Annotated in this window: 79 protein-coding genes, 2 tRNA genes and 2 pseudogenes (1 of these 83 running past the window's edge); 34 read left to right on the forward strand and 49 right to left on the reverse strand. The window is 61.7% G+C overall.

The annotated features are described in order from the left end of the window. Nucleotides 1-878: 878 nt before the first annotated feature. Nucleotides 879-1,547, reverse strand: a complete 669-nt coding sequence (locus tag AACP59_RS07535) for a hypothetical protein (RefSeq protein ID WP_339350811.1) — start codon at nt 1,545-1,547, stop codon at nt 879-881. A 552-nt stretch (nt 1,548-2,099) separates the two neighbouring features. Here AACP59_RS07535 and AACP59_RS07540 point away from each other — a divergent pair. Further along, complete coding sequence (locus AACP59_RS07540; protein WP_297317232.1) at nt 2,100-2,864, forward strand: Sir2 family NAD-dependent protein deacetylase; 765 nt, start codon at nt 2,100-2,102, stop codon at nt 2,862-2,864. A gap of 148 nt (nt 2,865-3,012) precedes the next feature. Here AACP59_RS07540 and ilvA read toward each other — a convergent pair whose 3' ends face one another. The 6 genes from ilvA to AACP59_RS07570 all read right to left on the reverse strand — a co-directional run bounded on the left by ilvA (nt 3,013) and on the right by AACP59_RS07570 (nt 12,263). Further along, nucleotides 3,013-4,278 (reverse strand): threonine ammonia-lyase, encoded by a 1,266-nt coding sequence (gene ilvA / locus AACP59_RS07545; RefSeq protein WP_339350808.1) that lies wholly within the window; start codon nt 4,276-4,278, stop codon nt 3,013-3,015. 161 nt (nt 4,279-4,439) lie between these two features. Continuing rightward, a complete protein-coding gene (locus tag AACP59_RS07550; RefSeq protein WP_297317230.1) occupies nt 4,440-6,914 on the reverse strand; it encodes a bifunctional alpha,alpha-trehalose-phosphate synthase (UDP-forming)/trehalose-phosphatase in 2,475 nt (824 codons plus the stop codon). 181 nt (nt 6,915-7,095) lie between these two features. Next, nucleotides 7,096-9,006, reverse strand: a complete 1,911-nt coding sequence (locus AACP59_RS07555; protein WP_339350806.1) for a glycoside hydrolase family 13 protein — start codon at nt 9,004-9,006, stop codon at nt 7,096-7,098. Between the two features lie 188 nt (nt 9,007-9,194). Next, the gene (locus tag AACP59_RS07560; RefSeq protein ID WP_297317234.1) at nt 9,195-10,058 is read right to left on the reverse strand and encodes a carbohydrate ABC transporter permease; all 864 of its coding nucleotides are present in this window, start codon (nt 10,056-10,058) and stop codon (nt 9,195-9,197) included. 34 nt (nt 10,059-10,092) lie between these two features. Further along, entirely contained in the window at nt 10,093-10,989 is an 897-nt protein-coding gene (locus AACP59_RS07565; protein ID WP_370465997.1) for a carbohydrate ABC transporter permease, read from the reverse strand. 17 nt (nt 10,990-11,006) lie between these two features. Next, entirely contained in the window at nt 11,007-12,263 is a 1,257-nt protein-coding gene (locus AACP59_RS07570) for an ABC transporter substrate-binding protein (protein WP_339350816.1), read from the reverse strand. A gap of 234 nt (nt 12,264-12,497) precedes the next feature. On the opposite strand from AACP59_RS07570, the gene AACP59_RS07575 reads away from it, so the two are divergent. After that, on the forward strand, nt 12,498-13,775 hold the full coding sequence (locus tag AACP59_RS07575) for an ROK family transcriptional regulator (protein ID WP_339350804.1): 1,278 nt from the start codon (nt 12,498-12,500) through the stop codon (nt 13,773-13,775). A 174-nt stretch (nt 13,776-13,949) separates the two neighbouring features. Here the strand turns inward: AACP59_RS07575 and AACP59_RS07580 are convergent. The 4 genes and pseudogenes from AACP59_RS07580 to AACP59_RS07595 form a co-directional block, all read right to left on the reverse strand. Further along, nucleotides 13,950-16,248: pseudogene (locus AACP59_RS07580) on the reverse strand (alpha-galactosidase). A gap of 213 nt (nt 16,249-16,461) precedes the next feature. After that, nucleotides 16,462-17,439, reverse strand: coding sequence for a ketopantoate reductase family protein (locus AACP59_RS07585; protein ID WP_339350803.1), 978 nt, complete (start codon nt 17,437-17,439; stop codon nt 16,462-16,464). 297 nt (nt 17,440-17,736) lie between these two features. Next, complete coding sequence (locus tag AACP59_RS07590) at nt 17,737-18,270, reverse strand: nucleoside deaminase (RefSeq protein WP_339350801.1); 534 nt, start codon at nt 18,268-18,270, stop codon at nt 17,737-17,739. A 180-nt stretch (nt 18,271-18,450) separates the two neighbouring features. Next, on the reverse strand, nt 18,451-23,532 hold the full coding sequence (locus tag AACP59_RS07595) for a Spy0128 family protein (protein WP_339350800.1): 5,082 nt from the start codon (nt 23,530-23,532) through the stop codon (nt 18,451-18,453). Nucleotides 23,533-24,281: 749 nt separating this feature from the next. Here AACP59_RS07595 and AACP59_RS07600 point away from each other — a divergent pair. Continuing rightward, nucleotides 24,282-25,181, forward strand: a complete 900-nt coding sequence (locus AACP59_RS07600) for a sulfite exporter TauE/SafE family protein (protein WP_339350798.1) — start codon at nt 24,282-24,284, stop codon at nt 25,179-25,181. Between the two features lie 116 nt (nt 25,182-25,297). On the opposite strand, the gene AACP59_RS07605 is transcribed toward AACP59_RS07600, so the two are convergent. After that, the gene (locus tag AACP59_RS07605; RefSeq protein WP_297316536.1) at nt 25,298-28,096 is read right to left on the reverse strand and encodes a cation-translocating P-type ATPase; all 2,799 of its coding nucleotides are present in this window, start codon (nt 28,094-28,096) and stop codon (nt 25,298-25,300) included. A gap of 600 nt (nt 28,097-28,696) precedes the next feature. Here AACP59_RS07605 and AACP59_RS07610 point away from each other — a divergent pair. Continuing rightward, nucleotides 28,697-31,129 carry a cation:proton antiporter gene (locus AACP59_RS07610; protein ID WP_339350795.1) on the forward strand — a complete coding sequence of 811 codons (2,433 nt, stop codon included), beginning with the start codon at nt 28,697-28,699 and terminating at the stop codon, nt 31,127-31,129. Nucleotides 31,130-31,183: 54 nt separating this feature from the next. Here AACP59_RS07610 and AACP59_RS07615 read toward each other — a convergent pair whose 3' ends face one another. From AACP59_RS07615 to AACP59_RS07635, 5 genes are all read right to left on the reverse strand, one after another. Further along, the gene (locus AACP59_RS07615) at nt 31,184-31,966 is read right to left on the reverse strand and encodes an alpha/beta hydrolase (RefSeq protein ID WP_370465998.1); all 783 of its coding nucleotides are present in this window, start codon (nt 31,964-31,966) and stop codon (nt 31,184-31,186) included. 376 nt (nt 31,967-32,342) lie between these two features. After that, on the reverse strand, nt 32,343-33,161 hold the full coding sequence (locus tag AACP59_RS07620; protein ID WP_297316534.1) for a hypothetical protein: 819 nt from the start codon (nt 33,159-33,161) through the stop codon (nt 32,343-32,345). 137 nt (nt 33,162-33,298) lie between these two features. Further along, nucleotides 33,299-33,532: a DUF2188 domain-containing protein gene (locus AACP59_RS07625; RefSeq protein WP_297316533.1), complete on the reverse strand. Its 234-nt coding sequence runs from the start codon at nt 33,530-33,532 to the stop codon at nt 33,299-33,301. Nucleotides 33,533-34,351: 819 nt separating this feature from the next. After that, nucleotides 34,352-34,425, reverse strand: a tRNA-Gly gene (locus tag AACP59_RS07630). 107 nt (nt 34,426-34,532) lie between these two features. After that, nucleotides 34,533-35,651: an ROK family transcriptional regulator gene (locus tag AACP59_RS07635; protein ID WP_339350793.1), complete on the reverse strand. Its 1,119-nt coding sequence runs from the start codon at nt 35,649-35,651 to the stop codon at nt 34,533-34,535. A 377-nt stretch (nt 35,652-36,028) separates the two neighbouring features. On the opposite strand from AACP59_RS07635, the gene AACP59_RS07640 reads away from it, so the two are divergent. The 3 genes from AACP59_RS07640 to nagA all read left to right on the forward strand — a co-directional run bounded on the left by AACP59_RS07640 (nt 36,029) and on the right by nagA (nt 39,489). After that, a complete protein-coding gene (locus AACP59_RS07640; RefSeq protein WP_339350791.1) occupies nt 36,029-37,168 on the forward strand; it encodes an ROK family protein in 1,140 nt (379 codons plus the stop codon). 47 nt (nt 37,169-37,215) lie between these two features. Further along, nucleotides 37,216-38,004 (forward strand): glucosamine-6-phosphate deaminase, encoded by a 789-nt coding sequence (nagB, locus tag AACP59_RS07645; RefSeq protein WP_339350789.1) that lies wholly within the window; start codon nt 37,216-37,218, stop codon nt 38,002-38,004. A gap of 150 nt (nt 38,005-38,154) precedes the next feature. Next, nucleotides 38,155-39,489, forward strand: coding sequence for an N-acetylglucosamine-6-phosphate deacetylase (gene nagA, locus AACP59_RS07650; RefSeq protein ID WP_370465999.1), 1,335 nt, complete (start codon nt 38,155-38,157; stop codon nt 39,487-39,489). A 31-nt stretch (nt 39,490-39,520) separates the two neighbouring features. Here nagA and htpX read toward each other — a convergent pair whose 3' ends face one another. The 4 genes from htpX to AACP59_RS07670 all read right to left on the reverse strand — a co-directional run bounded on the left by htpX (nt 39,521) and on the right by AACP59_RS07670 (nt 47,289). Continuing rightward, the gene (gene htpX / locus AACP59_RS07655; RefSeq protein ID WP_339350788.1) at nt 39,521-40,465 is read right to left on the reverse strand and encodes a zinc metalloprotease HtpX; all 945 of its coding nucleotides are present in this window, start codon (nt 40,463-40,465) and stop codon (nt 39,521-39,523) included. An 870-nt stretch (nt 40,466-41,335) separates the two neighbouring features. Next, entirely contained in the window at nt 41,336-42,832 is a 1,497-nt protein-coding gene (locus AACP59_RS07660; RefSeq protein WP_297316527.1) for an FAD-dependent oxidoreductase, read from the reverse strand. 203 nt (nt 42,833-43,035) lie between these two features. Next, nucleotides 43,036-45,012, reverse strand: coding sequence for a heavy metal translocating P-type ATPase (locus tag AACP59_RS07665; RefSeq protein ID WP_339350787.1), 1,977 nt, complete (start codon nt 45,010-45,012; stop codon nt 43,036-43,038). 309 nt (nt 45,013-45,321) lie between these two features. Beyond that, nucleotides 45,322-47,289, reverse strand: a complete 1,968-nt coding sequence (locus tag AACP59_RS07670) for a trypsin-like peptidase domain-containing protein (protein ID WP_339350786.1) — start codon at nt 47,287-47,289, stop codon at nt 45,322-45,324. A 264-nt stretch (nt 47,290-47,553) separates the two neighbouring features. On the opposite strand from AACP59_RS07670, the gene tgt reads away from it, so the two are divergent. Continuing rightward, the gene (tgt, locus tag AACP59_RS07675; protein ID WP_297316524.1) at nt 47,554-48,852 is read left to right on the forward strand and encodes a tRNA guanosine(34) transglycosylase Tgt; all 1,299 of its coding nucleotides are present in this window, start codon (nt 47,554-47,556) and stop codon (nt 48,850-48,852) included. Nucleotides 48,853-48,910: 58 nt separating this feature from the next. Then, nucleotides 48,911-48,993: transfer RNA gene (locus AACP59_RS07680), tRNA-Leu, on the forward strand. A 293-nt stretch (nt 48,994-49,286) separates the two neighbouring features. On the opposite strand, the gene AACP59_RS07685 is transcribed toward AACP59_RS07680, so the two are convergent. From AACP59_RS07685 to AACP59_RS07715, 7 genes are all read right to left on the reverse strand, one after another. Continuing rightward, nucleotides 49,287-49,922, reverse strand: a complete 636-nt coding sequence (locus tag AACP59_RS07685; RefSeq protein ID WP_297316523.1) for an RpiB/LacA/LacB family sugar-phosphate isomerase — start codon at nt 49,920-49,922, stop codon at nt 49,287-49,289. 90 nt (nt 49,923-50,012) lie between these two features. After that, nucleotides 50,013-50,822 (reverse strand): gluconate 5-dehydrogenase, encoded by an 810-nt coding sequence (locus tag AACP59_RS07690; RefSeq protein ID WP_297316522.1) that lies wholly within the window; start codon nt 50,820-50,822, stop codon nt 50,013-50,015. A 123-nt stretch (nt 50,823-50,945) separates the two neighbouring features. Then, a complete protein-coding gene (locus AACP59_RS07695; RefSeq protein WP_297316521.1) occupies nt 50,946-51,782 on the reverse strand; it encodes a sugar phosphate isomerase/epimerase family protein in 837 nt (278 codons plus the stop codon). A 54-nt stretch (nt 51,783-51,836) separates the two neighbouring features. Beyond that, nucleotides 51,837-53,648 carry a hypothetical protein gene (locus tag AACP59_RS07700; RefSeq protein WP_339350783.1) on the reverse strand — a complete coding sequence of 604 codons (1,812 nt, stop codon included), beginning with the start codon at nt 53,646-53,648 and terminating at the stop codon, nt 51,837-51,839. Between the two features lie 39 nt (nt 53,649-53,687). After that, nucleotides 53,688-54,566, reverse strand: coding sequence for a carbohydrate ABC transporter permease (locus AACP59_RS07705; protein WP_297316519.1), 879 nt, complete (start codon nt 54,564-54,566; stop codon nt 53,688-53,690). A gap of 1 nt (nt 54,567) precedes the next feature. After that, nucleotides 54,568-55,479: a carbohydrate ABC transporter permease gene (locus AACP59_RS07710; RefSeq protein ID WP_297316518.1), complete on the reverse strand. Its 912-nt coding sequence runs from the start codon at nt 55,477-55,479 to the stop codon at nt 54,568-54,570. 102 nt (nt 55,480-55,581) lie between these two features. Next, the gene (locus AACP59_RS07715) at nt 55,582-56,838 is read right to left on the reverse strand and encodes an ABC transporter substrate-binding protein (protein WP_339350781.1); all 1,257 of its coding nucleotides are present in this window, start codon (nt 56,836-56,838) and stop codon (nt 55,582-55,584) included. A 368-nt stretch (nt 56,839-57,206) separates the two neighbouring features. Here AACP59_RS07715 and AACP59_RS07720 point away from each other — a divergent pair, with 368 nt between their 5' ends. The 4 genes from AACP59_RS07720 (at nt 57,207) to AACP59_RS07735 (ending at nt 61,705) form a co-directional block, all read left to right on the forward strand. Next, the gene (locus tag AACP59_RS07720) at nt 57,207-58,310 is read left to right on the forward strand and encodes an ROK family transcriptional regulator (protein ID WP_339350779.1); all 1,104 of its coding nucleotides are present in this window, start codon (nt 57,207-57,209) and stop codon (nt 58,308-58,310) included. Between the two features lie 70 nt (nt 58,311-58,380). Beyond that, nucleotides 58,381-59,316 (forward strand): sugar kinase, encoded by a 936-nt coding sequence (locus tag AACP59_RS07725; protein WP_339351224.1) that lies wholly within the window; start codon nt 58,381-58,383, stop codon nt 59,314-59,316. Between the two features lie 72 nt (nt 59,317-59,388). After that, nucleotides 59,389-60,492, forward strand: a complete 1,104-nt coding sequence (locus tag AACP59_RS07730) for a glycoside hydrolase family 88/105 protein (RefSeq protein ID WP_297316514.1) — start codon at nt 59,389-59,391, stop codon at nt 60,490-60,492. A 121-nt stretch (nt 60,493-60,613) separates the two neighbouring features. Next, nucleotides 60,614-61,705, forward strand: coding sequence for a glycoside hydrolase family 88/105 protein (locus AACP59_RS07735; RefSeq protein ID WP_339350777.1), 1,092 nt, complete (start codon nt 60,614-60,616; stop codon nt 61,703-61,705). Nucleotides 61,706-61,727: 22 nt separating this feature from the next. Here the strand turns inward: AACP59_RS07735 and AACP59_RS07740 are convergent, their stop codons facing one another. Together AACP59_RS07740 and AACP59_RS07745 are read right to left on the reverse strand one after the other, a co-directional pair. Further along, nucleotides 61,728-63,134 carry a dicarboxylate/amino acid:cation symporter gene (locus AACP59_RS07740; protein ID WP_297316512.1) on the reverse strand — a complete coding sequence of 469 codons (1,407 nt, stop codon included), beginning with the start codon at nt 63,132-63,134 and terminating at the stop codon, nt 61,728-61,730. Nucleotides 63,135-63,361: 227 nt separating this feature from the next. After that, entirely contained in the window at nt 63,362-63,643 is a 282-nt protein-coding gene (locus tag AACP59_RS07745; protein WP_297316511.1) for a metal-sensitive transcriptional regulator, read from the reverse strand. Nucleotides 63,644-63,816: 173 nt separating this feature from the next. Between AACP59_RS07745 and AACP59_RS07750 the strand changes: the two genes are divergently transcribed. Then, nucleotides 63,817-66,720 (forward strand): heavy metal translocating P-type ATPase, encoded by a 2,904-nt coding sequence (locus AACP59_RS07750; protein WP_339350775.1) that lies wholly within the window; start codon nt 63,817-63,819, stop codon nt 66,718-66,720. A 139-nt stretch (nt 66,721-66,859) separates the two neighbouring features. Here AACP59_RS07750 and AACP59_RS07755 read toward each other — a convergent pair whose 3' ends face one another. The 3 genes from AACP59_RS07755 to AACP59_RS07765 all read right to left on the reverse strand — a co-directional run bounded on the left by AACP59_RS07755 (nt 66,860) and on the right by AACP59_RS07765 (nt 73,104). Further along, on the reverse strand, nt 66,860-67,951 hold the full coding sequence (locus AACP59_RS07755; RefSeq protein WP_297316509.1) for an alpha/beta fold hydrolase: 1,092 nt from the start codon (nt 67,949-67,951) through the stop codon (nt 66,860-66,862). A 102-nt stretch (nt 67,952-68,053) separates the two neighbouring features. Continuing rightward, nucleotides 68,054-70,384, reverse strand: coding sequence for a YhgE/Pip family protein (locus AACP59_RS07760; RefSeq protein WP_339350774.1), 2,331 nt, complete (start codon nt 70,382-70,384; stop codon nt 68,054-68,056). After that, nucleotides 70,381-73,104: a YhgE/Pip family protein gene (locus AACP59_RS07765; RefSeq protein ID WP_339350773.1), complete on the reverse strand. Its 2,724-nt coding sequence runs from the start codon at nt 73,102-73,104 to the stop codon at nt 70,381-70,383. Before AACP59_RS07765 ends, AACP59_RS07760 begins: the two co-directional genes overlap by 4 nt. 309 nt (nt 73,105-73,413) lie before the next feature. On the opposite strand from AACP59_RS07765, the gene AACP59_RS09545 reads away from it, so the two are divergent. Further along, entirely contained in the window at nt 73,414-73,659 is a 246-nt protein-coding gene (locus AACP59_RS09545) for a MerR family transcriptional regulator (RefSeq protein WP_370466000.1), read from the forward strand. Here AACP59_RS09545 and AACP59_RS07770 read toward each other — a convergent pair. Further along, nucleotides 73,604-73,852, reverse strand: a complete 249-nt coding sequence (locus AACP59_RS07770) for a hypothetical protein (RefSeq protein ID WP_297316506.1) — start codon at nt 73,850-73,852, stop codon at nt 73,604-73,606. The two genes, AACP59_RS09545 and AACP59_RS07770, sit on opposite strands and share 56 nt — an antisense overlap. A 95-nt stretch (nt 73,853-73,947) precedes the next feature. On the opposite strand from AACP59_RS07770, the gene AACP59_RS07775 reads away from it, so the two are divergent. The 3 genes from AACP59_RS07775 to AACP59_RS07785 all read left to right on the forward strand — a co-directional run bounded on the left by AACP59_RS07775 (nt 73,948) and on the right by AACP59_RS07785 (nt 74,748). Continuing rightward, on the forward strand, nt 73,948-74,130 hold the full coding sequence (locus AACP59_RS07775) for a hypothetical protein (protein ID WP_339350772.1): 183 nt from the start codon (nt 73,948-73,950) through the stop codon (nt 74,128-74,130). A gap of 141 nt (nt 74,131-74,271) precedes the next feature. Beyond that, entirely contained in the window at nt 74,272-74,412 is a 141-nt protein-coding gene (locus AACP59_RS07780) for a hypothetical protein (RefSeq protein WP_339350771.1), read from the forward strand. Between the two features lie 15 nt (nt 74,413-74,427). Further along, the gene (locus AACP59_RS07785) at nt 74,428-74,748 is read left to right on the forward strand and encodes a hypothetical protein (protein WP_339350770.1); all 321 of its coding nucleotides are present in this window, start codon (nt 74,428-74,430) and stop codon (nt 74,746-74,748) included. 61 nt (nt 74,749-74,809) lie between these two features. Here AACP59_RS07785 and AACP59_RS07790 read toward each other — a convergent pair whose 3' ends face one another. Continuing rightward, entirely contained in the window at nt 74,810-76,141 is a 1,332-nt protein-coding gene (locus AACP59_RS07790) for a chloride channel protein (RefSeq protein ID WP_297317124.1), read from the reverse strand. A gap of 197 nt (nt 76,142-76,338) precedes the next feature. Continuing rightward, complete coding sequence (locus tag AACP59_RS07795; RefSeq protein ID WP_339350769.1) at nt 76,339-78,897, reverse strand: S9 family peptidase; 2,559 nt, start codon at nt 78,895-78,897, stop codon at nt 76,339-76,341. 288 nt (nt 78,898-79,185) lie between these two features. Here AACP59_RS07795 and AACP59_RS07800 point away from each other — a divergent pair, with 288 nt between their 5' ends. The 7 genes from AACP59_RS07800 to pknB are packed head-to-tail and all read left to right on the forward strand — an operon-like array spanning nt 79,186 to nt 88,133. Next, nucleotides 79,186-79,890: an FHA domain-containing protein gene (locus AACP59_RS07800; RefSeq protein WP_297317122.1), complete on the forward strand. Its 705-nt coding sequence runs from the start codon at nt 79,186-79,188 to the stop codon at nt 79,888-79,890. 36 nt (nt 79,891-79,926) lie between these two features. After that, nucleotides 79,927-80,445, forward strand: a complete 519-nt coding sequence (locus AACP59_RS07805; protein ID WP_370466001.1) for an FHA domain-containing protein FhaB/FipA — start codon at nt 79,927-79,929, stop codon at nt 80,443-80,445. 6 nt (nt 80,446-80,451) lie between these two features. After that, complete coding sequence (locus AACP59_RS07810) at nt 80,452-82,017, forward strand: PP2C family protein-serine/threonine phosphatase (RefSeq protein WP_339350768.1); 1,566 nt, start codon at nt 80,452-80,454, stop codon at nt 82,015-82,017. Next, a complete protein-coding gene (locus AACP59_RS07815) occupies nt 82,014-83,546 on the forward strand; it encodes an FtsW/RodA/SpoVE family cell cycle protein (RefSeq protein WP_297317119.1) in 1,533 nt (510 codons plus the stop codon). The genes AACP59_RS07810 and AACP59_RS07815 overlap by 4 nt, the downstream gene beginning before the upstream one ends. Beyond that, nucleotides 83,543-85,006, forward strand: coding sequence for a peptidoglycan D,D-transpeptidase FtsI family protein (locus tag AACP59_RS07820; protein WP_339350767.1), 1,464 nt, complete (start codon nt 83,543-83,545; stop codon nt 85,004-85,006). Before AACP59_RS07815 ends, AACP59_RS07820 begins: the two co-directional genes overlap by 4 nt. Beyond that, nucleotides 85,003-85,992 (forward strand): serine/threonine-protein kinase, encoded by a 990-nt coding sequence (locus AACP59_RS07825; protein ID WP_297317117.1) that lies wholly within the window; start codon nt 85,003-85,005, stop codon nt 85,990-85,992. Before AACP59_RS07820 ends, AACP59_RS07825 begins: the two co-directional genes overlap by 4 nt. Then, entirely contained in the window at nt 85,989-88,133 is a 2,145-nt protein-coding gene (gene pknB, locus AACP59_RS07830; protein ID WP_339350766.1) for a Stk1 family PASTA domain-containing Ser/Thr kinase, read from the forward strand. The genes AACP59_RS07825 and pknB overlap by 4 nt, the downstream gene beginning before the upstream one ends. A gap of 268 nt (nt 88,134-88,401) precedes the next feature. Here pknB and AACP59_RS07835 read toward each other — a convergent pair whose 3' ends face one another. Then, nucleotides 88,402-89,529 carry a class E sortase gene (locus AACP59_RS07835; RefSeq protein WP_339350765.1) on the reverse strand — a complete coding sequence of 376 codons (1,128 nt, stop codon included), beginning with the start codon at nt 89,527-89,529 and terminating at the stop codon, nt 88,402-88,404. Beyond that, nucleotides 89,526-90,278 (reverse strand): DUF881 domain-containing protein, encoded by a 753-nt coding sequence (locus AACP59_RS07840; protein ID WP_297317114.1) that lies wholly within the window; start codon nt 90,276-90,278, stop codon nt 89,526-89,528. Before AACP59_RS07840 ends, AACP59_RS07835 begins: the two co-directional genes overlap by 4 nt. 88 nt (nt 90,279-90,366) lie before the next feature. Between AACP59_RS07840 and crgA the strand changes: the two genes are divergently transcribed. Further along, complete coding sequence (gene crgA, locus AACP59_RS07845; RefSeq protein ID WP_297317113.1) at nt 90,367-90,972, forward strand: cell division protein CrgA; 606 nt, start codon at nt 90,367-90,369, stop codon at nt 90,970-90,972. Nucleotides 90,973-91,384: 412 nt separating this feature from the next. Here the strand turns inward: crgA and AACP59_RS07850 are convergent, their stop codons facing one another. After that, entirely contained in the window at nt 91,385-92,158 is a 774-nt protein-coding gene (locus tag AACP59_RS07850) for a rhomboid family intramembrane serine protease (RefSeq protein ID WP_339350763.1), read from the reverse strand. Between the two features lie 246 nt (nt 92,159-92,404). Between AACP59_RS07850 and AACP59_RS07855 the strand changes: the two genes are divergently transcribed. Then, nucleotides 92,405-92,632: a hypothetical protein gene (locus AACP59_RS07855; RefSeq protein ID WP_297317111.1), complete on the forward strand. Its 228-nt coding sequence runs from the start codon at nt 92,405-92,407 to the stop codon at nt 92,630-92,632. A gap of 215 nt (nt 92,633-92,847) precedes the next feature. Continuing rightward, nucleotides 92,848-93,276, forward strand: a complete 429-nt coding sequence (locus tag AACP59_RS07860; RefSeq protein ID WP_297317110.1) for a sterol carrier family protein — start codon at nt 92,848-92,850, stop codon at nt 93,274-93,276. Between the two features lie 426 nt (nt 93,277-93,702). Here the strand turns inward: AACP59_RS07860 and AACP59_RS07865 are convergent. Continuing rightward, nucleotides 93,703-94,080: pseudogene (locus tag AACP59_RS07865) on the reverse strand (DUF3073 domain-containing protein); the annotation flags it as partial. Nucleotides 94,081-94,232: 152 nt separating this feature from the next. On the opposite strand from AACP59_RS07865, the gene trpS reads away from it, so the two are divergent. Then, nucleotides 94,233-95,324 (forward strand): tryptophan--tRNA ligase, encoded by a 1,092-nt coding sequence (gene trpS, locus AACP59_RS07870; protein ID WP_339350760.1) that lies wholly within the window; start codon nt 94,233-94,235, stop codon nt 95,322-95,324. 94 nt (nt 95,325-95,418) lie between these two features. Here the strand turns inward: trpS and AACP59_RS07875 are convergent, their stop codons facing one another. Further along, nucleotides 95,419-97,323, reverse strand: coding sequence for a threonine/serine exporter family protein (locus AACP59_RS07875; protein ID WP_339350759.1), 1,905 nt, complete (start codon nt 97,321-97,323; stop codon nt 95,419-95,421). Between the two features lie 331 nt (nt 97,324-97,654). On the opposite strand from AACP59_RS07875, the gene AACP59_RS07880 reads away from it, so the two are divergent. Beyond that, the gene (locus tag AACP59_RS07880) at nt 97,655-100,414 is read left to right on the forward strand and encodes a phosphoenolpyruvate carboxylase (protein WP_339350758.1); all 2,760 of its coding nucleotides are present in this window, start codon (nt 97,655-97,657) and stop codon (nt 100,412-100,414) included. A 159-nt stretch (nt 100,415-100,573) separates the two neighbouring features. On the opposite strand, the gene AACP59_RS07885 is transcribed toward AACP59_RS07880, so the two are convergent. The 5 genes from AACP59_RS07885 to AACP59_RS07905 all read right to left on the reverse strand — a co-directional run bounded on the left by AACP59_RS07885 (nt 100,574) and on the right by AACP59_RS07905 (nt 107,690). Continuing rightward, nucleotides 100,574-102,229, reverse strand: a complete 1,656-nt coding sequence (locus tag AACP59_RS07885) for a glycoside hydrolase family 36 protein (RefSeq protein WP_297317106.1) — start codon at nt 102,227-102,229, stop codon at nt 100,574-100,576. A 46-nt stretch (nt 102,230-102,275) separates the two neighbouring features. Further along, a complete protein-coding gene (locus tag AACP59_RS07890) occupies nt 102,276-104,396 on the reverse strand; it encodes an alpha-galactosidase (RefSeq protein ID WP_339350757.1) in 2,121 nt (706 codons plus the stop codon). A 118-nt stretch (nt 104,397-104,514) separates the two neighbouring features. Beyond that, nucleotides 104,515-105,375: a carbohydrate ABC transporter permease gene (locus AACP59_RS07895; RefSeq protein ID WP_339350756.1), complete on the reverse strand. Its 861-nt coding sequence runs from the start codon at nt 105,373-105,375 to the stop codon at nt 104,515-104,517. A gap of 1 nt (nt 105,376) precedes the next feature. Then, a complete protein-coding gene (locus AACP59_RS07900) occupies nt 105,377-106,408 on the reverse strand; it encodes a carbohydrate ABC transporter permease (protein WP_339350754.1) in 1,032 nt (343 codons plus the stop codon). Nucleotides 106,409-106,433: 25 nt separating this feature from the next. Further along, entirely contained in the window at nt 106,434-107,690 is a 1,257-nt protein-coding gene (locus AACP59_RS07905; protein ID WP_339350752.1) for an ABC transporter substrate-binding protein, read from the reverse strand. Between the two features lie 331 nt (nt 107,691-108,021). Here AACP59_RS07905 and AACP59_RS07910 point away from each other — a divergent pair, with 331 nt between their 5' ends. Continuing rightward, nucleotides 108,022-109,029: a LacI family DNA-binding transcriptional regulator gene (locus AACP59_RS07910; protein WP_339350750.1), complete on the forward strand. Its 1,008-nt coding sequence runs from the start codon at nt 108,022-108,024 to the stop codon at nt 109,027-109,029. 562 nt (nt 109,030-109,591) lie between these two features. Here AACP59_RS07910 and AACP59_RS07915 read toward each other — a convergent pair. Together AACP59_RS07915 and AACP59_RS07920 are read right to left on the reverse strand one after the other, a co-directional pair. Continuing rightward, nucleotides 109,592-111,337: an FAD-dependent oxidoreductase gene (locus AACP59_RS07915; protein ID WP_339350748.1), complete on the reverse strand. Its 1,746-nt coding sequence runs from the start codon at nt 111,335-111,337 to the stop codon at nt 109,592-109,594. A 177-nt stretch (nt 111,338-111,514) separates the two neighbouring features. After that, on the reverse strand, nt 111,515-112,078 hold the full coding sequence (locus AACP59_RS07920; protein ID WP_297317349.1) for a redoxin domain-containing protein: 564 nt from the start codon (nt 112,076-112,078) through the stop codon (nt 111,515-111,517). A 314-nt stretch (nt 112,079-112,392) separates the two neighbouring features. On the opposite strand from AACP59_RS07920, the gene AACP59_RS07925 reads away from it, so the two are divergent. Then, nucleotides 112,393-113,010, forward strand: a complete 618-nt coding sequence (locus AACP59_RS07925) for a carbonic anhydrase (protein WP_370466002.1) — start codon at nt 112,393-112,395, stop codon at nt 113,008-113,010. Nucleotides 113,011-113,078: 68 nt separating this feature from the next. On the opposite strand, the gene AACP59_RS07930 is transcribed toward AACP59_RS07925, so the two are convergent. After that, nucleotides 113,079-113,330 carry an LPXTG cell wall anchor domain-containing protein gene (locus AACP59_RS07930; RefSeq protein WP_297317351.1) on the reverse strand — a complete coding sequence of 84 codons (252 nt, stop codon included), beginning with the start codon at nt 113,328-113,330 and terminating at the stop codon, nt 113,079-113,081. A gap of 194 nt (nt 113,331-113,524) precedes the next feature. Here AACP59_RS07930 and AACP59_RS07935 point away from each other — a divergent pair, with 194 nt between their 5' ends. Both AACP59_RS07935 and AACP59_RS07940 read left to right on the forward strand, forming a co-directional pair. Continuing rightward, nucleotides 113,525-114,901: a hemolysin family protein gene (locus AACP59_RS07935; RefSeq protein ID WP_339350743.1), complete on the forward strand. Its 1,377-nt coding sequence runs from the start codon at nt 113,525-113,527 to the stop codon at nt 114,899-114,901. Nucleotides 114,902-115,084: 183 nt separating this feature from the next. Further along, a protein-coding gene (locus AACP59_RS07940) for a Dps family protein (RefSeq protein WP_297317353.1) crosses the window boundary here: on the forward strand, nt 115,085-115,343 show its 5' portion. Its footprint extends 221 nt past the window's final position; only the first 259 of its 480 coding nucleotides appear in the window; the start codon lies at nt 115,085-115,087; the stop codon falls past the right edge of the window.

Consider the following 115,343-nt stretch of genomic DNA (forward strand, 5'->3'; position numbering starts at 1 on the left):
AACCCCGACACCCATTCAGCACCCTCGTGCACCCGGCAACACCGGGCGGGCATCGGACTGGCAATCAAAAAAGCTATAAAGTAGCACAAACACGCTCTTGAGTTCTCAAACCACCACCACACCAACAAGCGAATCAACTCATCCTGAGAAGAGGAAACGCCGTGTTGAGCAGCAAGAGATAAATCTACCACGACCTGGCAATTGCGCAAATCGATGTCGCAGGATTGACATCAGAATCAAGTGATTCCAACATTGTGGTCGGCGTGTCGCTTTTTCTCTCATCTCGCTCACGCGTGATCGATGAGTTCTGACACCTTCGATACCGATGCAAACGGTCGGCTTGAGCAGGGCCACCCATCAGGAAGCTCGGATTCCAAGTGCTCCTGACCATGAGACGTTCTGTATCCCGTCCGACTCGCAACCGCATCGAGGATGTACATCCTCGAACAGGTCTGGATGCGAAGCCGGAAAGAGCAACCGGACAGGGACGAGGTGCGAACAATGACGACACGGACCAAGGATAACCTGGCCAGGCGCATCGACCGGTTGCGCGGGCGGATAAGGCGCGCAGGAAACGGAGCAGGTAGCCGGACGACCGGCACATTATCAGGGCCGCTAAGGCGGTCAAGAGAAGCCGGAATCGGGGCGGAGAGGGATGATGGCGGAGCTCAAGAAAATGGCCGGCCAGGCCCCTCGGAAAGTGGAGGAGGAACAGTCCCGCCGGGAACCTCGCTCTTCATCGAATCCGGAGCCCCCATACCTCGAGGCTCAGGTACATGCAAAGCCGCCCCAGAGGCGACAGGGTTCTGAGGCAGCAAAAATGAACGGTCCGGCGCACTGATGAACCTGTGCGATCCGGGCCGTTGCCATTCTGTGTTTCAGCAATCTGAAGTGATATCAGGATGCATGACGCATGCATAATGATGCGCCATATTGTTGCCCTCTTGTGCGAGCTCATGATGGGGTGCAGTGGTGCAGCCGCCATTAGCGCCGCCATTGCCACCTGCAGGAGGTGTGTAGCCGGGTGGGGATCCGCAACCGGAGGTCCGCGGTTCCCGCCGCCCGAATACCTGCCGCCGGTGCAGCCGCCTGTTGGCGCCTGGGCGGCGGCAGGGACGCGGCTTCGGATCCTTGGCGTTCTTGGAGCCGTTGACGGCCTTGATGTTGTTGGTCCGGTCGGCACTGGTGATGGTCTGGTCCAGGTGGGCCTCGACGGTCCTGCACTCGTCGGCGGTCAGTGCGGCCGAGGCGGTCTTGATGTTCCCGTCGGCCCCGGACGTGTCCCGGGCGGTCCGGTCGGCCTCGGCCCGGCTTCTTCCAGGTCGCCCCTGGAAGCCTCGGCGGGGCAGGACGGCAGGGTGACCGGCTTTACGTCCCTGGTCGGCTTCGTCGCCGCGTTGATGACCCTGACGTCGCAGACGTCGCCCTGGGGACCGACTTGGCCTGGCGCTCCGCCTCCCCCGGGTGCTTCCTGCAGGAGGCGATGGATGACTGTCCGCCTTGTCGACTGTTGGCAGTCCTCCAAGGCGGAGGCATGGGCCCGCCATGTACACACCCATCCGCCTCCCAGACAGCCGGCCACGATGATGATGATTGCTCTACGGGTGAAGCGGCCCGCGCTTCTCACTGTTTTCCGGTGCTCCTGTCGGACCCGTCATGACTCTCACAACGGCCCGGAGCCTGACCGGTTTGGGCAATGTACGACTCCGGGCAGAAGTGCGGTCGCAGCCTTCCTGGGTTTCGTCAAAAACAAGTGGCCAGAACAGTGTCGGAAACGGAAAACCCGACTTCTGCATGGTGGATTATCATGGCTCAGGGTATTGAACCTGAGGGCCAAAGCAGTAGAGAGCTCAGACATAACCGCGTACTGTATGGCAGGTCCAACGGTATCGACTCAGCCCATTCTTCGGACAACGGTTCCGGATATGCACGATATTTGACCCTGCTTACCGAGGCCAATTCGCACCCTGGGAACGGACAGGGCCCAGGCCTGAGCCTGCACAGGACGACCACCCAGGGTAAGCCCCTCAGGTATGGATCGTCGAGGATGCCCAGGCACACAGTGGGACGCGTACACATCCGCATGGTAAGACAGGGGTATGAGCAAGAAGATCGCAGTACTGACCGGCGCGGGTATTTCAACCTCGGCAGGGATTCCGGACTTCCGTGGACCTGACGGTGTCTGGACCAAGCATCCCGATCAGACCAGCGTGTACGACCTGGACCTCTTCATGAGCGACAAGCAGGCCCGGGAATACTCCTGGCATTGGCAGAAGGAGTCGCCGGTCTGGAGGGCCCAGCCCGGAGTGGCCCACAAGGCGCTGGCCAGGCTGGAGAAAGCCGGGCTGCTGGTCCTCCTGGCCACCCAGAATTTTGATGCCCTCCATGAAAAGGCTGGCAACTCCGACCAGGTGATCGTGAACCTTCACGGGACCATCGGCACCTCGCACTGTATGAAGTGCGGCCAGGAATACCAGACGGCCGACATTATGGACAGGTTGGACGAGGAGCCGGATCCGCACTGCCACAAACGTATGCCTTACCAGGGGAACATGCCCTGCGACGGCATCATCAAAACTGATGTTGTCTATTTCGGCCAGGCCCTGCCCGAGGGGGCCATGGAAAAGAGCATGCGACTGGTCACTGGCGCCGACGAATTCTGGGTGATCGGCTCAACCCTGGAGGTCTTCCCTGCTGCCTCCTTGGTGCCGGTGGCGTCGCAGGCGGGCGTGCCCATCACCATCATGAATCTGGGGCGGACCCAGTATGATTCCCTGGCCACCCGACTGATTCATGAGCCGATAGAGACGGCCCTGCCGCAGTTGGTGGACGAGACCATCTCAGCGAATCAGGAGGCCGCATAGGGCACCATTGCTTCTTTCTCCAAGGGAACCATAGGCAGGTGCATACAGTGCCGCAAGAAATCCGAACATCCGATTCGCGGAGGAACGATAACAGGCACACAAAGGTTCACAGGCATGGGAACCCCTTCCCCGTGAACCTGAAAGGGCCTCAGTAATTCTGGTGGACCTGGAATCCCTGGCTACGCAGGGTGTCCAGGATCTGGGTGATGTGGTCGGTGCCGTTGGTTTCGACGGTCACCTCCAGGAGGACGCCGTTCTCGTAGTGGCCGGAGGACTTGAACTGGTCATGGTTGAGCTCGATCACGTTGGCACGCAGGTTGGCCAGAACCGTGGCGACCTGGACCAGCTGGCCGGGCGTATCGGGAAGCTCGACACCGAACTGCATGATACGGCCACGGGAAATCATCCCCCGTTGGATAACGGCACCTATGGTGACCGTGTCAATGTTGCCGCCCGAGATGATGGGGACCACCACATGGGGTCCGGCGGCGGAACGGAAGACATCCGACTGGAGTTCCAACTGGCCCAGGGCAGCCAAGGAAACGGCCCCTGCGGCCTCGACCACCAGCTTGTGCTTTTCCAGCATGAAGAGGATCATCTCGGATATGTCGCTCTCGGTGACCTGGACCAGGTCATCCATGTACCGACTCAGAAGGGCATAATCCAGGTCGCCGGGCCGTTTGACGGCAACGCCCTCGGCTGCCGTGCTGACCTGGTCAGCCGCCACCACCCTGCCGGCGGTCAGGGACTCACGCCAGGCCGGTGACCCGACCGGCGTGGCTCCGATGACCCTGACATCAGGCCTGAAGGTCTTGACCGCGAGCGCGACCCCGGCACCCAGGCCGCCACCGCCAAGGGGGACCACGATGTCCGTCACGTCAGGAACATCATCCAGGATCTCCATGGCGATGGTGCCCTGCCCGCAAAGGACCTGGTAGTCGTCGAAGGGGTGAACGAAGGTCATCCCCCTCTCGTCGGCCAGCTTGCGGGCATAGTCGAAGCTCTCATCGAAAACGTTCCCCTCAAGGACCACCTCGGCGCCCAGGGACCTGGTGGCATCCACTTTGAGGGGCGGGGTTATCTGGGGCATGACGATGGTGGCGCGGGCCCCGCGGTGCCTGGAGGCGAAGGCCACACCCTGGGCGTGGTTGCCGGCCGAGGCGGTGATGATTCCCCGGTCCAGGTCCTCCTGAGGGAGGGAGGCGATCTTGTTGTAGGCACCGCGAACCTTGAAGGAACCGGTCAGCTGGAGGTTCTCGGGTTTGAGCATGACCCTGTACCCCACCCGGTCGCTGAGCTCCTGCGAATGTTCGATTCGGGTGCGCCTGGCCACACCTTCCAGCCGTTTGGCGGCCTCGTGCAGGTCGGCGGCATGATCCGCCTTCAGGTCAAGATCGACTTCGTTCGTATCCATGTTCCATCATTATTCCCGTGCCGTCCCCTCCTGACGAGCCGGTGTCAACATGCTGGACATGGTCGAACCTGGAGGACGGGGAGATACACGAAATCCTCGGCTGGCCACGTCGGCAACCTGGTCGACGCAGCCCACCGGGGATTCCTGGCGAGATGAGACGCTCAGCCCCTCTTCCGGGCAGAGGGTCGGGCGGCCGCATCGTCGACGATGGTATGGTCATCGGCAAAGCGGGCGGAGGTGGGTCCGCCATCGGCAGGGTCCCGGGCCACACCTGCGGCCAGGTCGGCCAGAAGGAGATTGACGGCCACCGGGTCCTCGACCCGCAGCCTCGCCTTGGTCTGACCGGGGCCGATCTTGAGGGTCCATCCCGACTCCGGCATGACGGCGAACATGGTCTCATCGGTGTCATCATCGCCCAGCGCCATCATGAAGTCATAGTCCCCGCTGGAAATCAGGGGGAGAACGGCCTGGCCCTTGCTGGTGGCGACCGGGGTCACCTCGACGACCTTGGAGTTCTCCATGATCATCAGCCCCAGCCCGACGACCACACGGCGCAACCGCTGCAGGAGATCCTCGCGCTCCTTGTCGGCCACCTTGGCATCGCTCATCCGGTAATGCCAGGCTACGGCATCCGACTTGCTCTCGACGAAAGAGCCCGGCACCCGTTCCGTCGACAGGTCCATGATGGGCCTGATGACCTTCTGCCAGGTGTCCGAATCCGGCAGACCCTTGGCACGCTCCCAGACCCCCTTGTCCTGTCCGGGGCAGTTCTTGCACCAGGCACCGTGCTCGGCGATCAGGCCTACCGGAAGCTGGCTGAACCAGTCCTCCATGATCTGATGGCTCCTCCCGGAGACCAGGATCAGGTCGACGTTGGGGTCGGAACCGACCTGGGTCAGGAGCCTGCAAAGGGCCCTGGTGGGCTTGGCCCGCTCGGGCTTGCGCACCAGAGGGGTCAGGGTTCCGTCATAGTCGCACAGGATCAGGCGACGGCTGGCCTTGTCCCACTGCCTGACGATTTCGTTATGGTGGTCCATCCTGAACCTCTTGTCGGTCATACCTGGCGTGGAGACCTGCTTGAGGGTCTCCAGGAAGGAAGTGCACCAGTTGGCAGCTGTGCGAACCTTCAGCCTGGCCTGCATACGGATATTACGGCGGCGGGATTCCTCGGGGGAGATCTCCAGAGCGTTGTGGAGGGCCTCACAGACCATATCGATGTCGTAGGGGTTGACGACGAAGGCATCGGTCAGCTCGTCCGCGGCTCCGCACATGTCCGACAGGACCAGGGCGCCGTCACGACCGTCATGGCAGGCCAGGTACTCCTTGGCCACCAGGTTCATCCCGTCCCTCAGGGGGGTGACCAGGGCCACGTCACCTGCGGTGTAGATGCCGCAAACCGGCTTGATCGAGAGGGAGCGGGTGATGTAGTGGATGGGGGTCCAGGCCAGAAGGGAGTACTTTCCGTTGATTTCGCCCACCAGCTGATCCACCTGGTCCTTGAGGCGCTGGTAGGACTTGACGTTCTCACGCGAAGGGGTGGCCAGGAGGTAGTAGGTCACGTGGCCTATCCACTCGGGATACTTGTCGAGCATGCAGCCAAAGGCCTGGAGGCGTTCGGGCAACCCCTTGGTGTAGTCCAGCCTGTCCACGGAGACGATGACCTTGTTGGACCTGCTCTCGATGGAAGAGGCCGCCTGCTTGGCCAGGGTGGTCTCGGGGATGTCCTCGTTGATGTAGTGGCTCCACCAGTTGCTGTCGGAGATGCCTGCCTCCGTGGCCGCCACCCCTTCGGCGGTGACCGAGGTCCGATACCGGTGACGTGGCGACTTGCCGCAGGCCTCATCGATTCCCCGGCGCATCGCCCTGGCCAGGCTGGACCGGGCCGTCCTGCTGTAGAGGTTGTAGTCGATACCGATCGGGAAGGCGTCGATGGCGGCTCGGTGCCCATCGGGCATCTCGACCACCCCGTCCATATTGACCGGAAGCTCCGGCAGAAGGCGGTGGAGGGAGGCCAGGAAGCTGGCCGAGAAGTCCACGGTGTGGAAGCCGATCAGGTTGGCCCCCAGGACCCCCTCCAGGATCTCACGGCTCCAGGGCAGGGAGCGGAAAATCTCGGCACTGGGGAAGGGGACGTGGAGGAACCAGCCGATCGAGGCGTCGGGGTAACGCTCACGAAGCATCTTGGGCAGGAGCATCAGATGGTAGTCCTGGACCCAGATCGTGTCGCCCTTGCGCATCAGTGGCTCCACCACCTGGGCGAAGCGCATGTTGACCTTGCGATACATGTCCCAGTCCTGCTGCCTGAAGACGGCCTCATGGGAGAAATCATGGAAGAGGGGCCAGAGAGTGTTGTTGGAGAAGCCCGCATAGTACCCCTTGAGCTCCTCCTTGCTCAGAAAGATGGGAATACACCTGCTTTCGCTGTAGGCCTTGCGTATGTCCTGCAGCTCATGGTCCGAGTACTGCCCGGGGTCAATCCCGCTCCAGCCGATCCAGAGACAGTCCTTGTGGGAGCGGTGGTAGGGGCCGATGGCGGTGGCCAGGCCACCCACATTCTGCCGCAGCGTGTAGGAGCCGTCCTCAGCGGCCTCCAAGGACATGGGAAGACGGTTGGAAACGATAATCAAACGAGACATATACAGCCCCACCCTCCTATACGGGCCTGCCGGACCAATGCCGGCCTGCTGGTCGTGCCTCTTTTGTCCGGCCCAGCCATCAGGGGCCGGCTGGCGAAAGGACACGACATATATTTCCACTGTAGCCGCAAGGGCGGGTGGCCGCCACAGGATGGTCCATTCAGGGTTGGGCAGCCAGGCCTTAGAGGAGGTAGACGAAGCCTTCCCAGGGAGCCAGTCGGCCGGTCAGGAGGGAACCGACGGTCTGCTCGGGCTGGTAGGTGGAGATCAGGATCCGATCCACGTCGACGGCCCCAAGGGATATGGAGGTCGAAGCGGACTGGTCCACACCCAGGAGAGTGGCGGTCTGCGGAGGCAGAGCCGCCGGTTGGCTGCTCAGGTTGACCACGACCAGAAGGCGTTTGCAGGGCATGGCATCCAGAGCACTCCTGGCCTCGGGGCCGGATTTGGACTCCGGCGCCTGGTCTAGGGCCCGGGTGAAGGAATAGATCTGTTCAGCTTGCGGATCCAGGAGGGAGAAGTCTCCGGCGGCGACCACCAGGTTGGTGTGGCGCAGGTGGATCAGTTCCCGGTAGAAGGCCAGGACCGAGTCCCGGTCCCGCAGCTCGACTTTGGCATTGATCCTGTCATGGTTGGGATTGACCGCCAGCCAGGGTTCCTCGGGGGCGTAGGAGGCGGTGAACCCGGCAAACTTGGTGGAATCCCACTGCATGGGGGTTCGGGCGTTGTCGCGGCTCATATAGGCCAGGGCCGCCATCATGGATTCCGGACTCTGCTCGTGGGCCTGGTCAACCCGCTGGTGGTAGAGGTTGATGGATTCGAGGTCCCGGTACTGGTCCAGCCTGGTGAAGCCGGCGTTGGTCATACCCAGTTCCTCGCCCTGGTAGATATAGGGGGTGCCCCTATGCATGTGCAGAAGGAGACCGAGGGCCTTGGCGGATCGGACCCGTAGCTCCTCGGTTGAGGTGTCACCCCAGCGGGAGACGATGCGGGGTTGGTCATGGTTGTCGAAGTACAGGCTGGCCCAGCCCGCCTTGGCCACGGCCGCCTGTTGCCGGCCCATGGCCTCCTTAAGCCTGCCGACCTGGAATGGACGGATCTCCCACTTGCTCCCATCGGTATCGATACTGGTCTGGGTAAAGAGGAAAAGCATATCCAGTTCGCGATTGGCCGGGTCGGTGATGACCCCGCTTCGCCGGGGTGAAAGATCCGGGGCCTCCCCCACGGTCAGGTATCCCTGACGGCCCTCGAAGACCTCGCGACGCATCTCCTTGAGGTACTCCTCCAGCCTGGGACCGTCCACACAGAAGGGCACGGGCGAGGAATACCCCTCCGGTCCGACCGGACCGTCCCGGAGGGTCGACCCCTCTTCCCCTGGTAGACGCCCCTGGTCATCGACCGTCTTGGAAATCATGACGATCACGTCCATGCGGAAACCGTCGATGCCCCGATTCATCCACCAGTTCATCATCCGGTAGACGGCCTGCCGGACCTGAGGGTTCTCCCAGTTCAGATCAGGCTGTTTCTTCGAGAACTGATGAAGATAGTATTCTCCGCGTCGGGAATCGTATTCCCAGGCGGAGCCACCGAAGTATGACCCCCACCGATTGGGTTCGGCACCAGGGGTTCCCGCCTCATGACCGGCCCGGGCGGGACGCCACCAGTACCAGTCGGCATGGGGATCGTCGGGATTGCGGGAGGCCTGGAACCATACATGCTCGTCAGAGGTGTGGTTGACCACCAGGTCCATGACCACCTTGATCCCGCGCCGGTGAGCCTCCTCTACAAGTTCATCCATGTCGTCCATGGTGCCGAAGATCGGATCGATGTCCTGGTAGTCGGAGATGTCATACCCGTTGTCGTCCTGGGGTGATCGGTAGACCGGGCTGAGCCAGATCACATCCACACCCAGATCGGCCAGGTAATCCAGGCGTTGAGTGATGCCAGGCAGGTCGCCGTAACCGTCCCCATTGGTGTCCTGAAAGGATCGCGGGTAGATCTGGTAGACCACGGCATTGGTCCACCAGGGGTTGGGGGTGGCTCCGTTGGTCCGTATCGAATCGGGCAGCTGGGCACGCTCTTCCTGGGTCATGGTCTTCCTTCCATACGCTGGATTCAAGGAACTTCTTTGTACGGTGGTTCCCACTATAAGGGAAGTTTCGGCTCGGCTTGGAATGATCAGACAGGTCGGTGTGCAAGCATCGGCACCGGACCGGCAGACCCGATAAGACCCCGACCGCTCCGAATGGATGGAGGGCCGGGGCATCAGTCGGCAATCGATTACTTCACGGCACCCCGCATGACGCCGCTGATCACCCACTTCTGCGCGAAGAGGTAGACGATCAGGATCGGGGCCAGTGCCATCAGATAGCTGGAGAAGGCCATCGGGTAATTGGTGGCGAACTGCGAGCTGAACACGTACTGGGCCAGGGGGATGGTCTGACTGGACTGGTCGGTCAGGACGATCAGGGGCAGGAGGAAATCGTTCCAGGCCCAGAGAGCCGTGGTGATGGCGATGGTGGCGTTGATCGGTCCCATCAGGGGGAAGATGATGGTCCAGAAGATCCGCCAGGTCCCGGCTCCGTCAAGTCTGGCCGCCTCCTCCAGGGCCGTCGGGATGGACCTGATGAATCCGGTGGCGATGAAAAGGTTGGTGCCCAGACCCAGCACCACGTACAGGAGGATCAGACCGATGACGTTGTCCATGTGCCAGCTGCCGAACTGCTTGGCGATGGGGAGCATGACCACCGGGAAGGGGACGAACATGGCCGCGATGAAGAAGTAGTAGAGGAAACGGAAGAAGCGCTTGTCCATGTTCCTGGCCACCGCGTAGGCCACGAAGGTGTTGGTCAGCAGGGTGATGACCACCGCGCAGACCGTGACGATGCCCGAATTCAGAGCCGCCTTGGGGTAGTTGACCTTGTTCCAGGCATCAACGAAATTGTGCCACTGCCAGGATGTGGGCAGACTGAAGGTGCCGGCCTCGGCCGGGGTCTTCAGGGCCGTGACCACCGTGAAGTAGAGTGGCACCAGAATGGTCAGGGAAAGGACGGCCACGACGGCCGTCAGCCACCAATTGATGTTGTGCAGCCTGATCTCGAAAGCGCTCCTATGCGGGAGTGGCCCGGATGAGGATCGTGACATGTCCGGTGATCCGATCTGTTTTGTCTGGCTCATCTCAGACCTTCTCTCCTCTTCTGGAAATACCCAACTGGATGAATGCGATGACGGCCAGGACGATGAAGAACATGACGGCGTTGGCCGTCTGGTATGCATACTCGCCGCCGGTCAGACCCCCCTTGTAGATCAGATAGGTGACCGTTTCGGTCTTGGAATCCGGCCCGCCCGCCGTCAGGGCCACCACCTGGTCGAAGGTGTTGAAGGCGTTCTTCAGGGTCAGGACCAGATTGATCGTGAAGAAGGCGCCAATCAGGGGGAAGGTGATCTTCCAGAAGGACTGCCAGGCGTTCGCCCCGTCGATGGCGGCGGCCTCATAGACCTCGGTGTCAATGGTCTGCAGACCGGCCAGATAGATCAGTGTGGAATAGGCCACGGCCTGCCAGACCGAGAGGAAGACGATCGGTATCCATGCGTACCGCTCGCTGGTCAGGAGTGACTGAGAAAGCCAGCCGATGTGCAGAGCCTGGCCCAAAGCCGGCAGAGGCGTCATGAAGATGTACTTGAAAACATACCCGATCACCAGCACCGAAAGGGTGTACGGAATGAAGTAGATGGCCCTGAACCCCTTCTTGAAGGCGATTTTCCCGTTCAGGGCAACGGAGATGAAGAGCGCTATGAAGTTCACCAGGACGGTGATCACAACGGCAATCAGGAAGGTGAAGATGTATGCATGTCCCACACGCCCGTCCCGGAAGAGGGCCCAGTAGTTCTTAAAACCGATCCATGCGAACTTGCCATACCCCTGGGAGTTGGTGAAGGAGTATGCCACGCCCTGGATGAAGGGCACGTAGAGGAAGAGGGTGAAGATCAGGGCGGCGGGGACGGCCATCCAGTAGAAGGCCCTATCGACCTTCCGATCAGAGAAGCCCCCCTTGCCCGGCTTGGACTGTTTCATGTCTGAATTCTGGCCTTTCATTGGAAGTTCCTTGCCTGTACCTTGTCCCACTCGGCCTGCATGGAATCGATGAACCCATTGATGTCACCCTTGGTCACCATGGTCTGCAGGTATCCGCCGATGTTGATGGATGAGGGAATGTAGTGATCACAGAAATCCGCCAGCCTGTTCGCACGGAAGAAGGGCAGGACCCCGTTCAGCGCCGGATCTCCGGCCTCTACATTCCTGGTGGGCACGAAGGCGGTCTGCGCCTTGGCATAGGTGCGCAGCTGTTCAGGCTGCATCAGGTAACGGATCAGCCTCATGGCCTCCTTGGGATGGCTGGTGGTGGCACCCATGGTCAGCATCACATCGTCGCCTGCCGTGAGGATCTGATCGGAGGGGGAGTCGTTGGCCGGCATCTGCGCGAATCCCAGATCGGCGTTGGGATTGATCATCCTGATCTGGGGAATGGCATATGTACCCAAGGGCAGGACCGCCACCCTGCCGTTGGCCATGTTCTGGGTGCCCTGCTGATAGGTCACGCCCTTGTCACCGGTGGAATGACTGAAGAGCTCCACCTCCCTTTCGGCAGGGTCGGACCAGATGGCCCTGAAATCGGTCTTTCCGGTCAGCAGTTCCGCATACCTGTTTTCCGGGACCATGGTTCCTGCCAGGGATGCCAAGGGGGCCTGGGTGGTCCAGGAATCCGAGAGGGTGGCCTGGACGGGTTCGATGCCCTGGTCCTTGAACCTGTCGAGCATGGCCGTGAACTCCGACCAGGTGCGGGGCGGGTTCTCGGGGTCCACACCGGCCCGGCGCCAAAGGGCCTTGTTGTAGATATAGCCGCTGGCGTTGCCGACGAAGGGGAGACCATAGAGGCGCTTGGCCTTGGGATCCTTGGTCTGAACCAGGTTCCTGGCTATGGAGACCATGCCGGGGTTGAGGTCCTTGACCAGAGGGTCATCGGTGAAGTCATGGAAGACACCTGAAGCTGCGAACATGCCGAAGCTGATGTCACCATTGAAGGTGACCACGTCGGGTACCCTGTTCTTGACCAGACGGGTGCGCAGGTCGGTCTGGGAGTCGGCCGAGTTGTTGATTTTGACCCTGATGTCAGGATTCTCCCTTTCGAACTGGGCAACCATGGCCTTGAACTGGTCGGCGGCCTCGAACTTGAACTGGAAGAAATCCAGCGTGACCACTCCGGTCCCGGTGGATCCGCAACCGGCCGTGGCCGCAACCGTCACGGCGGCCAGAACGGCGGCCAGGACGGCTTTCAACCAGGTCAGCATCCGCTTGGTGAGCGTGGGGGGATCCCAGGGGTCAACCCCGGATCGTCCGCCACCGTGTGCATAAGACATATACGGCTCCTTTACCATTCATATGGGCATCAGCGACCTCGAAATCCTGCGGCCCAGCATAGGGACGGCGGCATTTAATTCCCACCTCCGGCGAGTTCCTTTCATTCGGAAAGTAATCAGGTCTACCATGAATGGAAAGCGGCAGGACAGGCGAAAAGAGGATCCATGAATACCTCGGTCGATCAATCGCTCAACCCGGATGGGACCGGGACGCACCGGCCCTTCCCCACATGGTTCAACGCCTCCACCTTTACGCACAGGATAGCAATCGACGTCTTGAAACACGGGCCCATCTCACGAGTGGCGCTGGCGCGACGCTTCAATCTGACACAGGGTGCGGTGTCGCGCATCACCAACGATCTGACGCACCGTGGGGTCATAGAGGCCAAGGGGCTTCTTCCGGCCACGAAGGTGGACCGGAGGGAAACCGGAGAGGAATCCGACGGCGTCACGCCGAGCAGACCTCGACCACGGGCGGGAAGACCACAGGAGGCCCTGGTCATCCGGCATGATGCCAGGACCTTCATCGGCATCAACCTGCATGGCGGCACGGCACTGGCCATTGCCGTCGACCTGGCCTGTCGACCGGTAGGGAAGCCGCATCGGGAGGAGATCCATCACCGGGAGCCCGGCCCGGTGACGGCAGTCCTGACCAGGCTGGTGCGGAGTTGCATGGCCGAAATCGGGAAGGCGGGCCTACCGGAACCGTCAGGGCTTGGCATCTCCCTGGGAGGAAGGGCAGTGGGGAACCGGGTGATCACCTACGCACCCTTCCTGCAATGGAGCGAGCATGTGGATCTGGCCTCGTCAATGGAGGAGGCCTGCGGCCTGCCCTGCCTGGTCTTCAACGACCTTGATGCCCTGGCACTCTATGAGGGTTGGTTCGGTGCCGGAATCGGGCTGGACAGGTTCGTCCTGGTCACCATCGGTTCAGGAGTCGGATATTCCCTGACCGAGCATGGCATGCCCGTTTCCTCCCCGGACGAGGGATACGGACTGATCGGTCATCAACTGGTGGATCCTGACGGTCCCACCTGCTATCTGGGTCACCGGGGCTGCGCACAGTGCCTGACCACGGGTTCCCTGGTCGAACAGTACTCACGCAGGATAGGCCGAGCGGCAACCATCGACCAGTTCATCTGCGACCTGGACCAGGATATGCCTCAGGCTAACACCCTCCTCAATCTGACCGGGTTCCGCCTGGGGGTCCTGGTCGCCGCAGTGGCGAATGTGGCCGTTCCGGAGAAGATCCTGATCGGCGGTGAGACTTCCTACCTGATGAAACGGTGTGGTGAATCCATCCGCAAGGGAATCGACTCCTATCGTCACAGCCAGATGGCCGAAGTCCGTCTTCAGATAATCGACGATGACTGGAACCAGTGGGCACAGGCACCGGCTGCCAGGGCCATTGCCGCCTACCTGATGGCCCCTGCCGGGGTCTGATGACTCCCCGTCCGGATATGTCCGGAAAACGTAGGCGGATGCCGGCGGAGCATGACGAATGACGCCGAGGCAAAGACACCACCGAAGCGAAAAGCGCCATTGAGGCCTTGAACCGGGTGCATCGAGCGGAAAGCGGGAACCGACGAGCCGAAAACAGCCGGTCCGAGAAAACGGTCAGACGCGCTCCACTCGGAAAACCACGGCCTCGGCGGGATGAATCATCGGAGGCCGCAGACCCTGGTCCAGAAGGACGGCACCGGGCAGCACGGCACCCTCACCCTCCCACCAGGTCAGCGGACTCTGCCCATTACCGACAGCGGCCAGGGATTTGCATACCTCCAGAGGCCTGACCCTGTAGTTCGCCTCGGAAACCAGACCGGGCAGGGCCACGGTCTGGGCCGGATAGTTGACCGAACTGGTCAGCTGAGTGAAACGGTAGACGGCCCTGGAACCGTCGACCGCAACCACCCCGTCGAGCCTGACGGCCGGATCGAAGTCATCCCCATGCACCACGCGCCCGGTCCTGAAAAGATCGCGTAGTTCCTTATGGGCAGCAATCCAATGACCGAGTTCATCGATCTGCTCCTGAGGGACCTTCAGCAGGTCCCATTCAACACCCATGTGCCCAAAGAACGCCATGGCCGCACGCAGCTGAAGGGAGGTGGCCCTGCCTGTCGAGTGGGCCGGAGAATCACCCACGTGCTCCCCCATCATCTCCGGGGGGACCAGGAGTGAGGTGTAACGCTGAATATCAGCCCTCTCAACCGGGTCCACACAGTCAGAGACCCAGACCCGGTCGGCATATTCCAGGATCCCCAGGTCGATACGCCCCCCGCCAGAACTGCAGGACTCGATCTCCAGGTCCTTATGCCGCCTTTTCAGGTCGCGCATGATACGGTAAACGGCCTCGGTCTGCTCATGGACCGCCGGTCTGCCGGAGTAAGGTGAGCGCGCCTCGATGACGTAACGATTATGGTCCCATTTAATGTAGTCGATGCCCAGGAGGGAGACCAGGGAATCCATGGCACGGAAAACGTGGTCGTAGGCCTGTGGATTGGTCAGATCCATGACCTGTTGGCTGCGACCCTGTACAGGCAGACGTGAATCCAGCGGCTTCAGAACCCAGTCCGGATGGTCTTGGAAAACGCTCGAGTCGGGACTGATCATCTCCGGCTCGAACCAGAGGCCGAACTCCATTCCCAGCCGGTGGACCCGGGCGGCCAGGGCCTCGAGTCCACGCGGCCCCCGAGGCCATACCTGGGCATCGATGGACCAGTCCCCGAGGCCCGACTCATCCGAGCGCCTGCCGGTGAACCAGCCATCATCGACCACGAAACGCTCCACTCCGGCCCGGGCCGCCTTGTCCGCCAGAGCCGCAAGCTTTTCGTAGGAGTGGTCGAAGTAGACCGCCTCCCAGGTGTTGAGGGTGACCGGACGGGGATGGGTTGCGAACCTCGGATGAAGGGAACGCAGGTGGGCATGGAAACGCTGGGCTACCTGGTTCAGCCCCTGGCCCCAGGAACCATAAAGCCAGGGCGAGGTGTACGCAGAGGGTTCCTGACCGGTACCCGACGTAGGAGGGATGGTCATTTCGCCGGCCATGAGAATCTCCCTGCCTCCAATCAGGACCGGGGCTGACGGGATACGTTCGGCGCTCATTTCGCCGTTGCCACTCCAACCCAGGTGGACGGGCCCATACGCGCCCACCTTCGAAGCTGAAACCGGGTGTCCCCGCACAGAACAGGAGGGAAGAATCGAAATCGGGCCGACCAACCAGGGTGGCCCGTTCCACGCGGCCAATATTCAGAGGCTGTCTTTGCGGACTACGCTCACGTAAGTGGTGGCCAGTGGTGGTCAGGATTTCCCTGGCACGCGGCGGCAGAGGAAAGCACTGCTCCAGGCGATTGACGACCAGGGGCCGGCCGGTATCGAGATTGGTCAGGCCCAGCCGCTGACGGACCAGCCCTGATGCCAGAAGCTGGCAGCGCCAGATCAGCCCTACCCGCTGCTCGGTATCGACGGCCTTGACGGTCAGGGTGGAAGCCTGCAGATCGGCAGAATCCGAGTCACCATCGTCATCGGCCCCCTGCTTGACGAAGGGGCTGAGGACTTCCTGATCCAGATCGGTCGATTCAACCTGGAAGCGGCAGAAGATCTCCACCCCTTCACGGCTGATGCCAAGCCTGGGAACACCGGTCCAGGCTTCCGACTGCGTAGGCATGATGCTGGGCCAAGCGGTCCGATCGAGGCCGCCGGAGACCCGCTGAGGAGCCAGTGCATCCTGGGAGCCGAGAAGGGCGGACGGATCCGCCACAGGTCCGCCCCAGTGCACGATCCTCGGCAGCTCCGGACCTGGTAGGAGTATCCCCAGACCGGTACCGGCCCGCTCCATATATACCAGGGTCAGGGGCACCCCCTCTGCCGATTCCCCCTGATAGGACTCCTCCCCGGCCCTGTCCTGCTGAACGTCCATGACACCTCCGTCACAAGCCAGTGGTCCGACCGACCCTCATGGACTGATCGGGAGCACACTGACAATCAGGGACCATGCTATGGACTCGCGGCTAACTTGTCTCCACTGGCGTGTTTTCCTGTTCAAGGAAAGTAATTCGCAAGAAAACCAGCGCGCCAACACCCACGACTTCGGATCCGCCACGGCTTTGCGGCAACGGGGACTTGACCGGCGCTACCTGGCAGCCTCCTTGTGGTGGACCTGGAAGGCCAATTCGGCCAGGTGGACGCCGTGCGTCAGGAACTCCTGGGTCCGGCAGACATAGTCGTTCTCGCGTCCGAGCCTGGCGATGTAACCGTTGATGTAGTCCACCTCGGTCCGGCGCCCGCGCGACATGTCCTGGTACATGGAAGGGTAATGGAGAGGGTTGCTCACACGGCTGACATAGTCCACCTCGTCCAGGGTGGCCTGCCGGGTCTGTATCAGCTGCTTGCCGGCACGCTCACAGGCGTCATAGGCCTCGTCAACCAGCTGCCTGGCCATGTCCATGGCACCGGGATAGGAGATGAACTGGCCCATGGTGATCTGGTACATGGTGCAGATCGTGTTGACCACGGAGTTGAAGATGATCTTGGCCAGACAGGTCCCCTCGAAGTTCTCGGTGAGCATGGGGTTCAGGTTGGCGGCCTTGAAGTCAGCAGCCATCCGCCGCTCCAAATCGGTGATCTTCTCGGTCATGGCGCAGACATGCATGGAGCCGGCACCGGGTTTGCCGATGAAGTCCACATCGCCGGGGCCATTCAGGACCGTACCGATCATGGCAGTTCCCCCGTAGATTCTCTCCTTGGGAAAGTACTTGAGGATCCTGTCGAAATGACCCCAGCCATTCATGGCCGAGAAGACGACCTGGTGATCCCGGAAAAGGTGGGCGCATCTATCCAGCACCTCCCCCAACTGCATCTGCTTGAGCATGATGATCCAGACATCGGGTTCACCCCGATAATCCTCGGGCGTGCTGATATCGATAGGAACCAGGTGTCGGTTGTCGTGATCCCTCGATACGTAGACACCCCCCTGATCATGAACCTTGTCGACGTTGGGCATCCATGTGTCGACAAAATCCACCTGCTGTCCAGCCTGTTCCTGGAGGAGCACGCCAAGCCTGTATCCCATGGCTCCGGCACCTATCACCGCATATTTCATCCTGTACACCAAACCTTTCCGGCTGGCCGCTGATTGTGTTAAATCCCGAAACCCGATCCGCGGTCATTACGGCACCTACTATCGGTGGACGTACAGGAAAGTATGCAGAGGTCCAACCACCTGATGCATATCGGGACCATATAGTGGACGAGGTCGGAACTCCTGGGTATGGAAACGCCGGTAGGGGGGGGGGGATCAGTGACCGCCAACCTCCGGGATGACGGCCACAAGGACGAGGCTCCGTCCGCTCATCTTCACGGTGCCACCAACACCTGTCGCTGGACGGATGCGTAACAGGTCCTCAGGTCATCGTAGCGAGCGGAAGAAGGACTGCAGTTGTTCCGTACAGGCTCGCTCCTCAACGCCGCCGAAGACCTCTGGCCTCGCACCGACATGGGGATCCCGAAGGAGATCCCAGACCGAGCCGCAGGCACCCACCTTCTGATCCCAGGAGCCGAATACCACACGACCGATATGACAGGCGAGCACGGCACCGGCGCACATGGGACACGGCTCGAGCGTCACAACGAGAGTGCACCCTTGCAGATTCCATGATCGTTCCCCGTGCGAACCGAACCGCTCAGCCGCACAGGAGCGTCCACCCGTCCTCTCATGGTCGGCCGGACCGGACCACGACTCCGACAAGAGACTTACCCCTGCTGCGACGGATGCCGCCTGGCTCATCGCCTCCAGCTCTGCGTGGGCGAACGGATGTCCAAGCATCTGTCGCTGGTTGAATCCCTCCCCGACCACACGGTCATCGGGTCCGATCACCACCGCCCCGACGGGCACATCACCATGCTTCCCGGCTATCCGAGCCAACTCCAGTGCTCTATCCATAGGGGCATTCCAGCGGCTATTCACAGCTTTAGTCTGACAGCGCAGGACGACATGAGTCGTACTGGGACCCGGCCACAACAACTTCCTCAGGAGGGCGTGCTTCAATGCAGGACGGGTCCCCGAAGGGACCCGTGCAGGACATCACACCATTGGTGGAATCTCCGTTCGCAGAACCATCGCTCAGCGCCGACGGGACACGAGAGCCAAGGTTGTTCCCGTAAGAACCAACATGGCGGCCACAGCCAGGAACGCCACGACGGCACCCGCACCGGTCGAGGAGAGATGCCCGCCCCGACCCGCGGGGGGCACTCCATGCTGATCCCCGGAATCCGACGAATGCGGCCCGGCGGTAAACCTATTGACGAACGTCGGAGGATTTGCGCCCATGCCGTCATAATCGACCTGGGGGGTCAACATACCGGTTGATGAATCAAGGGACACAGTCACGGTCACATCATGAACCCTACCGTCGTAGGAAATTCCCTCGGCCTTCGTATTGCGTTCGGCGATCTCGTACCGCCGCGTGCCCGCCGAACCGAACTCCAGCGACTTGAACGAGACCGAACCATCCGCCCCGTTCGACACCGTATCCACAACGGAACCGCTGGCCTTGTCCGTCAACGTGAACGAGAACTCCCCCGCACGCAGGTCACGACCATGCAGGACCTTCCTCGCACCCAACGAGACCCGCGCCTTGTCGGGCGTGAACGTATTCGTGAAGACCGGAGCCGCATGATCGGCCGTCCCATACACCACACGGGACGACAACCCCCCGGACGCACGATCGGCGGAGACCTCCACAACCGCCTCGACCCTGGCCGAATCATACGCCACATGACCATCCGAACCGGCCACCTCGGCGATCTCGTACCGCCGCGTGCCCGCCGAACCGAACTCCAGCGACTTGAACGAGACCGAACCATCCGCCCCGTTCGACACCGTATCCACAACGGAACCGCTGGCCTTGTCCGTCAACGTGAACGAGAACTCCCCCGCACGCAGGTCACGACCATGCAGGACCTTCCTCGCACCCAACGAGACCGACACGGGATCAGGCGTGAACACATTACGGAAGACAACATGGTTGTCACCGTTGATTTCACCTCCGTTATCGGATATCAGCCGGATGCCTACGTTCCTGACCAGAGCGGTGAAATTGTCATCAACACTCACCTCAACCGTATATGTGTGCGTATCATAGGTCATCTTGTCGGCACTGCCCGCATGTTCAGCGAGCTGATACCGGTAGGTTGTGATGCCCGGCTTCATGGGGAAAGCCGAAGCAGAAGACGCCAACCTCTGCTCTTTGCTGCCAGCCGTCAGAGTGATCCTGGCGGGGAAGGCCGAAGCCGGGGCACCATTCAAGGGGGTTACATCAACCACGAAGGAATCCGAACCACGCCAATCGCGGCCCTGAAGTTCCTTACCCACGGTAAATCCCGCACCCGAATCGGCTATGCGCAAATCTCCCGTGAGACCGTGGTCCTCGTTTGCATCCTCATACACGACCGTCCTCATCTGGCTCGCCAGGGGAAAGTCCGCAAGCGCGATATCCGCTGCGGACAACGAACCATCAGGACCATCAAGGACGGCATCGGAATCAGAATTCTTCGAGGCATCAATACCGGGGGCCTGCTTGCGGGTCACCCGGAGTTTTTCCCATGTTGTACCGTCCGCGGGAGTGAACCGGAGGTGGAACCCGCTGCCGGAAGGCACATTGGTAAAGGAATACCGACCATCGGCATCGGTGGTGGTACGCATATGCCGACCGCTCATATCCTTGAGGACGGTACCGGTTGAGTCGACCATATCAACATGGACATTTGCGAGGAGCCGGTCTTCGTCCGTCCTGCTTCCATCACCATTGAGATCAAACCAAGCCACGCCGCTAACCCGGCGATTCACTACCTGGGAGAAAGCAATCACGGTGTTGTGACCGTCGTGCCAGGATACGCAGTAGACATCTCCGGCCTGGTTCCCCTGTGGACTGATCGTGAAGCGGAAGTCGAACCTTCCGCCGACAGGAAGGGTCGATCCTGTGAACGCCCAAGCAGTCGGTGTCCCCAGATTGGCTGGAATCGCGACTTCACCGCCGGGGCCGACCGGCAATTCGATCATTCCGGGCAGTGAGGCTATGTCATCGCGCTTCAGCCTGGTGGTGTCCATGCCGCGAATGGCGGTGTCGGTGGTCACATAAATCTTGCTGCCGGAGAGATCGGTGCTGCCGGAAGGGACGACGGTCAGCTTGCTCAACCTGTAGGATCCGTGGAAGTTCGACTCGGAGTCAGCACCGTTATAGGGCATGATTCCCAAGGCGAAGTTCTCGATTCTCACGTCCTGCATCGGATTGCTGATCATCGAATTAAAGCCCAGGTCCGTCTCGACATCATTGATCACCGGATCGGCGCGCACCGCCAGGGCGGCCGAATGCGAGCGGTAGACCGAAATCGACAGGTTCGCCTTCATGCCGTTATTTGCGGTAGCCGAGTTCTTGTTGTTCTCGCTGAAGATTCTGACCTGGTTGTTCAGAGAGGCGCCGGATACCACATCCTTCGACGCATCGAATGAATCACCAATGGATGTCGAGTAATATAACGGTACATCGGGGCCGTCAAGGAACACCTGGTCCGAGTGGATTCTCCACCGCAGCTTGGTGGTCCCGTCACTGTTGACCGTGACCGTCGGCTCTATGGTCTCTCCGCCTGTCACATGACCCTGACGGGGCGTGCGCTCCTGGTAGGTCCCGCCGAGTATGCTTGAGCCCGCCAGATAGTTCAACCCTTTGGGGAGGGTGTCGTCCACGACGATAGACACCTTGCGATGCTGCGGACCGGAGTTGCCCTTGCCCTCGAACTGGGAATGCACACTGAGACCCAGTTGCCAATCAGCCGTACGCTGCTCGGAATCCAGGTCATACACCGATTTGGGTTTACCCGATGCCGAATGCTGCACGATGGATTTGCCGACCTTGGGGAATTCTCCCACGATGTACAGGGAATCACCATAATACTTGCCTGGAGTCGGGTCGCTGACCATATACCCGTCCTTGTCATACGTCGCAGTCCGGTAACCGGCCGTATTGGCATTGGGGTTGTTATGGTAGACGGGATTATTGGTCTTCCAGAGCCCATCGAGCTGCTGCTCGCTGAGGCCGTTCGCCCAGGATTCCCATTCGGCATCGGTGGATCTGTCCGGATCCAGGCCGGATACCGCAGCCAGCTGCTGACGATTGTACGCATGGATGGTCGAAGTCATCTGCGCTACACCGTTCATGCGCGCATCGCTCTTTATCCTGGCCGGAATAACCCCGAAGACATATAGGGATTGATGTCCGGCCTTGTTGGATGGGGCTGCCGTATGGCTTCGCAAAAGGATGGCGACAACGGTCTTTCCGGCGTTCTCAGCATCCGCCTTGCTCGGGTAATAGACAAGGTCATCAATATCGGCGGATTTCTGTTCCTGCTTGGAAGCCCACTTGGTGCCGTCCTTCTTGGCGGCATACAGAACCGTGATTTTGGGACCTTGTCCCTCCACGGAATTCGTAGCCCAATCGGTCCAGTACCCGTCGCCTTTCCAAGGCATGGCTATATCGTCACCGGAGTTGGGCAGATCGATGTAGTCCGGGTCTATCTTCACGAGACTCATCCCCAGGGCCGGCAGGCTTTTCCTGCTATTGACACTGAACGCTATGGATGCCGATAGACCGGTGCGGGAACCCCGTGCCCCCATATCGGTGCCATGGTCGTCATCTTCACCCATCCAACCCGCGCAGTCCATGCCATTCTGGTATTCGGCCAGATTGCTCGCACAGTTATAGGCGATTCTGTTCTTCAGATCTCCTCGGGGCCCCAAGTCAACCGAGGTATGCCTCTCATCATCATTGTTTTCACCATCGGCCTTGGTGACCGCCTGATTGGATGTGTCATCCTTGTCGCGGGGGTTGGCCAGCCTGTCCCCGGTAACCGACGTAGCCTGCAGACCACCGTCGCTGAGGGTGCTCTCCAAGGAAATCTCCTGATTGTAGATTTCGTTGACGCTTCGTCCATGGCTGTCCGTGGTGGGATTGAAGAGGTAGAGGTAGTTGGTGGAGATTTCGCCAACCTCGAGCTGCGAGCACCCGGCCGACATGAAGGCTGCGGAGCAACCGCTGTAGTCGTCGGAATGTGACAGTGCCAGGAAGGGGAAGGCATCGGAGACCTGATAATCCTTTAAGGTCACTGAAATGACAGTACCCTGCGATGAGCGGCTCTCACTGAGTAGATAGGTACCGTTGTTGTAGACGCGATCCTTACCGAGAACGCCTTCTTCGGACATGGCATAGTCCGCGTTTTCTCTGGAGGGGAACCAATCCTGTTTCCCGGGCGAACGGCTTTCATGGGCCGTCTTGGCTTTCCAGGCCACAGGGCCGTAATCCCACAGATACGGCTGCAAATCAGCATTGGGTTGCTGCTGATGGCCATCGTTGATCGTGTTGTATACATTCTTGGCCGTGAAGGAGAAGGTGATGGGGCCGGAAGGCGCTTCAAGACCACGCAGTCCCTTGGTTCGGTCCTTCCAGCGCAAATCAACGGCCCAATTGAAACGGGTCATAACGCCCTGGCGTTTGCCCAGACCATAGTTCGGGGCATTCTCGGCACCGGATTCGTCAAAGTTGAATACGGAATCGAGCGAGTTTTGCATTGACCCCTGAGTGACACGCACATTCAGGCTCAGCTTTGCGGAGACACGAACCTCCGGAACCGTGCGGGCAATGACACGGTTTCGCGTGGTGGCGTCAAAGGCCACCCATGATATGGCCTTGGGTGCAATCCGGGTATTGTTCGGAGCGGCCTTCACCTTGACGGCCAAAGAGATCGAACCAGTGCCAGGGACCACGGTCTGGCTCATTGAGGTCGCCGTCATGAGACGGTATGCCGTCAACACTTGGGTTTCCACACCATTGACCGTGTCGGTAGACAGGGTTGGTTGATATCCCGGGGTCTGGTCCATCCACCCCATGGCATCCGTGTTGAAGGTTGCGATATTCGCCGCGTAGGGCAGCTCGAATCTGAAACCGATTCGTGCTTGTCGGTAATAGTCGGTTCTGGAATCGGGCGTAACCGTGAAATCGTAGCCATAGGTAACCGAATCGAATGACCGGACTATGTCGTTGTCCGGGCCGGAATCGTTGCCGCGGTCATCATTATCGTCAAAGGGGGCCGTGCCTGTTTTTCGGCTGGTCAATTCCAGGGCCGAGACCGCTGCCACATCCTGGTCCAGCATATCGTGCTCGGTCTGCCCGGGAACACCGATATCGGACCCGGTAGTCTTGGTGGTGTGCTCACCTTTGGATGTGGAGATGTTCGGTTGCGCGGGCGTTGCGGCATCGCTCTTATCCGACTTCGGTGTCGGAGCTGGTGTGGTTGGGGAGACGTTCGGTTTATCGGAGGATTCTATATGGCTCTGGGGGGGGGGGGTGAAGTTGGCTGCTCAGATGCACCCGTCTTCATAGCGGAGCCAGGTGTGCCCGACGGAACCGTACCCGTTTCGGAGGTTTCCGCGGTAGCGGTCGTCAAAGGGGTCAGCATCGCCATACTCAATACCACAGCGGCAATCGGCCGCCATCCACCAAATCGCATATGAGAACAACCCCCGTTCGGCTCTCTCACAGAACATGAGCCCATTGAAACAACACAAGAAATCGACAACACAGGACGGAAGATCCTCAAACACCGCGGAACTCCCAAACCGTCCAGCAATCCGCTATCACGTTCGGCACCGGACAATCGTTCAGCATACACAACCCCTCCGGTTACTACAACATGTTCGGGTGTCATCGGCGGGACAGCGGTCGGAATCCCCCTGCGCACAAGTCCGGCAAACCCCTCTAGACAGAATGTTTCTCGTCGTCACCGTCCTTCCCCGAGAATTCACTGTGGGCTTATTCCGTCTAATGGACGGACCGGCACCATGGTGGACCTACCCCCGTCCCAACGCCATTGCACAGGTAGAGTTGAACGGGAAAGGTCGGTATGACGAAACGGATTGACAGACCCGTGCTTGCGGATGTGGACCCTGTGCGAGGGGACGGCGCCGGCCATGCGTCCGGACGCAAATGCACCGGTATCGTCTTGCTCCTTGTAGGGGCCGTTGCCGGGTTGCTGTCCGGTCTCTTCGGTATCGGCGGCGGCGCAGTCATCGTTCCGGCACTGGTCTGGATCGGGCTGAGCCAACGCCATGCATCGGCCACATCCCTGGCATCGATGATTCCGACCTCGATCGCGGGAATGCTGACCTACGCCCTACAGGGCAATGTCGATTGGCTGTCCGCACTGCTCATGGCCGTCGGTGCAGTGGCAGGTGCACAACTCGGCACCAGGTTGCTGAAGATCCTACCCGAGATCGTGCTTCGGTGGACCTATGCAGGGTTCATGATCTGCATCGTTATCCAACAACTGACCTTCACCCCTCAACGGCACAGCACCATCCACATATCCGTGGGTTCGGCCTTTGCCATCATCATCCTGGGCATATGGATGGGGACCCTGTCGGGAATGCTCGGCGTGGGGGGAGGCGCCATCGCCACGCCAGGCCTTTCGATGCTCGGTGCCAGTGATTTGATCGCCCGGGGCACCTCGCTGCTGACCATCCTCCCCAGCACCCTTTCCGGAACGATCACAAACCTCAGAAACCACATGCTCCACTTACGTAATGGGTTGTTTCTGGGACTCGTCGCCGCAGCAACCGCTCCGATGGGGACCTGGCTGGCAGGGTTGCTCAGCCCACGATCCAACTCCAACCTGATGGCTCTCTATCTGTGCCTTATCGTGGTCAGATCAGTCTACTCCGCCCTGACCATCACTCCGATCTTTCAACGACACACCAGGCACAAGCGCACGAACCGCAGCCATGATGGAACGACGGGTCTCTGATGGCGTCCTGCCTACGGCCGACGGTCCCATCTCCCATCGGCCCCGGTCCCGGAAGCATGGGACCGGGGAGTTCATCGGACACCAGGCAATCCCAGGAGGGAGGGGGCTTCCCAGCGTCAGTCGTTCGGGCGTAGCATATCAGCGATGCTTCGCCTAACCCTGCGGAGCCGATCCGGGGCATGGCCACCGACACCGATTCCGTACCTGGCAAAAACCTGCCTGACCAGTTTGTCTCCCTCGCTGAAGACCAGGGCCGTAAGCCCGATCACCAGGCAGGAGAGCCACTGCGAACCGGATAGGGGTGCCATTCCCAACACCCCGGCCACGGCCGGCAGATACATGGCCCCCGCGTGAATTCCCAGCGCTGCGAACGATGCAACCAGAAGGAATTTGTTGTCAAGCGGATTCAGCTGGATGATCAGACGATTCTCCGACCGGGCAGACATGGCGATGAAGAAATTGAACAGGACGAGGAGAGTCAGGACCATGGTCCTTGCCAGAGTGAGATCCATACCCCTGTCCAGGCTGAAACGGAACATCACCAGCATGCATGTGGCCATCCACAAACCGCATACCGCCGTCCTGATCCACAGCGTCCCCGAAAGGAGACCCTCATTGGCTGGACGCGGCGGCGCCGACAGTTCATCTCCGGAGCCGGGCTCGAAGCCGAGTGCAATGTCCTGGACGCCGTTGGTCACGAAGTTGATCCATAGCATCTGCAGGGGGAGGAAGAGGAGAGGTTCCTCGGCAATCACGTTGACACCGACTGCGATCATGGCGGCGGCGGCCGTGGAAAGGAGGAAGTAGGCCGATCCGCGTATGGCCTTGAACGTGGCCCTACCTTGCCGTACGGCCTGGGTGATGGTGACGAAATTGTCATCGGTCAGGACCACGTCGCTGGCCTCCCTGGCGACATCGGTTCCGGATTCACCCATGGCGATACCTACCGAGGCGGCCTTGAGGGCCGGGGCATCGTTCACGCCATCACCGGTCACGGCCACCACATGGCCCTCATCCTGAAGGACTTCGACAATACGGAGCTTGTCCTGAGGCGAGACCCTGGCGGCAATCGAGGTTTCGCGAAGTCTGGCCCGCAGGACCTCATCACTCATCTCCAACATCTCACTGCCGGTCAGCGTGTGCTCGGTCTGTTCCAGACCCAGGCGCTGCCCAATGGCTGCCGCTGTTACCGGATGGTCGCCGGTGATCATGACCACCCTGATACCGGCCTTGGCGCAGTCGGCTATGGCCTCGCGAACCCCGGAACGTGGCGGATCCAGCATTCCTTCCAATCCAAGGAAGGTCATATCATGTGCCTGCTTGTGGTCACCGAGCTCGTCGTCCGGACCGATGGTTCGACTCGCCACGCCGATCACGCGCAGTCCCTGGGAGCCCATTGCCCGGTAGGAGGCATGTATCGCGTCGGCATCCAGATCGACCTGCCTCCCATCCGATCCGACCATGGTCGTGCTCATGGCCATGACTGCATCGGGGGCACCCTTGACATACTGGGTCAGGGTTCCATCCGAATCTCGCCGGATGGTCATGGAGTGGAGGAGCTCGGGCTCGTAGGGGGTTTGGGCGACGATCCGGGCATCCAGGTCCTCACGGGTTACGGCCCCGGTCTGATCCGCCACACGTGCCATGGCCATATCGACCGCGTCCCCACTGTAATGGATCACACCATCCTCGTCGGTCTGACGATGCGCCTCATTGGTCAAGGCGCCGCCACGCATAAGGGCCATGAAAGCCTCGGAGCGAATGCCGTCGGCACCCGAGGTGATCCGGTCAACCTGGACCGGGTCTCCCCCGCCCAGCGTGCACTGCTCAACGGTCATGCGATTCTGGGTCAAGGTGCCGGTCTTGTCGGAGCCAATCACGGTGATGGACCCCAAGGTCTCGACGGCCGGCAGGGAGCGCACGATGGCGTTGTAGTCGGCCATCCGGGAAACACCCAGGGCCATGGCCACGGTCAGGACGATTGGCAGGGCCTCGGGCATGGAGGCCACGACCAGGGAGACGGCGGAGAGGAAGGCCTCCGTGGCATTCCCGTTGATGATTGCACCACCGATGAACACGAAGATGGCCACGAGGATAACCGCCACGGCTATGCCGACCTCGGTGCGATGGATGATTCGCTGAAGGGGCGTGCGGCCCTTGGCCACGTGAACCAGGTCGTTGATCTCCCCCAGCTCGGTGTCCGAGCCGGTGGCGACGACGAGTCCTCTGCCACGGCCGCTGGTGACCATGGTGCCCGAGAAGGCTATGCAGCTGCGGTCACCCAGGGAGGCATCCTTATGAACGGCTTCCGTCCCCTTCTTGGCGTCATCGCTCTCACCGGTCAGCATGGCCTCGTCGATGCGGAGGTGAAGGGTCTCGATAAGCCTCAGATCGGCGGGGACCCGGTCTCCGCTCTCCAAAACCACCAGGTCACCGGGTACCAGGTCCGCCGAGTCGATGTCTTGCAGGCTTCCGCCACGCATGACCCGGGTGGTCGGCGTGGCCAGGGATGTCAGAGCCTCTACGGCCTTGTCGGCCTTCGACTCCTGATAATATCCGATGATGGCATTGAGGATGAGAACGATGAAGATCGCCGCAGCATCGACATAGTGCCTGAGAAAGATCGTAACGATGCCGCAGACAATCAGCACGGCGATCAGAGGACTGGTGAACTGCTCCAGGAGGAGACGCCATTTGGGCTTGGTCTCCGCCTCGGCCAGAGTGTTCCGTCCGAAGATTCCGAGTCGTCGCCGACTCTCCTGCTCGTTCAGACCCTGATCCGTCGCCTTGAGTGCAGCCATGGCCTCGCCGGTATCGAGGCTGTGCCAAATCGTATCCCCCAATTGGGGATTCCCTGTATATTCCGAATTCATGTTCTGTGTTTCGTTGATTGGCTGGTTGGTCGAATCTGCCATATCGGCCAAGCCTTTCCGTGTGGATCGGTCGTATTGTCCGTAATGCGCGGGGCGCCTGGTGGATGCCTCGGGAAGGGACCCGGGTTGTCCATCGTCATTCAGCTGACGTGCAAGGTCATGCGACCCTGCGCCCTGAGGACATATCTGTTGTCAATCGGTTCGGTTACTGCCGACCCGTCATATCGGGTTGTGGCGAAGGTGGAAATCTACGCGCTTGTTGCGAAAGACGCCATACGCCCTCTCAGGATCCGGCGCCCAACCGACTGAGAATCAGTATACCGACGCAGAGGTTCGCACAGACCTGGGGCGGTGAAGGCAGCCCACATCTTCACACATTTACGCCCAACGCGAGCTTTGGATGACCTGATCGGGCCAGGACGACAGGAAGCCGGGAGGGCAAGTTGTGGTTTTGGCGTTGAAATACGGAATTCCCCTCTGTGGATAATCGCATTCCGTATACTGAAATAGTTGAGGTACAGGAACAAGCTCCTCCTCCCCAGGGTTCGAATCCTATGCAGGTTTCAATCCTGACCCACGATGATTGTGGAAGGCCGACGGGCACCATGGGCGCGGACGGAGCTGCAGACGGAGAGGCAGCCGGTGGAAGTATTCGTCCTGATTCTGTGTGTGGTTGCCGCCGTTCTCATGTCCTCCTTCGTTTCGCGGTTCATCCCCAAGGTCTCGACGCCACTGGTCCAGATAGCATTGGGCGCGATCATGGCCTGTCTCCCCATCTTCCCCAAGATGCAGCTCGACCCGGAACTGTTCATGGTCCTTTTCATCGCTCCCCTGCTCTATTACGAGGCCCACACCATAAACAAAGCGGAACTCCTCAAGGACATCCGCTCATCCATTTCCCTCGCCATCGGTCTGGCTGCCCTGACCATGGTCATGGTGGGCGTCACCCTCCATGCGGCCTGGCCCATGTTTCCCCTGGCGGCGGCCGTGGCGCTCGGTGCCGCCCTGGGGCCAACCGATGCGGTGGCGGTCTCCTCACTGGGCAAGAGTGCCGACCTTACGGCCAGTCAACGATCCGTCCTGGCAGGCGAATCCCTCTTCAACGACGCCACGGGCGTTATCGGCTTCCAGTTCGCCATTCTGGCCACGGTCACCGGGTCCTTCTCCATGACCACTGCCCTTCTTGAATTCATAGTGGAATTTGTGGGTGGCATCGGATTCGGCATCATCATGGGCTTTTTGGTTAATTGGGTCTTCGAATCCGCCCGCCGTCTGGGTTGGGAAACCACGACCACCAGGATTCTCCTGGAACTCTTCCTGCCCTTCCTGATCTATCTGGTGGGGCAGAATGTCCTGCATGTCTCAGGGGTTCTGGCAGTCGTAGCCACCGGCCTTCTGGCCCGGTTCGACCACACGGGCGTAGGGCCCAACACGTCCAAGGCCAATATCGTTTCCACCAGTGTCTGGAAGGTCTTCTCCTTCAGCCTGAACGGGGCCGTCTTCATCATCCTGGGAATGCTTCTGCCGACGGCTCTGGGCACCAGCTGGCGTGACCGGAGGGTCAGCAACTGGATGCTGGTGGCCACCATCGTCGTGGTGTCGCTGACGGTCATCCTCCTACGCTTTCTCTGGGTCGCGGCCGTCCTGTTCTTCACCAGGGACGCAGAGACCGGGAAGCGACGCCCCATGACCGCACGGCGCTGGCGATCCGCCGCCATCATGACTTTCGGCGGCCCCAAGGGGACCATCACGCTCTCCCTGGCCCTGACCATCCCCTACACGGTTTCCAGCGGGGCCTCCTTCCCCATGCGCAATGAGCTGATCTTCGTGGCAGCGGGGGTCATCATCGTCACCCTGGTTCTGGCCAACTTCGCCCTGCCCCTCCTGGCCCCCTCCCATCAGATCGAGGTACCCGCCCAACAGGTGGAGAAGTCCATCGACATCCTGCGTGGAACCATTCGCGAACTTTCCACCAGGATCAATGACGAGAACCGACTGGCCATCCAGCATGTCATCAAGCAATACAACCACCGGATCGCCAAACTCAAATCGGAGATCGGTCAATACTCCCCCAAGGAATTCGAGAACCTGCAGATTCAGACCATGGAATGGGAGCAGGACTATATGGAGGAGCGGCTGAGCCGGATCGAGGATGCCGAAGACCTGATCGAGGCTCGACTGGACCATAAGCCGGATACCTCCAAGAGGGATTCGGGTGATAGCAGATCCTTGAAAAACAAGTCCGACAGGGATATCAACGCCATAGACCCGACCAGGTACGAAACCACCCCCAAGGTCGCTTCCGAAAGCATGCCCGATTCGGATGGAACGTTCACCGGACCTGGAGGTGTCGAAAGGAACGACGGGGAGTCAACCGCCTCCGTGCGCCCGTCCCCGGTACCAACGGGGCAGTTGCCGGCAGGGACCGCTGCCGACCGCGATGCCGATGCAGACATGATCCGCAGCAGGCGGTCGGCCGAGCCGACCAACCACGAAATGGATGACGGGAGCCCGGGACCTGATGAAATCAAGGCCGACCAGGACCGCCTGCTGGAACTGCGCTGCCAGGAACAGGCGGCCAGGAAGATCCTGTCCAACATCTCATCCTCCCTCTTCCACCTCGACAGGGGCGGTGAGATCCGCTGGCGGGCCTACACGTCACACAGGAGGGCACGAGGTCTCATCCGCAGCTTTGTGCACCGCCTGCGCCATAAGACCCTCAAGCTCAGCGACAACAAGGTATTCCTGGTAGGCCGCCATCTTCAGGCGGAAATGAACCACTTCCTCATAGAAAAGCTCTATGCCGAATTGGGTAAGGGGCGGTTCAAGACCGAGGACCTCCTCACGACCATCATCAATCATCAGATGATCGAATCCTCGGCCGAAGGCAGAACCGATTACTCCGGTATGCCGGCGGTCAGGGACAACGTCGAGGAGGCCAAGCGGGAAGGATATGCGATCGAGCTGGGCCAGATTCAGGACATGTATGAAGCGGGCGAGATCTCGCGCTCCCTGGCCAGGGAGATGCGTCGCAACGTCTATGTCATGCAGGTTGATACCGACTCGGCCCTCTGATCGCCGCCATACAGGCATACGACCATGCATAGGCGACCGTGCTCTTGGACGACGCTACATGAGACCGGAGCTGACATCGATGTCGGCCAGCCACTGACGCAGGTCGCCAAGCTCACGAATGTCGACACTGTGGTCCAAGTGATCGTACTCATACGTCCTCAGCCAGACATGTTCATCCAACCAGGCGGCCAGAGCCCTGAACTCGTATTTGGGAACGGTCGTGTCATCGGAGCCGAACCCGAAGAAGACCGGTTTTTCCATGGCTGCCAGGCGGTCATCGGCAGGGGCCGTGCCCTTCACCAGGCCAGGTGCCAGGAATCCTGAGAGACAGATCGCAGCCCGATACCGTTCCGGATTCACCCTCAGCAGATGAACGGCCAGCATCCCGCCCTGGGAGAAACCCATGACCACGATCTGCCTCTCGGCGGGAACATGCTCCCCCACCCAGTCGTCGATGGCCCTTGCCGCAGCGTATCCATCCCGGTCCAGATCCTCCTGCTCAGGCCGCATGTCATGGAACCAGGTGTATCCGGGACCGAACATTCCCTTCTCACTGCCCGGCACCACCATGGGGGCCCGCAGGGAGATCGAGTCATTATAGGGAGCCACGTAGCGCATCAGATCGGCCACGTCCTCCTCGTTGGAACCCCACCCGTGCATGAGCAGGAAAAGGGGACGACCCACGTTGGCGGCCGCATGACGGCGAGAGTAGAGGGCATGCTCCACCGTGAGCGGATCGCCGAACCGTCCGGGGACGGCCGTGGACTCCCTGCCGATCAGGCCCATCCGACCATCCTCGCCCCTGCCTGCGTCATCGATTCGTTCAACATTACCCATACCACTCACGATACCGTCCGCTGATTGCGAGTGCACGACAGATACGAGCAAAACCGCGGATATCCTCCGAATGTGACCAAACCGATGCCGGTCACAGCTCCGGAAAGCACCGGATCATAAGGCATCAGGAATCATTCGACACCGGATGATGGCGCAACCAACATCCATGGTTCGTTCCTTCAGACAGGTGCAACCATCGGGATGACATGTACTACCTGCGGGGTTCAAGGCGGTACCGGCCCTATCCGTTCCCCCTGAATGCCGACATATCCCCAAGTGCAGGATTCAGGGGATGAGGGGCATGTGACCGCCGGATTGTCGAGATCCCCAGGTCAGACCGAGGACCGAGACCCCGTGTCTCCTGATTCGTTTGACCTCACTTGTTCGATTGCAGGGAATCCATATGACCACCCCAGTCCGACCGGAGCCTGGCCATCTGGTCCGTATTGCCGATGACCACCCAGCGTTTGCCGGAAAGCAGCCGAATGTCAGATTCAGAAAGAACCTCACCGCCACCATACCTTTCGACCAGATTCACAGCCTGGGAACGGATGGGGCCCCTGGCCAGGGAAGCGGCGGAATCATTGCTGAAAACCATGTACCCGATCTTGTTGCTGGCACAGAATCTGAAATCGGAGACCCCGGCGAATCCGTCCGCCCCCGCCTCCTGCCAGCCTGAGGAACAGACACCCACGGCCCTGTCTATACCCTTGGACATGGCCTGTGCGGAACCAATCGGCGCGGCATCGACATCCTTGGCCTTGATCAGACCCTGAGGGTGCCCGTCGGCTATAACCAGGCCGGCAACCGTGCAGAGGACCCCGCAGAGGAGGAGGACTATTCCACCCGAACCCACGGAACGGCGCCCACCGTCGGAAGAGTCCGTCTGCCGGGCGATGATGACCAACACAACCGTTAGAAGCGCGAACCCCAGTGAGGCTCCAGCCCAGGCGGAAACGGCCACCTGGCCAATGACTCCCAACCGGGTCGGGGCGATGGCATGGGCAAGAAGGGCCAGCCCGGACAGAACAGAGACGACACCGGTTACCAAGGCGAACCTGGCCCAGACATTGGCATGCTGGAACTGAATCGGCCGTTCATCAGTGTCAGGCCTGGGAGGATAGGCGGCAGGCAGACCCTCGTCGTGTTCGCCGTCCATCAAACGCTGATCAAGCTGGTTGAATCCATCAGCCATACGACTCACCACGCTTCCACCCAGGCTTCATCGACCACCTCATTACTGCACAGTCTATGGGTGGCGCACATGGGGGGTCCTCATGGCGGACAATGATTCACCATCCTGACAATTCCGTTCACAGAGCAAGCATTGGCTCATCCTTTGGTGGACCGGGGATCCTTCTTGCCGATGGTCCTCTTGTCGCGCACCTGGTTGGCTGCCTTCTTGTGTACATTGACCTCGCCGCCACCGGAATTGTCTGCATAGACCTTGGCCTGCTTGGCGGCCTCGGCCTGGGTGGCAAAGGTCTTCGAGGCGCGTGATGCCCCGGCCCTCTTGACGCTCCAAACGCCACGGTCCTTTTCGAATTGCACGTGATAATCAGCCATGATGACCTTCCTTCCAGTACCTCGATGTACTTACTCATCATCCACTGCCGACCGAGACTCGTAGCGCTCCGACACACCTCCCACACCTGCCATGGACCCCCCTGCCGGGTTATCTCGATTCCCTACGCATCCTTTGCCGGACCACAGTGGGGCTACGGCCGAGGCGGGAATAGGATAACCGGAGATCACGGCCGGATCCTGCCTCTGGTATTTCCGTTGGGCGAAGCCGGAACCACTCCCGCGAAAAGCATAAGGAGGCAACAGTTCATCGTTCGGTCCCCGATCCGTACGGGAGCCATACAACTTCCCACGAAAAAGAACCACAAGAACGATGCCGACAATAAAAGCCACCGCGGAAACGGGAGCAAGGTCGGGGTATGCGGCACCTGCACCCTCCTTCCCCATCAAACTCATGTTCGACAATACAGGTTTCGCCATGAGGCTCCCGGAGATCGAGATGCCGATGGCGCCGGTCGTGTTCATGATCGGATCATCCAAACCGACACCACGACCGATCCTGTCGGTTCTGAATCAGGAGCAACAGCCCATGATGACAGCAGCCACAGGGCCCCAGACAATCAGTAATGACACCTTGGCTGAATTGATGGAGTACACATCACGCCCGATTGTTCTAAGTATGGGGGGGGGGGGGGGAAGGACCGGTTCGGCGTGAAATCGATGACGAAGACAGGAAGGCACCCCAGGAGCCAGGGGACATTGTGGAAGAATCCAGAAGTAATGAACGGCTCCGACACCTTGTGGATGTACACGCCCAGCGCCGCGCAAACCGCTCCAGTACTGATGCCCGAGCGTTCCTGATGGAGCGGGCGACGGGAATCGGACCCGCCTCTGAAGCTTGGGAAGCTTCCATTCTACCAATGAACTACGCCCGCGATATGCTGTCATGATACTTCAGATGAACAGCACACAGATTGTTATGATAGCAGTTCCTGAGGATGTACGCGAGTTCATGGGGAAGACGGCAGGACAAGGCCTGTGATCAGACCCCGGTATCCGGGTAGAGCTGGTCGGAGACCACTGTGGCGCAAGCGCCCAGGAGGGCTGCGTCATCGCCCAGGGCCGAGCGGTCGACCACCACCGGCCGGCGAAAGTCTGAGGCCACGGTTTGGTTGAGGGTCTCCTCCATGGCCGAGAGGAAAACCCTGTTGACAACACGTGAATCGCCCAGGACGGCAACACGGGGGATGTCCAGAAGACCGATGGGCATGGAGAGGACGCGGCCAAGAACGCCACCGGCCTCGGTCAGGATGGATGTCAGATCGTCAGGCTGACGGTCAATCAGAGCCGTCAGCTTAGGAACCGAGAGCACGGATTCCAGGCAACCACGCTTGCCGCACCTACAGACAGGCCCGTCGGCGTTCACGACCACATGACCGATCTCTCCGGCAGCATGGTTGCATCCTGTTACCAGCTTACCCGCCACCAGTAGTCCCACGCCAACCCCGTCGCCCAGGTGGACCAGGAGGATGTCCGACTGCCCGGACCCGAACTGCTGCTCGGCCAGAACCTCATTGTTGGCATCGTTGTTGACCGACACCCTGAGATCGGTCTGCCTGACCAGATACCCGGCAAGGTCGGTCTGCAGCCACCCAAGGTTGGTGGCGTCATCGACCACACCGTTGCTGCTGACGATGCCGGGGCTGGAAACCCCGATGCCTATGATCGGCCGGGTTGCCCGGCCAATCAGGGATTTGGCCAGCTCCCCGACCAGGCTCAGGGGCACCTTTTTGCCGGCGTTCAGGGGAATCTCCTCACGGGCGGTCACCTGGCCCAGGAGGTTGAGCACGGCCCCGCGGAAGACATATGGGGTGGAGAGGTCCAGGGCGATGACATTGCGGCCCTCTGGGTCGATCCGCAACAACATGCCGCGTTTGCCCGGACCCGAGGAATGACTGAATCCCGCCTCCATCAGCAGGTTCTCACACAGCAGTTCGGCGACGATATCGGAAACGGCCACCCTGGTCAACCCGGACGCACGGGCCAGATCGGCACGGGTCAGGCTTACATCCGGGTACAGCAACCTTAGAAGGACGGCCCTGTTATGACGCCTCACCGATTCCGGCAAGGCTTTGGAGAGGGCTGGATTATTGCTGGTCATGGCCGCCTACACGTTCGATGTTCGGGATGGGGATTCCGATGGATGGGAGGTGCCCGCAACTCGGTGCAGCGGACTACCTATGCCCTATCATGCATTCTAACCGCAGTCGGACCTTTGAAGTGGCGCAGCCGGGAGGGGAATTCGGCATGGTGCTTCGTTTGGAGGAGAGCGGATGCTCCGAATGAAGATGGAGGTAACTTGTCAAATACAGAATCCAGGGAAACCGAAAAGGCTGACCATCCTCTCAGAACGTGCGGAAAATCAATGTTCAGATGTCCTGACTCATATATGTTTAGTATCTTTACTAAATATGTGATATTCTAGCACCTGTGAGACTACGGGATTCACCTCCCGTTACGCGCAAAGGAGTGCCAGCCATGGTCCTGGAAGAGAAAGACGACCGGTCAGGCGGATCCACGATCATGCTTCCAAGCGAAGCCATCAACTGTCCGAATCAGGACCGGGGCAGGATCGAGAAACTCGGTCTGGGCATCGATATCGGCGGAACGAAAATCGAGGGTGTCGCCTTGGATCAGGCGGGGCATATCCTGGCCACCTACCGTATCCCCTCGCGACGGGGAAACCAGGCCATCCATGATGATACGGTCCAGGTGGTCCGGGAGCTGACCGGCCAGGTCTTCCGCAGGGGCACAGAAGTGCCGCGGAATCGAATCACGATAGGGCTGGGCATTCCCGGACGCATCGATTCCCGCGCCGGAACAGTCGATAATGCCGTCAACCTGGGAATCGACCACATGGACCTGGCACGAAGCGTTGAGGACACCCTGGAATTATCGGTGAGAGTGGAGAACGATGTCAACATCGCGGCACTGGGAGCGGCATCCCTGGCCGAAACCAACCCGACAGGCCGCTCCCCTTCGAGGACCGAAGCCGAGGCAGACGATCATTCGGTTCATGGAGACATCGCCGAGGGTCGGAGCCTCCCGCCCGAGGATGACCAGGTAACGGTCTTCATCAACCTGGGCACGGGTCTGGCAGCGGGAATCATACGGAACGGGACCATCGAGCACGGAGCCAACGGGGTTATCGGCGAAATCGGACATATTCCGGTTGACCCTCACGAGTTTCGATGCAAGTGCGGCCAGTCCGGATGCCTGGAGACCGTAGCGTCGGGTTCGGCTGTCCAGGCGCTCTGGCCCGGCATCAGACACCCCCTCCCCGACATGATCGACAAGGCGAGGCGGGGCGACCGGACCGCCGCCGAACGACTGCGCATAATCGGCAACGGCATCGCCCAGGCCATTCAGATCGTTGCCCTGACCATCGACCCGAACGTCATCATCCTTGGGGGTGGTCTAACCAAAACCGGCCAACCCCTCCTCGACCTGGTCAGAGAGCAGCTGGAAGCAAGAGCGCGGAAAAGCCACTTCATCGCCTCCCTGGACCTGCCGGAACGGGTTCGACTCTCGTCGACCGACAAACCCATCGCCGCCATCGGTGCCGCGCTCGCCGGAAGCAGGGCGGCTGGCCCCGGGATTCACCTAAGCGGAGAGTAATCAAACAGTCGGCCCCACGCTCGGGCTGGCAGGAAAGGAAACAGGCCATGACTGAAATCATCATCGTAAAGACCGAAGAAGAGGCTGGACAGATCTATGCCAGGCGGACCGCCGACCTGATCCGAAGGAATCCTGACACAGTGCTGGGCCTGGCCACCGGGTCCAGCCCCCTGGCCGCATACCGGGCTCTTACAGACCTGATCAAGAAGGATGGGATCGACGTTTCCCGGGTACGTGGCTTCGCCCTGGATGAGTATGCCGGACTGGACCCCGACCATCCCCAGTCCTACCGTTCCACCATCAACCGTACCGTGGTCGAGCCACTGGGTCTGGACCCGGCCAGGATACATGTGCCCAACGGCGATCTGGACACCATCAAGGATGCCGGTCGCCAATACGACCAGTCCATCGAGGATGCGGGCGGTGTGGATCTGCAGATTCTGGGCATCGGGACCGATGGGCACATCGGATTCAACGAGCCCGGGTCCTCTCTGGCTTCCGGTACGAGAATCAAGACCCTGACCGAGCAGACCAGGATCGACAACGCCCGCTTCTTCAACAACGACATCGACCAGGTGCCGACCCACTGCATCACCCAGGGCATCGGAACCATCCTCAAGGCCCGGCAACTGGTTCTGTTGGCCTTCGGAGAAGGAAAGGCCGAGGCCGTAGCCGAGAGCGTCGAAGGCGGAATCTCCTCCTTCTGCCCTGCTTCAGCCCTCCAGATGCACCCCCATGCCACTGTAATCGTGGACGAGGCCGCCGCCTCTCGCCTACGCAACCGCGATTATTACAAGTGGGCCTACGCCAACAAGCCGTCCTGGCAGTCCATCTGATTGGACGGGAAATCGAACCGGTCAGCCCTTACAGGGTCGGAACGAACCGAACCGCCGTTCCATCGATCCCTTTTCGTCCGGCCCACTAAGCCGGAAGAGGGGCAATCAGTGCCGCTGGATGATTCGACTGAATATATGGAAGAGGCAATCGTGTCCAAGCAATCCTACGAATCCGCAGGGCTCAAGGTAAGGTCCTCACTGGCCGGGGAAGGCCGTCCAACCGTTCTGGTTGGAGCCAGATTGATCGACGCACGCGGCATCAAGGACGATTCGTGGGCGCTGGCCGTCCGAGGCAGGATCGAGGCCACCGGCCAAGGGGACGACGACCTGAATACGGCCCTGCATTCACGTGGGTTGCCGACACGGCCCTCGGCGGATATGGGATCGGCGCCGGTCGGCCCCGGATCCTCGTCTGAGCCGCCGATGATCCGAACCATGGACGGGGTGGATTTCATCGAAGCCGGGGGACGCATCCTGACCCCGGGGTTCATCGACATCCACTCCCATGGGGGCTGGGTTCACTCCTTTGACGATGGCGACAAGGCCATCAGCACGGCCAGAGCCTGCCACATGGTCCACGGAACCACCCGGCAGGTGCTCAGCCTGATCACCAACCCGATAGATGTCATGTGCGCGAACCTATGTTCCGTCAGACGTGTCATGGACTCCAGACCCGATGTTCTGGGTGCCCATCTGGAAGGCCCTTTCATCGCCCCCTCGCGCAAGGGGGCACATGACCCCAACTGCTTGCGCGACCCGGAACCGGCCATCCTGGACAGCCTTCTTGAGGCAGCCGACGGGTGCATCCGCCAGGTCACCCTGGCTCCGGAACGGGAATATGGCTATCAGGCCATCGCCCGTCTTGCGGGCGCAGGGGTGGTGCCAGCGGTCGGCCACTGCGACGCGGACTACCAACAGACACGGAGGGCCTTTGACACGGGTGCCGGTCTCCTGACCCATATTTTCAATGCCATGAATGGGATCCACCATCGTCAGCCCGGTCCCATACCGGCTGCCATGGAGGATCCCCGGGTCACGGTTGAACTGATCAACGACGGATTCCATGTGCAGGATCCATGCGTGGACCTGGCCTTCAGGCTCTTCCCCCATCGGGTCGCCCTGATCACCGATGCCATGGAGGCCACCGGCTGCGCGGACGGTGCCTACAAGCTGGGATCCCTGGATGTGACGGTGCAGGGCGGCCATGCCCGTCTGGTCTCCAACGGAGCCATAGCCGGATCAACGTTGACCCTGGATGTAGCGGTGCGCAGAGCCGTCCAGGACATTGGCCTATATGCGCCGCAGGCGGTGGAGGCCGCCACCCTGACCCCAGCCCACGCCTTGGGTCTGGACCGACCCAACATGATCACCGACGCGCCATTGGGACTGGTGGCACCAGGCTATGCCGCCGATCTCCTGCTTTTGGACCCCGCCGATTGGTCCGTGAAGACCGTCATCTGCGATGGCCACAGAATCGAAGCCTGAAGGGGTCCCTCAGGCACCTCGGCGGTCAGGCTCAGTAACCGAGCTGACCACCCGCGCCGCCGATCGAATCCACCTGTGCCTGACCCATCTCCTGGCTCATCTTCATGAGACGGGCGATACGTTGCTCAGTCGGCGGATGGGTGGAGAAGAGTCTGCTGAACCCCTTCGCTGAAAAGGGGTTCTCGATCATCATGGCGGCCGCGCTCTGCGTACCGGAGGTCTGGGGCATGGGTTGGGCCTGCACTCCGTAGGAGATCTTATTCAGAGCAGAGGCCAGGGCAGCCGGGTCACCCGTCAGCCTGCTCCCGTCCTCGTCCGCATCATATTCACGCGTGCGGGAGATGGCCATCTGGATCAGGGAGGCACCCAGAGGTGCCAGGATGGAGCTGACCAGAACCCCCACAAGTCCCAGGGCTCCAGCGGAGCCGTCGCGGTCGCGGTCGTTGCCGCCGCCGAAATACATCAGGGAGTACCCAAGGTAGGTGATGACCGTCGCCATGGCCGAAGCAATGGCCGAGGTCAGGATATCGTGGTTGTAGACGTGCATAAGCTCGTGTCCGAGCACCCCTCGAATCTCCCGTTCGTTGAGTATACGGAGAATTCCCTGGGTGCAGCAGACGGCCGCGTGCCGCTCGTTGCGACCTGTGGCGAAGGCATTGGGCGACTCCGTCTGGGCAATGTAAATCCTGGGCATGGGCTTGCCCGCCCGCCCTGAAAGCTCGCGGACGATTCGATAGAGCTCCGGGGCCTCCTGTTCGCTGACCGGCCGAGCGCGCATGGATGCAATCGCCACCCTGTCCGAAAACCAATAGGATCCAAACGTGGTGACCAGGCCGATGATGATATATACACCAAGAGTCCCCTGCCGAGCCCCGGTCAGCCACCAGATCAGCATGATGACAGCCCACATGAGGGCGAACAACAGCGTCGTTTTGAGGCCGTTGAAATGTCCGTGAACCTTCAGCTTGCCATTCATGGATTTTATTCTAGACAGCGGCGCTGAACTTTGCCTGAATGGAATCTGTAAGCCAGGTCAATAAAAGGCAACCCATGTGCAGGAAATATCGATACGGCGCACGGTCCGTGGCGATCGCCCCGCTGGGGGTGGGGGCATCCCACGAGACCAAACCCACAACGCCCGCCGTTCGAGGCTATTTCTCCCCATCATGAATTCACCCGCGGGCACCGGTATCGGTACCGGGATGAACCCGCCACATCCATCGTGACCATGGATTGCCATCCTCGGGCACCGTGCAGGATCGCAACACAACCTTCCACACATACCCGACCAAGCCGCGGGCAGGGAGCCGCAACCAAGGAGAGCACCCGATCGGACGACCACCAAGGGGAGGACGGAAGACCACCAAGGAAAGGACGGAAGACCACTCACCACCCGATTGAAATCGAAATCGCATCGCTCCCCCAATGGGCGCCCTGCCTGGACCGTGGTTTCGCCCTCGACAGGTCATTCCCGAAGCAGCGCACCCGACCGGAGTCATCCACCTCCGTTTCACCGCGCATATGGCCACCGACCAACGGAGGGTGGAAAGCGGGCAGGCCAGGAGACCCACCACGGCCGACCTTCTGGCAATCCGGCAAGACAGGTCAGAGCATGCCCGGCATGGCAACCCGGCCTGCCAACGGAGCACCTTCCACAACAATCTCTGCGCCGACTCCACCAACGCCGGTGCCGCCATAGGTCCCAAACCACGGCGGCCCTATCACGGACTGTGTGATCCAGCCGGTCCAAACCGCTACAGGGCCGAACTCCTCACAAGCACACTGCGACCTTGAACCCCCATACGGAATGGTGTCGGCAAGGCCGCAGGAAATATCCCGTAAACCCTTACTTGCCGTGGGCCAGACTCCGGAGCCGATCGGGGTCGGTGACCTTGATGTGTTCGCGGCCCACCTTGGCACCCTCGGCGCGCTCGTGGGCATCAACCCGCTTCCAGCCGGCGAAGTCAATGGGGGCAATGCCCTTGGAGGCCAGAAGCCGGTCGATGGAGTCATCGGCACGGTCAGGGGCGAAACGGCCATGGGCATCGGTGGAGGCCAGGTCATCCAGCATATTGCCGATGGTCTCCAGGGCATCGGACTTGGTGGATCCGATCAAACCCACAGGACCACGCTTGGCCCAGCCGGTGGCATAGAGACGCTCGACCGGGTGACCCCCCTCGGCCTCGGGGGCGGAGTAGATCCGACCATGCTCATTGGCCAGGGTGTACCGGGAGAAGTCATAGGGAATACCGCTGACCTCGGCCGGTTTGTAGCCGATGGCGTGGTAGACGGCCTGGACCGGGTACTCCTCGTACTCGCCGACCTCGCCCATGGTGCCCTCTGGGGTCACCCTGGTCTTTTCCAGGCGAATGCCGCTCACCCTACCGTCATGCCCCATGATGGCTGCCGGCATCCGGTAGAAGTGAATGCAGAACCTTCGATCGGCGGGATTGCCTTCACAGTCGACACCGCCATCGGCCTCCATGTCCTCGGCCATGTCCTTGATGGCATAAAGCTCCTCCAACATCTGTCTGGTCAGCTTGTCCTGGCCGGCCAGCTCGATGGTCCTCTGATCCAGGTCGAAGTCCTCCTCATCCAGGACGATCTGGACCCCGGGCAGCTTCTCCAGCTCGCGCAGCTCCTGGACGGAGAACTTGGCCTGGGCCGGTCCACGGCGGATGAACATGTGAAGCTCACGGGCCTTGTTGCCCTTGATGCCCTGGTAGACATTGTCGGGAATGTCGGTGCCCAGGAGGTCATCGGCACGGCGCATCAGAATCCTGGCCACATCCATGGCCACGTTGCCGCCACCGATTACGGCCACCTTCTCGGCATCCAGGGGCCACTCCCGGTCTGCGGTCGGATACCCGTCGTACCACTCCACGAAGTGGGCTGCACCGTAGACATGGTCCAGGTCGTGCCCTGCAATCTCCAGGGGGCGATCGTCCACGGCCCCGGTGGCGAAGAGGACCACGTCGTAACGCTCCCTCAGGTCATCCAAGGAGATGTCGCGGCCGAATTCCACATCCGCGTAGAGATGGATATCAGGATTATCCAATGTCTTCTCCAAGGCCCCGGCTATGTACTTGATGCTGGGATGGTCGGGCGCCACCCCGTAGCGGACCAGGCCGAAGGGAACCGGCAGCTTCTCGAAGAGGTCGATGCGGGCATGGTCACCGAGCCCGAGCCGGTCTCCCTTTTCCTTGAGCTGGCGCAGGAGGATATCCGAGGCATAGACCCCTGCAGGACCGGCACCCACGACGGCAACGCGCAGCTGGCTTCCGGCCTCATCGCCGGCAGGGGATGCAGAAACAGTGGAATTGTTGACCTTATTATCATTCATGCCGACCAGCCTAACGCAAGGCGGCATCCGAAAACAGACCGGATCGTGGTCACTCCCCGGGACTTTCACCAAACCGGTGGCGGCCCCATCCCCTTCAGGAGATTCCCCGGAACGACCGATGCCGGGCAGGCAAGACGCCGACGCCAATCCCCGCAAGCGTGAATGTCGCCGGATAGTTCCGGCCATGGGCCGGAACATGGTACTCAGTCCCTGTCGAGAAGGGCGGTCAGGGCCCAGAGGATGGAGACCACGTCGATGGCCTCCTGCATGAAGGCGCCGACGACGACGGGAATCAGGTCGAAGGCGGCGCAGATCATACCCACCGTGGCCAGGAAGAGCCCGGCCAGGACCGCCTGGAGCATGACCCTCTTGGTCCGGCGGGCGATGGCGATCGACCGGGGCAGGCTGGCGATGTCGTCGTTCATGATGACAGCCTGAGCGGATTCGGAGGCCGCCGTGGTGGTCCCGTCGGTGATGGCCATTCCCACATCGGCCGCCGCCAGGACCGGGGCGTCGTTGACCCCGTCGCCCACCATCATCGTGATGGACTTGGTCACCGACTCGCCCACGAATTTCGAGAGCCACCAATCCCACCAGGGCTCTTGGTTGGGCTGCTCCGTGGAGGCCTTGACGATCAGATTCGCCTTGTCCTCGGGGAAGAGGCAGGCATGGACATCCTTGATGCCCACCTGGTCGGCGATGATCCTGGCCGACTCCTCCTTGTCGCCGGTAACCATGGAGAGACGCTCGATACCCAGCGAGCGCAGGTCGGCAATGGTCTGCGCAGCGTCATCCCGGGGCACGTCCCTCATGACGATCCTGGCTGTCAGGTCCCCATCGACGGATACATAGGCGGCCATCTCCTCAGGGGCCAGGTCGGAGAAGGTCTGGCCGGAGGCCGCGGAATCATCACCCGTCACATAGGCCAGGCGGCCCACGCGCACCACTCGCCCACCGATCAGGCCCCGAACCCCCTTGCCTGACTCCTCCTGGACGTCCTGAGCCTTGAACCGGGTGCCTCCTTGACGTGTACGCTCCTCCTCGGCCTGGTTGCCCGCCGCCGTGATGCCGTTGGCCAGGATGTGGACCGAGTAGGATTCGACTGCCCCGGCCATGGCCAGAACCTCCCTGGTCTCGGATTCGGAGCTCTGGCGGTCGACCATGTCGACATGGGTGACCCGGGGACGCTTGACGGTCAGGGTGCCTGTCTTGTCGAAGAAGATATGGGAGACCCTGCCCAGGTTTTCAATCACGTCCTGGGTCTTGATCAGGATCCCGGCCTTGGCAAGCCTGCCGGACCCGGCCATATAGGCCACCGGGGCGGCGATCAGAAGGGGGCAGGGGGTGGCCAGAACCAGGACCTGGGCGAAGCGGGTGGGCTCCCCGGAGATAATCCATGCCACACAGGCGATGATGAAGGCCAGGACCGTGAAAGGAACGGCCATCAGGTCGGCCGTCTTGACCACGGCCGCCCGGGAGGACTGGGCCGAGTGGACCAGGTTCAGGATCCGCTGGTACTGGGAATCCCTGGAAAGCTGTCGGGCCCGCATCAGGAAGGTCCCGGCCCCATTGACCGCTCCGGACATCACAAAGGAGCCCTCGTAGAACTGCCGCGGCATGGGTTCCCCATTGATGGTCGAGAGGTCCAGGGTGGCGGAGTGGCTGATCATCTCCCCGTCCACGGGAACGGTCTCCCCCGGCTTGACCACCAGGAGGTCATTCAGGGCCACCTGGCCCACAGGAACCGTCTTCCAATCCGACTCCTTGGGCAGGTTCCGCCCATCGACACGGGCTTTGCTTCCACCATCCACCACGTGGGCCACCTGGGGGGCCGCCTCGATCAGGAGGGTCAGGTTGCTCCGGGCCTTGTTGTTGGCGTACTGCTCTATGGCGTCACCCGAATACAGCATGAGGACCACGGCCCAGCTGGCCCAGTACTGCTTGACCGCCAGTGTGGAGAGGATGGCCACCACGGCCAGGATGTCCACACCCACATGGCCATGGCGAACATCGTCGATCATGCCACGGAGGGTATCAATCAGGGAGATGGCGACCAGGACCGTCACCACCCACTGGGCGATCACCGGGTAGGGATGCCAGAGCAACCCCATGGCCAGGCCGCAGGCCAAGACCAGCCAGAGCATGGGCACCTTTGTGGCACAGGACAGGATTCTCTTCATCACCGCTCCCGAGGTTGGCAGACTGTAGGGCACAGATGAGTGCATGATGCTTCATCGTCCACCTTATATGCAGCGGGGTCCACCAGGGCTGAGCGACATGTTGAAGGGCTCTATCAGGCTGAATCGCAGACCATGGTCAAGTCGTTTCGAACAGTTCAGAGGAGAGGCAAGGGCAAGATGAACGAGGGCCGTGGGCACCAACCTGTGGTGTCCACGGCCCTCATCTGTCGGAACAGCCAGGAACAGAGGGTAGGCGTCCGCGACCTCGACGAGGAGGCTGCCTTCACCAGGAAGGCAGCCCATCCTGAATCACTGGCCGAAGAAGAATCCGAAGGGATCCTGGGAGTTGCCGTTCCCGTTACCGCTGCCGTTACCATTGCCGTTGCCCGAATCATCCTGGTTTGAGCCATCGTTACCGGAGCTCCTCCTGTTGGACTTGGGCTTGCCCTGGACGGCCTGCTCCTCCTGATCGAGGGTGACGTTCACATCAACGGCCTTGTTGTCACGTACAACCGTGATCTTGGCCGAGCTGCCATAGGCCGCGGCCCGCACATACCCCAGGAGGGAGTAGTTGTTGTTGACCGCATTGCCATTGAAGGCCACGATGGTGTCACCGCTCTTGATGCCCGCCTTCTCGGCCGAGGACCCGGAGACCACCTTGTTGACCTTGGCACCGCCGCGGGTGACCCCATCGGCCTGAACCGTGCTGCTGGTGATGGTTACTCCCAGGGAAACATGCTTGGCCTTGCCGTTCTTGATGATCTCCTCGGAGATTCGCTTGACCAGGTTGGAGGGGATGGCGAAGCCAATGCCGATGGAGCCGGCCTCGGACTGGGAGCTGGCCATAGAGGCGATGGAGGAGTTGATGCCGACGACCTGGCCGGCGACGTTGAAGGTTGGGCCGCCCGAGTTGCCGGGGTTTATGGCCGCATCCAGCTGGATGGCATTGGTTACGACGGGATTGTTATTGCTCTCGTCCATGACCGAGACGGGTCGGTTCAAAGCGGAGACAATGCCCGTGGTGGCCGTGTTCTCGTAACCGAGCGGGTTGCCGATGGCCATGACGTCCTCACCGACGGCCAGCTTGTCGGAGTCGGCATACTGAATCGGTTTCAGGTCGTTGGGGGCATTGTTCAGAGCGATGACCGCCAGGTCGGCCGTGGTGTCGGTACCAACCACCTTGGCCGTGTAGATCTGACCGTTGGACAGGGTGACGTTGATCTCCTGGGCACCGTCGACCACGTGGTTGTTGGTGACCACATGGCCCTGGTTATCAATAACCGCGCCGGATCCTGCGCCAACGCCGTTCTTGACCTTGACCTGGATGGAGACGACGGAAGCGGAGGCATCCTTGCTGATGGCCTGCCAGTCGGGAGCCTTGCCCCCTTGAATCTTGGCCGTTCCCTGGCCGGAGGTGTTGGAGGAGACCCCAGTCAGGTTGGACGAACTGGGAAGACTGACCCACCCGTTGGAGAGGGCGGCCCAACCCAGACCCAGCATCAAGGCAGCGGCGACCAAGGCCGCCACGACGGCCGTAAAGACATATTTGCCGGTGCCGCTCAAGGACCCGCCGGCCATGGAACCATTGGGCGTTCTGCCCCCGTTCGGCGGGAAGGGGCCCTGACCTTGGGCCGGAGAACCATTAGCAGCAGGTCGGCCAAAAGCCGGGTACGGGGTTCCGGGCCGGTTGCCTGCAGGGGCGTTGCCCGTGACCGGCTGGCCGAACGCACCGGGCGTACCGGACTGATCCGAGGGGCCGGAAGCGGGCTGCTGGCCGGGTTGACCCTGCTGGGGTGCCGAAGGTTTGGGCGCGGACTGACCGGCAGGGGCATAGGCACCGTACAGTGGCGCAGGACGATAGTAAGTCTGCGCGGGCTGCTGCACATGCTGATCCGTCGACGCCTCGGACGAGGGCGCGTGCGTCGCCGCAGGGTCGGGGCTTGAAGCATCAGGGGTCCCGGGGGCATTATCGATGGAGCCGGCCGGTGCCTCATCCCCGGTCGCCTGCACGGGGTCCATGGGAGCGGTAGCCCGATCCGAGGTATCGGACCGCGGCCGGGAAATCGGCTCGGTCTGCCCGGTCGACTGGCTCCATTCCGGAGACTGGCCAACCTTCCCGGTCCCGTTCGGCCCTACAGACTCATGCTGTCCTGCGGACCCCGTCGGCCCGTTGGCTCCGGTCTGCGAATCGGCAGTCTCATTCCCGATATGACTGGGTTGCCATGACTGGTTCCCATCCGAACCCTTCCAGGGTTCGGGCCTGTTCTCTTCAGCCATTCCTGCTCCTTCGAATCAAATAGATGCTCACTGCCTATTCTGCCGACAACGCTTGATAATCCACCCCTTCAACCCATGGTGTCCGTCGATTATACGTGGGTCTCCAGGTTCCAGTCGTCATTCGAACCAGTATCAGCCTAAGACAAACAATCTGAATGATTTCTGAACGTTCTATAAAAGCGGATTGTGGGCTACCCGCCAATCCGCCGAAAGCCGATGTCAGGACCGCGAATCCCTAGGCAGACGTCTCGATACAGTGAACACATGACCTTCCTCACGAATCCCCTGGGGGCCGAACCAGGACGCCCCGGCGACCGTTCCGCATTCTCCTTCGAGACCGTCACCCAGCTACCCTCAGCCGCGGGTGGGTTGGGACGGGATGGACGGCGTTACGGACGTACCGGCATCATCCGCACCCCCCATGGCGACATCCGCACCCCGGCCTTCATCCCGGTGGCCACCCAGGCCGCCATGAAGGCGGTCCTGCCCGAACAGATGCATGAGATGGGGGCCCAGGTGCTCCTGTCAAACGCCTTCCACCTCTTTGAACGTCCCGGAGAGGATATTCTGGATCAGGCCGGCGGACTGGCCAGGTTCATGAACTGGGACGGTCCCACATACACGGATTCCGGTGGCTTCCAGGTCCTGTCCCTGGGTGCGGGATTCAAGAAAACCCTGGCCATGGATGTGGCCGGAATGCAGTCGGACCAGGTCATCGCCGAGGGAAAGGAACGCCTGGCTTTCGTGGACGAGGACGGGGTCACCTTCAAGTCCCCCCTGAACGGGGACCGGCATCGGTTCTCAGCCGAGATATCCATGGGGATCCAGCACAGGATCGGAGCCGATGTCATGTTCGCCTTCGACGAGTTGACCACGCTGATGAACACCCGCTCCTACCAGGAGAAATCAGTGGAGCGGACCTTCCGATGGGCAAAGCGGTGCGTCGCGGAACATGAGCGGCTGACCGCCGAGAGGACGGGGAAACCCTATCAGGCCCTGTTCGGTGTGGTGCAGGGGGCCAACTACGAGGACCTCCGCCGGAGGGCGGCCGGCCAGATCGCCTCCCTGGATTTCGACGGGGTCGGCATCGGCGGAGCCATCGAAAAGCGGCTCCTGGGCCAGACCTGCGCCTGGATCTGCGACGAGATGCCCGAACCCAGGCCCAGACATGTTCTGGGAATCGCGGCCGTGGATGACATCTTCGCCGGGGTGGAGAACGGGGGTGACACCTTCGACTGTGTGGCCCCGGCCAGGTGCGGACGCAACGGGGCCGTCTTCACCAGGGATGGCCGCTGGAACATCAGGCGCGCCCGGTTCAGGAACGACTTCCGCCCAATCGAGGAGGACTGCGACTGCTACACCTGCACCCACTACTCCAGGGCCTACGTCGACCATCTCCTGCGGGCACGGGAATTCAACGGGTTCACCCTGGCCACCATCCACAACGAGCACTTCTTCATTCGTCTCCTGGACGAGATTCGCGCCTCCATCGACGGTGGTTACTTCGATGACTACAAGCGGGAGACCCTGACCCGGTTCTACGCCAATGGCTCCAAGGGGTAGTACCAACACGCGCATAATTGTCTTGCCCGAGGACTCATGCTAACATAATTGTTTGTCTGCGAACGTGGCGGAATGGTAGACGCGCTGTCTTCAGGTGGCAGTGAGCTCATGCTCGTGAGGGTTCAACTCCCTCCGTTCGCACTTTTGAAGTGTTGTTGCACACTCTTTGTCTCGCAGTTTGTATGTTGGTTGCCTTATCATACAGTCGCATGGCTCCTACGGATGTACCTCCTGTGAGCTCCGCAAGCCCGTCATCCGGCTGACCGGACTTTTATGGCCGCAGTCGATGATTCGGCCCACGTGCCGCCGACGAGGACAGAGACCGGTCCCGGCACATATCCGGGCCCGGCCTTGATGAAATCGTCCAATTGAATGAGGCTGAAATCCAACTTCAGGAACCCTTATTGAGAAATTCCCTTTCGGGTAGGCGGCAATCAGAGGAGGGCGGTGATCATCTCCTTGATTTCGCCATCCTCGGCATTGTCCATGAAGTACTCCTTGAAGTGCTCACCTGCGATGGTCTCCTTCAGGAAGTCCTGGTCGATCTTCTCCAGGACTTCGGGCAGCGGACGGTAGACGACCTTCTTCACGTCACGCAGGATGCCCGCGTTGCGCTGCTCCGGAACGGCTCTCTCCTTGGGGTAGCCGCCACCCACAGGCTCTGCGAACAGACGCTCGAAGATCAGTTTGAGGTTCAACTCCGCCCCCCAGCCGAATCCCTTGGCAAAGGGGATGGAAAGAGCATTGCCCCCGTTGATCTGGCTGAACAGGTAGGCGTCAGTAGGCTCCACGGCCAAGCCGCAGACCACGCCGGGGAAGCTGTTCAGAGCCGTCATGGCCCCTTCACCGGTGCCGCAACCGCTGATGACGAAATCGGCGGCCCCGGAGTTGAGCAGAATGGAGGCCAGGAGCCCGTTCTGCACATAGGTCAGCTGGCTCTCCCCCTCCTTGCCATACATGCCGTAGTTGAAAGCCTGATAGCCTTTCTGGTCGCAGACCTCTTTCAGGGACTGGAAGATGATGCCGTTTTTCGAAGCCTGCGAGTTTTCGTTAATCAGGGCGACTTTCATGGTATTTGATACTCCTTGTCTGTTGACTGTTCTGAAACTGTCCGTTAGCCCAAATGCAGGCCTGGGACCGGAATGGGCGGAGAGAGCCGCTTACTGAGGCTGCTTGCCGATATATGCCAGAATGCCGCCGTCCACATACAGCACCTGCCCGTTGACAAAGTCCGAGGCGGACGAGGCGAGGAAAACGGCAGGCCCTTGCAGGTCGGCCGTGGTCCCCCACCGTGCAGCTGGGGTCTTGGCGATGATGAACTGGTCGAAGGGGTGGCGGGATCCATCCGGCTGGCGTTCACGCAGGGGGGCCGTCTGCGGAGTGGCGATGTAACCGGGCCCGATGGCGTTGCACTGGATGTTGGCCTCGCCGTACTCGGAGCAGATGTTCCGGGTCAGCATCTTCAGGCCTCCCTTGGCCGCAGCATAAGCGGAAACGGTTTCGCGGCCCAGCTCGCTCATCATGGAGCAGATGTTGATGATCTTGCCGTGTCCCTGCTTGATCATGCCCGGCAGGACCGCCTTGGAAACGATGAAGGGGCCGTTCAGGTCCACGTCCACCACCTTGCGGAAGTCATCGGCACTCATCTCCAGCATGGGAATGCGCTTGATGATTCCGGCGTTGTTGACCAGGATGTCGATGGTGCCGACCTCACGGTCAATCTGCTCAACCAACCGGGTCACGGACTGCTCGTCGGTCACGTCGCAGACGTAGCCACGGGCGGGTATGCCCGCCTCCTTGTATGCGTCCATCCCCCTGTCTACCGCGGCCTGGTTCTCGGCGTTGAATACGATCGCGGCACCAGCTTCATGCATGGCCGAGGCGATGGCGAAGCCGATACCGTAGACGGCACCGGTAACCAGGGCCACCTTGCCCTTCAGGGAAAACTGCGACATGGAAAAATCAGTCATAATGACCTCCTTATCAGTGGCCGGAGCACCGATGGGGCTCCGACCGAAATTCAATTTCCTCGGGGACCATTTCGGCCCCCTCAACCTGCCTCCAGGGCTGACGACTGCGCGGTCTGGTCCAGATCAGAAGTCAGCGTACCGCTGAACCACGCGGCCTATGGCATCCCCCCTGGTCTCCTCGAAGACCACAGCGACCATGGGCCGATACTCCTTGACCAGATCAAGCACCGATTCCACATCCATGATCCCCTCCCCGTTGTCACAGGGCTGAACCTGTTCCCTTCCGGGAAGAATCCGATAGTCACGCACATGCACAGCCAGAATCCGATCCGCGAAGGCATCAAACCCGGCCCGGGCGTAATCAATCTGGTGCCGGTAGTTTGAGGCAGAAACCAGGGACGTGGGATCGAAGACCACACCCAGATATGGGGAATCGATCTCGTCCAGCAGATGCTTGGTGCGCTCCACCGAGTAAATGGGATGATTGATACCTGGCTCGATACCGACCATGGTTCCCATGCGCTCCCCGTAAGCGACCAGTCTGGCGATCGAATCCCGTGCCCGGGCGTAGGCCTCAGGGGTGAAGTTCTCCTCGGTACGGGTGGTCGGTTCCGGCAGGACCGAACCTGTCTCGCTGGCCACCAGAGGGGCACCGAAGCTGTGGGCATGACGCAGATAGGCCTCGAACTGCCTGAGGAGGACCTCCCGCCTGGCAGGATCCGGATGAATCATATTGATATAACAACCCAGGACGGCCACGGATACGCTGTGCTCCTCCAAGACGCGACGGCAGTACTGACCCATGCCCGGATTGATCAGGTCGCCTCCGGCGATTCGAGGGAACTGCCTTGGAAGGGCCAACTGGACCGAATGAACACCGAACCCTTCCAGTCTGGTTCCAAGCGATGCAAAGCTATCCGCGCCCGGCACGTCATGGCCCCGTACCGCTATGTTAATCATGCCCTGCAACCTCCTCGCCCTTGACAGATACCGCTTTTACCGCTGATTGCATACTCAGCCTAACATCGCTCTGGCTTGCTCCCATATTTGTTTCAAGGCTTTGCCTTGCCCCACACCGAACTGGCCGGATAGGGTGAACGGGGCTGAGGTGAGACCGGTGAAAATCAGTCTCCTGCCCTCCACTGCATCGTCACCGTTCACGAAAGTGTAGCTCTCGCCAGGATCATAGGTCACAGGGGACCCGGTCGGCGCCCCGCCATATCGCAGGGTCAGGGCGACCGCCCCATCGACCGGTCCGGCACTTACCTCGACTCGGTCCGAACCGTTCACCAGCCAAGACCCGTCAGGACTTCTGTCCGCTCCGGAACCGATACGAAGGTCTTTGCCCGACAGACCCAAAAGACATGCATAGGAGGTGACCGGTCCATGGAAGTCAACCCGCAGGTCGAAACCGTCGGACCGTAAAGACAGCCTCAGATCGGATTCCAAGGTCATATCATCACGCCTCCGTCGATCGAAGGACATCCTGGCGAAGAACCGACCTTCGTCGGTCAGGTCGTACGAACCCTCCGGGCTCCGGAACTCGGGGTCCAGCGGCTGGTAATAGCCGCTTGTACGCCGATCATGCATGGTCCAGGTGGACTCGTGCTCCATTGCTTCCAGTTCCTGAGGACGCAGGGGGCCCAGATCGAAGAAGTTCGGGGATAACCTGAGGGCAGTCAACTGGATCAGAGGAGTGGTGAAGTCCATAATTGTCGAATTGTTGGCCAGCCCCGAAGCCACCCTCCCTGTTGTCGGGAAGTCTGAGCCGGCATATACGGAGGCGGTGGCCAGGGACCCAGGCCAGGAATCTCCTGAAAGCAAGACCCTGTCCATCCCGGTTTCCCTGTAGTGACGAACACGGACCGGACCGGCCTCCGGATCCTTCCGGGGACCTTCGGTGGCCCTGACCGGCAGGGGGCCGGCCAGTCGGGGGTCCACCAGGAGTTCGGCAAGGTGTCGGGTCGGGTCGGCCAGTTGCCGAGAGGAGAGGTCCAAAGCAAGGGAGACCACATCGGTATTGCCTTGGACCAGAGCAAGGAGCCGGGCCTGTGAGAGGAAGGGCTCCGGGTCGAAGGGCCTGTTCTGATCCTGTCGTCGTGACTGGATGGTCTCCATCAGCCCGTCGGGTCTCATCAGGGCGGCATCAGCCTCCAGGTTCGCTTCCACATAATCCAGGTAGCCGGAACGATTCAACCGCCGGGCCAGGGCTATCAGACATGGGTTTGACACATGGGCTGCGTAGTTGGGACTCCGTTCCGAATACAGGCCATCCGCCTGGATATCAATGCCTTCGGCGAGCCACTGCTCGGCCCTGGCCTTCAGATCGGTGTCCCCCAAGAAGAGATCAAGGCCAACCAGGGCACTGGCGATCTCCCACCGGTGGTTGGGAGTGTGGACCCCGCCGCGGACCATGGCCGGCGCCGTCTTGCGGGCAATGGAAAGGAGGGGTTCCCTCACCAGGGAGACAATCCTGTCCGGGCAGCCGCGCCGCTGCATAAGTTCCAGAGTCAGACACAGGTCGTTGATGGTGAAGGCGCTGTCCGGTGGGGAGACCAGATTGTCTCCGCCCGAAAAGAGACCACCTTCCAGTTGAAGGGAGACCAGGTGGTCCAGAAGACCGGACAGCACGGCAACCGTGGATTCGTCAGGTACGGTGCCCGCGGCAGCGGCCAAGGCCACAATCCCCTTGATCAGCTCCATGGTCGGTCTGTGAGTCATCCTCTCCAGGCTGGTCCGGTCCCGGTTGATCCGGTCCACCCTCCGGCGGATCAGGGCTCCGGACTGCTCGACAAGCCGATTACGATAGGAAGTATCCGACATCATTCACACCTTTCAGGTCGAGACTGGCCCGACCGCCAGCAATCAGCCCTTGAAAGCCGCATCCACATCCGAGCCGACGATGTACTTCTGGCAGAACATGAAGATCAGCACCAGAGGAATCATGGAGATGACCGATGCCGGCAGAAGGACGGACCAGTCAATCTTCTCAGCCCCAACCAGGGTGCGCAGGGCCACCTGCAGGGTGAACCGCTTGGAATCGTTCAGAATCAGCAGTGGCCAGATGTAATCGTTCCACCGCCACTGGAAGGAGAAGATGGCCAGGGTCACGATACAGGGCTTGGAGATGGGCAGCATGATCCTCAGAAAGATCTGCATCTCCGAACACCCATCCACCCGGGCCGCCTGCATCATCTCGTCCGGAACGGTCAGGAAATACTGGCGGAACATAAAAATTCCGGTAGCCGTGATGATCGAGGGGACGATGATACCGGCCAGGGAGTTGTAAAGACCTATGTCACGCACGACAATGAACGAGGGTGACATGATGACCTCGGTGGGAAGCATGGTGGTCAGAAGGATCCCGATGAAGAAGAGCCTGGTCCACCAGTAGTCGTACTTGGCGAGGGCATACCCGGTCATGGCGCTGACCATCACCGTAAGAACGGTGGTGATGATGGCCACCACGGCAGTGTTGCCGAAGTAACGGGCGAAATCAATCCTGCTCCATGCCTCGGCATATCCGGCTGTGGTCCACTTCCTAGGGAAAAAGCTCATAGGAACCGCGAACAGTTCATCTGCCCCCTTGAAGGAGGACAGAATCAGCCAGAAGACGGGGAAGGCGAAACAGATGACCAGGAACCAGAGCATGATCGTAGCCGGCCCATGGGCCTTGATCCTGGCCCAGACCGAGTTGGAGGACCTGACGGGTGCATCCTTGGCTTGACTGATGGCAGAACTCATATCAGCGGCCTCCGTTTCTCCTGTTGAGCCACATCTGAATCAGGGATACGATCACCAGGATCACCAGAAGCACCATCGAGGCCGCCGATGCGTAACCTATACGGGAGTTCGAGAATCCTGTCTCGTAGATGTACTGGACCACCAGCCTGTTGGAGGTGCCGGGACCACCGCCGTTCAGGGACTGGACCATTGCGAATTCCTTGATGCCGCCGATGGTGCCCAGCAGGACCACCATGAAAGTGGTCGGGGCAATCCCCGGCAGGGTGATGTGGACGAACCGCTGCCAGGCGTTGGCCCCATCCAACGAGGCCGCCTCGTAAAGGGACTGTTGGACGTTCTCCAGGGCCGTGATGAACAGGAGCATGTTGAAAGCCATCCCCGCCCAGACACCAGCCAGTACCAGGACCACGAAAGCCAGGTTGGAATCGGTGGCCCACCTGAGCGGGTGGCCACCGAACCCCTGAATGACCTGGTTGACGATGCCGAACCCCTCGCCGAACATCCACCTCCAGATCAGACCGGTGATGATGGGCGAGACCAACCAAGGAATGAAGAACAGGGTACGGGCCAGGGTCCGTCCGATCGCTTTCCGGTTGGTCACCAGAACCGCCGCCAGAAGGGAAAGACAGACGTTGAGGGGTACCGAGCAGATGATGTACTCAAAGGTCCTCAGGAGGGAAGACCAGAAGTCATGGTCGGCCAAGAGGGCCGAATAGTTGGACAGGCCCACAATCTTGTACTTCGACAGGCCCTTGTAGTTGGTGAATGAGTAGAAAAAGCCGATAGCGGCGGGCCAGATGAAGAAGATGAGATACAGGACAATCGCTGGTGCGATCAGGATCAGCGGGGCCGCTATCTGTCTTTTCAGCCTATTGGGATGTTGCTCCTTCGGTCTTCCTTTGGTCTTGGCCATCGCAGTTCATCGCCTCCATATTGTTCGGTCATCGAACCCGGCCCGCCAACGGGGGCCCGGCCTGGTCCGACGACCTTCAATCGTTCCGCCTCGGCGGACCGGTTACTTTTCGACCTTGTAGTACTTGGTGAAGAGCTTGTTCATGTTCTTAATGGTCGCGTCAACGTCCTGTTCGTCGGACAGATACTTGACCGTTTCCTCCTTCATGGGGTCCTGGCTGGGCAGGACCGAGCCCTTCAGAGCCAGGTCCAGCTGAGTCATGACCTGGTGGGAGAGGACAGCCTGGTCGGACTTCTTGATTTCGTCCATGTACAGCTGCATATCCTCCTGATGGTTGACATACTTCGGCGTGATTCCATTCAGGGCCGGGAGGTAGTTGCCCTGGACGCAGAAGGCCGTGTAGTTCTTCCTGGAGTAGAACCAGTCCAGGAACTTCTTGCCCGAACCACTCAGGGCCACCATGTAGTTGGTTCCCACGTTGGTGGCCCTGGTCGGGGAGGCCGGCATGATGACGCTCTTCCACTTGAAAGAGGTGATGGACTTGTTGAAGTCGGCAATCTGCCAATTGCCCGAATAGTAGGCCGCCACCTGTCCGGACTTGAACAGGGCAGAGGGGTCCTCGTTGGAGGCCCAGACGGACTTGGGCATGACCCTGTCGTCATCTATGCTCTTCAGGAACTCCAGTGCCGTCTTGGCCTTATCGTCCAGGGCCCAGGTCCCGTCCGACTTCTGCTGGACCCCCTTGGAGCCGAACTGGTATAGGAAGGAACGTTCACGGTGGCTTGAGGCATCCATCACCATGCCGTACTTGGCACCGGTGGCAGCCTGGACCTTCTTCACCGCATCGATGAACTCCTCCCAGGTCCAGGAACCGTTCGGGTCGGGGTAGGCGACACCGGCCTTGTCGAAGAGGGAGGTATTGAGGAAAAGCCCCACAGCTGTCATATCGGAGGCGATGGTCAGGATCTTCCCCTCGGGGTTCCTCTTGATCAGGTTCTTCATGGCGCCATGCTTTTCGGCTATCCCGGTCAGGTCTTCCAGCTGGTCGGTCCAGACCGGATTGACCTGAGGAACCCTTGCGACATCCGGCAGATCATTCGCCTTGGCCGCATTGGCGATCTTGGTGCTCAGATCGGCGTAAGGAACCTCCATGATGTTGACCTTGACCCCGGTGTCCTTGGTGTACTGCTTGGCTATGGTCTTGTAGGCATCGTTCTGGTCATCGGAAAATGTCAGGGTGATCTCCTTGGCGTCATCCCTGGACGCATCGCCTGAGCCGGAGCCGCCGCATGCCACCAGGGCAAAGGCAGAGACCAGAGCAAGGCCGGCGGCCGTGACCCGTTGCAGTTTCCTCGACATGGTTACCACTCCTTCGTGAATAGGGCCCCACTGCTATGTGAGGTATCAATCTGAGAATTACTATAGCATCCCAATTCGATGCCTCCGGCAGGAAGGGCGGAAATCCCTTATTTTCAAGTGTTATACCTGCGACACCGCCAAACCCATCGCAGGAGGACCCCCTCGTATATTCGTTCTGCGATTTCCTCCTCTTGTAACGGTTGACATGACCCGCAACTCTCTTTTAATATCATTCTGATAATAAATGTAGAAGTTTGGTGCCATAAACCCTGGAACCAGGTGGCAAGGTCCTACCATGAGAAAAAAACCATCATCCAAAGCATGCAGGCCATCGCACACATGAGCCGACCCGACTGAAAGGAACCTGCATGACCTCACCCTCCCGTAACGGCACATCCGTCACCACCAACCGAGCCGCCATTTTGAACCTCCTCTGCCAGGAGGATGGCATATCGCGGACCCGGATTGCAGAAATAACGGGCATCCCCCTGCCGACCGTCCACCGTCTCTGCGCCCAGCTCAAGCAGGACGGGATGCTGCTGGAGACTCGCGAGAACAAGGAGGGGCCGGGTCGCCCCGTCCACCTACTCCACTTCAATGCACGTTTCCGGGCGGTGCTGTCCATCAACGTCAGAGGAACCGTCATCGACGGGGCCGTCATGAGTCTGAATGATCGGATCCTCCATGAGGAACACCTCCCATACAACCCCGATCCGGGGGTAGGGGGGGAGACCGAAAGCTACATCCGCCACATCATCTCCATGGTGGAGGGACTCCGCAGATGGGCCAACGACCAGGGTATACCCTGCAATGGCATCGGGGTCGGAGTGCCCGGAATCGTCCAGGAAAACGGACTGGTGACCGCTGCCAGCGAACTCAAATGGAATGAGGTCCCCCTACAGGCCATACTGAACACCGCCTTCGAAGACGATGTCCTGATCGAGAACAACGCCAACGCCTCCGCCTACGGGGAGTCCCTGGCTGGTGCCGGGGCCGGGAAGAACCCCGTCGTGGGGTACACGATGCGGCACTTCGGAGTGGGCGCGGGCATCATCATGGACGGCCGGATCCTGCGTGGGCACCATGGCATGGCCGGTGAGATGGGGTACACCCTGACCGGCCGTGAATCCCTGAGCAGGTACTACACCTACGGAGGCGACCTGGAGTGGCGAATATCCCGAATCAGTGCTTTGGAAGGAAGGGCCGGCAGCGAAGAGAGGGAGTACCTGTATGATCTCATTGCCCTGTCCATCAGCAACATATGTCTGGTGGTAGACCCCGAAATCATCGTCATGGATATCCACAGTCCTCTGCCCGTCGAGGAACTTCTGCAGGGAGTAAACAAACGTCTGGTCGGGCGCATACCCCATCTGCCGGGCATCGTCACCACCGAGCTGGGGCATCGCGCTTCGGTGATCGGAATCGGCGAGCTAATCGGACAGAGGGTCCGCAGTAAGGTCTTCCATGATTGAAAGCGGGTCAACGCCACCGAAGCATACCGAAGAGTCGGCACCCCCCCGGGTCCCCGCCGGAGCTACCATCTTGGGGGTCGATGTTGGCGGCACCAAGACCCGTATCGACCTGGTCGGCCGAAACGGGCATCATTCCCGCCTTATCCCCTCCCAAGCCTGGCGGAAGGAGGCCGACACGGTCAGGTCGGCCGACATGATAAGTCTGGCGGACCAGATTCGCGGCTTTCTGTCGGACTGCGATGGCAGACCCGATACAGACCAAGGAACAACTGCCCTCTGTCTGGGTCTGCATGGGGCCGACTCCCCCAGACAACTCAGCCTGGCGGACAGAACCCTCGGTGCCAACCTGCCCGGCTGGCGTCTCAGGGTGGTCAACGACGCGGAGCTGCTGGGACCCGCAGCAGGCATCGACCGGGCCCTGAACCTGGTGGTGGGGACCGGAACCGTGGCAGTGGGCAGGTCCGCAGGCGACTCCCTCCTTCGGGCCGATGGGTACGGCTACGGCTGGTTGCTCAGCGATTTCGGCAGTGCACCTGCCCTTGTGCGCGAGGCCGTCAGGGAGATCATCCGGTACAGCACCGTCCATGGCGAGCAGGCCGCCATGGAGGACCCCTTCACCCAGGACCTGCTGACCCGACTGGAGGCCCATGACCTGTACCAGCTGACTGTGGCTTTCGGCTCCCTGGCCGGTGAAAAGGCGTGGGGTGACATGGCCCCCCTCTTTTTCTCCTCCCTGAAGTCCGGTTCAGCCATCGCCGACCGGACCCTCGACCAGGCCGTAGAGCGTCTCGGACAGTCCATATCCTCGATCGTCTCCAGGGGAGCCCAGGGTGATCAAGTGGTGGCGGCCGGGGGAGTCATCACCCACCAACCGGTTATGGCCGAACGTTTGTCCAATCTCCTGGACGAGTGCAGCCCCAGGCCGCTCCATCTGTGCCTTCTGAAGAACCCACCGGCTCTGGGGGCTCTTCGAATGGCCAGGGACCTTTTATTCGACGGGGCCTGACCCAGTCCGGGCGAGGCCGAATCCTGCGAATTATGATATATGCCATACAGGCCAATCAAAGAGGAAGGCATCATGAGTCAGAATCCATCGACCCCACTGGAATATGCCGAGGCGGCAGTCGACACCATGCGACGTCGATTCCCGGTGGCACGTGACCTACCGCCCACGCAGCATTTCCATTATCATCAGGGCGTGTTCCTGTCCGGCGTCTACCAGACCTACCTTTTGAACAGGAACGAGGAGTACCTACAGTACGTCAAGGACTGGGTAGATTCCAACATAGGCCCGCGGGGCGAAGTGTTGAACCACGACCAGATCTGCCTGGACGACATCCAGCCGGGCATACTCCTGTTCCCTCTCCTGGAACTGACCGACGACCCACGCTATAGGAACGCGCTGGACCAGTTGGCAGGAGAACTGCGCTTCTTCCCGAAGAACGACGAGGGCGGCTTCTGGCACAAGCAACGAGTGGCCGGCCAGATGTGGCTGGACGGGCTCTACATGGGTGGTCCCTTCATGACCGGATACGGAACCCGCTTCAACGATCCGGACCTAGTAAACAACGCCATCGGTCAGGCACTCCTCATGCAGGAGAAGACCCGGGTGCCGGAGGTCGGCCTCTGGCGACATGCCTACGACCCCTCCCACAAGGCCGACTGGGCCGACCCGGAGACCGGGCTCTCACCGGAATTCTGGGGCAGGTCAGTGGGATGGGTACCCGTGGCCATACTGGACGAGCTTGATGCCATTGACCGGGATCATCCGGCTCGCCCAGCTTTGGTGGACCTGGTCAGAAACCTCCTGACAGCGGTCTGCAACTACCAGGGACCCGATGGACGCTGGTGGCAGGTCCTGGACAAGGTCGGCCAGAAGGGCAACTGGCCCGAGAACTCCTGCACCTGCCTCTTTGTGACCGCCCTGGCCAGGGCGGTCAGGACCCGCATCTTGGACAAGACCTACCTCGAAGCCGCCAGAAAGGGCTATCAGGGGGTGATCCGTAGCCTGACCTGGAAAGGAGATGATCTGGAGGTTGGGCAGGTCTGCATCGGCACCGGTGTGGGCGATTACCGCCACTATTGCGAGCGCCCCACCAGCACTAATGACTTGCATGGCGTCGGGGCCTTCCTGCTCATGTGCACCCGAATGCAGCAGGTTCTGCCCGTGACAGGTCAATGAAAGATAATGCCCGAACTTGTCCGGCCCGATAAATTCATAGGTGAGGAATACACAGCCAGACCGGACAGACCCAGGCCGAGCGCCCCCGGGCGCCGACCAGCACAGGACCCAGGGAGGATCCATGGAAAAGACATCGTCGTCACCGTTGGAATACGCGCAGGCAGCTATCGACACTCTTCGAAGGAGGTATCCAGATCCTGCAGCCCTGCCGCCCATCCAGCATTTCCATTATCATCAGGGCGTTCTTCTGTCCGGGGTGCACCAGACCTTCCTGCTCAACAAGGATGAATCCTATCTGGACTACATCCGGACATGGGTCGAGTCCAACATGGACGAAGAGGGCCATGTGCTCAACCACGACCCGGTCAGCCTGGATGACATTCAGCCGGGCATCCTCCTCTTCCCTCTCTATGACCACTTCGGAGACCCCCGTTACAAGACCGGCCTGGACCAACTGGCCGGCGAGCTTGAGAACTACCCGAAGAACGATGAGGGCGGACTCTGGCACAATGACGGGGCACCGCGGCAGATGTGGCTGGACGGACTCTACATGGGCGGCCCCATCATGGTGGAATACGGAACCCGTTTCGGACAGCCGGACCTGGTCAACGAAGCAGTCACCCAGGCCCTCCTTATGCAGGAGAAGACCCGCATACCCGAGACCGGACTCTGGAGACACGCCTATGACCCCGACCGGACGGAACCCTGGGCCGACCCTGTGACCGGTCTCTCCCCCGAATACTGGGGACGGTCCGTCGGATGGGTGCCCATGGCGGTGACGAATGAGTTGGAACTGCTTCCCGATGACCACCCGGGCCGTGAAGACCTGCGGAAGCTGGTCCGTGATCTCCTGACCGCCGTCTGCCGACATCAAGGGCCAGACGGACGCTGGTGGCAGGTCCTGGACAAGGTCGGCCAGGAGGGCAACTGGCCCGAGAACTCCTGCACCTGCCTTTTCGTGGCCTCCATCTGCAAGGCCGTCGACCAGGGCATCCTGGACGAGACCTACCTGGAGGCGGCGCGCAAGGGGTATGGGGGAGTCATCAAGAGCCTCACCCGGCAGGGTGATGACCTCCTCATCAGCGACATCTGCGTTGGTACGGGCCCCGGCAGTTATGAGGAATACTGCCAGCGCCCCACCAGCATCAATGACATGCACGGGCTCGGGGCATTGCTGTTCATGTGTGCAGAAATGGAAGGCGTCCGGGGCTAGCAACATGCTCGCTCAGGAACATCTAGTCATCCAGGGAGGGGACGGTTGCCGAATCCAGGGCTTCCGGCTCCTCTTTCTGTATATCCTCCGTGTCTTCCTCGATGTCCTGATCGTCGAATACCTTGCGACCGTTGTAGAGGTCCAGGTCCAGTTCGTTTTCGGTCCTTGCCACGATGACGGCCGTGTTGGCGGCCCCGGCCACGTTGACCAGGGTACGGCCCATGTCGACCAGTTGGGAGATGGGCTGCATGATGGCGATGAAGGGAACCGGCAGACCCGCCGCCGTGAAGAGGGAGGTGGCGGTGATCGTGGCCGTGCCGGGTACGCCCACGGTCCCCACCGAAACCACCAGGGCGAAGACGATCAGGAGTGCGAAGCGCAGGAAGGAGTATGACCCTCCCTGGGCATTGATTGCGAAGACCGCCAGGAGGACGGGCCAGAGACCGGCGCATCCGGGCATGCCCAGGTTGGCTCCCAGACTGGCCACGAAGGAGGCCGTCTCCTCGGGAACGCCGGCGGAGCGCAACTGGCGAACCGTGACCGGGATGGTGCCGATGCTGCTCTCGGAGGTGAAGGCCACCACTCCCGCCGGCCAGAGGGAACGGAAGAAGGGCAGGGGGTTGATCCGGCCGACCAGGGCCAGGATCAGGGGCTGGGCCAGGAAGAGTTGTATGGCCAGACCCAGGTAGGCCACCAGGAGAACACTCAGGAGGGGCAGGAGACTCTTCGGGCTGCTGCGACCGATGGCGGCCGCAATCAGGGAGAGGACGGCGTAGGGGGTGAAGCCGACGACGATCTGGGTGGCCTTGGAGAGGACCACGTTGCCGGCCTCGACGAAGGCCTTGAAGGGTGCCACACTCTGCTCGCCGCGCGGGGTGGTGGCCGCCTTGTTCAAGGCGACCGCCAGGAGGATGGCGAAGATCACGACCGGGATGACCTGGTTGTGGGCCCAGTTGTCGGCCAGATTCGAGGGGAAGAGCCCGACCAGGGTATCGACCACGCCAGGCACCGCGTGGGGCTTGACCCCCGTGGGCAGGGCCTGGTCAAACCCCTTGCCCACCTGGAAGAGCAACCCCAGGACCAGGGCGATCACAGCGGCCGTGAAGGTGTTGACCAGAAGAAGGACGACGGTTCTCAGGCTGATGTTCCCCAGTCTGCCGGACCCGCCAATCCGACCGATGCCGGCGATGATGCTGAAGAGAAGGAGGGGCACCACAATGGCCGATATGGCCTTGGACCATACGCTACCGAAGGCCCCCACGTAGGTGGTATGGCCTGAGAAGCCCACCCCCACCAGGATCCCCGACACCGTTGCTATGATGACCCGCCAACTGAAGTTGACCCTGGTTTTCCTGCTCAGCAGGGCCAGCCCCGCAAAAAGGACGACGACCACTATCAGGGCCGCCCAATCCCAACTCGTCTCCGACATCGCGCCTCCTCCTCAACCTCTCCGTCCAGGGGCCGATCGACCCAAGGTCAGGGTTCAATCTAGCAGGGAAAGAGCGGGAAGTCACCGGTTTCCGTTGGAACGGATATATCGGTTGCTTATGGATCGCTATTGTGGCGCTATTGTGGGCCGATTTCGCCCACCAGCCGCGTCACCGACGACGGCCTACCACTAGGAACCAAATGGCTCATGAACGGTTCGAGGACTGTTCAGGAACGGACCAGACGGGCGATGGCCTCGGAGGCCTCCTCCATCTTCTCGTCGGCCTCCTCACCACCCTTGGCGGCGGCCTGGCGAACGCAGTGGTTCATGTGGTCGTCCAGCAGGGTGAGGGCCACCGACTTCAGAGCGCTGGTGGAGGCGGCGATCTGGGTGAGGATGTCGATGCAGTAGGTATCGGATTCGACCATCTGCTCGATGGCCCTGACCTGACCCTCGACACGCCGGAGTCGTGTGATGGTCCTCTTCTTGTCGCTGGCATATCCGGGCAATGTCCACTCCATTTCTGGTCGGCCCACGGCCTGTAAGGCGGGAACCGGGGGTTGGCCCGGGCCCCATCCGGCCCCTCCGAGGGGACGAATTCATGAAGCCATTGGTTGAAATCCACTTCCAGTATACCCCCCGGGGGTATGATGGAAACAAACCATTCCGAAAGGGTGATTCCATGAGCAGCATCCTGGTCCTCATCGCGGCCCTGGCCATCACAGCCGGCATCATCTGGTACTTCTTCGCGCCCAAGGAAGCCACCCGGGCCAAGGAGGAGGACGGAATCCAGACAGTCCGGATCACGGTCAAGGGCGGATACAGCCCCCAGTTGATCCAGGTCCGGGCCGGAAGTCCGGTCAGGCTGGTCTTCGACCGGCAGGAAAGCGGGGAGTGCTCCTCCCACGTGGTCTTCAACGATTTCAACATCGACAAGACCCTGCCCGCCTTCCAGACCTCGACCATCCAGCTGACCCCACCCAAGGCCGGGGACTACCCCTTCGCCTGCGGAATGAACATGCTCCACGGGATGCTCCGGGCGACCGATGGCCCGGAGACCTCCGGTGCCGGGAACACCGGCCAGGCCAAGGAGACCCAGGCAGAACCCGGGCAGGGGCAAACCAGCCGGTCGCAATCCGACCAGACCCTGACCATGCAACCACGAAACGAGCGAGGGACCGGCCCGAACAAGGGCGGCAGCGATCAGGATGAGGCGGACCAGGAGCGCACAGCCGAGATTCGTGATCTGACACGGCGGTTCATCGTGGCCCTGGTCTTCACCCTCCCGGTCTTCATCCCGGCCATGTTCGGCATGTTCATCCCCATGCCCCACATCCTGATGAACCCCTGGGTCCAGCTGATCCTGATCCTGCCCGTCATGTTCTATTCGGGATGGCCCATCCACCGCACCGGATGGCTGGCCCTGGCACACCGGACCCCCGAGATGAACTCCCTGGTGGCCCTGGGCACGGCCACGGCCTTTTTTTACTCCCTGGTGGTCACCGTGGCCCCCAACCTCCTCCCCGAGGGCAGCCGTGAGCCTTACTACGAGGCCGTGGGCACCATCATCACCCTGATGATCCTTGGACAGATCCTGGAGGCGCGCGCCCGGCGCGGCACCGGAGATGCCATCCGCGCCCTGATCGGGTTGAGACCCAAGACCGCCACCGTACTCAGGACGGACCAGGACGGCAGGGAGACCACCCAGGAAATCGCCGTCGACGATGTGGTCGTCGGGGACCTCATCCAGGTTCACCCGGGCGAAAAGCTGCCGGTGGACGGCCAGGTCATCTCGGGTTCCTCCTCGGTGGACGAGTCCATGGTGACCGGCGAACCCATGCCGGTCCTCAAGCAGGAGGGCGACTCTTTGGTCGGTGCCACGGTCAACGGAACGGGTTCCCTGCGCTACAGGGCCACCCAGGTCGGACAGGACACGGTCCTGGCCCAGATCATCCGCCTGGTCAAGACGGCCCAGACCTCCAAGGCCCCCATTCAGAAACTGGCAGACCGGATATCGTCCATCTTCATCCCCGGGGTCATCCTGGTGGCCATCTGGACCTTTGTGGCCTGGTGGATCTTCGGCCCCATGCCCCGGGGGGTCTATGGCATCGTGGCGGCGGTGTCCGTCCTGGTCATCGCCTGCCCCTGCGCCCTGGGCCTGGCGACCCCCCTCTCCGTGACGATAGGAACCGGACGCGGGGCCCGGGCCGGCGTACTCTACCGGTCCGCGGAGGCCCTCCAGGGGGCGCATGACGTCGACACCGTCGTTCTCGACAAGACCGGCACCATCACCCAGGGCAGGCCCGAACTGGCCGATGCCATGACCGTATCGGGATTGGACCGGAACCTCTTGATCAGGGCGGCCGCGAGCGCCGAAAGCGATTCCGAACACCCCCTGGCCCAGGCCATCGTCCAAGCCGCCCAGGACCGGAACCTGGAGCTGGTCCCGACGACCGGCTTCGACTCGGCGACCGGCGCGGGCATCGATGCGACCTTCCCCTCAGGCTCCTTCCGGGTGCAGAAACCGGCAGGCGGGGAAACCCAGCGGGGCGGGCAACATGTTCTGGTCGGCAACCGCAGACTCCTCGAAAGCAGGGAGATCGACCTGTCGGACCAGGAGTCCGGCCGGTCTGGCGCGGAATCCCTCCTGGGCACCGCCCGGGGATGGGAGGACCAGGGCCGCACGACCATCTTCGTGGCCATCGATGGCGGACCGGCCGGGGTCCTGGCCGTGACCGACCAGGTCAAGCCCGGTTCCAAGCAGGCCATCCATGACCTGAACGAGCGCAGGATCGAGACGATCATGCTGACCGGCGACAACCAGGGCACCGCCGAACAGGTGGGGGGCCAGGTGGGGGTCACCCGTGTGGTGGCGCAGATCCATCCCGAGGACAAGGCGAGCATCGTCAGGGCCCTCCAGGCCCAGGGGCACAAGGTGGCCATGATCGGTGACGGTATCAACGACGCCCCGGCCCTGGCCCAGGCCGACCTGGGCATGGCCATCGGCACCGGCACGGACGTGGCCATCGAGTCGGCCGACGTGACCCTGGTCTCGGGCGACCTGAACGCGGCGGTCAAGGCCATCGACCTCTCCGCGGCCACCATGCGCAACATCCACCAGAACCTCTGGTTCGCATTCGGGTACAACGGCCTGGGCATCCCCATCGCCGCCGGACTCCTCTACCCCTTCATCGGTCTCCTCCTCAATCCGATGATCGCCGGGGCTGCCATGGCCTTCTCCTCCCTGTCGGTGGTCCTCAACGCCAACCGGCTCCGTCACACCCCGCTCAGGGCCAGGCCGGTCAAGGACCCCAAACCCATCGACATGGACGCCCTGACCGCGGGCACCGGCACTTCCAACCATCAAGAACACAACCAAGGGAAAGGACAGAAGATGGGACTCTTCCATCATCACGACAAGCAGCAGGACCAGGCAGCCAAGGTGACCGACCCGGTCTGCGGAATGAGCATCGATCCGACCACGGCCGCAGCCAAGCGCGACTACCATGGCAAGACCTACTACTTCTGCTCGCAGAACTGCGTCGACACCTTCGACAAGGACCCGGAGCAGGTCCTGAACAAGTGAGCGGACCAAGATAGTCGAATCAGGGTCCAGCACACCTGCAACCAGGGTCCGCCCGCCCCTGAGACCTCCGTTGTTGGGTTTCGGGGGCGGGCGGACCCTGTTCGACCCGGGCCAGGGCAGGCTACCGCCGTATGGCGGACTACCCCTCCCTATCCAGCTGATAGGGCTCCTCCAGGAAGGTGAAGACGCGCTCCAGGTAGGGACCAAGAACCGCATTGGGCATCTGGTACAGCTCATGCATGCTGTTGGGGACCTTGACCAGATCGGCCTGGCAACCCCCATCGCGCACCTGGGCCACGAACCGGTCCTGGGGCGCAGACAGGACGAACCTGTCGTTCTGGGCCTGGAAGACCAGGACGGGAGACTCCACCCGGCTGCACTGGCCGGGCCGCAGGATGGCCCGACTCAGTTCCATGCTCTCCCTGACCCACCCGAAGGTGGCGGCGCTGGTCTGAAAGCGGACCTGGTCACGCCGTTGCCGCTGGGACCAAGCCACCCTTGCCCGGCTGCCATGGGGGTAGTTGTCCATGTTCACCTCCGGCCGGAAAGGGCCGAACCCGGGTGCCATCCTTTTCCCCTGCCCCAGCAGGCAGGCTCCGTCGACGGTGGTCCAGGCCACCAGGGGCATGAACCCGGTCCGGGGGGCGATCATCGGCGAGGAGAGGACGGCCTTGTCGATCAGGGTGGTGAAACGCTCCAGGAGCCGGGCCCCCACCCCGCCGCCCATGGAGTGGGCATAGAGGGCCAGGGGCCGGTCACCGGCATAGGACTGGCCCACCTGGAAGCAGAAGGACGCCAGGTCGGCCACATAGCGTTGCCAGTGGTCCACCCAGACCAGGCTCGGGTCGGACACTCCCCGTCCGGAGAACCCATGACCCCAGTGCTCAAGGATGCAGACCGAATAACCCTGCATGAGAAAGTACCAGGTCATCTCCTGATACTTGTCTGCGAATTCCGAGAACCCGAAGGAGATGACCACGGCCCCCCGACAACAGGCCTGGCAGGGCTCGGACGCCTTGTCCTGGAACTCGGTGCGGTCATAGCAGACATAATGGAGAAGGTCATTGGAATCGAAACGCTCCCTATCGGCATCATCCACCAGGACACCACCCTTGCCTCGGGCTCCGTGTGAGGTCATCCACCCCTCATGACGGCAGACGGCCAGATCGGGCAGGACGATGTCCTGCATGATCTGGTCGTACCGTTCCTCGTCAATCAGCTCAACGGTCATGACTCAACCCTATATCAGCTTGTCCGGTACGGAAGGGGCCACGTCCATGGGCGGAAAACATCGCCCGGGCGGGGTGCATCACCTTGTCCATGAAAAGTCCCCTCACATGAGTTTGGTGCTTTCCAGGTTCCGGACGATCCAGTCGTTGAAACGAATCACCGGCTTACGCAGGAGGAGGCCCAGCAGGAGGGAGGGGACCAGGAAGAGGGCCAGGGCACCCATCTCCCTCCAGAATTCCATCCCGTAGATGCCGGCCACGGCCGACTGCATGGCCCCGATGGCGTGGACGAAGGGGAGGAAGGGGTAGACCCCTTGGAAGAAACCTGGCAGGGTCTCCATGGGGAAGGTGCCGCCCGAGCCCGCCACCTGCATGACCAGAAGGACGACGGCGATGGCCTTGCCGATGTCGCCGAAGGAGACCACCAGGGTGTAGATCAGGTTCATGAAGACAAAGGAGGCGAAGACCGCCACGACGATGAACATCAGCGGATGCACACACTGGACCTTCAGGTAGAAGAGGTCACCCAGACCGATGAGGCACCCCTGGAGGATGGCCATGAGGGCAAAGACCATGAACCTGCCGAAGTACTCCTGGTAGAGCTTGAGACCGAAACGGCGGGCGTTGCCCGGGGACTCGGGGCGGAACCTTCCCCATGGATGGGGGTCGTCGGGGCCGCCCTGGTCGGCGTCCGCCCGGCCCCAGGCGGCCTGGAGGGAACCCAGGCGGAGGATGGAGGCCTTCTTCCTGTCGGAGATGGCCACCTTCATCATGGCGGCGAGAATCGTGGCACCCACCCAGATGGAGAGGATGGTATAGAAGGGCGTCATGGCCGACCCGTAGTTCATGACCGGGAAGACGGCGTGCCGGTTGATACCGACCGGGGAGGCGAGGAGGGTGGCCAGGGTGTCGGAATCACCGGCCAGGAGGGACTTGACGCTCTTGATGTCCTGGCCCTGGTAGGCCTCGGTCAGGTGTCCACTCAGGTCGGTCAGCTTCTTCGAGGCCTGGTCGAGCCGCCGGGAGATGCTCCCCAGCTGATCCTTGGTGTGGCTGATGTCGTCGGCCATGGAACCGGTCAGGCCCGGGGCCCCCCTGATGGTGCCGTCCAGGCCGGTCAGGAGCCGGTCGGTCGAGGCGACCACGGCATCGACCGACCCGGCCAGGTCGTCCAGACGCGGCTTCAGGTCACTCTTGTACTGGTCGCGCACCTGATCAACGGAGGTACGGGCCTGGTTGATCATATCCTTCAGGTCCTGATGGAGGCCATCCAGCTTGTCGTTGCCATCCTTGGCCGCCTGGGAGGCCTGGCTGATGTGGTCGGCCAGGTCGCGCTGGGCGGCCTGGGCGGTGCGCATGTTGGCTTGGGCCTGGTCGATGGCGTCCAGGAGGGCCTGTCGCTGGGCGGGCGTCAGGCTGGTGTCCGACTGGACGGAGGAGCGCAGGGCGTCCAGGCCGGCGATCATCTGGTCGTAGTTGGCGGCCGAGGCGTTGATCCGGCTGCTCAGGTCATCCAGCTGCTTGCTGACCGCATCACTCTGGTTCCCCACCTGGGTAAAGGCGACATCTACCTTGGAGGAGATGGTGTCGTAGGCCCCCGAGGCCTGGTCCAGGGCCGTGTTGACCGCATCGGCCGAACCGGAGAGGGACTTGCCCAGGTCCTTGGCCCCCTTGGCACCGCGGTTCAGGGACTCCCTGGTCTTGGAAAGGGTGGAGTCGGACTCTCCCAGGATCTTCCCGGTGGAGTCGATCATCTGCCCGGAGGAATCCAGGAGTCCCGCGTAGGCGTTCACCTGCTTCGAGGTGGTGGTCAGTCTCTCCGATATCTGAGTGATATGGCCGGTGGCCCTGTCCAGGTAGTCCTGGACCTGGGGACTCTGAGAGTAGGTGAATACCTGGCTGGCCAGATCGATCCCCACCTGACCCACGGTCTTGGCGAAGGTCTTGTCTATGGTCGTGGCCACAGTGTCGGCCCCCTGCTCGGTGACGTGGGGGGCGATGGCGTTCTTCTTTTCATTCAGGTAGTACTCGAGCTTGGCATGCTTCATGTCGGGCGAGAAGAGGGTCATCATGTCCGCGCTGAAATCCTTGGGAATGACTATGGCGGCATAGTATTCGCCGGAGCGCACCCCGTCCAAGGCCTGGTCGCGGTTGACGAACTTCCAGTCCAGCTGGTCGTTGGCCCGCAGGGTGCTGGTGACCGTCTCCCCCACGTTGATCCTGACCGGGATCAGGTCGGACTTGAACCCTTTGTCGGTGTTGGCCACGGCCACCTTGATGGCCGTGGTGTTCTTGTAGGGATCCCAACTGGCGGCTATGTTGAACCAGGCATAGAGGGCCGGAACGATGATCAGCCCCATCAGGACGATGATGGCGATGACGTTGCTGGTGGCATCGGTCAGATCCTTGCGGAAGATCCTCCAGATGTTCTTCATCGACGCTCACCACCCTCGGAACCCTCGGTCCGGTCGACCGCATCCCGCGATGCCGCCCAGGCGGTATCGCCCTCGTTCTCATCATCATGGTCCGTCTCGGTATGGTCACGCCCCGGGGCGGATTCGCGGACGGCCGCGGTCAGCCTGGTCACGGCTGGGGGGCCCGGATGTCGCACCCGTCCCGAGGGCAGGATCAGGGAACGGAAGTCCTCGTCGGGCCGCTCGGCTATGCCCAACTGCTGGACATAGCTGTCGCAGATGTATTCCACCACGATCAGGTAGGTGTCAATCAGGACGATGGAGGCGATGCAGGCGATCAGCATGACGATCTTGGCCTCGGTGCTGAAGAGGAGAATCAGGAAGAGGACCGGCAGGAGGACCAGGGCCAGACCCGCCCGGATCAGGGAGGGGTAGAGGGCCAGGAAGCGATGCGCCCGCCGTCGCAGGATGGCATGGTAGTCCCCCTCGCCGCCGAGGAAGGCCCGGACCAGACCGCCCAGGTTCAGACTGCGGTTGGCCGAGTGGTTCTGTTCGGTCAGCATCAGGTCGGTGGCACCCAGGCGCCGATCGAAGAGGGCATTCAGGTTGAGGAGGTACCGTCGCACCCCCAGACCTATCAGCAGTGCCGCCGGCAGGTACCAGAAGACATGGAGCATGTCCTGCCAGTAATGGGAGCCGTACATGCCGCCGATGGTCTCGCGCATGGCGTTGATCCCGTAGGTGAAGGGGAGCCAGGGGTTCAGGTTCCTGAAGAAGTCGGGCATCATCTCGATCGGGTACATGCCCGAGGAACCTGGAATCTGCAGGATGACCAGGACCACGGCCAGGGCCTTGCCGATATGCCGGAAGGAGGCGGCCAGGGCGTAGATGATGTTGATGTAGACGAAGGAGGCAAAAACCCCGGCCAGGACGAACAGGAAGGGCTGCTGGCACTGGATGCCCAGCGCCAGATCGCCCACCGTCGCAATCAGGGCCTGGAAGAAGCCCACGAAGACCAGGAGGAGCCAGCGACCCAGGTAGGCCTGGGTGGCGTTGCACTTGCCGATGCCCTCCTTGTCGACCTCCAGCTTGTAGATGGCGATCAGGATGAAGCCACCCACCCAAAGGGCCAGGTTGGTATAGAAGGGAGCCACCGAGGACCCGTAGTTGCTGACCGGATAGACCGTGTGGGTCGCCAGTTCCACCGGGGATGCCATGGCCTTGCCGAAGGATTCGGGGCTCAGACCCAGGGTCTGGGATATCCGATTCCAGGCGGCCGAGGACCCCAGGGCGGCCACGTCGGTGCGGACCCCGTCCAGGTCGGACCTGACCGAGATCAGGGAGGTCTTGGTCGTGGCCAGGGTGGACTGGGCCTGACCGATGGTGGCATCAAGTTGGTCCAGCAGGGTGGCGGTCTGGGCGGCCGTGGTCGACAGGCTGGTCAGGGCGCCCTGGAGGGACCCGTTGGAAGCATTAAGGTTATCCAGCCCTGTCAGGAGATTGGGCATGGTGGAGCCTGTCAGTCCCTGACTGGCCGTGGTCAGGGCCGCGATGCCCGTGCTGCCGGTGGCGGTCATGGCCGAGCTCAGGTCCGAGGTGGCCTGCTTGCCCGATTTCAGGGCAACCGATGAATTCTTCTTGAAGGCGTCCAGGGAGGTCTTCTGCTGCCTGTTGGTGGTCTCCAGACTGGTGATCTGCTGCTGGATGGTGTCATAGGCTGGGTCTCCCGGGCGCAGGCCGGAATGGTTCAGCCCGGATTGGAGCCCGTCTATAGCCCTCCCGTTGGCGTCAACCAGCTGCCCCAGGCTGGAGTCGACCCTATCCACCCTGTCCTGGGTGGCGTTCAGGCCCGAGGTGATCCCACCGGCCACCGTATTCACATCGGTTATACCCTTGGACAGGTGGGTGGTTCCATCTGCCAGGGCCTGGTTCAGGGCGGTCGAGAATCTCAGACTGTCGTCCCGGGTCTGGGTCATGGTGCCCTGGGACTTGCCCAGGGTGGACTGGGCGGAGGAGATCTGGTCCTGGAGGTTCTTGATGTTCTGCTTGGAGTCCGTTACGGTCTGCCGGGCCTGCCCCATGGTGGAGTCGATCCGGTCCAGCTGGTCGGTCATTTGGTCGATCTGGTCCATGGTCTGACCCAGGTCGACCACCACCTGGCTCCGGGTCTGATTGGCCGCCTCCTTGGCGTCACCAGCGGTCTCCAGGACCTTCCCGGCCAGGACGTCGCTGACAGCGGAGACGAAGACCGCGTTGATCTCCTGGTCAATCGTGGAGGCACCGGTATCGGTCACCTTGGGGGCGATGGCGTTTTTCTTTTCGTTGACGTAGTAGCTCAGGGCCGGCTTGCTCCCGGTCCCCTCGACGATGCCCACCAGGTCGGAGCTGAACCGTTCGGGAATGATGATGGCCGCGTAACACCGGCCCGAATGGACCTCGTCGATGGCCGTCTTGTCGTCGTCCATGAACTTCCATCCCAGGCTCTTGTTGGACCGCAGCTCCTGGATGACCGACCGCCCGGCGTTGAGTCTGCCGGTCTGGGGCGACTGGGTGCCCCGGTCCATGCTGACCACGGCCACGGGAAGATTCTTGGTGTTGCTGTATGGGTCCCAGAGGGCCATGATGTTGAACCAGGCATACAGGGAGGGAAGAACGGCCACACCTATCGTGACCACCAGGGCCACGGGGTTGCGCAATATCCGCCAGAGGTCACGCCTGAAGATGGCCAGTATGGTCCTCACCGCCAGGAACCTCCTTTTCACTCATCCGAACCGGATCCAGCCGGGCCCTTCCTGACGATATGGTATGCCCGCCAGTGGAATTCACCCGGCCCGAGTATAGCTACCCTTCCTTACCGTCCAATCGGGTCAGCTCTTCGTGAATCCTCTGAGGAATCCCACCGCTATCCTTGATTCTCGATGCTAGCTGACCGCCAGGCTGGCGGGGCGGTTTAAACATGAGATAATTGTTTTTCAATGCATGCAGTAGAAATTGCTTCAAACCGCTCGACCACACCGTCATGGGGACTACGAGTTTTTCAGAAGGAATGCATGAAACCGGCTGAGCTCTCACGCCGGAGTAGGATTTCGGCGTCCACGATCAAGTATCACCCCCGCGAGGGGATGCCACAACCGGGAAGGAAGGTGAGGGCTCGACTCAGCGAATACGACGAATCCCATCTGAGAAAATCGCACCTGATCGATGCCCTGATACACATCGCCGGACCGTCGATCAGCCAGGTCAAACGATTCCGGCGGCCGTGGATGACCCGGATACGAGCCTGGGCGACGTCCTGACCAGGGCTACTGTGGTCCTTCCTTCCTGCGGCGACAGGGTCATGCGGTACTCGGAGAACGAGAAGAAGGCCAGCAAGGACGAGGAGGGCGAGGCCGCCCGGGAGGAGCGTCCGAAGGAAATCAGGAAGGACCGGAAGCGATCGGGTTCGACGACCTGCCGGACCCCACTACGTTCACCACTGGAGGATGCCATCGATGCCACCCGCAATGCCGGCATGCCCTGGGGCAGGGATGAACTTCCCGTTTCGCCGACCAGGCACGTCAGATCGCCAGGGTCGGCTCTCCCCGGTGCCCTGGCCCAACCAGAAGGACGCCATCACGGTCTCGGTCCCGGGCATGGTCATGACCGAACCGATGCTGATGGGGCTGCATGGTCTGGCCCATCAGCAGCTGCCCAAGGACCTCCCGCCCGAACTGTCCCGAAACACCCCATACCAGGCCCAGAAGCTGAACGCACGTCGGTCCCTATGAGGAAGGATCGAAGCATGAAGCCAACCCATGCCCTGATCGTCCACTGCCACCCTTGGGATGGCAGTCCCACATTGCCATCCTCCGGTCCGTGATTCGTTCCCTGGATACTGATGGCATCGTCTATGACCTCATGGACCTCACATGGATAGGTTCAACCCCGTCTACGACGCTGTGGAGCTTTCGCTCTACCACGCCGGAGGAACCAAGGATCCCCTGGTCACCAAGTACCCGGGGTTGCTCGGAACCTGCGATGTGTTGATTCCCGTTACGCCGATCTGGTGAAATGAGATCCCGCGTATGCTGAAGGGCTTCTTCGACAAGGTCGTGAAAGAGGAAGAAGGGCTTTCACATGTGATCACGAAGACGGGGAAACGGAGGACACTGACCGGCATCCGCAAGGCCTGTGTCTTTCCCACGTCGACCTCACCAACCTGGCACCTCAGGCTGTTCATGGGCGATTACCTGAAACGAATGAATCTTCATCCGCAAGGCCCTGAAGCAGATCGGTGTCCGGAAGGGCACATGGACCAACCTCGGAAGCATGCCATCCACTGCTGCATGGCGTACCGCATCCCTGGACAAGTGCGCAACGATGCATTTCACCGTCCGACCGGCTGATTCCTCCGATCCAATCGTTCGGAAGCAGCTCCCGGAGGAATCACGACCATGACCCGGTCGATCATGACCTCCGACCGGTAAGCAACACGCGGGATACCGCCACCGACAGGACCACGGCAAGTCCCAGCGGCATGAAGGCCCCGACCGGGAGACGGCATACTTCCATCACCATGGCCATGGCCATCAGGGGGGCCTGCTGGGAGGCTGCCAGGAGGGCTGCGGCGCCCAGCACCGCACACTGCCAGAGGGGCAGACCCGGGAACCACCAGACGATTACCAGGCCCATGGCAGCACCAAGGCTGGAGCCCAGGGCAATGGAGGGGGTCAGTGTTCCCCCCGAGGCACCGGCCCCGATGGTGGCAGCCGTCAGGACGGCCTTGGCCAGGGCCATGACCAGGAGGGTGGCCACCGGGGCCAGGAGCGATGCCGGGGAGCCCGCCGAAACAATCTTCTGGCTCATGCCGGTCTGGGCGAGGGCCCGACCGTTCCCCATGACTTCGGGCATCCAGATGGCCGCCAGGCCAGTCAAGAGGGCCACTCCGGTCAGTTGCCAAAGGATGGCAGGCCCTGTGGTCCGGTGGTTTTGGGCCCAGGCGGTCAACCGGCGAAAGCCTGCGCCGGCCAGACCCATGACCGGTCCGGCCAGGAGGACGAAGGCCATGAACCAGGGGGAGAAGGAATCGTGACCCACCAGATAGTAGGGGTCGAAACCCTTGACGGATCCCCCCACCAGGGTGGCCAGGCATGACATGGCCAGGGTGACCATGACGGCCGTCATGTCGATTCGGGTCAGGAGCACCTCGATGCCGAAGAAGGTGCCGGTCAGGGGGGCTGTATAGATGCCGGCGAAGCCGGCACCGGCGGCCGCTGCCACCAGGAGGGACCTGTCGTCCCTGTGCAGACCAAGGCGGGGGGCCACCCTCCACCAGAGGCCACCCAGCATGGCACCGGCCTCACGGGGGGCCACCTCCCGGCCGATGGAACCACCGGCGGCCACCAGGAAGATCTGGGTCAGCACATGCAGGACCGTCTGCCAACAAGGCATATCGGCCCCCTTGACCGCCTGGTCCACCGAGGGCACCTTGCGGGTGTGGTTGCGCAGGAACCACCAGACCAGGGCGGCAACCAGGCCGCCAATAAGCACGGAGACGATACGTCTCGGAGCCGGCACCCGGAAGGGTGTGGAGACTCCCGGAGACTCGACGAATCCCAGGACGGTTCCTTGGGCCCACTCGAAGAAAAGGGCCAGGAGACCGGAAGACAGACCCACCAGGGATCCCAGGACCAGGACCGACAGGGCCAGCATCCAGGGTCTGGGCAGGGAACGACCGGCCGGGGAGGGAGTGGAATCCCCCTCCCGGTCAATGCCGGACTTTTCCGATCCCTGGGTCATGATCTCCAATCTAGCCCTAGGTCCACCTTTGCCAAACCCGCTGTCCAGACTGGTCATGCGGGCCGATCCAGTCAGCGGGGGGAACGGGGGCCAGGGCCTATTCGAAGCCCCTCCCCCGCTATGATTCCGGGACTTCCGTGGCCAGGGGAAGGGAACCTTCCTCCCACCCGCACGGGAGCCCCGGCTTTGTGAACCTCCTAGGCCAGGTCGGGAGGGACAGGGGCCGACGAGGGTTCCATGTGGTCCTCCATGCCCAGGGCCTTGTAGAGAAAATCCCGCTGGAGGATCAGCAGGTTCCTGGCCACGGTCTCATCGTTGGTCATGTGGGTGATCCCCGCCAGGGGGAGGACCGTATGCTCCCGCCCGGCAGCCATCAGGGCCCCGGAGAGACGCAGGGTGTTGGCCACACTCACGTTGTCGTCCGCGAACCCGTGAATCAGCATCAGGGGCCGGCGCAGGAGCGGGGCCTCATCGATGATGCTGTTGCGCCGGTAGACCTCGGGATCCATGCCCAGATAGCGCTCGGTGTAGTGGGTGTCGTAAAGGGTCCAGTCGGTGGGCGGGGCGCCTGCACAGGCCGCATGAACCCGATCGGGGGCCCGGAGGACGGACAGGGCCGACAGGAAGCCGCCATAGGACCATCCGATCATGGCCACGTGGTCCAGGTCGGCCTCGGGGGCGAAGTCAGGCAGCGCCTGGAGGGCTTCCAGCTGGTCATCCAGGGTCACCTGGGCCATGTCCTCAAAGATGGCCCTGTCCCAGGCGGGACCGCGGCCCGGAGTGCCACGCCCATCGGCGGTCAGGACCAGGAAGCCCTGGTCCGCCCACCACTGGGACTCCCAGTAATAGGCCTGGTTGAAGAGGACCTGCTGGGCACCCGGCCCCCCGTATGGTTTCAAGAGGACGGGAAGGTGCTCGGCCCCGGCATAGGGGCTGGCGGACGAGGGGTGAACAATGGCACCGAAGAGGCCGTGGGCACCCATACGGACGAAGTCGACATCGGGGATGAATCCTGGCTGGCTGCTCTGGTCCGCCAGGACTGCGCTCCAGGCCCCGAGACTGTTCAGGTGGCCGGGATCGACCTGGTCGCGGCCGACCGCCGCCGTCTGGGTGCTGGACCGGGAGGTGCCGGCCGACATTCCGCCAGCCATGGCCTCCGAGGTCGAGGCGGGACCATCGGCGACCTTCCGCCGGTCATCGGTGATCAGGCCCAGCCCGTCAACCCCCAACCGGTCAAGGCAGTCATCCTCTCCAAGATAGCAGTGCTTGATCTGCCCATGGGCCGAGGCCATGGTACGGCACCCGACCACAATCCCCCGTCCTGCCCGGGAGGCCGTCCAAAGACCCGGCAACCGGTTGAGTACGTGAACGCTGCCGTCGTAACCCAGCCGCATCAGGTCGAAACTGCGCGGGTCGGTCGAAACGATTGCCAGAATGTCATTGGAGCCGATCGAGATGACCTCTCTGATCTGGCATCCCGCCGGGGAGAAGGCCTTGCCGTCCACCTGCAGCCGTGTGGTGTCGCACCGGGTGTCGATCAGGGCGTCCACCAGGCCCCCGTCGGGGCGGTAGGCCGGCAGCCCTTCCACGATGTCGATCCACCGGTCATTCATGTGGGATCCCAGCTCACGGGTGGGTACCCGAGGTGCCCTGGCCGAATCGAGCAGGGGGGCTTCGCCATCCTCGCCCGCCGGACGGTTCTCGCTCCCGTCGTCAGAAGAACCCACAAGGGCCGATACCTCGACGCTCAAGATCCTGTCTTCGCTCTGCCGGCGGTTCTGCACCAGAAGAAGGGGCTGATGCCCGTCCTGCCAGCGGACCACAGCCAGGTACTCAAAGGCCTGGTGGTCCCAATCCACCTCACCCACCCGGAAGGGTCGGCCCTCCCTGTCAAGGCTGACCATGGCCAGCCCCACCCGGGCATTCCTGGTCAGTGCCTGCGGATAGCGCCTGGGCTTGGGGGCCACCTGTGGATTGGCCGGATCACTGATGTACCAGACCGGCTCATCCGAGGCATCGGCATGCTCCACCAGGAGGGCATCGGAGTCGGGGGACCACCAGAATCCCTGGTACCGATCCATCTCCTCACCGGCTACGAATTCGGCCAGTCCCAGACTCGTCTCCTGCCCGGCATCGGCACCCAGGGCGAGCAGGGGGAACTCACGGTCAAGACCGGCCTCCCGGCCGATCAGGACCATGAACATGGAGGAACCGGTGGAATAGGCCACCCTGAACCCGTCTGGCGAAATGGTCGGGTTGAGGATGGCCTGGCCTGCATAGTGGCGGCTCCCGTCGGCCTCCATCCGCCCCAGGGTCCGGGTCGAGGCGCTTAGGCCGTCCCGGGCTATCTGGACCAGCCAGAGCTGGCCGCCGAGCGTGAAGACCACCCGGCTGCCGGACCGGTCCACGCTGTAGGAGACGATTCCCTCCCCGCCTTCACGCGAGCGTTCACGCCGTGCCCGTTCGGCGGCGGGGACGTCCTCCTCGTCGGCATCGGCCAGGAGGTCCCTGGGGTCCGCCAGGAGAACCTCATGGTGGTGATCATCCGCATCGAAGGAGGAAAGCCAGAGGGAGGTCACCAGATCCTCCGGCCCATCAGAGCGCAGGAAGAGGGCACGGGAACCGTCCCCAATGGCCCTGGCGGACCGTGGGGCACCCAGGGTGAACCTGAGGGTGCGGGCCTTCATACGCGGAAAGTCCTCGATTGCCGAAACGGGACCGGACTCCCGTTTATTCGGGTTCTCCTCTTCGACCATGCTCTTCTCCTGCCAAGCGCTCCGGCATGGACCTTCCATCAGGCCATGCACCTGCACCGATGATAGGCTTCCGCTCTCCCAAAGGTGAATCCCCGTATCAAGGCACCTCGGCCGGTTCGACCCCGCATAGCCGCCCGAGCAACCCCCCAGAGGCGGATGACACCCATCTCCTTCCATAAGGCCTGCAGGGTCGAACTTCATTGAAGAAATTGCAAGTATCCTCAGGCTCATCCCCCACCCTGCCCCCGGTCACGTACTATGAAAGGGTTATATTAGAAAGGGATGACTATGAGCGTTCTCGACCGTTTCGAGAAGAGCGTGGAAGGTGCCGTCAACGGTGTCTTCTCGAAGTTCGGCTCCAAGGATCTGCAGCCTGTCGACCTGTCGAGCGCCCTTGAGCGCGAGATAGACTCGCAGGCCATGCCCGTCGGTCGCGACCGCACGGTGGCACCCAACGAGTACCGGTTCAGACTCTCCACCCCGGACTTCGACAGGATCGAGCAGTGGGGATCCGAAGCCCTGGCCAACGAGTTGGCCGATAATCTCACCAAGTATGCCGAAAGCCAGCATTACGCTTTTGTCGGCCCTGTCGTGGTCATCTTCGAAGAGGACCTTAACCTCAACAAGGGCGACTTCCACTTGAGCGCGGAGTCCGTCCAGGGCAACGCGGCTCCAGTCACCACCCCCAGCGAATCCAAGGACTGCCCCGTCCTTGAAATCAACGGTCGGCAGTACCTGTTGACCGCTCCCAAGACCACGATCGGCCGTGGGTCCTCCTGCGACATCGTCATCGACGATGCAGGAATCTCCCGCCGCCACCTCCAGATCGAAATCACCGACAAGGGCGTGGTCGCCCGCGATCTGGGATCCACCAACGGAACCTATGTGGAAGGACACCAGGTTCCCGCCGCCACCCTGCTTGACGGCAACACCATCACCATTGGCCGCACCCGCATCCTGTACTGGGCTTCTTCACAGGAACAGGATTCGTAAATAGCCAGACCTTGACGTAAGGTCGAAATCATTATGCTGACCGAACTGACATTCGCCATCCTCAAATATGGATTCCTGGCTCTGCTGTGGGTCTTTGTCTGGCTGGCAATCCAGTCCCTGCGCAAGGACATCGAGACCTTCTCGCCCCATACCTCACATACCCGCCGCCGCAGCGAACGCGCAGCCCGCCGCCGGGTACCTTCGACGGCCAGTTCCACCTCCCCCGTCCTCGTCAACCAGCCCTCATCGGGGCAGCAGGTAGGCCCCACCCTCCTGGTGGTCATCGACGGACCCCTGGCCGGGTCCTCCACCCCGCTTTCGGATCAGCCCATCACCCTGGGTCGTTCCTCCTCCAACACCCTTGTCCTGGATGACGAATTCGTCTCCGGACACCACGCCAGGGTCTATGAGGACCCGGCCACCGGCCAGTGGGCCATCGAAGACCTGGGCTCCACCAATGGCACCATCGTTTCGGGGCAGCGCATCACCGCGCCGACCATCCTGCCGGCCGAGGTGCCCGTCCGAATCGGTGCCACGACTTTTGAGTTGAGGTAGGCGCCCATGACCCAGACCGACCAATCACAACGCTTGTTCCTCTATTCCACGGCCGTTTCCGATGTGGGTTACGTGCGCAGCAACAACCAGGACTCCGCCTTCGCAGGCGAGCGCCTGGTGGCCATGTGCGACGGGATGGGTGGCCATGCCGGCGGCGACACGGCCTCGACCATCGCCATCAGGTCCCTGGCCCACATCGAGTGTGACGACCATCATCAGGACCCGCAATCCCTGGCCCTGATGATGGAGACCTCGGTCATCGCCGCCCATGATGCCATCGTGGGAAAGGCCAAGCGGGAGCACCGCCTCTCGGGCATGGGGACCACGGTCACCGCCCTGGCCCTGGCCGACGGCTCCTGGGTTCTGGCCCACATCGGCGACTCCCGGGCCTACCTCCTGCGCGAGGGCAAGCTGGTACGGATGACCCAGGACCACAGCTACGTCCAACATCTGATCAACACGGGCCGCATATCTCCGGCCGAGGCCAGGAGCCACCCCCAGCGCAACGTGGTCATGAGGGTCCTGGGCGATTTCGACATCGACCCCCGGCCCGACATCTCCATCAGCAAGGCCCGTCCGGCAGACCGGTGGTTGCTATGCTCCGATGGTCTCTGCGGGGTCCTGGAGGACTCGACCATCACCGAGGTCCTGGAATCGGTCTCCGACCAGGCCGAGTGCGCCCAGCAACTGGTCACCATGGCCCTGAAGGCCGGCAGCACCGACAACGTCACCGTTATCATCGCCGATGCCACCCTGGCCCTGGACGCCGATGCCTTCGACCTTCCCCACCAGACCCCCCTTGTCGGTGGGGCCGCCAGCTCAAACCTGGAGGCCCTGGCCGACATCCTCGACGAGCCGGTCGCGGCCACGCCCAGGCTCCGCGATGAATCCAACGAGTCACCCGCCAAGCGGGCCGCCGCACTGACCCAGGGCGGTGACCTGGACAAGGAAGAGGAGATCCAAGGGGTCATGGTTCAGCCTTCGTCCGCCCGTGAGGAGAGCGGCGAGCGCCACGTGCCCGATACGGGAGAGATTCCGGTCATCCTCAAGGAGGACGGCTCGCAGACGGACGATCCCTACGACCCTGATGTGGCCGACGCCATCCACAAGGAACACCTGGAACAACGCAGGCGCGACCGCTCGCACCGTCGTCGGCTCCGTCTCATTCTGGCCTCCATCGTGGCTCTGGTCCTGGTGGCCCTGGTCGGCGGAACGGCCGCCGCCTATTATTGGAGCCAGCAGCAGTACTATCTGGGTCAGGAGAACGATAGGGTCACCATTTACCAAGGGGTGCCCACCAAGGCCTTCGCCGTCCCCCTCTCCCACCCGGTCAAGTCGACCGACATCAAGATAAGCAGCCTGCCCCAGTCCTGGCGTGACCAGCTCGACGAGGGCATCACGGTCTCCAGCTTGACCGATGCCGAGGAGCATGCCGCCCTGATTAGGCGCGAGGCCAAAAACCTGAAGACGGAACAGGGAAGCGGAAGCAGCAAGACCAAGCCGGTCGCCTCCCCCTCGGCCTCGTCCTCGTCATCACCAGGCAAGTCAGAGGGCGGTCAGCACTCCTCATGATCTCCACACGCCTGCGACGCCTGCTGCTCTTGCTCTTTTCACTTTTGGTAGGGTTCATCGGGTTCTTCCAGATGTTCGCCCGGACCGGGGGGGGCATACCCGGCTCCTTCACCTCCATGCTCCTGGTGACGGCGGTCCTCTTCATCGCGCTCTGGGCCCTCCTGGAGGTCTTCCAGCCCTACGGGAGCCAGGTCATCCTGCCCAGCCTGGTCATCCTGAGTTCCCTGGGCATCACCCTGATCACCAGAATCGACCTGCACAACGCCAAGATTGGCAGTCCGACCAAGGTGGGCATGACCCAGCTGGTCTGGCTCTGCCTGGCCCTGGTCCTCTGCGGCATCCTGGTAGTGACCCTGAGGGACTACCGGGTGCTGCGCCGTTTCTCCTACGTCAGCATGGTCGTTGGCCTGGTCCTTCTCCTCTCCCCCATGCTCCCCGTCGTCGGTCGTGAGATCGGCGGGGCGCGCATCTGGGTGGGGGTGGGGTCCCACACCATCCAACCCGGCGAGTTCGCCAAACTCTTCCTGGCCTTCTTCTTCGCCGCCTATCTCTTCGACCACCGCGACCAGCTGGCCGTCGGCGGCCGGAAGGTCCTGGGCATGAGGATGCCCAGGATCAAGGACCTCGGCCCCATCATCATTGTCTGGATGATCTCCCTGGGGGTCCTGGTCGTCCAGCACGACCTGGGCACCTCGCTCATGTACTTCGCCATGTTCGTCTCCATGCTCTACGTGGCCACCGGCCGGACCAGCTGGATCGTCATCGGCGCGGTCTTCTTCGTCGCCGGAGCCGTCATGGCCTCCATGGTCTTTGCCCACGTCGGGGCCAGGGTCGATGCCTGGCTCCACCCCTTCAGCGATGCCGAGTACAGCAAGGCCTTCGGGGGCTCCGGCCAGTTGGTCAGAGGCATCTTCGGCCTGGCCGCCGGCGGACTGACCGGCACCGGCCTGGGTCAGGGCCGCCCCTGGATTACCCCTCTGGCCAATTCCGACTTCATCTACTCCTCTGTTGGCGAGGAGCTGGGTCTCTCCGGTCTCATGGTCGTCCTGGCCCTCTATCTGGTCATCGTGGCCTCGGGCATGATCACGGCCATGAGGATCAAGGACGGGTTCGGCAAGCTCCTGGCCTCGGGGTTGGTCTTCACCATGGCCTTCCAGGTCTTCACGGTCGTGGGCGGCATCACCCTGGTCATCCCCTTGACAGGTCTGACCATGCCCTACATGGCTGCAGGCGGTTCCAGCCTGGTGGCCAACTGCATCCTGGCCATCCTCCTGATCATCATCTCCAACGCGGCCAACAAGCCCGCCCCCGAGGTCTCCTCCGATACCTTCAAGTACGAGGCCCTGGCGGTCCTGCGCCAGCACGAGACCGAGGAAGGGATCGACAGGGAGGGCCACGGGTCCCCAGCAGGCCATGGCAGCCAATCCGGCAAGGCGGAAGGCCGTCACGCCCAGGGTGGGGCCGAGACCGAGAGCCGGGCAGACACCGTCGGTTCCCCGGTCCGACAGGTGAAGGGAGGGGCAGCATGAACAAGGCCTTGCGACAGCTCTTCAATGCGGTCATCGCCCTCTTCGTCATCCTGGGCATCTCCAGCACCATCATCATGGTGGTCCGGGCCAATTCCCTGAACGCCGATCCACGCAACATGCGGGCCCTCTACCACGAGTATGCCGCCCCCCGAGGGGCCATCCTGGCCTCGGACGGGACCGTCATAGCCCAGTCCGATCCCACCGATGATTCCTTCCAGTATCAGCGCAAATACAAGAACGGGGATATCTACTCTCCGGTGACCGGGTACTACTCGATCACCAGCCCGGCCGACCGGGGCATCGAGGCCTCCAGGGACCGCCTCCTGAGCGGGCAGTCCGACATCCTCTGGATGGACCGGGTCAAGTCACTCTTCACAGGCACCCAGAACAAGGGGGCCTCCATCGAGACCTCCATCAACCCCCGTATGCAGGAGACCGCCTACCGGATGCTTGGTAACCTGTCCGGATCGGTCGTGGCCATCGAGCCGTCCACCGGGCGGATCCTGGCCATGGTCAGCACCCCCAGCTACGACCCCGGCACCCTGACGGGCCATGACAGCGCCGGCGCCTCCAAGGCTTACCAGGACCTGGCCTCCCGCCCCGACAACCCCATGCTGAACAGGGCCACCTCCCAGCTCTACCCGCCAGGGTCCACCTTCAAGGTGGTCGTGGCCGCGGCTGCCTTGGAATCAGGCCAATACAAGCCTGACAGCGAGCTCCCGGCGGGGGCCTCGTACACCCTGCCCGGCACCTCCTACAACCTGACCAACGCCACGGCCACCGGCAATGGAACCAACGGCAAGATCAGCATGCAGGACGCCCTGGCCTACTCCTCCAACACCGCCTTCTCCCAGCTGGGCGTCTCCCTGGGCGGCAAGGCCATTTCAAACCAGGCCAAGAAGTTCGGTTACGGGTCCACGATCACCCTGGACGGGACCAACTCCACCGGTTCCCCCATGCGGGCCGTAGCCTCCAAGTTCCCCGGCGACCAGACCTCCGACAGGATAGCCCTGGCCTCCATTGGTCAGGGTGATACCCTGGCCACCCCCCTTCAGGACGCCATGACGGCCGCAGCCGTGGCCAACGAGGGCAGACTCATGCAGCCCACCCTGGTTGACCGGGTCCGTTCCAGCGACCTGAGCGTCATCAGCGAAACCACACCATCCGTCTACTCGCAGACCTTCTCGACGGACACCGCCAAGGCCCTGACCCAGATGATGGAGGGGGTGACCACCAAGAGCTACCCGGAACTGCAGATCCCCGGCATGCAGGTGGCCGCCAAGTCCGGCACCGCCCAGATCGGCGACGGCAACACCTCCAATGACGGGTGGATGATAGGATTCGCCCCGGCCGACAAGCCCAAGGTGGCGGTCGCCGTGGTGGTTCACGGCATCTCCTCCTATGGGATGGAAATCGCCGGCCCTATCATGAAGAGCGTGATGCAGGAGGCTGCCAAGTGAAACTGATACAGGGACAGCTCATCCATCGACGGTACCGTCTCGACCGGCGCCTGGCCCAGGGGGGCATGGGCGAGGTCTGGAAAGGCTATGACATCGAACTGGGACGTGTCGTGGCCATCAAGGCCCTGCGCGGCGACCTGACCAACGAGGAGTCCAAGCTCCTGCGGCTGCGGGCCGAGGCCCACAATTCGGCCAACCTGGCTCACCCCAACATCGCCGCTCTCTTCGAGTACTACGAACATGGCGGCATCGGCTTCCTGATCATGGAGTACGTGCCCAGCGACTCCCTGGCCGACATCTATCGGTCCCGGGGACCCCTGGACCCGATCGAGCTCCTGCCCATCCTGATCCAGACGGCCCGGGGTCTTTACGTGGCCCACTCACACGGGGTGATCCACCGCGATGTGAAGCCGGCCAATATCATGGTCTCCGACACAGGCGAGGTCAAGATCACCGACTTCGGTGTCTCCTACTCCACCAACCAGGGACAGATCACCCAGGACGGGATGGTGGTGGGCACGGCCCAGTACATCTCGCCGGAACAGGCCCAGGGTCTCCAGGCCACCCCTCAATCCGACATCTACTCCCTTGGCGTGGTCGCCTACGAGGGCCTGTGCGGTCACCGACCCTTCACCGGAGCCACCCCGGTCGACATCGCCGCCGCACACGTGAACGACCCGGTGCCGCCCCTGCCCGATACGGTAGACACCCAATTGATGAACTTCGTCATGTCCATGCTGGCCAAGGATCCGCGCGACCGCCCGGTGAACGCCCTGGTGGTCTCCCGTACCATGGCCAAGATCGAGCAGCGTCTGCTCGATCAACAGGTTGGACAGACGGAAACGATAGACCCCAATGCACCCCGTCCAAGGCGCATCATCAGCCAGCCCCACGTGGCGAAAAACCTATTCAGCCTTCCCTGGGCGCAAGATGGAAACAGCATTGCAGACGGTCCTGAAGCGATGAATCGAAGGGATACCCTATGAGCATCACCCTGCCTCCTTCCTTGGCGAACGGACGCTACCAGCTCGGGCAGTTGATCGGGCGCGGCGGCATGGCCGAGGTCCATACGGCCCTGGACACCCGCCTGGGCAGGACCGTTGCCGTCAAGATCATGCGGTCCGATCTCACCAACGACGAGATATTCCTTTCCCGTTTCAGACGCGAGGCCCACGCGGTAGCCCAGCTCAACAATCCCAACATCGTCTCCATCTACGACTCGGGCGAGGAGATGCTGACCGATGACCAGGGCAACCACGAGCGGGTGCCCTATCTGGTCATGGAGTATGTCAAGGGACAGACCCTGAGGGCCATTCTCAAGGAGAACGGCGCCCTGAGCCAGCGTGATGCCGAGCAGGTCATGCTGGGAGTCCTGACCGCCCTGGAGTACTCCCACCACATGGGGATCATTCACCGCGACATCAAACCCGGCAACATCATGATCTCCGAACAGGGCATCGTCAAGGTCATGGACTTCGGCATCGCCCGGGCCCTGGACGACTCGGCCGCCACCATGACCCAGTCCCAGGGTGTGGTGGGCACGGCCCAGTACCTGAGCCCCGAGCAGGCCAGGGGGGAGAGCGTCGACATGCGCTCCGACCTCTATTCGGCCGGATGCGTCCTCTATGAGATGCTGACCGGACGTCCCCCCTTCAATGGGGATTCGGCCGTGGCCATCGCCTACCAGCACGTCTCCGAGGTGGCCACCCCGCCAAGCACCATCGTGCCCGGACTGCCCCGGATGTGGGATTCCATCTGCGCCAAGGCCATGGCCAAGGACCGCCAGAACCGCTATGCCACGGCGACGGCTTTCAAGAACGACATCATGGCCTACATGAACGGTGGCACCCCGGTGGCCGCCGCCTTCAACCCCCTGACCGACCTCTCGAACATGAAGGCAAGGAAGGACGCCGAGCAGGAGGCCGCCACCGCCGCCCTCCCCCCGGCCGACGAGGCCACGGCAGCCACACAGGCCTTCAACCCCATCGAGGCCCCCGCCCGCAGTGAGGCCCCGATCGCCACCGCCCAGAAGACCTCCAGGGCGGCGCAGAACAAGGCCAAGCGCAGGAAGAGGATCATCATCAGCTCCATCCTGGGGGCCATCCTGGCCCTGGCCATCGGTCTGGGAGCCTGGGCCGTCCTCGGCAGGGACCATACGCAGACCGCCACGGTACCGACCATCAACAACCAGATGTCGAAGATCCTGGCCAGGGAGAAAATCACGGCCGCCGGCTTCAAGTACCAGGAGAAGGAGGACACCGATTCCTCCGAACCCAAGGGCACCTTCACCAAGCAGAGCCCCAAGGGCGGCAGCCAGGCCCCCAAGGGGTCCACGGTAACCGTCTGGTTCTCCGCAGGCCCCAAGGATTCCGCCATACCCGACGTCAAGGGACAGAGCCAGAGCCAGGCCCGGACGACCCTGGAAAAGGCGGGTTTCAAGGTATCTCCGGCGGCCTCCGTCGAAGACAGCCCCGACGTGCCGAAGGACCATGTGACCCGGACCGACCCGGCCAGCGGGCAGAGTATTCCCCAGGGGAGCAGCATCCTGCTCTACATCTCCTCGGGCATGACCAAGGTGCCAGACGTGGCCGGCAAGTCCAAGGATGAGGCCACCAACATCCTGCAGAGCCAGCATTTCAACATCACCATCCAGGAGGAAGCCTCCAATACGGTGCCCAAGAACACGGTCATCAGCTCCAACCCGACCTCTGGCTCCTCGATTCAGCAGGGCGCCATGATCACCCTGACCGTATCCAGCGGGATGAACATGCCATCCCTGATCGGCAAGACCCTGGCCCAGGCCAAGCAGGAGCTGGGTGACGGCGTCAAGATCAACGTCACCGGCCCGGGCGATGACAATGCCAAGGTGACCGCTCAGAATCCGGCGGCTGGAACCGCCATCGACAAGGCCAAGGACACCGTGAATCTGACCACTACCGGCGGCCCCATCCCCCCGTTCAATGGCGATACCCTCGGCAGTTACAAGCGCAGGCTCTCGGCCCTGGGCATCACCAACGTCTCCGTGTCCGGACCGAACTCGGACACCGCCAAGGTGACCGGCGTCAGCCCGGCACCGGGAACATCGGTCGATGGCACCCAGGCCGTGACCGTCACAACCAGCAACTGACCTGGGTCAGCTCCCAAAACCGCAGCACATGAACAGGCAGCCGCCCCACAACCTGCGTTGTGGGGCGGCTGCCTGTTACCCACCATCAGAAGAAAGGAAAGTGACCCGCGAACAGCAGACCGTCAAGTAGGGTTCCGTATCTCCGAGAGCGGAGGGGGCATCTCGAGTCGGCATGCGGCAAAGGAACGGACCCCAACAGCATCCATGCATGAGCCCGGGACCCCGGCTTCAACAGCCGGCGGGCCCCGGGCTCATACCGCGTCAGGATTCAGACTGCGTAGTTGGACATCTGCCTGAGGAAGGGCACATTGGTCGCCAGCCACGGGAAGCCCCATTCCAGCAGGGCACAGGCGACGACCAGGACGAGAAGGATCATCAGAATCCAACGAATCGGTGCTATGCCGGATTGGTGACGCAGGAGCCAACCATAGATGCTGGCCACCGGACGGGGCCTGGTGCCCTCCCTGATCTCACGAAGGACCGGATAGCGCCACGCGATCAGGGCCGCCAGGTAGATGACCAGGTAGGCCGCAACCAGTGCCAGGATCACGTTCTGTAGGGAGCCGACCTTGGCCAGGGGGGTCGAGGCCTGTTGGGCGAAGACCACATCGGCCCCCTTGTCGCCCATGAGCTCCTTGGGTACGCCATCGGAGACCTTGGCCCAATAGTCGAATTCCCCCCAGCTGATCCAGCGGTGGGTGGCCGTGGAATACTTGGGCTCGCAGGTGGTCAGGGTGATCATCCTCTTGGTGGCCGGACCGGTCGGGTTCTCGGGATTGGGGGCAATCACGTCGACCTGGTCGGGCAGGACGATCCTGTAGGAGGTGTAGTGATACACGTACCAGTAATCCTTGGTCCGCAGCACGATGGCGTCGCCGACCTTGAATTCATCCACATGGGCCAGCGGCTCACCATATCCGGCACGGTGACCGGCCAGGGCCACATTGCCGACCTCGCCCGGCATCTGCGTGTTGGGGTAATGTCCCAGGCCTGCGTAGGCCAGCTGGGAGGGTGAGGTGCCCTGGACCACGTTGCGCTCCCAGTGTTCGCCGAAACGCGGAATGTAGAGCTGGGCCATCAGGTCGCCTTCGGAGGCCGACCTGGGCTCGACCGGAGGCTCACCACCCTGGGGCGGGGCGACACGCTTGGTATCACCGGAGGCGGGCTTGCTCCATGCGGAGGATTCGCGGGTCTCGATTTGCCGGTGCTCCGACTGGACACCCGTCCACCAGAGCTGCCAGACCACATAGAGTGCACAGAGGACAGCCAGGGTTATCAGCAGCTCCCCCAGGACCTCCGCCGCCGAGACCAGCCTGCTACGGCCCCTTTCGGGCTCCCGACCGGTTTCCCGACCCGGGTCAACGGCGTCCTTGTTTTCTGGCTCTTCTGATGTCATTGCTGCGCTTTCTCATCCACCGATGCGTATTGGAGGGGCTGGAGCACTGCCGTAGCCTCGGCAAATCTGAGGTTGTCGGAATTCTCCACCTTCCATCCCAGGCCCAGCGTATTCACATACTCCTTATAGACCTTGATCGATGGTGAATCATTGAGGGCCTTGTTCATTCTGTCGGTCGGACCTATGGCAGCGATTTTATATGGCGGCGAGTACTTCCTGCCATGCAGGAGGAGCACATTGCCTACGCAGCGCACGGCCGAGGTGGGCAGTACCCGCTGGTCCTGGATCTGCATGGATTCGGCCCCACCGGCCCAGAGGGCGTTAACAACACTCTCCACGTCCTGTTGGTGAATCACGTAATCGTTGATATTGGCCGCCGAACCGTCCTGTCCCACCTTCTGCTGCCAGAGGGGGGAATCATTCAGGGTCACCGTCAGCCCGGGACCCTGGACGGCCTTGAGGACCGTACCCGCCCCGGCATCCTCACCGGAATTGGACCCGTCCCTGTCGTCCGTCAGACTCTTCAGGGCGTTGATCTGGTTGCTCATGGAGTTGATGTCCTGGCGCAGGTCCGCGACCTTGCTCTCGCGTTCCTCGACCAGGCCCGCCGTATCGGAGGTGACGGTCACGGTCCGGTTGACACGGATGTTCACAACCAGCATGTACCCGACCAATGCCAGGATGACAGCCACCGACAAGGTACCTATCAGGGACCTTCGAGCACCGTGCCTGCCCGTCCTCCTGGCCATTGCACCCCTCATTCCCATCTGCGATAGTATTACGTTCGAGTCTAACCGCTACTATGTCTTAGTAGACCAAATGAAGGAGAATATTCTCATGGCAGAGCATCAGCTCCATGACAAGGACGAGGCGGTGGACGAGGAACCTGTCAAGGCCGGGGAGGCCGTTGAGACCGAGGAGCCCACGTCCAAGTCTGCATCCGACAAGTCGGAGGAAACCAGAGACGCCACGGCTGATGAGTCCAAGGATTCCGAGGCCCAGGGGACCGGGAAGTCCCGCGAGTCCAAGAAGCAGGAATCTGTTGAGTCCAGGGAAAATGACTCCAGGACGTCTGAGAATAGAGATTCCGATGAGGATATGGACGAGGATGAGTTCGGCCTGTCCATGGACAAGGTCGAGGCCGTCCTCAACCAGAGCGTCGACAAGAAGCACATGACCCCCCAGATGCGTCGCATCGTCCAGCGCCAGGAGGAGAACACCAAGCGCGTGGAGGACACCATCAAGGGCACCAAGGCCAACCCGCGCTGGTTCGTCCCCCTCTTCGTGACCCTGATGCTGCTGGGCCTGATCTGGATTGTGGTCTACTACATCTCCTCCACCCGTGGCAACGTCTATCCGATCCCCAGGATCGGCAACTGGAACCTGGCGGTGGGCTTCGGCATCCTCCTGGTCGGCTTCCTGATGACCATGTGGTGGCACTGAGTCAAGTCATCCTTCCGAAACCCCGGAACCGCTGTCATGTGGATAGGCGGTCCGGGGTTTTCTGTACCCAGGTGCCGATGCGGGAATCCATATCCACGCTCTGGACGTCCGACTTATCCACATTTTTCCTTTCGGTGATCGCACATAGATGGATAAGCCTAGGAAACCGCTCTATATAGGCAAAACCCAAAGGACTTATCCACATTTCCACCTGGCATATGCACCAGATTCCGATACTTATACGCAGCTTATCCACACTTTTATCAACAATTGTGGATAGCTTACACGCTTGTTATTTACAGGTGGAGAACCACACCGATGCCGTACACCCTCCTCCTGCATCACTCACCGCCTGCACAGCAACCATGACATCCACCACAGGGACAGCCTCGACAGTCGGCGGGGATACACCTCACATGGGAGGCATGGGGTTGGTCGCATTGCAGAGCAGCACCAGGGCGGTGATGACCACCAGGAAGACCACCGTGATGCCGACCCACCGGATTGTGAAGGACCTCGCGCTCCTGGCCCGACCGGCGATGCGGTCGAGGGCCACCATACAGAGGAGACCGATAAGGAAGCCGCCCACATGATCCTGCCAGGCGATCCCCGGCACGACAAGGGGCATGCAGAAGTTGATGACCATCCAGACCACCATGGACCGGATGTCCATCCCCATGCGTCGGTAGATCACCAGGATGGCACCGAAGAGTCCGAAGAGGGCCCCGGATGCGCCGATGGCCGAGATGTTCCACCCGTTCGGCACCAGGAAGGCGTAGACCATCATGCCCAGATCGCCGCCGAGCCCGCTCAGGAGGTAGAGGGCCAGGAAGCGCCACCGCCCCAGGGAACGCTCCAGCACGGGCCCCACCACCCATAGGGTGATCATGTTGAAGAGGATGTGCGTCACGTTGGTGGAGTGCATGAACATGGAAGTGACGAAGGTCCACGGGTGCCGCAGGGCCAGGGCCGGGGCGAATGCCAGCTGGTTGACCAGGACGAACAGGTAGTTCTGCGACCTGAATAGGTAGGCGGCCATCTGCACCAGCCAAACCAGGACGCAGATCAGGGTGATCCATATGGTCACCAAGGGCAGGTCATCGCCCCACCGCCTGCGCATGTAGGCCAGGGGTCCGCCGGACCCCCTGCCTGAGCCTCCCGGATTGGTGTAGTTGCCGTTGACCATGTGCCCACTCTACCCCGGCTCCCGCCCCCCATCCGCCGACACCGAGATCGGGGTGGCAACCCATTCCCCTCCTCATCAGGCAGGCTGGAGGATCGGCCATCTGAACGGCCTGGCGCCGCCTCCCGTGTGCTCTTTCCGTGCTTCAATCGGCCCGTCGCCACAACCGTTCTCCTCCATCCACTAGAATGGTGAGCAAGTCGGCCAATCTGGGCAAGACCGACATATCGTCGTCGAAAGGAGCCAAACATGGAGAATAAATCTTCAAACGGCTGGAAGTTCTTTGCACTGCTCTTCGGCACGCTGCTGGCCGGCGTTGTCGCTCTGTTCGTATACAAGCAGCAGAACCCGGATTACGATCCCTGGGAGGAGCCCTGGGAGAACAGCTCATCGCCGGTTGACCTGGGCCTGGCCAAGGATGAGGGTGAGGAGTCCACGGACACCGATTCCCCTCTCCAAGAGGGAACCGAGGCCTGAACCGTTCCGGTCGGAAGGGAGCCTGACCCAACGCCATGCACGTCCACCCATTCATCTCAATAGGATGATTGATGGCTTCGGCTGCATGCGCGAGGGCAACAGGTTCCCTTTTTCATACCCTCTGCCAGGGCGCATGAAACCTGTCCTGCAGGAATCCACCATGCCGGGAGAAGCGGGATGACACGCCGGTTTCCTCATCGCGCCACAATAGAGGCATGAGCGCCATACGAAAAGAGGACGTGGTCGAGGGCCGTCGGGACTTCCTGTCCTGGCGAGATCTGGCCAAGGAGGCCGAGCAGGCCCTGGACGACCCCGATGATGCGACCGCACGGATGACCATCAATCCGAAGGTCCCCCGCCGTCAGGTTGCCATGGCCGTACGCTACTCGTTGCACATGCTGGAGATCAAGGCCCCGGGGCCGGGAGTAGAGGTCAGGGTGGCCCCCTGGGGAGCCGTCAAGATTTTGGATGGCCCGGCCTCGGACCCCCATAACCTGACCCCGCCAGATGTGATTGAACTGGACCCTGAAGTCTGGCTACGCCTGGCCGCAGGGGTGACCCGATGGAATGAGGAGCGGGAGGCCGGCCACATCAGTGCCGTCGGCGAACGCGATGACCTGCACGAGCTGCTCCCTCTGGTCTGATTCTCACCCACCGCTGTCCCCGAGTGAATCATCCGAAATCCGAAACGACTGAGGGTTTACGCCAGGAAAGACGTGGACCCTTGAAACCTTGGAGGCACTGGCTCATCTGGTCTTCTTGGAGCCGGTCTTCTTCGCACCGGATTCCCTGGCTGAGGCCGTCTTGGCGGGAGCCTTGACAGCCGTGACCTTCTTGCCCGCAGCAGACTTGGTTGCGGATGATGTACCGGTACCGGACTTGGTCGAAGCCTTGGAAACAGTCTTGGCGGCCGCCGATCTGGAACCGGATGCCCTGGAAGAGGCCTTGCCTGCGGTCGACTTGGATTCGGGTGTCTTGGGGGCCGCCGTGGCCACCTTTGACGCGGACTTGCCCGCGGACTTCGCAGCCTTGGACTTCGCAGCCGGGACATGCTTGGGGGCATGATGCCCCAGGATGCTGGGAACGGGAATGGGTATGCGCTTGTGGGGCTTGGGAGTCACCGGCATCTCGCCGGACGTCGCCTTGGCCGCCGCCTCGGCAGCCCAACGGGCATAATCATCCAGATCATCGTCCACAGGAGCGGGCTCTGCAACAGCCGTATCAGGCGAATCAGGGGTATCGGCCGGATCGGATTCCTTGGAGGTGTTCTTGGATGAACCCGCACGGCCGTATTCAGCCTCGACCATCGTAAATGGGTCGGTGTGCTCTTCGCCGGGTTCCTTGCCGCTCAATTCCTTGGCCAGCTCGTCATAATCCGTATCAGTTGTCAGATATTTGAGCTTACGGGCTATTTTCGTTTGCTTAGCCTTCTGACGTCCGCGGCCCATCCGACCCCCTTCGCCAGGTAACGTGCACTTAGGCACCATGAATGTAAGTTTGCATTACCTACGAGATTACCACCTGCACATCTTGTCTACTCGGACTTTTACGATAAAAGCAATTTCCAAGGGCATTTCGGCATTTCGACAAGGGCGGTTCCATGCAGAGCGAAGAGCAGGTCACAGCGGCGGGAAACGAAATCAGCGAGAGCTTCAGGACCGCCAAGAAACTGTCGGACCAGACCCTGTCCAAGCTGGAGGAGAGCCCCGGCCAATATACGATGCTGACCGGCGACAGGCCCACCGGCCGTCTCCATCTGGGCCATTACTTCGGCTCGATCAAGGAACGGGTCGAGATGCAGGACCGGGGGGTCCACACCAACATCGTCATAGCCGACTACCAGGTCATCACCGACCGCGACACCACCGAGCACATGAAGGACAATGTCCTCAACCTGGTTCTGGACTATCTGGCCGCAGGCATCGACCCCGCGAAGACGATGATCTTCACCCATTCGGCCACCCCGGCCGAGAACCAGCTCATGCTCCCCTTCCTCTCCCTGGTCACCGAGGCCGAACTCCACCGCAACCCCACGGTCAAGTCCGAGATGGAGGCCAGTGGCCATGCCCTGACTGGTCTTCTGCTGACCTACCCTGTCCATCAGGCCTGCGACATCCTTTTCTGCAAGGCCAATGTGGTTCCGATCGGCAAGGACAACCTGCCCCACGTGGAACTGACCCGGACCATCGCCCGCCGCTTCAATGAGCGCTACGCAGGCGGCAGGACCATCTTCCCCGAACCGGCCGCCATCCTCTCGGATGCCCCCGAGATTCCCGGCCTGGACGGACGCAAGATGAGCAAGTCGTATGGAAACTCCATCATGCTGGGCGCCACCGCCGAAGAGACCGCCAGGCTGATCAGGAAGTCCCCCACCGATTCCGAGCGGAGGATCACCTTCGACCCGATCAACCGCCCCCAGGTCTCCGCCCTGCTGACCACAGCCGGCCTGGTGACCGGTCGTGACCCCAAAGAGATCGCCGAGGAGATCGGTGATTCCGGAGCAGGCGCCCTCAAGGCCTATGTGACCGAGTCGGTCAACACCTTCCTGGCCCCCCACCGCGAGCGCAGGGCAGAGCTGGCCGAGGACATGGATTACATCCACGATGTACTGGCCGAGGGGAACAGCAAGGCCGACCAGGTCGCCGAGGAGACCCTGGACCAGGTCCGCTCGGCCATGGGAATGAAGTACTGAGCAGGCCGGTACCGAGAGCGACGCTCCAGGAATACCGCACCTCCTGAAACTCAGGGCCTACGAAGCCGGTTACAACCGGGGGTAGGCCCTGCCCTCATATGTCGTAACGCCAGGACCTGTCCGTCAGGACCCTGGCCATAACCAGACCAATCGGCAGGCAGATGATGACCATGAAGGCCCGGAAGGCCCAATCCAGCGCGTTCAGCGTATTGAACTGCCCCAGGTAGAACATGGCCCGGTACATATAGAGGCCCGGCACCATGATGACGATGGAGGGCACGGTCAGGCTGATCCGGGGGTAGCCCAAATCCGGCGGCAGGTAGCCATGACGGACCGATGACCGCCAGACCGTGGCCAGGATGCCGGCCATGAAGGCACCCAGGAAGGCGCCCATCTCGGGAGGCACGTTGAGCAGATCCTGCATCTCCAGGCGCATCGTGTCGGTCAGGGCCCCGATGATCGCCGCGACCAGGGCCATGCGTTGGGGCGAGTTGAAGAGAACCGAGAATCCCCAGACCCCACAGAAGGCTGCGACCAGGCGGAGCCCGGCCAGGACCCAGGCATTCAGCGCCATGGGTTCGAACCCCTGCGGGTTGAGCATGACCATCCTGGCCACGGCCCAGCCTCCCAGGGTGGCGACCAGGATGATCGAGAAGGCGTAGGTGATGCGTTGCACCCCCGAGGGGAAGTCGAGCTTGGCTATATCCAGCCCGCCGGTGACCAGGGGGAAGCCGGGAATGACATAGAGAATGGCCCCGATATAGGCGGTGTCGTGCTTCAGGGCCACCGGGTCGAAGAAACCGACCAGGCGCAGGGTGCCCACACAGGCCAGGGCTGCGATGATGACCGAGACACCAGTTGCGAAGAACTGGTTGATCCTGCGGCCAAGCATCTGGCGACGGACCCACTGGCCGACCCCTGCCCCGACAAAGGCACCCGCCATGTCGAAGGGGCCGCCCCCCAAGAGGAAGACGAAGGCCGAGCAGGCCACGGCTGCGGCGAATCCCGAGAACACGGCGGAATACAACGGTTTGCGGCGCTCTATCAGATTCAGGCGCTCATGAGCCTGGCGAACGGTGACCCCCCTGTTGTCGGCTTGAGAGTGCGGCGCGGACCGAGGGACCTGGTTCTTCCCGGCGCCGTCGGTTCCGGTCCGCTTCTTCCCGTCAACCTCGGTCCCTGCCTCCTTGGCCTTCCCGCCAGGCTCGGTCACAGCGTCCCTTTCGGATGACCCGGACTTCCCGGTCTGCTCCTGGCATCCTTCATCCGGGTCCGGCGCTTCGGTCTCGTTCCCACCGTGGTCATGGCTCCCATGGGTTCCGACGGCACCCAACCCGACGGCCGTCATGGTGTCCATCCGGGCGGCCTCGATGCGGCTCTGGCTTATCTGGTCCTGGTTTTCCACCGCTGTTGCCGCGGCCTCTTTCAGGGCCTTGGCCGCCTCGGCGTCATGGGCCAGGAGGTCCTTGATGGCCTTTCGGGCAGCCGCATAGACATGGGGGTCATCCAGGTTCTCGACCAGCTCCTTGGAAACCGCCGGCATGGCGTGATAGGTGCTGCTCTGCCCACAGTTGACGCTGAGCCAGTCGGCGAAGTGCTCCAGGAGCCAGATCCGCTCCGTGTTGACACCGGTGGTTGGCAGGTCGACCACCTCGGTGATCCGTGATGCACCATCCGTGCAGGAGGCCTCGATGTCCGTCAGGTTCACATCGGCCCGGACGTGGATTCCCATCGGGTAGGCGATCCGGTGCATCATCTGCCGCACCCGGAAGCTTCCGGTCCCCGCCCCCAGCTCCAGCATCCCCACCCGAACGATGAGGCTGGTCTTGGCCGCTATGCAGGCGTCGACGATGGGCTTGTCATAGTCCCGTTCGATGTCTTCCATATCCAAGGGGATGGAGTGGGTGTGGTACTTGCTGACCCTGTTGGCGCCCGCCGCCGTTCTGCCAGGGTTGCGGTCGGCCGATCTGCTGCTCTTGATTTTCACCCTTACATTCATACTCCACTCAGGCCACACAACCGCGTCATAACCGACCAGCCGTCCCATCATCCGCGGCACTTGCCCGCATGTCGGGCAGATCCGCTTTCACCATCCGTCCATGGACCTTGGGGCCCATTCCGTGCGGCCGAGGGGAGGGCACGGACCCCCTGACGGGATGCAACGGAAATGCCGAGTCGATGATGTAACGGAAATATGCCACAGGCGGCCTAGAATGAAGCCGAGCCGCTGACTCGAAGGCTGTGGGCCTGCAACGCCGACCACCAATAACCGCGGAGGTGCCGCGGAATGGTTGATGACCAGGCAACCGGAGATTCGGCAAGGAGGACTGATGACAGATAGTAATCAGCAAATCACGGCGGCGGATGCGACCCTGGTCACATCCGGCACCGGTACGAAGGGCCCGGAGGAACGTCACCTCCCCCGGTCATTGGGCGAGGACATGGCATTGTGCCTGCGACTGCTCCGGGATATTCTGGGGGAATTCGATCAGGACCTGCTCAAGAGGTTCGATTCGCTGCGCGAGGATGTCATGACCGCCAGCGCCGAACACTTCAACAGGCATCCCTCGGACCCCCTGCCCGACGAGGACGGGCTGGCCAAGGCGGTCGCCCTGATCGACGACACATCCATGAAGGACTCCCAGCTCCTGGCCCGGGCGCTGACCACATACTTCCATCTGGCCAACCTCTGCGAGGAGAACTACCGGGTGCGCGTCCTGCATGAGCGCGAGAGCAAGGTCGATCTGGAGGTCAAGGGCACCGACCCCATCAACGAGATGACCAGCGCCTACAGCCAGCTCCTCCAGGAGACGGGCCCGGCCAAGGCCTCGGAGCTGCTGGAGAAGCTGGAGTTCCATCCGGTCTTCACCGCACACCCCACCGAGGCGAGGCGCAAGGCCGTCGAGGGCAAGATCCGCCGCATCGCCAACCTGTTGGCCGTCCGCCGCGGTCTGGGCGGGTCCGAGCAGGAGGAGAACGAACGCCTGCTCCACAACGAGATCGACGCCCTCTTCCGCACCTCCCCCATCGCGGCCAAGAAACCCACCCCCGTGGAGGAGTCGGACACCATCCTCGACATCTTCGATGCCACGCTTTTCGATACCATTCCCCGGGTCTACCGCCGTTTCGACGACTGGATGCTGGGCAAGAAGGCCGGCACGGTCAAGCCCGTCTGCCCCGCCTTCTTCCACCCCGGCAGCTGGATCGGCTCCGACAGGGACGGCAACCCGAACGTGACGGCCAAGGTCTCACGCAAGGTGGCCCGGAAGTTCTCCGACCACATGCTCAAAGCCCTGCAGGAGGCCACCGCCACGGTCGGCCGCAACATGACCATGGAGGTGACCACCACCCCGCCCAGCAGCGAGCTGCGGAGCCTGTGGAGCCACCAGAAGGAGATGAGCGAGCGCCTGACCGATCGCGCCCAGGTCATCTCCCACAGGGAACTGCACCGGGCCGTGGTCCTGGTCATCGCCGACAGGCTGACCGCCACCATCCAGCGTGATGCCGACCTGATGTACCGCAGCTGCGACGACTTCATCGCCGATCTGAAGGTGGTTCAGGACTCCCTGGCCAAGGCCGGGGCCGTCCGCCAGGCCTATGGCCCCCTCCAGGACCTGATCTGGCAGGCCCAGACCTTCGGCTTCCACATGGTCGAGATGGAGTTCCGCCAGCACTCCCTGGTCCACGCCCGTGCCCTGGAGGACATCCGTGAGCACGGCCTGCACGGCGAGCGCGGCGAACTCCAACCCATGACCCACGAGGTCCTCGACACCTTCCGCGCCCTGGGCGCCATCCAGAAGCGCAACGGGCAGAAGGCCGCCCGCCGCTACATCATCTCCTTCACCAAGTCGGCCCAGAACGTCAAGGACGTCTACGAGCTGAACCGCCTGGCCTTCGAGCATGCCGAAGATGTTCCCGTCATCGACGTGATCCCCCTCTTCGAGCAGCTGGAGGACCTCCAGAACTCGGTGGACGTCCTGGAGGAGGTCATCAAGATCCCCGAGGTCCAGGCACGGCTCAAGGAGACCGGCGGCAAGATGGAGGTCATGCTGGGGTACTCCGACTCCTCCAAGGACGCCGGACCGGTCTCGGCCACCCTGGCCCTCCATTCCGCCCAGGAACGGATCGCCAAGTGGGCCCGGAGCCACGACATCGACCTGACCCTCTTCCACGGCCGCGGCGGCGCGGTGGGTCGAGGTGGCGGCCCCGCCAACAGGGCCGTCCTGGCCCAGCCGGTGGGCTCCGTGAACTGCCGTTTCAAGCTCACCGAGCAGGGCGAGGTCATCTTCGCCCGCTACGGCAACCCGGTACTGGCCATCCGCCACATCGAGTCCGTGGCCGCAGCCACCCTGCTCCAGTCGGCCCCCAGCGTCGAGGAACGCAACACGACCATGACCGAGAAGTATGCGGACATGGCCGCCAGGATGGATGATTCGGCCCACAAGCGCTTCCTGGATCTGCTCCACACCCCCGACTTCGCCCCCTGGTTCTCCATCGTGACCCCCCTGAACGAGATCGGTCTGCTCCCCATCGGCTCCCGCCCGGCCAAGCGAGGCCTGGGCGCCAAGTCCCTGGACGACCTGCGCACCATACCCTGGGTCTTCTCCTGGGCACAGGCCCGCATCAACCTGGCCGCCTGGTACGGCCTGGGTACGGCCTGCGAGGAGTTCGGCGACCTGGACACCCTGCGCCAGGCCTACGAGGAATGGCCCCTCTTCAGCACCTTCATCGACAACATCGAGATGAGCCTGGCCAAGACGGACGAGCGCATCGCCAAGATGTACCTGGCCCTGGGCGACCGCGACGACCTGAGCCAGAAGGTGCTGGGCGAGATGGAGCTGACCCGCAAGTGGGTCCTGCAGATCGTGGGCGACGAATGGCCCCTCCAGCACCGCCACGTGCTGGGTCAGGCCATCCGCATCCGCTCCCCCTATGTGGACGCCCTCTCGGTCACCCAGGTCCGTGCCCTGCGCGCCCTGCGCCGCCGCAACGACAAGGAGGAGCTCAGCTCCAGTCAGCAGGCGGACTTCATCTACCTGATCCTCTGCACCGTTTCGGGTGTCGCCGCCGGCCTCCAGAACACCGGCTGATGCCCCGATTCCCCGAAAGCCTGTGGCCCCGTCCCAAAGCTGATGCGCTGGGAGGGGGCCACAGGTCGTTCTGCGCGATTCCGAATCAGGTTTCCAAGTGAACTTGGGACCAGAAAGGCGAGAGAAGGTCGCTATGCGGTAGCCGCCTCCACGTGCGCCCTAGATGGCGGAGAGGTACCCGTCGTAGCGTTCCGGACGGTCCGTGAACTCCAGCCCGGCCGACTGGTACCAGGAGTAGCGGTGGGTACCGCTGTCATCAGACCAGATCTCGGGGCAGTCATTGGCCAGCCAGTCGGTCGGGATGGCATGGGTGCCACCGGATGAGGCCATGGCCAGAGCCTGCCTGAGCTGGTCCTCCTGGACCGGTGTCAGGCTGCCGGGGCGTGCCGAGAAGAAGAGTGGGGTGCCGGTCCGGGCCACCAGGTCCATCCACTGCCGGTTGAGCTCCCAGTCGATCGTGTCGGATATGCCCACACAGTCGGCGTCGGCGGCAAAGAAGGTCCCGTCCTGGGGCAGGCGGAAGGCCAGGGTGTTGACTCCGATCTGCCTGGTCCGCTCCCACTGCAGGCCACTGGTATCGTCGCCCGTGCGGTTGATCTGCATGAAGCCGGTACCCAGGTGGCCGACCACATTGCACCCCTGAACCAGCATCCCGGTCTTCGAAGCCTCCTCGAAGATGGCCCCGTAGAGCTTCTTGACCACCTGGGCGCTGGTCAGGCTCCGGTCGTGGAAGTGCCAGCCGTCCGGACTCGGCCAGGGGTTCATCTCAAAACCCCACCGGCCAAGAAGGTCGAAGGTGCTGAAATCATGCTTGACCAGCTGGTACCCCCACTCCCCCAGCGTGGCGATGTCCTGACGGATGTAGTCCAGCGCCTGCGGATGGGATGGGTCCAGACACCCGTTGTGGCAGAGCCTCCACTGGTCGGGAATCCCCTCATCCTCGTTCAGGAGGGGCCTGAACCAGATACCGGGTTTGACCCCCATGGCCTTGATTTCATCGGCCAGGTCGCCCATATCACCGAATGTATCGTTGCCGCGCCGCCAGGGCCCCCCGTTGTAGTCCTCAAGCCTGTGGTGATCCTGCCAGCCGTCGTCGATGACCATGGTCGGGCGGTTTGTGCTGCCCCGGGTCAGGGTGGCCAGGTATGAGGCATCGCCAAGGATCTGGGAGCGGCTGGAGTCCCCATAGGCGTAGTACCAGTTGTTGCTTCCGTAGACCGGCTCCGAAGGCATCAGGCCGTTCGGGCAGAGCCTTGAACAGAAGTCCCTGGCCACCGCGAAGACCTGATCGCCCTCACGCTCCTGGAGCGGATACCGCAGGCTGACGATGGTGGCGACTTCAAGCTCCCGCCCGTCCAGGACCAGGCCTGCGCCCCCATTGCGCAGGTCCAGGACGAGGGTGATCCCGGCGGTGTCGACCTGCCAGAAGCAGAAGGCATTGGCACCGGTGGCCACCCCATACCCGTCGGCGTCCTCCTCGCCCGCGGCCAGGAGGTACCAGGGCATGAACCGGTTGGCGCGCATGGTCTGGAAAGCCATGCGGCCGTAGCCACGCTCCCAGGCATCACCCAGGTAGAGGTCCTCGGCCGCCATGGCCCTGGTCCAGCGCAGGCTCAGGGACCGGACTGGCGTTGAGCCGGCAGTCAGGCAGACCGTTACGGAGGACGCATCGGCCTGCTCGGAGTGTGGTTTCAGACCGACCCTTGCATCGGGAGCCATGTGGAAGGGCCTGCCACCCGACACCGTTTCGCTGTCGGTGTCGGTCCTCAGGGTAATCCAGTCAGGCGCTCCCAGGATAAGGCTCATTGGGTTCATGGTTCAGTACTCCTTCACCTTTATCGAGAGGGTTGATGATGGCGGCTCAGACCCGGACAATGTCGATCAGACGGATGGTCTCGGGCTGGCAGCGAGGTATGCGGATGCCCACACGCTCCAGGTAGGTGCCGGTGACTTCGGATAAACCCAATGGACCTATCGGGTCCAGGGCCTCCAGGGAGGCCCGTGGTTTAGCTGGGCCGGTCCAGGCGAGCCGGTAACGGGCCTCAGGGTCCAAACCGGGGACGCGTAGGTAGATGCCACGGTTATGCAGGGATTCGTCCATCTGGACGTGGGCCAGTATGGCACGGCTGCGATCGGCGGCCACCACGCCGTGGGCCAGGACCGAGGGGTCGGCCAGGTCGAGACGGATTACGCGACCGGAATGGAGGAGACCACGATTGGCCTTGTACCAGGCGATCCATGCCTTGAGCCCTTCCAGATCCTCATCGCTGGCCTTACGGATGTCCCATTCGATGCCCATGGACCCAAAGGCGGCCGTTGCCGCCCGGAAGTCCAGGCTGTAGGTCCTGCCGGTCTGTTGTGAGGAGGGCTGGGAGATGTGTGCCCCGATATACTCAGGGGCCACGGTCTGCTCCGTCCAGCGCTGGATCATCTGCCTGCTCAGGGCATCGGTCATGTCGGATGTCCAGAAGCGCCTGATCTTCCCAATCACGTCCAGGTCGATGCGGCCGCCGCCCGAGGCACAGGACTCCCACTCCACCCGGGGGAAGCGTTGTCGGAGGGTATCCAGAAGGCGGTAGTAGGCCAGGGTCTGTCCATGGACGGCCGGGGCACCTCCCCTGGCCTGGGCACCGCCCTCGAGTAGGTCACGGTTATGATCCCACTTGACATAGTCGATCTGGTAGGTCTGCAGAACCTTGGTCATGGCTTCCAGCACATGGTCGAAGGCCTCAGGGTTGGTCAGATCCAGGACCAGTTGATTGCGTTGAAGTTCAGGGTTCCTGGAGGAGGCCCGCATGACCCATTCGGGATGGGCACGGTAGGCGTCGGAATCCGGGTTGATCATCTCAGGTTCGAACCAGAGGCCGAACTGCATCCCCAAATCATGGACATATTCAACTAATGGCCCCAGTCCCTTGGGCCACACCGCCGGGTCGACCCACCAGTCGCCAAGACCTGCCGTGTCATCGCGACGGAGGTGGAACCAGCCGTCGTCCAGCACCAGACGCTCCGCACCTATCCGGGCGGCACGGTCTGCCAGGTCGCGCAGGGTATCCAAATCATGATCGAAGGTGATGGCCTCCCATACGTTCAGAATGACCGGCTGCTCGCGGGGGTGCCCGGGCAGGGTACGCTCCCAGTCATGCAGGCTGTTCATCACCGGATCCATGCCATGATCGGAGGCCGTGACCACGATCCAGGGCGTACTGTATTCCTGCCCCTCGGTCAGGACCACCTCGCCGGGCAGGAGGAGTTCACCGGCGCTGACACCGGCCGGGGTGGCGCTGTTCCTGTCCACCCTGAGCACGGTGTTGCCGCTCCAGGCCGGCTGTACGCAGAGGACCCGCCCATGATGGAAATTGAATCCCGGAGTGCCGACCATGACCACGGGCCCCTCGAACCCGGTACGGCCCCAGCGGAACTCACGCACCCAGGCCCCGTCTGCCAGGTCATGACGCTGGGGACTGCGCTCCCGCTCATGCCGACCGGCGAAGTCCAGAATCTGGGTCTGCTCATCGTCCAGGGGTAGACGGACCTCCAGCCCCTCCACCAGGAAGGGGTCGACGCCCAGGTTACGCAGGGTGTGCCGAATCCGCAGGGATCCCCCGGCCATGGCCTCGACCCTGGTCTCAAGACCCAGCTGGGCATCCTCATCCCGGGCAAGGATGGTCAATGAATCAGCGGTTTGCTCGGGCCTGCCCTCGACCAGGAAGCGAGGTGACCAGGACAGCCCCGTCTGAATTCCCCCGGCCTTCGAGACGACTCGATGACCGGTCAGCCCTGGATGCAGGTAGGTATTCTGCGCATGTTCCAGGAGGAGGGGCGCATGGGTCGAGGTCCAGGAGGGTGTCCGTTCCAGACCATTCAGGTCGGGACCCGCATACAGCCCCCTGACATCAGGAATATCGGCACCCGGTGTAATCGGACCCAAAGCCATGCAAGTGAGCGGCTGATCTGAACGGGTCGACTGTGGAAAGAGCATGAAAAATCCTTTGATGACTAAGGCACTGGTGTGCGAAAGATTGACGAAAGATTGACGGTATTGCACGATTAGGAGACCGCCCGCGTTATGAACCAATCGGGCGGTTCCCGATTGTTGCCTACTTGACGGCTCCAGCAACCATGCCTGCGATGAAGTACCGCTGCAGGAACATGTATGCAATGACCATGGGTGCCGCCGCGATCAGGGACGCCGCAGCGGCGATGCCCAGGTTGTTGGTATTGGCCGAGAAGAAGGAAGCCACGCGCGGGGCTATGGTCTGGGCCGAGGGATCGGTCAGGATGTAGCTGGACAGGGCATAGTCGTTCCACACCGTTGAACCCGTCATGATGACCACGGTGGCCGTCACGGGTTTCAGCATGGGCAGGACCAGGCGCACAAAGACCTGGAGCTTGTTCGCCCCGTCCAGTTCCCCCGCCTCATCAATGGCCGGAGGTATGGCCTTGATGAAGGCCGTGTAGAGGAAGACGGCCAGGGGAAGGTTGGTCGCCGTCAGAACCACGATGATGCCCCAGTAGTTGTTGACCCCACCGATCTTCACCAGGAATGAGTAGAGGGGCACCAGGATGCTCAGGGGTGGAATCATCATCATGGAGAGGATGAAGGCCGAAACCAGCCTGTTGAATCTGGTAAGGCGACGAGCAAGCGGGTAGGCGGCAGCGGCCCCCAGTACGCAGACCAGGACCGTGGTTCCCACGGTGACCACCACACTGTTGAGAACAGAGGTGAGGATTCCGCCCTCGTTCACGGCCGCGGCCCAGTTCGACCAGGCCACATCGTGGGTACGCATGTTCAAGGCCGAGCTCATATCATCCGATGGCTTGAGCGATGTGGTGACAGCCAGGTAGAAGGGCAGAAGCTGGCAGAGGCAGACGATGATCAGGAAGAGGTAGATGGCCCAGCGCCCCCGCTGGTAGGACCTCTCCGACGCAGTCAATTCGGTATTGCTATCGCTACTCATTTCAGGCCTCCCAATCCAGCTTGGCCAGCCCCTTGTTGACCAGCCAGGTCACGATGGCAATCAGGACGAAGAGGAAGACCCCGATGGCCGAGGCATAGCCGGCCGCCTGATTGTCGAAGTAAATCGTGCCGATGTAGGTCGAGATGGAGTTGGTGGAGTACCCGGGCCCTCCGCCGGTCAGAACCTTGACCATGTCGTAGAGCTTGAGCCCGCCTATCAGGTTCAGGACCACGCTGGTCGTGAATGATGGGGCCAGCAGTGGCAGGGTGATGTTCCAGAACTTCTTCCAGCCTGAGGCTCCATCGACTTCGGCGGCCTCGACCACCTGCTGGTCCATGGTCTGCAGACCTGCCAGATAGATGATCATGGAGACACCAACGAACTGGATGGAATTCACCAGGACGATGATGCCCACCGAGAAGCCGGCATTGTTGAACCAGGCCACCTTCTGAAGCCCCATGGCCGACATGACGGCATTCAGGGCACCCTGCTGGTACTGGAAGACGAAGTAGTACATGATGCCCATGATGACTGGTGCCACCAGGGCGGGCAGGTAGATGATGGCACGGATCAGGGTACGGCCCTTGATCTTCGCGTTCAGCAGCAGCGCCAGGGCCAGACCGAGTATCTGCTGTAGGACAGTGCTACCGATGCCGTATATGAAGGTATTGATGACCACCTGTTTGAAGTTGCCGTCGGTCAGCATCTGCCTGTAATTCGCCAGGCCCACGAAGGACTTGACCTCGTTGTATCCGTCCCAGTTCGTCAGGGAGAGTTCAATCCCCGAAAGGAGCGGATAGATGATGAAGACCACCAGCAGGATGACAGCGGGGAGATAGAAGAGGTCAATCGAGGCACCTCTGAAAGGATGGCGTCGTGGTGCGGGCCCCCGGTTGCCATCAGTGGACGAATCCCTGCTACCCACATGTGATTGTGGTTCAGACTGGACGACGTGTTCCTTGCGCAGCAACCCGCCGTGTCCCTGTGGCACGGCGGACTGCGAAGGAATCGCCCCTGAGCGGCTATCTGTCATGACTCGACTCCTCTTTGCCGTCTACTCAGGAAGATTTTTGACCATAGAGGCTGTCGAAAGAGGTCTTGACCTGATCCGCAGCTGCCTGTGCGGTCAGCTGACCGGTCAGTAATCCGTCGGTCGACTTGGCCAGGGTGTTGTACATGCCGTTGGGCAGGTACTTCCGGTCGAAGAAGGGAACCATCTTGGTCTTCTTCTCCTTGACCCAGTAGTCGTAGGAAGGCTGGAACTGCCCCAGGGCGGACTTGACGCCGGTCAGGGCCGAGTCGTTCATGCTCACATCGACCAGCTTCTGAAGATTCTCCGGTTCGGCCATGAAGTCGATGAACTTCAGCGCGGCTTCCTTGTTCTTGCTGGTCTTGGAGACACCGAAGGTCAGCGTGTCCTCACCTGTGGAGAAGTATGGCCTGCCGACCTCGGCCGGAACAGGCATCATACCCAGTTTGACGTTGGGGTTGTAGGACTGGATCAGCTGGGAACTACCATTGGACCGGAAAGAGAACCCTGCTTTGTCCTGAGCCATCAGCCTGGAGATGTCGTCCTGGGATGCGGATGAGTAATCCACGTTGAACCATCCGTCCTTGGCCCACTTGGCCACCTTGGTGGTGTACTTCTCGTAGACCGTTGTATCGAACCTGCCATCGGAGATCTCTTTGAGCTGGCTTTCGTCATACATGCCCGGAAGCATATAGTCGGCGATGTCGCCGTTGGGACCCGCATCCTTGTTGGAGGAGATGAGCGGAGTGTACCCGGCGACCTTCAGCTTCGTGCATGCCTGTTCGAATGCATCCCATGTGTCGATGGACTTGGGGTCGATGCCTACCGCATCCATGACCGTCTGGTTGTACATGATGCCCGAAACCTGGATGTCGGCAGGAAGGGCAAAGAACTTGCCGTCCTTTGTCTTGAAGACATCATTGCCGATTGGCTTCAGTCTCTTGGCCCAGGGCCTGTTCTGCAAGGGCTCCAAAAAGTTGCTGTACCTGTCGCGGGACCAGCCGTGGGTGTTCCAGATGTCAGGGGGGTTGTGGCCCGCCAGGCGTACCTTGATGTCGTTCTCGTTGTTGTTGGTGCCGGGAACCATCTTGATGACAATGTCCGGATTCTTCTCCTCGAACTTCTTTCCGATGCCCTGCAGGGCTTTGAGCTGTGGGGTCCCCGTAGACTGCATGGTCATGAATTCCACGGTCTTCTTCCCGCCTGAGGAGGAGCCGCAGGCAGCCAATGAGGTGATTGCCATGGCACAGCAGATGCCAGCCGTTACTGTCTTGATTCTATTCATCAACCACTCCTTCGTAGGTTGCTAGTTTGCAAAACCCGCCCCGATCAAACAGGAGCGGATCTTGTGTATCTCAATATACACGTGTAGATAAATCTGTCAAACACCGTTTAAGGTTTCAATGAAAAGCATCACCAAAAGTTGGTATCGCTCTCGGCAACCTTGAACTTCGTAATATTTTAAGCCGTTTTTATATCCCCGGAAGTTCGAGACGGGAGGGTTGGATGGGGCGAAAGACAGGAGGCAAGAGGAATATCAATTCGAGTAGACCTTTTGTTTCGGGTAGCATTAGTTGAGACCAAATGTACGGGGACAGAATCGAGCTCTGAAGGCAATGAACAATGCTGATCGCAGGCAACGCAGGCGGGCCACGCGAACAGATGTGGCCAGATTGGCCAACGTCTCCACGGCCGTGGTCAGCTATGTTTTCAACAACGGACCCAGGGCTGTGGCACCGGCCACCTCCGAGCGCGTGCGTGAAGCGGCGAAACTGCTGAACTATCACCCCAACTCCACTGCACGGGCCCTACGCACAGGGTATTCCAAGATGCTGGGTGTCATCGTTCCCGACTCGTCCAACCCCTTCAGCGCCGGCATCTATGATGAGCTGCAGACAGTAGCCATGGAGCGTGGGTATTCGGTCCTCTTCATGAACGTACGCAGCGATCCCGACCTGGAGAACAAGGCCATCAAGCAGTTGCTTGAACGCAATGTCGATGCCATCTTCCTCTCATCATCGCGCAGCTATGCCCAACTCAGCATGGCCCATCTGGAGGAAAGCCGCTTCGTCTTCATGGACCAGCCTCACCGGGTGGCGAACGCCAAGAGTGTTTCAACCGATTTCTTCAATGCCGGCCTGACCGCCACCCGACACCTCATCGAGCACCGGCACAGCAGCGTCGACATGCTCTTCGGGGGCTCACCGGACGATAGGACCGATGCCCGGATCCAGGGCTGGTACGAGGCCCATCAGAATGCCAATCTCCCGGCAGGCAGGATTCGTCAAGCTTTCTTCACCAGGGAGGGCGGCTATCATGCCACCTTGGACCTTATCGATAGCGGCAGACCACCTCGGGCCATCTTTGCAGGCTCGGACATGGAGGCCTTGGGAGCCATGAGGGCCTTGCACGAGCGGGGACAGCGCATTCCCGAAGACGTAGCAATAGTCTCTTTTGACGGAACGGTGGACTCCCTCTATACCTGGCCTCAATTGACCACCATGCAGCAGAATACCAAGGAGATTGCAGGTTGCGCCATCAAGGCGGCTCTGACGCCAAACGAGGTGCCGGATGTCCAAATCATCAAGGCGGACCTGGTCATACGGGACTCCTGCGGGTGCTGATCAGCGGGCGGGCGTGTGACCCGATCCAAGGTCGAAACCCTGTCTGGAGTTAATCAGGTACCTCGAGAAGGACCATCCAAGGTGGTATTGCCGACTTAAAAATGAGGACACCGACCCGTCCTGACTCTTCTTGCTGCGACGAAGTCCCTGAGGGAAGAAGAGAACTTCGGTCGGAGCAAGTCATGATTCGCCAGGACAGGCCGGTTTCCTTTCTCGGCCGCGACCTGAATCAATCAAGATCAGCGCCCCGACCGGGAATACCACACACTCCAGCATCGCCACGAGAGGCAAGGGAGGGCGGCTGCGGGATAATGCATGTCGATGCGTTCCGGACGACCACGTCATCGACCAGGCGACCGAGCAGCGGATAAACAGCAGGTTCATGAGAAATCCTCATTGGCCAGCCGCCCCCACTCAGTTGATCCATGCACAATTCCAATAGTGAGCACCCGAATGGATGCACCACCATTATAAGAGAAACTTGACAAAGTCAACAGTAAAAATGGAATAAATGTAGAAATTCTCCATATTTTACTCAGCACAAAGCCAGTCAGCACGCCGACTATGCCCCAATCAAATCGAGCACTTCCGGTACGGATTTCTTGCCAAATTCAACGGTCTCCTGGTCGCCCTTCCGAATGACGATGCAAGGCACGCTCATGACCTGATACTGGTCCTTCAGGGTGGGGAAGTGCGAGAGGTCGTAGGCCTCGGCACGGACCTTCCCGTTCTGGGAGGCCACCCTCTGGGCGGAGAGAACCGTGGTGGGGCACATGGTGCAGGTGAGGGAGACCAGCATCATGATGTCGACGGGGTCGCTGATGGCGTCGATCCTGTCCGAGGTGGCCTGGTCCACCTGCTGACCCGGTCCGGCCGCATTGTAGAGGGCCAGGACGAAGGAGTTGAACTCATGGCCGCTGGGCACACCATGGAAGGCCAGGCCCGTCTCCTCGGCCTCACCGTCGGCACCCACCCTGCAGATGCGCACATTGGGGCGGGCATCAGGGAGGTCGCCGGCCGGGTCGAAGTCCTGACTGCCGGGAGCGGTGTCGACCCGGGTGGTCAGCAGGCCATCGGAAAGGCCGACCAGCTCGTCGATGAAGGTGTGCAGTTCCTGGGAGACCGGGCTGTCGTCCAGTTCCAGCTTCAGGATCAGCTTGGCCGCCATCCGGCCGAAGACCACATCAAGTTGTTTGCGGATATCCGGGCCGAAGAAGCCCGAGGTCTTGGCCGGGGCCTGCTCACCGGCCTGGGTCACCGGAGCGGGCGAGGTGCCCGAAGCGGCGGCCGACTCGGCGGCCTCTTTTTCGGACTTCTCGTAAGGGGAGTTCTCGGGGCGGGGCGGCACCAGACCGGTCTTGGCCGACACGTCGGAGGCGTAGCGCTCCAGTTCCACGGCCGCCACGGCGCCGTCAGAGGTGGCGGTGATGACCTGACGGAGGTTCTTCACCCGCAGGTCGCCCGCCGCATAGATGCCGGGAACCGAGGTCTCCAGGTAGCCGTGGGTGATGACGTACCCGTGGTCGTCCAGATCCACCACGCCCTTGACCAGGCCGGTCTGGGGCACATAACCCGCGAAGACGAAGACACCGAAGGTGCCCCGGTCGGCCGGCTTCCAGACCCTGGTCTCCCCGGTGGTCCTGTCCAGGAGGGTGGCTTCGACCAGGCCGCCCGAACCGGCGGAGACGCTCTGGAGCTCGGTGGAATAGTGAATCTTTATCTTGTCGTTCTTCCTGGCCTCGTCGGCCACGGCCGCGTCGCAGGTGAAGTCCTCCTCGCGCACCAGGAGGGTGACCTTGCTGGCGTACTTGGTCAGGAAGACGGACTCCTCGGCGGCGGCGAATCCACCGCCCACCACCAGGACCTCGCGCCCGGTGAAGAACTCCCCATCACAGGTGGCGCAGTAGGCTACCCCCCTGCCGGCGTACTCCTGCTCGCCCGCGAAGCCGATCTTCCGGGGGCTGGCACCGGTGGCGATCAGGATGCCGAAGGTCCGCAGGTCACCCCTGGAGGTGTGGACCACCTTGATGTCGCCATCCACATCGACCCCGGTGGCCTCGGCCGTCATGAATTCGGCACCGAAGTTCTGGGCCTGATGACGCATGGTCTCGGTCAGCTTGTGCCCGTCGGTACTGGCCACACCCGGGTAGTTGACCACGTCGGCGGTGATGGTGATCTGCCCGCCGAAGTCGTCCTTCTCCAGGATCAGGGTACGGTACCGGGCACGGGCCAGGTAGAGCCCGGCGCTCAGGCCGGCGGGGCCGCCACCGATGATGACCACATCGTAGAGATTCTTGTCTTCCGTCATGCTGTTCGTTTCCTTATCTATGCCGTACATACAGCAAGGGGAACCCCTCGATCGGAGCGACGACCCGACAACCGGGGAAACCGGTCCCCGAACGGGCGGACAGAATCCGCCATGCAGCGCCGTTCCGATGAGCAGGTTCCCGCAACTCAATGGAATGGTCCCTTCAGGACGCTTGGATCAGAGCTGACCCACCAGATCCAGGCTGGGCTCGATGGTGTCGTCGCCCGGCTCCCACTTGGCAGGGCAGACCTGATCGCCGTGCTCATAGACGAACTGCGAGGCCTGGACGCGGCGGAGGAGCTCGTCGGCATTGCGGCCCACGTTGGAGGAGATGACCTCATAGGCCACGACCTTGGCTTCGGGAGACAGGATGAAGTCGCCACGCTCGGCCTTGCCCTCGGCCTCGTTGTAAGTGTCCAGGTCCTTGGCCAGGGTTGCCGTGGGATCGGCCAGCATCGGGTACTGGATCTTGGCGATCTTCTCATTGGCCTCATGCCAGGCCTTGTGGACGAATTCGGTGTCGCAGGAGACGGAATAGATCTCGCAGCCCGCCTTCTTGAAGTCCTCGTATTTCAGGGCCAGGTCCTCAAGCTCGGTGGGGCAGACGAAGGTAAAGTCCGCAGGATAGAAGAAGAGGACGGACCAGTGACCCAGCAGGTCCTCCTTGGTCACCTCATGGAGGTCATCGTTCTGGAAGGCCTGGGTCTTGAAGTCGGTGAGTTCATGCTGTAGCAGTGTCATGGTTGGTTCCTTTCAGGAAACTATCGAATACCGTCAATCCAACTGACCCGGATGCTTATATATCCTCGGAATTCAGGGCCTCGTGCAAGGAGGCGGCGGGATCGGCGGGATACCTCTTTCATGCTAGTAGGCGGGGCCTGGCCGTGGAAGATAAGTATCATCCCCGCCTATGTGATATATGGCACAGAGCTCCCGCCAGCCCTGCCTATGATGGGATGGACATGCCAGAGCGGCCAGAAGGAGTCCCGGTCATGAACGAAGAGCACGAGGCGGCACCCGAGGGGGAATCACGGGCCAACGCCACCTGGAGCAGGATGCTGGCCGGCAATCGTCGGTTCTTCGAGGGGCAGGCGGAGCACCCCTGGCAGGATGCGGAAACCAGGCAGTCCCTGATCGACACGCAGTCCCCGGATGCGGTCATCCTCTCCTGCTCGGACTCCCGGGTGCCGCCTGAAATCATCTTCGACCAGGGGCTGGGCGACCTCTTCACGGTCCGCACGGCCGGGCAGACACTGGACCCGTCGGTCCTGGCATCCCTGGAATTCGCCATCACCGAGCTGAAGGTCTCCCTCCTGGTGGTGATGGGCCATGAGCACTGCGGGGCCGTGGCCGCCAGCGTCCGGGCCATCGAGAACCACCGTCTGGAGGAGAGGGCCATCCAGGCCGACCCCGGGCGTGAGGCCCTGGATGAGGCCTTCGTTCGCGACAATCCCTCGCCCATCATCAACCAGGTGGGCACCTCGATCCTGACGGCGCAGGAGGCCGGCCTGGAAACCACGGCCGATTATGAATCGGTCCATATAGCGGGGACCATAGAGGCCCTGGTCGACAGGTCGGAGGTAATCCGCCAGGCCGTTGCCGAGGGAAGGATCATGATGGTGGGCGCCCGCTACCTCCTGTCCAACGGCAAGGTCCAGGTGCTCTCCTTCTAACCAAGGGGAAACGGGCGCCCGCATTCGCGCAGACGGTGCTGGAACCCTGGTCCTCGCCGGTAAGCGAATCAGATATCTGACGGACCGTGTTCCTCGGAGGTCTCTGTGGGGCTTTCAGGAAGGCTGTCAGACGGGCTGGCGGCAGGACTCTCGGCCGGGCTCTCTGATTCCCGTGCCCTGATGTGACCGCCGTCAACCTTGTTCCTTGCCTCACCGCGCTTTCTGAGCCAGAGGAGGATGCCACCCAGCACCAGGAGCACGACCACCAGCACGACGATTCCCAGCACGGCAGCTCCCGTGACCGGCAGATTCTGTGACATGACACCTCCCGACTCAGGTGAATCGCGCAGAACCGACCGGACTTCCAGCCGGGTGACTCCGCCGATTCACCAGGACCGTTCCCATATGAACAGGTACAAGTATAAGAGCCGACCTGCCGCGCCGTCCGGGAATCGCCAGCCAGCCTTCGGCGCAAGACGCCCCTGCAGAGAAGACCATCCCGTACATTGGAGGTATGTCATTATGGCTCAACATCCTGCTTATCTTCGTCTTCCTCCTGATCGGGTCCGTCTTCTCGGGCACCGAGCTGGCACTGGTCTCCCTGCGCGGCTCGCAGCTGGAGCAGATGGAACAGCAGGACGCCCGTGGCGCCAGGGTTGCCCGGATTGCCCGTGACCCCAACACCTTCCTCTCGGCCGTCCAGATCGGGGTCACCCTTTCAGGGTTTCTCTCGGCCTCCTTCGGCGCCTCCTCCATTGCACCCTATGTGGTTCCCGTGGTGAGCAGCTGGGGGGTCCACCCCGGCCTGGCCTCGACCCTGACCACCATCGTCCTGACCCTGATCATCTCCTACTGCTCCATCGTCATCTCCGAGCTGGTGCCCAAACGCATCGCCATGCAGCGCACGGAGAAGATCGCCCGGGCCGTGGTGCCGGCCATCGATGTATTCTCGACCATCTGCAAGCCCCTGATCTGGCTGATCGCCAAGAACACCAACGGTATCGTCCGCCTCCTGGGCTTCGACCCCCAGCAGACCAACACCCAGGTCAGCGACGACGAACTGCGCGTCCTGGTCTCCTCCAACACCAACCTGAGCAAGGACGAGCGGATGATCCTGGGCGACGTCTTCGACGCCTCCGAGACCAGCGTAGCCGAGGTCATGCGCCCCAGGGCCGACGTGGTCTTCATCTCGGGCGACATGCCCCTGAAGGAGGCGGCCGACTTCGTCCGCAACGAGCCTTACTCCCGCTACCCGGTGACGGGCCGCGACTTCGATGACGTCCTGGGGTTCGTCCACGTGCGCGACCTCCTGGATGTGCGCAAGCGCAGTGCCCGGACCGTGGCCGACGTGACCAGGCCCGGCATCTCCCTGCCCGGCACGTCCAAACTCCTGCCCAGCCTTGAGCGCCTGCGCAAGCAGGGCATCCACCTGGCCGTGGTCATCGACGAGTATGGCGGCACCGACGGCATCGTCACCCTGGAAGACATGACCGAGGAGCTGGTGGGCGACATCCGCGACGAGTACGACCTCCCCGAGGAGAAGGGGCCGGCGCGGTCCGGACCCTCCGCCTTCGTGAACGGGGTGGCCAAGGTCGACGGCGGCATGACCCTCGAGGACTTCGCCGACCTGACCGGAATCGAGCTGGAGGACGGCCCCTACGAGACCCTGGCAGGCTACTTCCTGGCCAAGACCGGACGGATGGGCAGGGTGGGCGATGTGATCCACTCCGACGACGGGTACGACATGGTCGTGACCAGGGTGGACGGACGCCGGATCGAGACCATCGAGGTCAGGCATCGCGATGCCCTCCAGAACGGGGACTCCGGGAAGGACGAGGATGGTGAACGCCAGACCGCTGATTCGGATGACCCCGCCAAGAAGAAAGAATAGATTCACTATCCTGTACGGATGTGGGGGGGGGGGGGAGGGCCCGACAGGGTCTGAAAAGTCACACTAATCCCAGGGGAAATCCCTGAAACCTCCAGTCAATACGGCTAGGCTTGAGATAAGGGCCGGGCAGAGAACCGACCAGATGAAATCGTTGGTAATGAACCGACGAACGAAGGAGTAATCATGGCACTGAACTTTACCGTACCGGGACTTGACGAGGCCACCAGCGAGAAGGTCATCGCGATTCTGCAGGAGCGCCTGAGCCAGGAGCAGGAGACCGCCCTGGTCCTCAAGCACGCCCACTGGAACATGAAGGGCAAGGAGTTCATCGGCATCCACGAGATGATGGACCCCGAGGTCGATTCGGTCCTGAACATGGCCGACGAGACCGCCGAGCGCATTGCCACCCTGGGTGGTTCGCCCGCTGGCCGTCCCGACGACA

The sequence above is a fragment of the Bifidobacterium indicum genome, from assembly GCF_036987015.1.
In the GTDB taxonomy this organism is placed as follows: domain Bacteria; phylum Actinomycetota; class Actinomycetes; order Actinomycetales; family Bifidobacteriaceae; genus Bombiscardovia; species Bombiscardovia indica.

Excerpts from the sequence above, each read along its gene's own strand:
- AACP59_RS07785 (WP_339350770.1), top strand. The coding sequence starts at position 74,428 with ATGCTGAAGGGCTTCTTCGACAAGGTCGTGAAAGAGGAAGAAGGGCTT.
- AACP59_RS07880 (WP_339350758.1), top strand. The coding sequence starts at position 97,655 with ATGACAGATAGTAATCAGCAAATCACGGCGGCGGATGCGACCCTGGTC.
- AACP59_RS07750 (WP_339350775.1), top strand. The coding sequence starts at position 63,817 with ATGAGCAGCATCCTGGTCCTCATCGCGGCCCTGGCCATCACAGCCGGC.
- AACP59_RS07900 (WP_339350754.1), bottom strand. The coding sequence starts at position 106,408 with ATGACAGATAGCCGCTCAGGGGCGATTCCTTCGCAGTCCGCCGTGCCA.
- AACP59_RS07720 (WP_339350779.1), top strand. The coding sequence starts at position 57,207 with ATGACCTCACCCTCCCGTAACGGCACATCCGTCACCACCAACCGAGCC.
- AACP59_RS07625 (WP_297316533.1), bottom strand. The coding sequence starts at position 33,532 with ATGGCTGATTATCACGTGCAATTCGAAAAGGACCGTGGCGTTTGGAGC.
- AACP59_RS07690 (WP_297316522.1), bottom strand. The coding sequence starts at position 50,822 with ATGACTGATTTTTCCATGTCGCAGTTTTCCCTGAAGGGCAAGGTGGCC.
- AACP59_RS07685 (WP_297316523.1), bottom strand. The coding sequence starts at position 49,922 with ATGAAAGTCGCCCTGATTAACGAAAACTCGCAGGCTTCGAAAAACGGC.
- htpX (WP_339350788.1), bottom strand. The coding sequence starts at position 40,465 with ATGAATGGCAAGCTGAAGGTTCACGGACATTTCAACGGCCTCAAAACG.
- AACP59_RS07915 (WP_339350748.1), bottom strand. The coding sequence starts at position 111,337 with ATGACGGAAGACAAGAATCTCTACGATGTGGTCATCATCGGTGGCGGC.
- AACP59_RS07895 (WP_339350756.1), bottom strand. The coding sequence starts at position 105,375 with ATGAGTAGCGATAGCAATACCGAATTGACTGCGTCGGAGAGGTCCTAC.
- ilvA (WP_339350808.1), bottom strand. The coding sequence starts at position 4,278 with ATGGATACGAACGAAGTCGATCTTGACCTGAAGGCGGATCATGCCGCC.
- AACP59_RS07875 (WP_339350759.1), bottom strand. The coding sequence starts at position 97,323 with ATGAATGTAAGGGTGAAAATCAAGAGCAGCAGATCGGCCGACCGCAAC.
- AACP59_RS07755 (WP_297316509.1), bottom strand. The coding sequence starts at position 67,951 with ATGACCGTTGAGCTGATTGACGAGGAACGGTACGACCAGATCATGCAG.
- AACP59_RS07855 (WP_297317111.1), top strand. The coding sequence starts at position 92,405 with ATGGAGAATAAATCTTCAAACGGCTGGAAGTTCTTTGCACTGCTCTTC.
- AACP59_RS07780 (WP_339350771.1), top strand. The coding sequence starts at position 74,272 with ATGGATAGGTTCAACCCCGTCTACGACGCTGTGGAGCTTTCGCTCTAC.
- AACP59_RS07570 (WP_339350816.1), bottom strand. The coding sequence starts at position 12,263 with ATGCTGACCTGGTTGAAAGCCGTCCTGGCCGCCGTTCTGGCCGCCGTG.
- AACP59_RS07735 (WP_339350777.1), top strand. The coding sequence starts at position 60,614 with ATGGAAAAGACATCGTCGTCACCGTTGGAATACGCGCAGGCAGCTATC.
- pknB (WP_339350766.1), top strand. The coding sequence starts at position 85,989 with ATGAGCATCACCCTGCCTCCTTCCTTGGCGAACGGACGCTACCAGCTC.
- AACP59_RS07795 (WP_339350769.1), bottom strand. The coding sequence starts at position 78,897 with ATGGTCGAAGAGGAGAACCCGAATAAACGGGAGTCCGGTCCCGTTTCG.
- AACP59_RS07935 (WP_339350743.1), top strand. The coding sequence starts at position 113,525 with ATGTCATTATGGCTCAACATCCTGCTTATCTTCGTCTTCCTCCTGATC.
- AACP59_RS07550 (WP_297317230.1), bottom strand. The coding sequence starts at position 6,914 with ATGTCTCGTTTGATTATCGTTTCCAACCGTCTTCCCATGTCCTTGGAG.
- AACP59_RS07615 (WP_370465998.1), bottom strand. The coding sequence starts at position 31,966 with ATGGGTAATGTTGAACGAATCGATGACGCAGGCAGGGGCGAGGATGGT.
- AACP59_RS07660 (WP_297316527.1), bottom strand. The coding sequence starts at position 42,832 with ATGAATGATAATAAGGTCAACAATTCCACTGTTTCTGCATCCCCTGCC.
- AACP59_RS07665 (WP_339350787.1), bottom strand. The coding sequence starts at position 45,012 with ATGAAGAGAATCCTGTCCTGTGCCACAAAGGTGCCCATGCTCTGGCTG.
- AACP59_RS07575 (WP_339350804.1), top strand. The coding sequence starts at position 12,498 with ATGAATACCTCGGTCGATCAATCGCTCAACCCGGATGGGACCGGGACG.
- AACP59_RS07860 (WP_297317110.1), top strand. The coding sequence starts at position 92,848 with ATGAGCGCCATACGAAAAGAGGACGTGGTCGAGGGCCGTCGGGACTTC.
- AACP59_RS07590 (WP_339350801.1), bottom strand. The coding sequence starts at position 18,270 with ATGGATAGAGCACTGGAGTTGGCTCGGATAGCCGGGAAGCATGGTGAT.
- AACP59_RS07905 (WP_339350752.1), bottom strand. The coding sequence starts at position 107,690 with ATGAATAGAATCAAGACAGTAACGGCTGGCATCTGCTGTGCCATGGCA.
- AACP59_RS07800 (WP_297317122.1), top strand. The coding sequence starts at position 79,186 with ATGAGCGTTCTCGACCGTTTCGAGAAGAGCGTGGAAGGTGCCGTCAAC.
- AACP59_RS07740 (WP_297316512.1), bottom strand. The coding sequence starts at position 63,134 with ATGTCGGAGACGAGTTGGGATTGGGCGGCCCTGATAGTGGTCGTCGTC.
- AACP59_RS07760 (WP_339350774.1), bottom strand. The coding sequence starts at position 70,384 with ATGAAGAACATCTGGAGGATCTTCCGCAAGGATCTGACCGATGCCACC.
- AACP59_RS07920 (WP_297317349.1), bottom strand. The coding sequence starts at position 112,078 with ATGACACTGCTACAGCATGAACTCACCGACTTCAAGACCCAGGCCTTC.
- AACP59_RS07600 (WP_339350798.1), top strand. The coding sequence starts at position 24,282 with ATGACGAAACGGATTGACAGACCCGTGCTTGCGGATGTGGACCCTGTG.
- AACP59_RS07820 (WP_339350767.1), top strand. The coding sequence starts at position 83,543 with ATGAACAAGGCCTTGCGACAGCTCTTCAATGCGGTCATCGCCCTCTTC.
- AACP59_RS07700 (WP_339350783.1), bottom strand. The coding sequence starts at position 53,648 with ATGATGTCGGATACTTCCTATCGTAATCGGCTTGTCGAGCAGTCCGGA.
- AACP59_RS07695 (WP_297316521.1), bottom strand. The coding sequence starts at position 51,782 with ATGATTAACATAGCGGTACGGGGCCATGACGTGCCGGGCGCGGATAGC.
- AACP59_RS07730 (WP_297316514.1), top strand. The coding sequence starts at position 59,389 with ATGAGTCAGAATCCATCGACCCCACTGGAATATGCCGAGGCGGCAGTC.
- AACP59_RS07930 (WP_297317351.1), bottom strand. The coding sequence starts at position 113,330 with ATGTCACAGAATCTGCCGGTCACGGGAGCTGCCGTGCTGGGAATCGTC.
- AACP59_RS07560 (WP_297317234.1), bottom strand. The coding sequence starts at position 10,058 with ATGTCACGATCCTCATCCGGGCCACTCCCGCATAGGAGCGCTTTCGAG.
- nagB (WP_339350789.1), top strand. The coding sequence starts at position 37,216 with ATGACTGAAATCATCATCGTAAAGACCGAAGAAGAGGCTGGACAGATC.
- crgA (WP_297317113.1), top strand. The coding sequence starts at position 90,367 with ATGGCAGAGCATCAGCTCCATGACAAGGACGAGGCGGTGGACGAGGAA.
- AACP59_RS07815 (WP_297317119.1), top strand. The coding sequence starts at position 82,014 with ATGATCTCCACACGCCTGCGACGCCTGCTGCTCTTGCTCTTTTCACTT.
- AACP59_RS07835 (WP_339350765.1), bottom strand. The coding sequence starts at position 89,529 with ATGACATCAGAAGAGCCAGAAAACAAGGACGCCGTTGACCCGGGTCGG.
- AACP59_RS07885 (WP_297317106.1), bottom strand. The coding sequence starts at position 102,229 with ATGAACCCAATGAGCCTTATCCTGGGAGCGCCTGACTGGATTACCCTG.
- AACP59_RS07840 (WP_297317114.1), bottom strand. The coding sequence starts at position 90,278 with ATGGCCAGGAGGACGGGCAGGCACGGTGCTCGAAGGTCCCTGATAGGT.
- AACP59_RS07620 (WP_297316534.1), bottom strand. The coding sequence starts at position 33,161 with ATGGCTGATGGATTCAACCAGCTTGATCAGCGTTTGATGGACGGCGAA.
- AACP59_RS07910 (WP_339350750.1), top strand. The coding sequence starts at position 108,022 with ATGAACAATGCTGATCGCAGGCAACGCAGGCGGGCCACGCGAACAGAT.
- AACP59_RS07535 (WP_339350811.1), bottom strand. The coding sequence starts at position 1,547 with ATGGCGGGCCCATGCCTCCGCCTTGGAGGACTGCCAACAGTCGACAAG.
- trpS (WP_339350760.1), top strand. The coding sequence starts at position 94,233 with ATGCAGAGCGAAGAGCAGGTCACAGCGGCGGGAAACGAAATCAGCGAG.
- AACP59_RS07635 (WP_339350793.1), bottom strand. The coding sequence starts at position 35,651 with ATGACCAGCAATAATCCAGCCCTCTCCAAAGCCTTGCCGGAATCGGTG.
- AACP59_RS07595 (WP_339350800.1), bottom strand. The coding sequence starts at position 23,532 with ATGCTGGACCAGGATGTGGCAGCGGTCTCGGCCCTGGAATTGACCAGC.
- AACP59_RS07810 (WP_339350768.1), top strand. The coding sequence starts at position 80,452 with ATGACCCAGACCGACCAATCACAACGCTTGTTCCTCTATTCCACGGCC.
- AACP59_RS07640 (WP_339350791.1), top strand. The coding sequence starts at position 36,029 with ATGGTCCTGGAAGAGAAAGACGACCGGTCAGGCGGATCCACGATCATG.
- AACP59_RS07890 (WP_339350757.1), bottom strand. The coding sequence starts at position 104,396 with ATGCTCTTTCCACAGTCGACCCGTTCAGATCAGCCGCTCACTTGCATG.
- AACP59_RS07555 (WP_339350806.1), bottom strand. The coding sequence starts at position 9,006 with ATGACCCAGGAAGAGCGTGCCCAGCTGCCCGATTCGATACGGACCAAC.
- AACP59_RS09545 (WP_370466000.1), top strand. The coding sequence starts at position 73,414 with ATGAAACCGGCTGAGCTCTCACGCCGGAGTAGGATTTCGGCGTCCACG.
- AACP59_RS07790 (WP_297317124.1), bottom strand. The coding sequence starts at position 76,141 with ATGACCCAGGGATCGGAAAAGTCCGGCATTGACCGGGAGGGGGATTCC.
- AACP59_RS07715 (WP_339350781.1), bottom strand. The coding sequence starts at position 56,838 with ATGTCGAGGAAACTGCAACGGGTCACGGCCGCCGGCCTTGCTCTGGTC.
- AACP59_RS07540 (WP_297317232.1), top strand. The coding sequence starts at position 2,100 with ATGAGCAAGAAGATCGCAGTACTGACCGGCGCGGGTATTTCAACCTCG.
- AACP59_RS07850 (WP_339350763.1), bottom strand. The coding sequence starts at position 92,158 with ATGGTCAACGGCAACTACACCAATCCGGGAGGCTCAGGCAGGGGGTCC.
- AACP59_RS07565 (WP_370465997.1), bottom strand. The coding sequence starts at position 10,989 with ATGAAACAGTCCAAGCCGGGCAAGGGGGGCTTCTCTGATCGGAAGGTC.
- AACP59_RS07605 (WP_297316536.1), bottom strand. The coding sequence starts at position 28,096 with ATGGCAGATTCGACCAACCAGCCAATCAACGAAACACAGAACATGAAT.
- tgt (WP_297316524.1), top strand. The coding sequence starts at position 47,554 with ATGACCTTCCTCACGAATCCCCTGGGGGCCGAACCAGGACGCCCCGGC.
- AACP59_RS07770 (WP_297316506.1), bottom strand. The coding sequence starts at position 73,852 with ATGGCATCCTCCAGTGGTGAACGTAGTGGGGTCCGGCAGGTCGTCGAA.
- AACP59_RS07705 (WP_297316519.1), bottom strand. The coding sequence starts at position 54,566 with ATGAGTTCTGCCATCAGTCAAGCCAAGGATGCACCCGTCAGGTCCTCC.
- AACP59_RS07710 (WP_297316518.1), bottom strand. The coding sequence starts at position 55,479 with ATGGCCAAGACCAAAGGAAGACCGAAGGAGCAACATCCCAATAGGCTG.
- AACP59_RS07925 (WP_370466002.1), top strand. The coding sequence starts at position 112,393 with ATGCTGGCCGGCAATCGTCGGTTCTTCGAGGGGCAGGCGGAGCACCCC.
- AACP59_RS07670 (WP_339350786.1), bottom strand. The coding sequence starts at position 47,289 with ATGGCTGAAGAGAACAGGCCCGAACCCTGGAAGGGTTCGGATGGGAAC.